This window comes from Microcoleus sp. FACHB-1515 (genome assembly GCF_014696105.1).
Lineage (GTDB): Bacteria > Cyanobacteriota > Cyanobacteriia > Elainellales > Elainellaceae > JAAUTJ01.
In genome coordinates, this window is record NZ_JACJPO010000061.1 from 1 (window position 1) to 93,298 (window position 93,298).

General features: G+C 53.6%; 74 protein-coding genes, 1 tRNA gene, 4 pseudogenes and 1 riboswitch. Of the genes and pseudogenes, 37 read left to right on the forward strand and 42 right to left on the reverse strand.

The window, feature by feature from the left end:
* Nucleotides 1-170: 170 nt before the first annotated feature.
* Nucleotides 171-434, forward strand: a pseudogene (locus H6F67_RS20740) (transposase); the annotation flags it as partial.
* A 79-nt stretch (nt 435-513) separates the two neighbouring features.
* Here H6F67_RS20740 and H6F67_RS20745 read toward each other — a convergent pair.
* Together H6F67_RS20745 and H6F67_RS20750 are read right to left on the reverse strand one after the other, a co-directional pair.
* Nucleotides 514-5,478 carry a DUF4132 domain-containing protein gene (locus tag H6F67_RS20745; protein WP_190768550.1) on the reverse strand — a complete coding sequence of 1,655 codons (4,965 nt, stop codon included), beginning with the start codon at nt 5,476-5,478 and terminating at the stop codon, nt 514-516.
* Nucleotides 5,479-5,579: 101 nt separating this feature from the next.
* Entirely contained in the window at nt 5,580-6,005 is a 426-nt protein-coding gene (locus tag H6F67_RS20750; RefSeq protein ID WP_190768551.1) for a hypothetical protein, read from the reverse strand.
* Nucleotides 6,006-6,046: 41 nt separating this feature from the next.
* Here H6F67_RS20750 and H6F67_RS20755 point away from each other — a divergent pair, with 41 nt between their 5' ends.
* The 8 genes and pseudogenes from H6F67_RS20755 to H6F67_RS20790 all read left to right on the forward strand — a co-directional run bounded on the left by H6F67_RS20755 (nt 6,047) and on the right by H6F67_RS20790 (nt 16,163).
* The gene (locus H6F67_RS20755) at nt 6,047-6,214 is read left to right on the forward strand and encodes a hypothetical protein (RefSeq protein WP_190768552.1); all 168 of its coding nucleotides are present in this window, start codon (nt 6,047-6,049) and stop codon (nt 6,212-6,214) included.
* 113 nt (nt 6,215-6,327) lie between these two features.
* Nucleotides 6,328-8,139: an ABC transporter ATP-binding protein gene (locus H6F67_RS20760; protein WP_190768553.1), complete on the forward strand. Its 1,812-nt coding sequence runs from the start codon at nt 6,328-6,330 to the stop codon at nt 8,137-8,139.
* 157 nt (nt 8,140-8,296) lie between these two features.
* Nucleotides 8,297-8,860, forward strand: coding sequence for a GNAT family N-acetyltransferase (locus H6F67_RS20765; RefSeq protein WP_190768554.1), 564 nt, complete (start codon nt 8,297-8,299; stop codon nt 8,858-8,860).
* Between the two features lie 12 nt (nt 8,861-8,872).
* On the forward strand, nt 8,873-10,657 hold the full coding sequence (locus tag H6F67_RS20770; RefSeq protein WP_190768555.1) for an ABC transporter ATP-binding protein: 1,785 nt from the start codon (nt 8,873-8,875) through the stop codon (nt 10,655-10,657).
* 52 nt (nt 10,658-10,709) lie between these two features.
* Nucleotides 10,710-10,931 (forward strand): RNA-binding S4 domain-containing protein, encoded by a 222-nt coding sequence (locus H6F67_RS20775; RefSeq protein WP_190768556.1) that lies wholly within the window; start codon nt 10,710-10,712, stop codon nt 10,929-10,931.
* Between the two features lie 137 nt (nt 10,932-11,068).
* A pseudogene (gene dnaK, locus H6F67_RS20780) lies at nt 11,069-13,021 on the forward strand (molecular chaperone DnaK); the annotation flags it as partial.
* 752 nt (nt 13,022-13,773) lie between these two features.
* On the forward strand, nt 13,774-14,724 hold the full coding sequence (locus H6F67_RS20785; RefSeq protein WP_190768558.1) for a DnaJ C-terminal domain-containing protein: 951 nt from the start codon (nt 13,774-13,776) through the stop codon (nt 14,722-14,724).
* A gap of 350 nt (nt 14,725-15,074) precedes the next feature.
* Nucleotides 15,075-16,163 (forward strand): ABC transporter ATP-binding protein, encoded by a 1,089-nt coding sequence (locus H6F67_RS20790; RefSeq protein WP_190768559.1) that lies wholly within the window; start codon nt 15,075-15,077, stop codon nt 16,161-16,163.
* A 16-nt stretch (nt 16,164-16,179) separates the two neighbouring features.
* Here H6F67_RS20790 and H6F67_RS20795 read toward each other — a convergent pair whose 3' ends face one another.
* From H6F67_RS20795 to prfB, 7 genes are all read right to left on the reverse strand, one after another.
* Nucleotides 16,180-17,064 carry a 3'(2'),5'-bisphosphate nucleotidase CysQ gene (locus H6F67_RS20795; RefSeq protein ID WP_190768560.1) on the reverse strand — a complete coding sequence of 295 codons (885 nt, stop codon included), beginning with the start codon at nt 17,062-17,064 and terminating at the stop codon, nt 16,180-16,182.
* Nucleotides 17,065-17,119: 55 nt separating this feature from the next.
* A complete protein-coding gene (locus H6F67_RS20800) occupies nt 17,120-17,980 on the reverse strand; it encodes a PfkB family carbohydrate kinase (protein WP_190768561.1) in 861 nt (286 codons plus the stop codon).
* A gap of 3 nt (nt 17,981-17,983) precedes the next feature.
* Nucleotides 17,984-18,595: an aminodeoxychorismate/anthranilate synthase component II gene (locus tag H6F67_RS20805; protein ID WP_190768562.1), complete on the reverse strand. Its 612-nt coding sequence runs from the start codon at nt 18,593-18,595 to the stop codon at nt 17,984-17,986.
* Between the two features lie 11 nt (nt 18,596-18,606).
* Nucleotides 18,607-19,050, reverse strand: coding sequence for a diacylglycerol kinase family protein (locus tag H6F67_RS20810; RefSeq protein ID WP_190768618.1), 444 nt, complete (start codon nt 19,048-19,050; stop codon nt 18,607-18,609).
* Between the two features lie 145 nt (nt 19,051-19,195).
* A complete protein-coding gene (gene ybeY / locus H6F67_RS20815; RefSeq protein WP_190768563.1) occupies nt 19,196-19,687 on the reverse strand; it encodes an rRNA maturation RNase YbeY in 492 nt (163 codons plus the stop codon).
* A 133-nt stretch (nt 19,688-19,820) separates the two neighbouring features.
* A complete protein-coding gene (locus tag H6F67_RS20820) occupies nt 19,821-20,027 on the reverse strand; it encodes a DUF3285 domain-containing protein (RefSeq protein WP_190768564.1) in 207 nt (68 codons plus the stop codon).
* A 12-nt stretch (nt 20,028-20,039) separates the two neighbouring features.
* Nucleotides 20,040-21,165 (reverse strand): peptide chain release factor 2 gene (prfB, locus tag H6F67_RS20825; RefSeq protein WP_190768565.1). Its coding sequence is split into 2 segments (ribosomal slippage): nt 20,040-21,089 and nt 21,091-21,165, totalling 1,125 coding nucleotides; the frame shifts between segments, so codons are not numbered across the junction.
* Nucleotides 21,166-21,465: 300 nt separating this feature from the next.
* Nucleotides 21,466-21,637: riboswitch (cyclic di-AMP (ydaO/yuaA leader) on the forward strand.
* A 168-nt stretch (nt 21,638-21,805) separates the two neighbouring features.
* On the opposite strand from prfB, the gene H6F67_RS20830 reads away from it, so the two are divergent.
* Both H6F67_RS20830 and H6F67_RS20835 read left to right on the forward strand, forming a co-directional pair.
* Nucleotides 21,806-23,059 carry a glycosyltransferase family 1 protein gene (locus H6F67_RS20830; RefSeq protein ID WP_190768619.1) on the forward strand — a complete coding sequence of 418 codons (1,254 nt, stop codon included), beginning with the start codon at nt 21,806-21,808 and terminating at the stop codon, nt 23,057-23,059.
* A 45-nt stretch (nt 23,060-23,104) separates the two neighbouring features.
* Nucleotides 23,105-23,290 (forward strand): hypothetical protein, encoded by a 186-nt coding sequence (locus tag H6F67_RS20835; protein WP_190768566.1) that lies wholly within the window; start codon nt 23,105-23,107, stop codon nt 23,288-23,290.
* 106 nt (nt 23,291-23,396) lie between these two features.
* Here the strand turns inward: H6F67_RS20835 and H6F67_RS27860 are convergent, their stop codons facing one another.
* Nucleotides 23,397-24,128, reverse strand: a complete 732-nt coding sequence (locus tag H6F67_RS27860; protein ID WP_190768567.1) for a peptidoglycan-binding protein — start codon at nt 24,126-24,128, stop codon at nt 23,397-23,399.
* A gap of 165 nt (nt 24,129-24,293) precedes the next feature.
* Between H6F67_RS27860 and H6F67_RS20845 the strand changes: the two genes are divergently transcribed.
* Entirely contained in the window at nt 24,294-25,184 is an 891-nt protein-coding gene (locus H6F67_RS20845; RefSeq protein WP_190768568.1) for a hypothetical protein, read from the forward strand.
* Between the two features lie 101 nt (nt 25,185-25,285).
* A complete protein-coding gene (locus tag H6F67_RS20850) occupies nt 25,286-27,673 on the forward strand; it encodes an HD family phosphohydrolase (RefSeq protein ID WP_190768569.1) in 2,388 nt (795 codons plus the stop codon).
* Between the two features lie 56 nt (nt 27,674-27,729).
* Here the strand turns inward: H6F67_RS20850 and H6F67_RS20855 are convergent, their stop codons facing one another.
* The 6 genes from H6F67_RS20855 to ruvB form a co-directional block, all read right to left on the reverse strand.
* Nucleotides 27,730-28,335, reverse strand: a complete 606-nt coding sequence (locus H6F67_RS20855; RefSeq protein WP_190768570.1) for a peroxiredoxin — start codon at nt 28,333-28,335, stop codon at nt 27,730-27,732.
* A gap of 272 nt (nt 28,336-28,607) precedes the next feature.
* Nucleotides 28,608-29,678 (reverse strand): hypothetical protein, encoded by a 1,071-nt coding sequence (locus H6F67_RS20860; RefSeq protein ID WP_190768571.1) that lies wholly within the window; start codon nt 29,676-29,678, stop codon nt 28,608-28,610.
* A gap of 110 nt (nt 29,679-29,788) precedes the next feature.
* Nucleotides 29,789-30,301 (reverse strand): isoprenylcysteine carboxylmethyltransferase family protein, encoded by a 513-nt coding sequence (locus H6F67_RS20865; protein WP_190768572.1) that lies wholly within the window; start codon nt 30,299-30,301, stop codon nt 29,789-29,791.
* A gap of 27 nt (nt 30,302-30,328) precedes the next feature.
* Nucleotides 30,329-30,535, reverse strand: a complete 207-nt coding sequence (locus tag H6F67_RS20870; RefSeq protein WP_190768573.1) for a hypothetical protein — start codon at nt 30,533-30,535, stop codon at nt 30,329-30,331.
* Nucleotides 30,536-31,149: 614 nt separating this feature from the next.
* The gene (locus H6F67_RS20875; protein WP_190768574.1) at nt 31,150-31,932 is read right to left on the reverse strand and encodes a tetratricopeptide repeat protein; all 783 of its coding nucleotides are present in this window, start codon (nt 31,930-31,932) and stop codon (nt 31,150-31,152) included.
* A gap of 23 nt (nt 31,933-31,955) precedes the next feature.
* Nucleotides 31,956-33,071 (reverse strand): Holliday junction branch migration DNA helicase RuvB, encoded by a 1,116-nt coding sequence (gene ruvB, locus H6F67_RS20880; RefSeq protein ID WP_190768575.1) that lies wholly within the window; start codon nt 33,069-33,071, stop codon nt 31,956-31,958.
* A 144-nt stretch (nt 33,072-33,215) separates the two neighbouring features.
* On the opposite strand from ruvB, the gene H6F67_RS20885 reads away from it, so the two are divergent.
* Both H6F67_RS20885 and H6F67_RS20890 read left to right on the forward strand, forming a co-directional pair.
* Entirely contained in the window at nt 33,216-33,743 is a 528-nt protein-coding gene (locus H6F67_RS20885) for a hypothetical protein (RefSeq protein ID WP_190768576.1), read from the forward strand.
* A gap of 3 nt (nt 33,744-33,746) precedes the next feature.
* Complete coding sequence (locus H6F67_RS20890; RefSeq protein WP_190768577.1) at nt 33,747-34,442, forward strand: 2,3-bisphosphoglycerate-dependent phosphoglycerate mutase; 696 nt, start codon at nt 33,747-33,749, stop codon at nt 34,440-34,442.
* 6 nt (nt 34,443-34,448) lie between these two features.
* Here the strand turns inward: H6F67_RS20890 and H6F67_RS20895 are convergent, their stop codons facing one another.
* Entirely contained in the window at nt 34,449-34,718 is a 270-nt protein-coding gene (locus H6F67_RS20895) for a YciI family protein (RefSeq protein ID WP_190768578.1), read from the reverse strand.
* A 281-nt stretch (nt 34,719-34,999) separates the two neighbouring features.
* A complete protein-coding gene (locus tag H6F67_RS20900) occupies nt 35,000-35,203 on the reverse strand; it encodes a chlorophyll a/b-binding protein (RefSeq protein ID WP_190768579.1) in 204 nt (67 codons plus the stop codon).
* Nucleotides 35,204-35,578: 375 nt separating this feature from the next.
* Between H6F67_RS20900 and H6F67_RS20905 the strand changes: the two genes are divergently transcribed.
* Nucleotides 35,579-36,094, forward strand: coding sequence for a cyclic nucleotide-binding domain-containing protein (locus H6F67_RS20905; protein WP_190768580.1), 516 nt, complete (start codon nt 35,579-35,581; stop codon nt 36,092-36,094).
* Here the strand turns inward: H6F67_RS20905 and H6F67_RS20910 are convergent.
* From H6F67_RS20910 to H6F67_RS20920, 3 genes are all read right to left on the reverse strand, one after another.
* A complete protein-coding gene (locus H6F67_RS20910; protein ID WP_190768581.1) occupies nt 36,091-37,155 on the reverse strand; it encodes an anthranilate phosphoribosyltransferase family protein in 1,065 nt (354 codons plus the stop codon). The genes H6F67_RS20905 and H6F67_RS20910 overlap by 4 nt on opposite strands.
* Before the next feature lie 64 nt (nt 37,156-37,219).
* The gene (locus H6F67_RS20915; RefSeq protein ID WP_190768582.1) at nt 37,220-38,134 is read right to left on the reverse strand and encodes a LysR family transcriptional regulator; all 915 of its coding nucleotides are present in this window, start codon (nt 38,132-38,134) and stop codon (nt 37,220-37,222) included.
* Between the two features lie 136 nt (nt 38,135-38,270).
* A complete protein-coding gene (locus H6F67_RS20920; protein ID WP_190768583.1) occupies nt 38,271-39,536 on the reverse strand; it encodes a HEAT repeat domain-containing protein in 1,266 nt (421 codons plus the stop codon).
* Between the two features lie 798 nt (nt 39,537-40,334).
* Here H6F67_RS20920 and H6F67_RS20925 point away from each other — a divergent pair.
* The 7 genes from H6F67_RS20925 (at nt 40,335) to H6F67_RS20955 (ending at nt 49,924) form a co-directional block, all read left to right on the forward strand.
* Entirely contained in the window at nt 40,335-41,885 is a 1,551-nt protein-coding gene (locus H6F67_RS20925) for a ferredoxin--nitrite reductase (protein WP_190768584.1), read from the forward strand.
* 44 nt (nt 41,886-41,929) lie between these two features.
* A complete protein-coding gene (locus H6F67_RS20930; protein WP_190768585.1) occupies nt 41,930-43,252 on the forward strand; it encodes a CmpA/NrtA family ABC transporter substrate-binding protein in 1,323 nt (440 codons plus the stop codon).
* Nucleotides 43,253-43,336: 84 nt separating this feature from the next.
* Entirely contained in the window at nt 43,337-44,164 is an 828-nt protein-coding gene (gene ntrB, locus H6F67_RS20935; protein ID WP_190768586.1) for a nitrate ABC transporter permease, read from the forward strand.
* A gap of 47 nt (nt 44,165-44,211) precedes the next feature.
* Nucleotides 44,212-46,206, forward strand: a complete 1,995-nt coding sequence (locus tag H6F67_RS20940; RefSeq protein WP_190768587.1) for a nitrate ABC transporter ATP-binding protein — start codon at nt 44,212-44,214, stop codon at nt 46,204-46,206.
* 155 nt (nt 46,207-46,361) lie between these two features.
* Nucleotides 46,362-47,204, forward strand: a complete 843-nt coding sequence (locus tag H6F67_RS20945) for an ABC transporter ATP-binding protein (RefSeq protein WP_190768588.1) — start codon at nt 46,362-46,364, stop codon at nt 47,202-47,204.
* A gap of 66 nt (nt 47,205-47,270) precedes the next feature.
* Nucleotides 47,271-49,460 carry a molybdopterin oxidoreductase family protein gene (locus tag H6F67_RS20950; RefSeq protein WP_190768589.1) on the forward strand — a complete coding sequence of 730 codons (2,190 nt, stop codon included), beginning with the start codon at nt 47,271-47,273 and terminating at the stop codon, nt 49,458-49,460.
* Between the two features lie 5 nt (nt 49,461-49,465).
* The gene (locus tag H6F67_RS20955; protein ID WP_190768620.1) at nt 49,466-49,924 is read left to right on the forward strand and encodes a nitrate reductase associated protein; all 459 of its coding nucleotides are present in this window, start codon (nt 49,466-49,468) and stop codon (nt 49,922-49,924) included.
* A gap of 3 nt (nt 49,925-49,927) precedes the next feature.
* Here H6F67_RS20955 and dnaA read toward each other — a convergent pair whose 3' ends face one another.
* From dnaA to H6F67_RS20970, 3 genes are all read right to left on the reverse strand, one after another.
* Nucleotides 49,928-51,283 (reverse strand): chromosomal replication initiator protein DnaA, encoded by a 1,356-nt coding sequence (gene dnaA, locus H6F67_RS20960; RefSeq protein WP_190768590.1) that lies wholly within the window; start codon nt 51,281-51,283, stop codon nt 49,928-49,930.
* A gap of 172 nt (nt 51,284-51,455) precedes the next feature.
* A complete protein-coding gene (locus H6F67_RS20965) occupies nt 51,456-52,352 on the reverse strand; it encodes a class II fructose-bisphosphate aldolase (RefSeq protein ID WP_190768591.1) in 897 nt (298 codons plus the stop codon).
* Nucleotides 52,353-52,757: 405 nt separating this feature from the next.
* Nucleotides 52,758-57,395 carry a glutamate synthase-related protein gene (locus H6F67_RS20970; protein ID WP_190768592.1) on the reverse strand — a complete coding sequence of 1,546 codons (4,638 nt, stop codon included), beginning with the start codon at nt 57,393-57,395 and terminating at the stop codon, nt 52,758-52,760.
* 709 nt (nt 57,396-58,104) lie between these two features.
* On the opposite strand from H6F67_RS20970, the gene H6F67_RS20975 reads away from it, so the two are divergent.
* Both H6F67_RS20975 and H6F67_RS20980 read left to right on the forward strand, forming a co-directional pair.
* Nucleotides 58,105-59,994: a phosphodiester glycosidase family protein gene (locus H6F67_RS20975; protein ID WP_313926880.1), complete on the forward strand. Its 1,890-nt coding sequence runs from the start codon at nt 58,105-58,107 to the stop codon at nt 59,992-59,994.
* 434 nt (nt 59,995-60,428) lie between these two features.
* Nucleotides 60,429-61,457 carry a pentapeptide repeat-containing protein gene (locus H6F67_RS20980; RefSeq protein WP_206753924.1) on the forward strand — a complete coding sequence of 343 codons (1,029 nt, stop codon included), beginning with the start codon at nt 60,429-60,431 and terminating at the stop codon, nt 61,455-61,457.
* Nucleotides 61,458-61,473: 16 nt separating this feature from the next.
* Here the strand turns inward: H6F67_RS20980 and H6F67_RS20985 are convergent, their stop codons facing one another.
* A complete protein-coding gene (locus H6F67_RS20985; RefSeq protein WP_190768594.1) occupies nt 61,474-61,833 on the reverse strand; it encodes a hypothetical protein in 360 nt (119 codons plus the stop codon).
* Between the two features lie 16 nt (nt 61,834-61,849).
* Here H6F67_RS20985 and H6F67_RS20990 point away from each other — a divergent pair, with 16 nt between their 5' ends.
* Together H6F67_RS20990 and cphA are read left to right on the forward strand one after the other, a co-directional pair.
* A complete protein-coding gene (locus tag H6F67_RS20990) occupies nt 61,850-62,704 on the forward strand; it encodes a cyanophycinase (RefSeq protein WP_190768622.1) in 855 nt (284 codons plus the stop codon).
* A 145-nt stretch (nt 62,705-62,849) separates the two neighbouring features.
* The gene (cphA, locus tag H6F67_RS20995) at nt 62,850-65,606 is read left to right on the forward strand and encodes a cyanophycin synthetase (protein ID WP_190768595.1); all 2,757 of its coding nucleotides are present in this window, start codon (nt 62,850-62,852) and stop codon (nt 65,604-65,606) included.
* A 6-nt stretch (nt 65,607-65,612) separates the two neighbouring features.
* Here the strand turns inward: cphA and tatA are convergent, their stop codons facing one another.
* From tatA to H6F67_RS21010, 4 genes and pseudogenes are all read right to left on the reverse strand, one after another.
* On the reverse strand, nt 65,613-65,777 hold the full coding sequence (gene tatA, locus H6F67_RS21000) for a twin-arginine translocase TatA/TatE family subunit (protein WP_190768596.1): 165 nt from the start codon (nt 65,775-65,777) through the stop codon (nt 65,613-65,615).
* Nucleotides 65,778-65,876: 99 nt separating this feature from the next.
* Nucleotides 65,877-66,236, reverse strand: a pseudogene (locus H6F67_RS27865) (DUF6745 domain-containing protein); the annotation flags it as partial.
* Between the two features lie 33 nt (nt 66,237-66,269).
* Nucleotides 66,270-66,794 (reverse strand): annotated as a pseudogene (locus tag H6F67_RS27870) (leucine-rich repeat domain-containing protein); the annotation flags it as partial.
* Between the two features lie 68 nt (nt 66,795-66,862).
* The gene (locus H6F67_RS21010; RefSeq protein WP_190768598.1) at nt 66,863-67,159 is read right to left on the reverse strand and encodes a hypothetical protein; all 297 of its coding nucleotides are present in this window, start codon (nt 67,157-67,159) and stop codon (nt 66,863-66,865) included.
* Between the two features lie 198 nt (nt 67,160-67,357).
* Here H6F67_RS21010 and H6F67_RS21015 point away from each other — a divergent pair, with 198 nt between their 5' ends.
* Entirely contained in the window at nt 67,358-69,265 is a 1,908-nt protein-coding gene (locus H6F67_RS21015; protein ID WP_190768599.1) for an ABC-F family ATP-binding cassette domain-containing protein, read from the forward strand.
* Here the strand turns inward: H6F67_RS21015 and thiL are convergent.
* The 3 genes from thiL to H6F67_RS21030 form a co-directional block, all read right to left on the reverse strand.
* Nucleotides 69,257-70,207 carry a thiamine-phosphate kinase gene (gene thiL / locus H6F67_RS21020; RefSeq protein ID WP_190768600.1) on the reverse strand — a complete coding sequence of 317 codons (951 nt, stop codon included), beginning with the start codon at nt 70,205-70,207 and terminating at the stop codon, nt 69,257-69,259. The two genes, H6F67_RS21015 and thiL, sit on opposite strands and share 9 nt — an antisense overlap.
* A gap of 249 nt (nt 70,208-70,456) precedes the next feature.
* Entirely contained in the window at nt 70,457-71,593 is a 1,137-nt protein-coding gene (locus H6F67_RS21025) for a peptidylprolyl isomerase (protein WP_190768601.1), read from the reverse strand.
* A gap of 65 nt (nt 71,594-71,658) precedes the next feature.
* Nucleotides 71,659-72,264: an HD domain-containing protein gene (locus H6F67_RS21030; RefSeq protein ID WP_190768602.1), complete on the reverse strand. Its 606-nt coding sequence runs from the start codon at nt 72,262-72,264 to the stop codon at nt 71,659-71,661.
* Nucleotides 72,265-72,343: 79 nt separating this feature from the next.
* Between H6F67_RS21030 and H6F67_RS21035 the strand changes: the two genes are divergently transcribed.
* A complete protein-coding gene (locus H6F67_RS21035; RefSeq protein ID WP_190768603.1) occupies nt 72,344-73,213 on the forward strand; it encodes an MBL fold metallo-hydrolase in 870 nt (289 codons plus the stop codon).
* Nucleotides 73,214-73,353: 140 nt separating this feature from the next.
* On the forward strand, nt 73,354-73,968 hold the full coding sequence (locus H6F67_RS21040; protein ID WP_190768604.1) for a TetR/AcrR family transcriptional regulator: 615 nt from the start codon (nt 73,354-73,356) through the stop codon (nt 73,966-73,968).
* 95 nt (nt 73,969-74,063) lie between these two features.
* On the opposite strand, the gene H6F67_RS21045 is transcribed toward H6F67_RS21040, so the two are convergent.
* The 5 genes from H6F67_RS21045 to H6F67_RS21065 all read right to left on the reverse strand — a co-directional run bounded on the left by H6F67_RS21045 (nt 74,064) and on the right by H6F67_RS21065 (nt 80,359).
* Nucleotides 74,064-74,876, reverse strand: coding sequence for an SPFH domain-containing protein (locus H6F67_RS21045; protein WP_190768605.1), 813 nt, complete (start codon nt 74,874-74,876; stop codon nt 74,064-74,066).
* A 119-nt stretch (nt 74,877-74,995) separates the two neighbouring features.
* Nucleotides 74,996-75,463 carry an NfeD family protein gene (locus H6F67_RS21050; RefSeq protein ID WP_190768606.1) on the reverse strand — a complete coding sequence of 156 codons (468 nt, stop codon included), beginning with the start codon at nt 75,461-75,463 and terminating at the stop codon, nt 74,996-74,998.
* Between the two features lie 71 nt (nt 75,464-75,534).
* The gene (locus tag H6F67_RS21055; RefSeq protein WP_190768607.1) at nt 75,535-77,163 is read right to left on the reverse strand and encodes an AMP-binding protein; all 1,629 of its coding nucleotides are present in this window, start codon (nt 77,161-77,163) and stop codon (nt 75,535-75,537) included.
* A 10-nt stretch (nt 77,164-77,173) separates the two neighbouring features.
* Nucleotides 77,174-79,063, reverse strand: a complete 1,890-nt coding sequence (locus H6F67_RS21060; RefSeq protein ID WP_190768608.1) for a glycosyltransferase 61 family protein — start codon at nt 79,061-79,063, stop codon at nt 77,174-77,176.
* Nucleotides 79,064-80,359, reverse strand: a complete 1,296-nt coding sequence (locus H6F67_RS21065; protein ID WP_190768609.1) for a pitrilysin family protein — start codon at nt 80,357-80,359, stop codon at nt 79,064-79,066.
* Between the two features lie 166 nt (nt 80,360-80,525).
* Between H6F67_RS21065 and H6F67_RS21070 the strand changes: the two genes are divergently transcribed.
* Nucleotides 80,526-81,158, forward strand: coding sequence for an HPF/RaiA family ribosome-associated protein (locus tag H6F67_RS21070; protein WP_190768610.1), 633 nt, complete (start codon nt 80,526-80,528; stop codon nt 81,156-81,158).
* Nucleotides 81,159-81,307: 149 nt separating this feature from the next.
* Complete coding sequence (gene glyQ / locus H6F67_RS21075) at nt 81,308-82,192, forward strand: glycine--tRNA ligase subunit alpha (protein WP_190768611.1); 885 nt, start codon at nt 81,308-81,310, stop codon at nt 82,190-82,192.
* Here glyQ and H6F67_RS21080 read toward each other — a convergent pair whose 3' ends face one another.
* Nucleotides 82,193-83,881 (reverse strand): hypothetical protein, encoded by a 1,689-nt coding sequence (locus H6F67_RS21080; protein WP_190768612.1) that lies wholly within the window; start codon nt 83,879-83,881, stop codon nt 82,193-82,195.
* A gap of 376 nt (nt 83,882-84,257) precedes the next feature.
* Here H6F67_RS21080 and H6F67_RS21085 point away from each other — a divergent pair, with 376 nt between their 5' ends.
* The gene (locus H6F67_RS21085) at nt 84,258-85,055 is read left to right on the forward strand and encodes a PhzF family phenazine biosynthesis protein (RefSeq protein WP_190768613.1); all 798 of its coding nucleotides are present in this window, start codon (nt 84,258-84,260) and stop codon (nt 85,053-85,055) included.
* A 31-nt stretch (nt 85,056-85,086) separates the two neighbouring features.
* Here the strand turns inward: H6F67_RS21085 and H6F67_RS21090 are convergent, their stop codons facing one another.
* The 3 genes from H6F67_RS21090 to H6F67_RS21100 form a co-directional block, all read right to left on the reverse strand.
* Nucleotides 85,087-85,422: a YbaY family lipoprotein gene (locus H6F67_RS21090; protein WP_190768614.1), complete on the reverse strand. Its 336-nt coding sequence runs from the start codon at nt 85,420-85,422 to the stop codon at nt 85,087-85,089.
* Between the two features lie 292 nt (nt 85,423-85,714).
* Nucleotides 85,715-85,786 (reverse strand) — tRNA-Gln (locus H6F67_RS21095).
* A gap of 66 nt (nt 85,787-85,852) precedes the next feature.
* Nucleotides 85,853-87,334 (reverse strand): glycosyl hydrolase family 57, encoded by a 1,482-nt coding sequence (locus tag H6F67_RS21100; protein WP_190768615.1) that lies wholly within the window; start codon nt 87,332-87,334, stop codon nt 85,853-85,855.
* 442 nt (nt 87,335-87,776) lie between these two features.
* Between H6F67_RS21100 and H6F67_RS21105 the strand changes: the two genes are divergently transcribed.
* On the forward strand, nt 87,777-89,384 hold the full coding sequence (locus H6F67_RS21105) for an NAD(P)H-quinone oxidoreductase subunit 4 (protein WP_199304554.1): 1,608 nt from the start codon (nt 87,777-87,779) through the stop codon (nt 89,382-89,384).
* A gap of 147 nt (nt 89,385-89,531) precedes the next feature.
* Here the strand turns inward: H6F67_RS21105 and H6F67_RS21110 are convergent, their stop codons facing one another.
* Nucleotides 89,532-90,059, reverse strand: coding sequence for a GAF domain-containing protein (locus H6F67_RS21110; RefSeq protein WP_190768616.1), 528 nt, complete (start codon nt 90,057-90,059; stop codon nt 89,532-89,534).
* A gap of 228 nt (nt 90,060-90,287) precedes the next feature.
* Between H6F67_RS21110 and H6F67_RS21115 the strand changes: the two genes are divergently transcribed.
* From H6F67_RS21115 to H6F67_RS21125, 3 genes are read left to right on the forward strand one after another with little or no spacing between them, the layout of a single operon-like run.
* Nucleotides 90,288-91,778 carry a branched-chain amino acid ABC transporter permease gene (locus H6F67_RS21115; protein WP_242020739.1) on the forward strand — a complete coding sequence of 497 codons (1,491 nt, stop codon included), beginning with the start codon at nt 90,288-90,290 and terminating at the stop codon, nt 91,776-91,778.
* Nucleotides 91,768-92,532, forward strand: coding sequence for an ABC transporter ATP-binding protein (locus tag H6F67_RS21120; RefSeq protein ID WP_242020740.1), 765 nt, complete (start codon nt 91,768-91,770; stop codon nt 92,530-92,532). The genes H6F67_RS21115 and H6F67_RS21120 overlap by 11 nt, the downstream gene beginning before the upstream one ends.
* Nucleotides 92,533-92,574: 42 nt before the next feature.
* Entirely contained in the window at nt 92,575-93,147 is a 573-nt protein-coding gene (locus H6F67_RS21125) for a hypothetical protein (protein WP_190768617.1), read from the forward strand.
* The last annotated feature ends 151 nt before the right edge of the window (nt 93,148-93,298 follow it).

A 93,298-nucleotide genomic window follows, 5' to 3' on the forward strand; every position in this document is an offset into this window, starting at 1 on the left:
GTATGTGGGTTACTTTGAATAAACTGTTCGAGCGTTTCCATTGTCTGAGAGGGTAGAGTTTGAGGCACACCCTCAGCCTACCATTTGTTCACATCCTATTTAGGCTGCCTGTAAAAGACTAGCATTACTTTAAGTGCCTCACAAGTGCGGAGGATATTGAAGCGAAAAAAAGTTATCACGAGCGCCTAGATATTCGCTCAAAAATTTGTGAGGAGTTTCCAAATATTGTGCTGGAGTTTCTACCTGCTTACAGTCCTGATTACAACTTGATTGAATTAGTTTGGCATAGTTGCAAAGAATACATCGCCCATCGCTTATTCACATCGGTTGAAGAATTAAGAAGCTTACTTGATAGGCTCCTCAATCAGAATGAGCTTTGCATTCAATGGCAGCGCAAGATCAAAAACAAAGGCAACAGTAGTACTGCAACTTAAATGCCGATTAGCTTATGACTTGAACGATTAGCCCGAAATTGATTTCAGGGTGGGTGAGGCAACAGTGGCAAGATCTGAGCTAAAGCAACTGCTGCAAAATCGTCGGGTCTTGAATCTCTTTGTCTCGCGCCAGCAGCAGCACTTTTGAGACGACTTCCGCCGTTTTCGGGTCAGGATCAACAAACGGCAGGAAAATTCTGCCGCGCTGCTGCGAATGCACGGGCACAATGCACAGTGCGCCTCCGGGCTGACGGTGGACGATCGCGCTACCCAAATGCACCGAATAGCTGCCCAACTGTCCTTCGATCAGGGCGTGAGCGCTCTGCAAATGGACGTTGTGCAGCTTCAAGAGGCGGCAGGTTTCGCGCACCAAGGTCGATCGCATTTCGACAGTCGAGGCGGTTGCTTCGGGATCAACGCCGCCCATGTGCGCGACGCTGACCACCAAATCGAGATCGCGCATCACTTCGCTAAACAGGCGCGGCGGCACGTCGGTCAGCGAAATCGGTTTCCATTCGTCACGACGGTAGAAGCGAACCCCTTCGATCGTCAGTCCTTCAATTTCCAAAGGCGTGAAGAAGCCGCCGACAAAATCAACTTCCGCGATCAGCTTCTCCACGTGGAACGTGCGCCGAACGCCAACTTCCGGTGAGGCAATCCAGCCGCGCTGCCCGAACAGTGCCAACGCCTGCTTGGGATTCACCTGATGGCCTTCATAGCGATGCGAAACAGGTTCCTTTTGCTCGGCCACTGTGGGAACGTAGAGTTCGCGGAAAATTTGCTTGAAGGGCTGGACGAGATCGCGCTCAAAGCAATCGTGCTGCCACAAATGCCACTCCTGCGTGACAAGCAGATCGTGCGGATGAGCGATTCTCAACTGGCTCGATCGAATCGGCGTCACGGTCTGAGCGTGATTTTGCAGCGCGGTTCCCTGATTGACGAGATAGCCGATTTCGCCGTCATCCCCGATCAAAATAAGCTGGCTGAGCATCGGGAAGAGGACGGGATGCTTGGCGAGTTGGACGAGTTCAGCAGCGGTGAAGCGATCGCCCCGACACATCGCCTGCTCCAGCGAAATGCGGATGCGCGAAGCTTGCTGCGTAATTTCCTGCTTGCGACTCGTCAGAGCTTGAATTTCCGGCTGTTTTTTCAGCTTGGCGGGAATGCTTTTAAGCGGTTTGCCCTGTTTCGTCACCGTAATTTCCGGTTCGCCCTGCGGCGTGATCGACAGACTGACGCTGACCTGATCGATCGAAACCGTCTGCGATCGATCGACCAGATCCGCGATCGCCTGTGCTTCCATTGCCCACTGAAGCCGAATTGGATCGACAAAGCCCGCCGTTCGCGCCAAGTTTTCCATGCCGATCGAGACGGCGAGCTTTTCGCTGGCCTGCCGCTGCGACCCGAATTTTTTGCTGGTGCGGAGAAATTCTTGCAAAATTTGGTAGCGATCGAGAATATCGCGATCGCGCTGTTTGCCTTTGGCGAGCGGCAGCAGTCCCAAGGCGCGGACGGAATCTTGATGGCGCTTGGTGGTGATGCGATCGCGCAAAGTCTCAGCTTCTAAATTGCCCAGCATTGCGTCTGCGAACAGTTTGGCGCGTTGGTGTCCGCCGCTGGTTGAGGCGTATTGCGCGGCGTCGTAGAGTTGATTCCAGCGATCGGCTTTCAGAATTTTGTAGAGCCGCTGAAACCATTCGACATCGACCGCACCCTCGACCAAACTTTGTGCCGAAAGCGGAGTGCGTTCGCTGATTTGGGCAACCCAGGCTTCGCGGATATCCTGCTGAATGCTCCAGCCGTTGTCTTTGGTGTGGGCGTGAAACCACCAGACGGCTTCGGCAAATCCTGACCACTCGATCGCCGCTTCCACGTAGTTGACCCACTGCGGCGCGTAAAAGGCAAACTGAATTAGATGTTCCGTCTTGATTTGAGCCGATCGCACCCGCTGAGCAAATTCGGCAGGCGAATCGTCAGTGGCCGGAAAGCTGACGCGCATCAAATGACTCAAGACGGCGGCTTTGCTTAGACTGTTGTAGCTGTAGTAGCGCACCAGCTTGGCGCGATCGAGTGCCTGGATCAGTTGAATCACCGTTGACATTCCGGAAACCGATCGCAAAGCCAGCGCCGCATTCGAGGCGGCTGTCGGCAAGTCGCCGCGCTGAAGTTCGATCGCCAAAATTCGCTGACGGGCGCGATCGGCCAGTTCCAGCAAGAAGGGGTGCTTGGCGTAAGCTTCCGGCGGATTGCGGCGCGTCAGTTCCGACAAATCGTGAAAAGACGTTCTCAGATTCGCTTTCGCTTCGGCGGCATTGCTCGATCGTCGCTGCACCTGATCTGAGTGTTCTTCTGCGCCAATCAGGTGAAACATCACGTCTGCCTCGGTTGCGCCGCCACCCTGATAGGCGTTGAACACGTCCCAAAGATTTGCTCTGGCATGGTAGCCGTAGTAGCTGGGCAGATGTCGATCGCTCCAGCGCATCAGATGCCACCAGCGAATTTGCTGTTCTGCCGTTGCACCGCTGCCAAAACGTCGCGCCACATGAATCCAACTGTCGATGAAATCACCAATCTGCTTTTTAACGCCGTAGTAGCTAGAGTCCTGCCACTGCGATTCCTGACTGAGTTCAGCGATCGGCAGGGTGCAAAGCAGCGTCGAAATTGCATCGAGCCAATAATCAAAGACGGCATCGATCGGATGCAGGTAGATCAGCCAGTCGATGATGCCGCGAACCTGTTGCGGATAGCGCAGTTCAGCATTCGTTTGTCCAGTGCGAGATTGCAAATCGGCCACGATGCGATCGACCAAACTGAACGAAGTGGATTCACTAGATGTTGCAGGCTGTCCGCCGTAGGGATCAACGCGATAGCTGAATCGGGGCACGATCGCTCGAATCAGTTCCAGCCCGTCGGGATCGCGAAGATCATCCGTGCGATCGCGCCACCAGTTGAGCCACACATCACTCAGCGGCAACCGCTCCAAATTTTCTTCCCGCGACAGCTTCGGATTGATGCGCGGAAATTTCCAGGTGAGATTGCCGAGCAATTCTTCCTCTTCGCCGTTCGAGTCAATCTTGACGGGCGTTTGATGATGCTCGTGGATCAGTTCATCGATCGCCAGCAGGCAGCTTTCGGCGGACGGCGTGACGATCGCCACTTCTGCTAAAACCTGCGGATCAGCGATCGCAGTCAACTCGTCCGGCTTCACCAAACCGAGCGCATCCGTCAGCGTCGGCTCAGTTTCCGATCGCAAAATTCCCGTCAGCAGTTGATTTTCGGTTGTCGTCAGCTTCGATCGAGCGGTCTGATACTGAGTTGCCAAAGCCTGAGCGCGATCGATCGATCGATTTTTCTGCACCAGTTCGCGCAGCAGTTCGAGTCCGGCCTGACGCTGCGGTGCTTGTTTCGCGGTTGTCAGTCGTTCCGCAGATGCGATCGCCACCTCGTCCGGCTGATTGAGCAAAACACCGAGAATTCCACGCCGCAGATCGCTGGCTTTGCGGGTCAGCAGTTGTTCAAGCTGCGCGGTTTCCGGGGGATCGATCGTGCAGCCTTGCAGTAGTCGGATCACCGTTTCGCGAACGGTCGTGCTGGCATCGCCCAGCAAATCAAACAGCGTGGCACGAACTTCGCCATCCCAAGGCCGAAGCTCAGCCAGCTTTTGAGCGACATTGCGGCGATCGTAAGCATCAAGCAGCGGCAAATACGGAATTAAACGCTTGGGGGAGCGGTCGCCCAACGTCGCCAGCAGCGCGGACGCGATCAACACCTGACTCGCTTCCAGCTTGATCCACTCCCACACGATCGACTCGGTTTTCGGCTTGGTGGGAAAGTGCGGCAACGCCTGCTCCAGTCGCTCAAACGCATCCGATTCTGTGGCGATCGCGGGATCACGCGCCATCGACAAAGCCTGCACAGCGGCAGTTGCGACGCGCAAATCGCCATCGCCTACAGCCGACAGCAGCACGAATCGGGCGGGCGTGATCTCTAGCTGCCTGAGAAAATGCACGGCGACAAATCGATGCGTAGCTTCAGGGTGATCGAGTAGAGGAGCAGCGAGATCGATCGCGGCGATCGCATCTTTAAATCCGCTTGTCCACAGCGCGAGATACACCGTTTGCGGATCGTCGCTTTGCAGCGCGGCAGCGTGAGCTTCTGGGCTTTCAAAACATTCCAAAATCTGAGCGATCATTTGTTTCGCAATCTTTTCGCTCAGCACTTCCAGCCCAAAACCCAGCCACACATCAAAAGCGCGGAGCGTGGCACTAAAGCGGATCAAATTGTGATCCAAAATCAGCCACAGCATTCGCTGAAATGCGAGCGGATTGGCTTCATCGATCGTTTCCAAAATTGATTGCCGCAGTCCTTCTTGTCGCTGTGCCGCTAACAGCAATCGCTCAATCAATTCCCAGCCGTCCGATCGATTTGCCACCAGCAAAGCGCGAATTACGTGCCGCCCCATTGCGCCAACTTCATGATTGTTGCTGGCGGAAGCAATCAAAATATCAAAAATTGTTTGACCTAGAGCGTCGTTCTGCTCGATCGCCGTTGCAAATAACAGCCCCAACGTATCTTCAGCATAATAGCGAAGGTAAGGTGTCCAAGCGGCAAACCAGGCAAGATCTTGGTCATAACCTTCCACAATGCGAATTAGATGGTCGAGCCAATTGCGGCGTTTTTCTGCACTATATTCAGGATGATTGGGAGCGCGAAACGCCCGCCGCGCATAGCCAGATGGATATGGCAACTGCACCAATCGCTGCCAGGTTGCTTCCACCAGATCAGCAAATTTGGGAAAGAAAATGTTGAGAATTTGCAGGCGATCGCTGGCGGGTAATTCATCAATTTGCTGAAACGCTCGCGTCTCAATCTCGTAATACTCTTGACCTCGCAATGCCTGACCGTTCGCATCGTGATTGATGATGCCCAAGCCGATCGATCGCAGCGGTTCTGGAAGCGCAATCAGTTGTTGAACTTGCTGCGATCGCCAGTCGGCCTGATAGATCGTTTCCAGTTGAGCCTTTGCAACTTCGCGATTCAGCATTGTTCAATCCTGTGACGAGTGAGCTTTTGATTCAGTTCAATTAAAACCAAGACAGCCGTAGATCGTCACGCTATCTTGCCATTGATTTCTTGTAATAAAATTTACCCGCCAACCAGGGCAACGAGTCGTAGGAACAGCAGTTGCGAATTGGGCTGCAAGGTGACAAACTCATCGAGGTTTTCTTGCTGCTCATCATCGATGAAAACGAAGTACAAGCCGTCTTCAAACGCTTGCAGAGCCGTGTCGATCGCCTGCTCAATGTCTACTTCTTGTGCAAGATCGCTGCCGCCCAAATCGATTTTTCCCTGCTCAACGCCCAAACGAATCTCGGCAGGCGTAAGCATTTGAAGCAGCCGACGCTGGCGTTGTCGCGCTTCAAATTCGGCAACTTCAGCGCAAACAATTTGAGTGAGCAAATTTCGCAGGGTCAAGCTATTTTCGGCTTGGGGAAGGGCAAGCTCCCAATCGGTAAAAATGGGCTGAGATTTGCCCATCACTTTTCCAGAAACGGTGAGTGTAGAAGCCATGGTGCTACTTTTTCACTTTGTACAATTGTACTACAATAAAGATGGAGTGGGATCACCCCAATTTGGCAAGTTTGCCCGTTGCTGTCCAGTCTTTTGAAAGCAAAATCAACAGTGCAACTTCCGCCTTTCCCACCAGTTCAGGCTTTGCAAAATTTGGCGTGGAAAATGAGCGATCGCTCATTCACGATTGGTCAATCTTCAAGCCTTGAATTTGATGCGATCGTTGTTAGCCATCTGACAACGAAACCTTAAAGAAAATCAATTTGGTGAGCGAATCGAGCAGAGCGCACTAGAATGATGGTTTCGTGCTTCATTTTTTGCCATGCAGCTACAGTCTCTCAACCGCGTCCTTGCCAACCTGCGCCGATATTGGCTGATTGTGCTGGGGGCAAGTGTGAGCCTGCTGTTGCTGACGGCAGCAAATGCGATTACACCGCAGTTGTTTCGTTGGGGAATCGATCGCGGCATTGCCGAACGAAATCTTGATGTGGTGATGGAAGTGGCGATCGCAATGGTGCTGGTGGCGATTGGACGGGGACTGTTCAATTTTGGACAGAGCTTTTGGGCAGAACAGCTTGGACAAAACATTGCTTACGATCTGCGAAATCGCATTTTCAAGAAGCTAGAAAATCTTAGCTTTAGCTATCACGATCGCACTCAAACATCGCAACTTCTCACGCGAATTACCAGCGACGTAGAGCAAATTCGCACTTTCATTGGCACTGGTCTACTGCAAGTTGTGAGTTCGCTTGTCACGCTTATAACAACTACTGTTATTTTGCTGATTATGAACTGGCAATTAGCGCTAGTAAGCTTAGCGCTTGTGCCGATCGCTGCCTATATCTTGTTTCGCTTTTTCACGCGCAATCAGCATTTATTTGGACAAGCCCAAGAGAAATTAGGCGATCTCAATGCTGTTCTCCAGGAAAATTTGCTGGGCATTCGCGTCGTAAAAGCGTTTGTGCGCGAAGAAGCCGAAATCGATCGCTACACCCGTTCAAATGATGAACTGGTGCAGGTGAGTATGAAAACGATCGCCGCCATTCGCAACGCTTTTCCCTACATCTTTTTGATCAGTAATTTAATTACATTAGCTGTCGTTGGCTATGGTGGGGCGCAAGTGATTAGGGGCGATTTTTCGATCGGTGAACTGGTCGCCTTCAACTCTTACTTGCTGTTTATCTTACAGCCAATTCTGTTAGTTGGATTTGCTGCGCCCGTCATTGCTCAAGCTGCCGCTTCTGCCGATCGCGTCTATGAAGTAGTGGATGCCGAAATTGAAATTCGCGATCGCCCGAATGCCCTCGTGCTGAGCGACTGCATTGGACGAATTACGTTTGAAAACGTGCATTTTCGCTATCCCGGTTCGTCCACAGAAGCGCTTAAAGGCATTTCGTTTGAAACGCGCCCAAACGAATTAATTGCTGTTTTGGGAATGACTGGATCGGGCAAAAGTACGATCATGAATTTGCTGCCGCGATTCTATGATGTCACGTCTGGTTCTGTCCAAATTGATGGCGTAGATGTACGTAATTTTAAGCTATCGAGTTTGCGATCGAAAATCGGCATTGTCTTTCAAGAAACCACCTTATTCTCTGGCACAATTCGCGACAATATTGCCTACGCCAAACCGAATGCTTCGATCGAAGAAATTATCGAAGTCGCGAAAACGGCACAAATTCACGATTTTATTGCAGGTTTACCCGAAGACTACAACACGATCGTTGGTGAGCGTGGATTAGGCTTGTCGGGTGGACAGAAACAGCGAATTGCGATCGCTCGAACGCTGCTCACCGATTATCGAATTTTGATTTTAGATGACAGCACGAGCGCGATCGATGCTAAGACTGCAAGTCAAATTCAAGCGGCGCTGGATGACTTAATGCGACAAAAAACCTGCACCAGTTTTGTGATTGCTCAGCGAATTAGTACTGTTAAGAATGCCGATCGAATTTTCTTAATGGATCAAGGTTTACTCGTCGCCCAAGGAACACATGAAGAACTGATGCAAACGAGTTCGCTCTACAGCTTGATTCTCGAATCGCAACTGCAAAAAAGCGATTTAACGCCGCAGTCTTCCTTGCTCAAACATCCTTCCTACACCGATCGTGAAAACAACCATCCGCCGAATTGAAGAACGATCGCTTAATGCTTGGGCAGCACCTCGATCGATGCTGCTCGACGGCTGGATTTTGCGATTTGCATCCGGTTACACAAAGCGAGCAAATTCCGTCAGCGTACTGTATTCAGGCGATCGTTCGATTGTCGAAAAAATTGGGATTTGCCGTCGCATGTATGCGCTGCAAAATCTACCGCTGATTTTCAGAATGTCGCCGCTTGCCTCAAGCGAACTCGATCGCAAACTCGCTGAACTTGGATTAACTCAGTTTGATTTTACGAGCGTACAAATCAAAGATTTATCTCACTATGAGCTTGCTACAGCCGATTGTTTGCAAATCTATTTCGATCATTCGAAATGGCTGGATTGTTTTGCTCAGGTTTTTGAAACATCGATCGTAGAGCAGCAGCTGTTAACAAAAATTCTGACGAGTGTTGTTCCAGTAAAAGCATTTGCGGTTTTGTGGAAAGAAGACAAACCGATCGCGGTTGGTTTGGCAGTATTAGAAGGCAAGGATGTCGGCTTATTTGAAATTGGAACGAGCAAAACTTATCGTCGTCAAGGATATGCGCGATCGTTGATGCTTGGCTTACTCAACTGGGCGAAACAGCAAGGCGCAGCAACCGCCTATCTTCAAGTAGTTGCAGACAATCAACCTGCTTTAAAACTTTATGAAACCTTAGGCTTTACTGAGCTTTACCAGTATTTTTATCGAGTTCAAGATTTGAGTTTCTAGCAAGGAATCATTATGAGAGGTTTCAGTCCGATCGTCGCTTCTGAACAAAAAGCCAGCCAGCAAATTCCGACGCTGCAACGGCTTTTTGGCTATCTGCGGCCTTATCGTCAAGAAGTGCCGATCGCCATTCTCATGGTGGCAATTGGAGCCGCGACTCAATCAATCGGACCTGCCTTAATTGGCTGGTCGATCGACAACCTCATTCGCCCTGGCAATCTGCGCGGACTGCTGATTATGTTGGCAATTCTAGCGCTCAACTATATTGGCGGCATCATAGCAATTCGTCAGCAAATATATCGCGTTGGCTGGATTATGCAGCGCTTGCTGGCGCAGTTGCGGCAAGATATTTTTCTCAAAATTCAAAGTTTACCTGTGAGCTTTTTTGATCGCTCTGAAGCTGGAGATTTGATGAGCCGCTTGCTCAACGATGTGAGTACCGTCAATCAGGCGTTTGGACAGACGATCGCGCAAATGTTGGGCAACTTATTCAGCTTAATCGGCATCATTATTGCAATGCTGGTAATCGATATACGACTAGGATTGTTGAGCAATTTAATTGTGCCGCTGATGATTTTAACAACCCAGTTTTTTGCTCGCTGGGCGCGATCGCGCTTTCGTTTGACCAGAGAAACGATCGGCGATCTTTCCACCAAAATTGAAGAAGATATCGGCAGTATTCGCGAAGCGCAAGCCTTCAATCGCGTTCAAACAAACATTCGCGAGTTTGTGGAGTTAAATGCCGCAAATCGCGATGCAAATATTAGTGCGGTTGCAATTACGGCAGCGTTCTTGCCCTCGATCGATTTTCTCAATTCGATCGCCACTGCACTCGTTCTTGCCTATGGTGGTTATTTGGCCGTAACGGGTCAGGCAACAGTCGGCGTTGTCACGGCATTTCTACTTTACGTGCAGCAGTTTTTTCGCCCGATTCAGATATTGAGTCAGTTCTATACGCAGGCGCAGTCGGCTTTGGCGGGAGCCGAGCGAATTTTTCGCTTGATTGATGAGCCTGCCAAGCTGGAAGATGCACCGAATGCAACTACAATGCCACCCGTGCAAGGCGAAGTTGAATTTGAAAGTGTTTCCTTTGGATACACCGCCAAACAACTTGTTTTAAACAATGTTAGTTTGCACGCGAAGCCCGGACAAATGATTGCTTTAGTGGGGTCAACAGGAGCAGGTAAAAGCACAATCATTAACTTAATTTTGCGCTTTTATGATGTGAGCGCGGGCAGCGTCAGAATTGATGGAATTGATGTGCGATCGATCACGCAATCTAGCCTGCGTCGCCAGATTGGTCTCGTCTTGCAGGACAACATTTTGTTTAGCGGTACGGTCGCTGAAAATATCGCCTTCGGTCGTCCCAACGCGACCCAAGCGGAAATTGAAGCAGCCGCTGAAACAGCGAACGTTCATGAATTTATTACGCAACTTCCGCAAGGCTATGCGACTTTATTGGGTGAGCGCGGATCGAACCTCAGTCAGGGACAGCGGCAACTGATCAGCATCGCCCGCGCTGTGCTGGTGAATCCTCGCATTTTGATTTTGGACGAGGCAACAAGCAGCATTGATACGCGAACCGAAAAACTTGTTCAGGCCGCGATCGATCGACTGTTGAGCGATCGAACCAGCTTCGTAATCGCGCATCGGCTCAGTACGGTGACACAAGCTGATCAGGTGTTGGTGATTCAGCAAGGGCAAATTGTTGAACGTGGAACGCATCAGGAATTAATTGACAAGCAAGGCGTTTATGCGAATTTGTATGCGCTACAGCTTGGAGCCGCTAGCCCAGTTTGAGGTTGGCTTGATGAACTTCGATCGCGAAATTGAAACTCAAGAAAATTGAAAGATGGTGACTGATTCAAACTTCATTAAGCTCGACCAGTTTTTGAAATTTGTGGGAGCAGTGCAGACCGGAGGCGAAGCGAAACTATTAATTCAAGATGGACAGGTGCAGGTCAACGGCAGCATTGAAACTCGACGGGGACGCAAACTCGTTCAAGGCGATCGCGTCTTCACAATGGGCGAAAGCTATCACGTTGATTTGGCGGAAGGGCGATCGAATTCTTAGCCGCGCCCTGAGAGGTGTGGAAAACCGACCGGACGATGCCAGCTTTTCCCTAGCCACAAAGCCTTTTCGCGTTCAAGATAGAATGAAGCAATATTATTGTTCTTAACCTTCGGTAGACGCGAGGAGCTTCGCAGCGCATGGGCAGAGTAGTCGGCATTGACCTGGGGACAACCAACTCAGTCGTCGCCGTGATGGAAGGCGGCAAACCCGTTGTGATCGCCAATGCTGAAGGTTTGCGAACTACGCCTTCTGTCGTCGGCTTCAGCAAAGAAGGCGAACAGCTTGTCGGGCAAATGGCACGACGGCAAGCCGTTTTGAATCCGCAAAACACCTTTGCGGGCGTGAAGCGCTTCATCGGCCAAAAATACGCAGAACTGCGGCCAGAAACCAAGCGCGTTCCGTACACGATTCGCAAAGATGAATACGGCAACGTCAAAATCAAGTGTCCGCGCTTGCAAAAAGAATTTGCGCCCGAAGAAATCAGCGCGATCGTGCTTCGCAAGCTGGCTGAAGAAGCGTCGCGATATCTAGGGCAAGACGTCACCGGAGCCGTGATTACCGTTCCGGCCTACTTCAACGATTCACAGCGGCAGGCGACTCGCGACGCAGGGCGGATTGCCGGACTGGAAGTCTTGCGAATTTTGAATGAGCCGACGGCGGCTTCGCTGGCGTATGGACTCGATCGCGAAGACAGCCAAACGATCTTGGTGTTCGACTTGGGCGGCGGCACGTTCGATGTATCCGTCCTCGATGTGGGTGATGGCGTGTTTGAAGTTCGCGCCACGTCCGGAGACACGCAGCTTGGCGGCAACGATTTCGACAAAAAAATTGTGGATTGGCTTGCCGAACAGTTTTTAGAGCAGGAAGGCATCGACCTGAGAAAAGATCGTCAATCGCTGCAACGCCTGATGGAAGCGGCAGAAAAAGCCAAAATCGAACTTTCCGGCGTCTCCGTGACGGAGATCAATTTGCCGTTCATCACCGCAACCGAAGACGGGCCGAAGCATCTGGAGACGCGATTGACGCGATCGCAATTTGAAGATTTGTGCGGCGATCTGGTCAGCCGTCTGCGCGGCCCCGTCAAGCAGGCGCTCAACGATGCCGGGATCAGTCCATATGAAATCGATGAGGTCGTCTTGGTGGGCGGCTCGACGCGCATTCCGATGGTGAAGCAGTTGGTGCGGGCGCTGATCGATCGCGAACCCAACGAAAACGTCAACCCGGATGAAGTCGTCGCGGTTGGTGCAGCCATTCAAGCGGGCGTTCTGACTTCGGAAGTAAAAGACATTCTGCTGCTGGATGTGACGCCGCTCTCGGTCGGGCTGGAAACGATCGGCGGCGTAATGAAAAAGCTGATTCCGCGCAACACCACGATCCCGACGCGCAAATCCGACATCTTTTCAACGGCGGAAAACAATCAAACGCTGGTGGAAGTTCATGTTTTGCAGGGCGAGCGCGAAATGGCGAACGACAACAAATCGCTCGGTCGCTTCAAGCTGATGGGGATTCCGCCTGCGCCCAGAGGCGTCCCGCAAATTGTCGTTTCGTTTGACATCGACGCGAACGGCATTTTGCAGGTCACAGCCGTCGATCGCACGACCGGACGCGAACAGGGCATCACAATTCAAGGCGCATCGACGCTGCTGGAATCCGAAGTGCAGCGGATGATTTCGGAAGCGGAGAAGTTCGCCAACGAAGACCGGGAACGGCGCGATCGCGTTGAAAAGAAAACCAAAGCCGAAGCCTTGACCTTTGAGGCGGAACGTAAACTGCGCGAAGTCGCCCTCGACTTTGGAATGCAGTTCGCCAGTTCTCGCCGCCGCGAAATCGAAAGCTTGGTGCGCGAACTGCGGCAGGCTTTGGCCGATCAAGACGAACGGGCGATCGACGTGGCGCAAACGGAACTGCGCGACGCAATTTCAGAACTCAACCGCGAAGCGTATCTCGACGCTAGAGACGAAGAAGCGGCAGATGGCTTCTTTGGTTCGGTGAAGCGAACGATCAGCGGCATTGGCGATGCGCTGTTGGGCGACGACGATGAAGACTGGTATCGCGACCCGTACCGCGATCCGTATGCCAGAGACGATCGCGACTATTATTCTGGTCGCGACACCTACCGCGATTCCTATTCACGTGACAGCTTCAGCCGTCCCGATAGCCGTCCGACACGCGATGACTATTACGATCGCGGCTACCGGGACGATTCCTACTCGCGAGGCGGACGCAACGATTATTCCAGCGACAGCTATCGCGACGATCGCTACAGCCGTCCGAGCCGCAACGGTCAAGATGACTACAGTGGCCGCGACTACGAGCAAGACGACTATCAAACCGACCGCTACAGCGATCGCGACAGCTACGGCCAGGCACGCAGCAATCGCAGCGATTACAACAGCTCAAACGACCGCTACAGCGATCGCAGCAGCCGCAATTCCTACGACCGCACCGACCGAAACAGCTACGAAGATGATCGTTCCAGTCGGCGCGATCGCTATGCAGAAGATAGCTACTCGGAAGGTAGCTATCAGGCCGATCGCCGCAGCCGCAGCGACTACGAGCAGGACTACGACCAGTCTCGCAGTCAGCCGCGCCGCCCCAGCAGCGATGTGAATCCGCGATCGCAGCCGCGCAGCGAAGACGAACGCCGCCGCGACGCCTATGTCGATCGATCGGCAGACCGCTATCGCGCCAATGACGATCAAGACGACTGGGACGATCGATCGGAGCGATCGCGTCGTTCAGCCTACGATAGCCGCTATGAGAATCGCGCCAGCGACGACTGGGACGATGACGACGATGCCTGGTAAGCACTAATCGATTCCTGTATTCCTTCTTTTGATCCATGCAGAACTTTCGGAACTATTACGAGATTCTGGGAGTTCCCAGAGACGCCACCGCCGAGGAAATCAAAAAAGTCTATCGAAAGCTAGCGCGGCAATATCATCCTGACCTCAATCCAGGCAACAAAGCCGCTGAGGAAAAATTTAAGGACGTGAACGAAGCCTACGAAGTCCTTTCCGACACGGGCAAACGCGCTCAATACGACCAGTTCAGCCGTTTCTGGAAAAAAGGCGGATTTCAGGGCGGCAACGCACCGAAAGCTCGTGGTTGGGGTGGCGGTGGCAATCGCACCGCGACGCAAGAAGACGTTGACTTCAGCAAATATGCTGATTTCGACAGCTTCGTCGATCAGTTGCTCAACCGTCCCCCTGCCGCCAGCGACGATCGCGACCGGTTCCGCCCTGGAACCAGCAAGACCAGCTACACCGTTTCGCGTCCTGGTCCCCGCAACGCCGAAGCTCGTCTCACCGTACCGCTGGGCAAAGCCTACACCGGAGGCCGCGAGCGAATTCGCTTAGAGGACGGGCGATCGCTCGAAGTGAGTATGCCGCCCGCAATGGTCAACGGCCAGCGCATCCGCCTGAAAGGGCAAGGCGTCTCCGGCGGCGATCTCTACCTCAAAATCGACGTAGCTCCACACCCGTTTTTTAAGGTGGACGGCGCAGACATTACCTGCCAGCTACCGCTAACGCCGAGTGAAGCGGTTTTGGGAGGGGCGATCGAAGTTCCCACCCTCGACGGCCTCGTCAAAATGATGATCCCCGCTGGCGTCCGCGCAGGCCAAAAGCTACGCCTTGGCAACAAAGGCTACCCGATCAACGGCAAGCGCGGTGACCAAATCGTTGAAGTTCAAATCGCCATTCCCAAAGACATCACCCAGCCAGAACGCGACCTCTACGAAAAAATTCGCCAGCTTGAATCCTTCAACCCACGATCGAATTTAGCACTTTAGGCTTGGGTGTCGGGTGATAGGGGTTAGGGGAAGGCAGAGGGCAGGAGGCAGCGGTTCGGAAACCAGAGACGCGGTCGGCACAGCCAATGCGAAGCGCAACATTGACACGCACGAGTAATCCCTTGCGTGGGGGTCAGGGGAAGGCACTCCCCCCTATGGGGTTGGAGGTGTGTGGGGGCAACCCCAACACTCCACTGGCTCGGAAACAGGGAATAAGCTGAAAGGCGATCCGGAACGGATCAGCTTTGCTGGCCGCGAAGCGCTGTCCGCAGGAATCGATCCCTCCACTTCCGAAAATCTTCGATCGCCCAGTTGTACGATCAAAAAACCGTTTGCAGCTTTCTTTTCCAATGGCAACCGTTCGTCTCGAAGAAATCGCCCGCCGCTTCAACAACGTCACCGCGATCGAAAACATCTCGTTTGAAGTGCCAGACGGCCAATTTTGGGTACTCGTCGGGCCGTCCGGCTGCGGCAAATCCACGATTTTACGGACGATCGCCGGACTCGAAGCCGCCACATCGGGACGACTTTACATTGGCGATCGACTGGTCAACCAAGTTCCCGCCCGCCAGCGCGACGTGGCAATGGTTTTCCAAAACTACGCCCTCTACCCGCACATGAGCGTCGCCGAAAATCTCGCCTTCGGCCTCAAAATGCGGAACACCGATCCCAAAACAATTCAATCGCGGATCGAAGCCGTCGCCCGATCACTCGACATCGCCCACCTGCTCGATCGCAAACCGCGCCAGCTATCCGGTGGACAGCAGCAGCGCGTCGCCTTGGGACGAGCGATCGCCCGTCAACCGCAAGTTTTCCTGCTCGACGAACCACTTTCCAACCTCGACGCCAAACTGCGAGACGAAACCCGCGCCGAACTCAAACAGCTTCACCAGCGCGTTTGCAACACAACAATTTATGTAACGCACGATCAGGTCGAAGCGATGACGCTGGCGGATCAAATCGTTGTACTCGATCGCGGCCACGTTCAGCAGATTGGCGATCCGCAAACAATCTACGCTCAGCCTGCCAATCAAATGGTCGCGACCTTCTTAGGCAGTCCACCGATGAATCTGCTGGCTGCGACATATGACGGCGCGGCTTTTCGGATTGAAGCGCAGACGATTCCCTGTCCCGATCGCCTCCGTCCAGCCTTACGATCGGCTCAAGGTCAGCGCGTCAATCTCGGCATCCGTCCAGAACAGATTCACCTGTCGGATGCCGACGCACACTTGAAGGCGGAAGTGACGATCGTAGAACCGTTGGGACGCGAAATTCTGGTGCGGGCAGTTGTTCCCACCGCCGAACTTCCCGCTCCGATTCTCAACATTCAGCTTGCACCTGAACTGCGTCCGCGAGTGGGCGATCGCTTGTCGCTGCGGCTGAATCTCGATCAGTTGTTTGTGTTTGATCCCACAACGGGCGATCGACTGAATCGGTAAGTTCGATCGATTGTCGCTAGCTAGCTGCTGCGTCAATCTGCTGAAGAATTTTTCCCGCTGCGCTGCATAATTCCGCATGGCAGTGACCGTTACTTGCCATCAAGCCGCCCCACTGATTCACATCTCCGGTGTTGTAGCGCAGCGGATTTCCATTGAAGTGCGTGAACTGTCCGCCTGCTTCGGTCAAAATTAATTCGGGTGCAGCCATGTCCCAATCTTTCGGAGCAGATTTGCCGGAAAGCGAAATGTAAACATCAGCTTTTTGCTCGACGATCGCCGCAATCTTGCCGCCGACGCTCCCGACAAATACTTGATTTTGACAGGGCAACTGCTCTAGAAGCTGATTGAAGCGATCGTCTCGGTGCGATCGACTCACGACGACACGCAAATCCGACGATCGCGATCGGCCTGACACGCGCACCTGTCGCACCGTTCCATTCGGCGTTTCCACAAACGCTCCGCCGCCCAAAGTCGCGTAGTACAGCTTTTCGAGTTCCGGGCAAGCAACAACGCTGAGGACAGGCCGACCCTGGTAGGCCAAGGCGAGGTGAAAGGCGAATTCTCCGGTGCGATCGATGAAATCTCGCGTCCCGTCGAGCGGGTCAAGAATCCACACCCACTCTTGCGGCAGTGCGGCAGATTTGGCTTTGTAGGTTTCTTCGCTGAGATAGCCGAATGCCTCAGTGCCAAGCGCATCTTCAAGCTTGCTGAGGACATAGCGATTGACGGCGAGATCGGCGGCGGTGACAGGTCCGTCTTTCTTTTCTTTCACGTCGAGATCGCTGGTGGCAAGTTCGCGATAGTAGGTGCGAAGAATGTCGGATGCGCCCCAGCCCAAGGTTCGAGCGATCGCCAGAATGTCTTCAACGGGCGATCCCGCGATCGAGTGTAAAGTGTTCATCGCATTCCTTTCACAACTGCCTCACCGCATTATAGGCGCGATCTCGTTCAATCCTTTACGCTTTAGCTTGGGTTATCCAGCTTCGCGTTCCAAAAAATTGACAGGATCGACCCGCAACGATCGCTGCTTGCGTCAAAGCTTGCTCAAATTGATGTTCAAACAAGAAGTGGCAGAAAGCACCATGAAAGATATCACCTGCTCCTGATGTATCAATTGCATCAATTGGCGCGACTGCAATCTTGCCACTTTCCGATCGATCGCGCCACAAAATCGGTCGATCGCCCTGCGTTATCGCCATCTGTTCAACGCCTTGTGCAGCAAGGTACTCGAAGATTTCTGCTGCGGTATGGCAGTTGGGCGGCAAAAAGTTTGCAGAGCAAATGGCGTAATCCGCGTTTGATAAAACCTGCTCGAAACCAGCTTTCCAACTTCCCGCATCGACGACAACGGGGATCGATCGCGCCCGCGCTGCCTGAGCGATCGCTGCTCCGATCGCCATCTGATGCCCATCTACCAAAACGACATCAACCTGGTCTAGCCAGTTGATTTGCAAAGCTTCTGCTTCCACCTGACGATGGACGGCGTTGATCGAAACGACGGCTCGATCGCCTCCTGCCGTTACCAAAATGGAAGACACCGCAGGCGAATCAGTGCGATCGGGCGTGAGATCAATCAGTTGGACATGATGCGGTTGCAGTTCAGCGCGGATGAGGTTGGCGATCGCATGAGTTCCTACCGCAGCCAGCAGCGTCGCTGAATTGCCCAAATGGGCAAACGTAACGGCGGCATTGGTGGCAGGGCCGCCCGCAGCGATCGCGCTTTCTTTCGCCACAACTTTTTGATTTTCCTGCGGCAGGGCATCGACACGATAAAGCAGATCCAGCGTGGCTAGCCCGACGAAAAGACCGGAAGCCATTTGCTAAACGGCTGCGAGTTGGCGATCGCTCAGCGGCACAAGAAAGTTTCGCAGCAGCGCTTTTCCGGCTCCAGTCAGAATGCTTTCCGGATGAAACTGGACGCCTTGAATGTGCGGATAGTCGCGATGGCGAACGCCCATAATCGTACCGTCTTCAACCCAAGCGGTAATTTCGAGAACGTCCGGACAGGTGGCGCGATCGATCACCAAGCTGTGATAGCGCGTGGCCGTAAACGGATTGTCAAGCCCAGCAAACACGCCGATATTGGTGTGATGAACAGGTGAAGTTTTGCCGTGCATCAAGACGGGAGCCGATGTCACCTGACCGCCGAAGACCAAGCCGATCGCTTGATGGCCGAGACAAACGCCTAAAATCGGAGTTGTTTTTCCCAGTTCCGTAATCACCTGCGGCGAAATTCCGGCATCTTCAGGCCGACCGGGACCCGGAGAAATCACGATGCCGTCCGGCTGAAGCTGCTGAATTTGGGCGATCGAAATTTGGTCGTTGCGATAAACCTGGATGTCTTGAGCAACGGGCAATTCTGCGCCGAGTTCGCCAATGTACTGCACCAGGTTGTAGGTGAAGCTGTCGTAATTATCAATGACCAAAATCATAAAAAATCGCCCTAGAGTGACTGCAATTTTAGCAATAACGGCGGCAGCAGCAGCGATCCGGCCACCAGCACAGCCGCCAGCGCAGAAATCAGCACCGCACCTGCCGCGCAGTCTTTGGCGATTTTTGCCAGTTCGTGATAGGTCTGCTTGACGGTCAGATCGACAACCGATTCGATCGCCGTGTTCAGCAGTTCCATCGTCAGAACGGCTCCGGTCGTCAAGCCGATGATTGCCAGTTCTGCCCGCGTCAGTTGCAGCCACAGGGCAAGCGCGATCGCTACAATGCCCACCAGCAGATGAATCCGAAAGTTACGCTGCGTCAAAAACGCATAGCGAACGCCTGCCCAAGCGTAGCGAAAGCTGATAAATAGGCTGGGAGCGACCTGCCAAGCCAAATCTCGATTAATCGTTCCCGACGGGGCTGGACTAAACGGCGATCGCGGAGCATCGGTCATAGGATGGTGCATATTCAGCAATGTCGGCAGGTGAACAAGCAGTGTTAGTCAAATCCAGCATTCCCTGCGGATTCGCTCTCTTACCAAAAGTCTACAGGTGCGATCGGCTTGTGAGATCCATCGAGCGAGTAGAATTCATGCTGGCTTAATCATAAGCAGTCGGCATTCCCACGATTTGTAGCAAAATTGCCTGCTGGCGCAACATCTGCTCTAATTGCTCGTCATCAGGATGATCCCAGCCCAGCAGATGCAGCAGCCCATGTGCCGCCAGCCACGCCAATTCCTGCTGAAGCGAATAGCCTTGGGTTTCGGCTTGAGCGATCGCCGTCTCGATCGAAATCACAATATCGCCCAAGTACAGCGGTTCCGCTTCAGACGGTATGGGTGCCTCGACTTCCAAGGCCGCAAACGCGAGCACATCTGTCGGCTGATCTTTCTGACGATATTGCGCGTTCAGTGTTTGAATTTCGCGATCGTCCGTCAAGCGCAAACTGAGTTCGTAGGCATCGATCGGAGATGCGACGGGTTCCAGTTCCGCCAGCCAACGAGTGAACCAGCGTTGCCAGGTTTCTAAATCGACTTCAGGAGCGATCGCGCCTGCTTGCTCAACGTAAACTTCAACTTGCAGATCTTTCATGAAAGATGAACGTGTAGTGAACAGCCGCCCTCACCCTAAATCCCTCTCCCCTAGGGGAGAGGGACTTCCGATCCGGTTCTTGTCCCCCTTCTCCCCCAGGGAGAAGGGGCTAGGGGATGAGGGTAGTTTGGAATTAGCGCGTTAGATATGAAACGCCCACAAAGAACGCCAGCAGCCCGATTGCCGTCAGTGCAAAGTGGTAGAGCGATTTGCCGCGCTTGCGTACCATGTTTCGCATTGCCAGCTTGACGTAGCTCGGCGGCTTTTCAGCTTTCGGCGTTGCTTCAGTTGAAGCGGGTTCAACGGGAATGGATTCAGTTGCGATTGGTTCTTCAGCCATGATGAATTCCTATTAAATCGTTGCAGTTTCAATCATTTGGTTTTCTTGGCGCAGACAGGCCTGGATGAACACATCAAGATCGCCATTCATAACGTCTTCGATCGCTGTCGTTTCAACGTTTGTTCGCAGATCTTTGACAAGCTGATAGGGATGAAAGACGTAATTGCGAATTTGATTTCCCCAAGCTGCTTCAACCATATCGCCGCGAATGTCTGCGATTTCTTTAGCTCGCTGTTCTTGAGCAATCACTAACAGCTTAGCTTTAAGAATTGCCAAAGCTTTTTCTTTGTTTTGCAGTTGCGATCGCTCCTGCGTACAGCGGACAGCGAGTCCGGTTGGCAGGTGCGTAACTCGCACGGCAGTTTCGACTTTGTTGACGTTTTGCCCACCTTTGCCACCAGCGCGAGACGTAGTGATTTCCAAATCTTTTTCGGGAATTTCCAGGTTCACATCGCGATCGAGAACAGGCATGACTTCCACGCCTGCAAAGCTCGTTTGCCGCTTGCCGTTGGCATTAAACGGCGAAATTCTCACCAGTCGATGTGTGCCTTTTTCAGCTTTCAAATAGCCGTAGGCATAGCGTCCAGTTATTTCCAAAGTTGCTGATTTTAGTCCAGCTTCATCTCCTTCTGAAAGCTCAGCAAGCTGTACTTTATAGCCATGATTTTCGCTCCAGCGCGTGTACATTCGCAGCAGCATTTCTGCCCAGTCTTGTGCATCAGTTCCTCCGGCTCCTGCGTTAATTGTTAGCACGGCTCCGCCAGAATCATACGGGCCAGAAAGCAATTGCTGAAGTTCCCACTGGTCAAGTTCGCGGCTCAAATTGTTGAGATTGATTTGGGCTTCTTGCAGCAAAGATTCATCCGATTCGAGTTCTAAAAGTTCGAGAATTGCTTGGGAATCTTCGAGGCGCGATCGCCATTCATCAAGCTGCTGCACGTGCGCTTTCAGGTCGCTGAGTCCTTGCAGCGTGCGCTGAGCCGAATCTTGATCGTTCCAGAATTCGGGTTGTGCCGCAACCTGTTCGAGGTCTTGAATTTTGGCGTTGAGGGCAGGCAGGTCAAAGATAGTCCTGAGTTTTACCCAGGCGCTCAGACAGCAGTTCAATCTCGCGTTTAATCGTCAATGCTTCTAGCACGGAAACGAAGTTCTCCTAGCGTCAATTGGCTTTCTCCATCTTATCTTCATCCCGATCGGACAAACCGATTCCAGCAGTATCGATCGCTCAAACCCGCCATTTTGCGTTCTTTCACCGCTGATATTCAACAGTCAGCAGGGCGAATCGTTCGTTCTGTGAGTCGATCGAAGTTTTTCGATGGTTCGGTGCGACTGACATCAATGTGTTTATTCTTTCAGGAAAGAAAGTTGACAGAGCTATAAACTTACGTTATCTTCAAACTCACTTACGTCTAGTCTGCTTAATTTGGCTTGCGCCTACCTTGATGTATCGCTCAATCCAAAGCGGAGGAACCATTTACCGGGGCTAATCTTGCGCCAGCTAAAGCAACGCTGAAAATCGTCCATGTATCGTTTTTGTGCTTTAGCGCCCAGAAGGACATCTCTCAGTCCTCGCCCGTCAGCTAACTTCGTCAGCGTTTGAGAGGAGCCTGTTTAGACTGGCATTCTTTCGATTATTTCAATTCAAAGAAAGCTTGATCTTGTCAGTATTCCTTTGGCTGGTCAATTGCTTCGCTGTGCCTATCCCAATCAAGGCGCGGCAAATTTTGCCTGAGCTTTTTGCGGGAGCGGCGGTTCAACTGTATGAGGTGAAACCATCTATGCTCTTGACTCCAGAGAACCGTGTTGCATTGATTTCTGTTTCTGGCGATCCCGCGATCGAAATTGGTCGTGAAGAAGCCGGAGGCCAAAATGTGTATGTGCGTCAGGTCGGCTTGGCCTTGGCGCAACAAGGCTGGCAAGTGGATATGTTTTCGCGTCAAACCAGCCCTGACCAAGAGGCGATCGTGCAGCACACGCCCAACTGCCGCACGATTCGCCTCAAAGCTGGAGCCACCGAATTTATTTCGCGAGATCGCGTTTTTCCCCATCTGCCCGAATTTGTGCAAGCCCTGCTCGATTTTCAGAAGCAAGAAGGGCATCAGTATCAGCTTGTCCATAGCAACTATTGGCTGTCGTCTTGGGTGGGAATGCAGCTTAAAAAGCATCAGCCCCTTGCTCAAGTCCACACCTACCACTCGCTCGGCGCAATCAAGTATCAGGCGATCGATCAGATCCCGCCGATCGCTGCCAAACGCCTGACCGTGGAAAAAACCTGCCTGGAAACTGCTGAACGCATTGTGGCAACTAGCCCGCAAGAGCAAGAACACATGCGGACTTACGTTTCAACCAAAGGCAAGATCGACATGATCCCCTGCGGAACCGATACCGATCGCTTCGGCAAAGTCGATCGCGCTGCTGCTCGCGCCGCTTTGGGCTTCAGTCTGGATGACAAAATCGTGCTGTATGTCGGACGGTTTGATCCGCGCAAAGGCATTGAAACGCTGGTGCGAGCGATCGGGCAATCCTGCCAGCGCTCCAACGTCAAGCTTGTCATTGGTGGCGGCAGCACACCCGGACAGGTAGACGGACAAGAGCGCGATCGCATCGAGTCGATCGTTGCGGAACTCGGCTTGCAGGAAAACGCAATCTTCCCCGGACAGCTTGGCGATCCCAAGTTGCCGCTGTACTACGCTGCTGCGGATGTCTGTGTGGTTCCCAGCCACTACGAACCGTTTGGACTGGTGGCGATCGAAGCGATGGCAAGCCGGACTCCGGTTGTTGCCAGCGATGTTGGCGGCTTGCAGTTCACCGTGATCCCAGAGGTGACGGGTTTGCTCGTTCCGCCCAAAGATGATTTTGCGTTTGCCGCTGCGATCGATCGGATTTTGCTCAATCCCGACTGGCGCAACCAGCTTGGGCAAACGGCTCGTCAGCGAGTTGAAATCGCATTTAGCTGGCAAAGCGTCGCGATTCGCCTCAGCCAGCTTTACACCAAGCTGCTTGATCAAACGGTTCAAGAGCAGGCCGCCTAACAGTTCGATCGATTCTGTAACCCCCCAATTTTGAGGAATCCCCCCATGTTTCAGTTAAACGACTACGCTCAACATCAAGCTTCTGGCCGCATTGGTAAAGTCATTGGCTTCGGCCATCAAATGCTCGACAGCGTCTACCTGCCCACGCTCAAAGTTCGGATCACCGAGGGCAACGCTTTGGGCAGCTTTCTCGAAGATGTCTCGTCTGCTTGGGTTCCCGTGAAAGTGTAGGTTGGGTGTTGGCTGTCAACCTGTGAAGCCGATCGATTCGGTCTGATTCCACCCGCACTAGTGGCGTTAATCAAGGGGGCATCGATCGATGTCCCTTTTGTCACGACTAGCGCAGCAGTGCGCCCCAAGTGGCCGACCCAACGACTCCATCGGGAGTCAGGCCGAATCGTCGCTGAGCCGCTTGCACGGCAGCTTGCGTTTGTGGGCCGAATACGCCATCGATCGCTCCGCTGTAGAATCCGGTCGATCGCAGTCGCTCTTGCAGGCGGGTCACGGCTGAACCTCGCATTCCCAAGCGCAAAATTGGAAAATCAACTGAGGCCGCAGTGGAAGCCGTCGGCGTGGGCGTCGGACTAGCCGCAGCCGCTGGAGTGGGACTGGCGGCAGGCGTTGGGGTCGGCGTCGGAGTTGGGCTAGGCGATGCAGGAGGAGAACTCGCGATCGGACTGGCAGGCGTGGGACTGGCGGCGATCGTGGAATTGGGAATGAGCCGATTCCACGTGTTGATCCCCACGATGCCGTCTGGTGTCAGTCCGGCGGCTCGCTGAAAGGCGGCGACAGCAGTAGCGGTGCTCTCCTGAAATCGACCGTCGATCGCGCCTGTGTAGTAGCCCAGCAGCTTCAAGATCGCCTGCACTTCCGCCACCAGATAACCCTCAGCGCCCAATCGCAGTGTGATGAATCGAGGGGGCGTCGTCGTGGCGGGTGTAAGGGCGGGTGCTGAGGGCGTCGATTGACTGCGGGCAATGGTGTAGCTGCCGCTCCAAATCAATGCAGCGATCGCGCCGCTGCTGAGGAACAATCGCCAAATTGAATTTTGCAGGCGAGAAGATGGCACGCGCATCGATCGATTCACAATATCGATTCAAAATGGGACTTCGCAATTATCAGCGATCTGATCGCCTTTGCGCGATCGACCGCGACAAATTATTGCACTGCTCTGGAAGCCTGAGAGCTTGGGTAGACTGATATTTAGCGATTTTCAGTTATTTTGGTCGTTCTGATGCAATTGCTGCTGAGGCGGTTTCAAGGTGCGTTGCGAGGAGCCGCGATCGGCGAGGCAGTGGCAGCAGCCCGCGATCGCTTCACCTGGCAGCAAGTTAAATCCGGCCAATGGCACGTTGAGCCGCAAAACTGGCAGCAGCAATGGCCGCAAAGTCGTTTGCTGATCGCCGCAGTCGATCGAACGATCGCTCACGCCCTGAACCGCCCGCTCGATCGATCCCCGACTGCCGAAGCCCGACAGCCAACATCCATTTCCCGACTGGACTGGCTACCGATCGCCTTGTTTTTTCACGAAAATCCGATGCTGTTGCGCCAGCAGATCGATCGCCTCACAGGACAATCGGATGCGATCGAACAAGCTTGTATTTTGGCTTTGAGTGAAGCGATCGCCCTTGCCCTGCGCGAAGAACTGCTGATCGATCAACTGCTGCCGCGTCTGAGTGAATCTGTCGCACCTGTCAGCCCAATCGTGAGCAATCAGCTTTTGCAGGTGCAGGCTTGGCTGGAAGCTGAAGCGAGTTTGGTAGCGGTGGAGCGATCGCTCGCGAAACGGCCTGTCTCGCTCGCTCGATTCAGTCTTGGACTTTACGGCTGGCTAAGTACACCGCAAGATTTCAACCTTGCCCTGTTGCGAATGCAGCGATTCGATGCTGCCGTTTGGCTTGGTGCTTTGGCAGGTGCGTATCAAGGAATGAGCGGCATCGCGATCGACTGGTGGCAACCGTTCACTTCATCTGCTGTGCATCACACTTGGCAAACCGAAATTCTAGCGCCGATCGATTGGCTAGCCGCTGAACTACTCGCAGCTTGGGCGGGTGCGGATGCGAATGCATATCCAAGAATCGATCGCGTGGGGATCGCTGCCGCTGGCTTGATTCGTCCGCGCTAGCTTCCCTCGTATACTGTTATTCGGAGTTCGCAGTTGCTCGCTGACCCGTTTCACCCAGCTACCGATCGCGCCAGTTGCTGGGATTACCTAGGGGTGCCTTCATGAAACTGTTTCGATCGATTCAGCAGCAACTCACTCACAAGCCAATTTTGCCGAAGATTGCTCGACGCTGGAAGCCGCTGCGACGATTTTACCTGCGACGCTGGCGACGCCTGCTGCAACAAAAAATTCCGCGTCGGAAAGTGGCTCGATCGGGCATATCGCGGCCTGTGCTGCTGCTGCTGGCGATCGTGCTGCTCACCAGTGCGATCGGGCATCGCTTTTATAATGAGCCGCAGTTGGCCGTGAATACGATCGCGCCGCAAACGCTGAGAGCGCCCGCATCCGCCCAGGTTGAAGATACCAAAACCACTGCCGAACATCGGCTGGCTGCCCGCACCGGATCGACCCCGGTGTTGATGGTGGACGAAACGGCCAATCAAGAAATTCAGCAGGCACTCCAGCGCTATTTCAACCAGGGAAACGAACTGCGAGCCAAAGCCGGATCGCTGCCATTTGCGCCGCCGTTTGACCTTTCGATGCAATCGCAGCAGTATCTGAGACAGGCTACGGATGCGGACTGGCAAACGATTCTGCAACTTGCCAGCGGTGCTTCCGATGCGGTTTCTGCCAATCTTACGCCTGTTGAGCAGTTTGTTGTTCTTGAACTGCAAAGCTATCGCCGCAATAGTTCAGCCGAAGAATTCGCAAGTTTGCAAAAGGTGATCGATCGCGTCCGACAACGCTATGCTGCCGCCGTTGCCGCGATCGCCACCCAAACCAAAGACGATCCCCAAGCCCTCTACACGACAAGCCTGCTCGATCTCTCGGACGAGGATTGGGAGGCAACTCAATTTGCTGTGCAGCAAGCGCTCGATCGCATTCTGATTCAGGGCATCGCGCCCGGACTGCCCGATACGCAGTTTTCTCAAATTGCCCAAGCTCATCTAATTGATGTGCCGCCTGCCGGACAACCGATCGCCACTGCAATGCTTACGCAGGTTCTCCAGCCCAATTTGGTGCAAGACCCAGAGCAAACCCGCCTGCGAGCCGAGCAAGCCGCTCAGTCTGTCAAGCCAGAAATCGTCAAAATTCGCCAGGGCGAAATCATCGTCGCAGCGGGCGATCGAATCAGCCAGTCGGATTTTGTCCTGCTCGATTACTTCAACCTCAGCCGTCGATCGCTGAATGGTTGGGCAATTTTGGGTTTCACGGGCTTGGTCAGCGCTGCCGTTGTGATCTTTATATATGTCGAACGCTATTCGCACAGCGGACTGCGAAAGCGCGACTATCTGCTAGTGCTGCTGCTTGCTCTCAGCGCTCCCTTGACGGTGATGCTGAGTTTGCCGACCACGAGTCTGCCTGCGATCGCCCTGCTGCTCGGCAGCTTTTACGGCTCGGCCTTGGGCGCAACAACCGTTCTGCTGCTAAGTCTGCTGCTGCCGATCGGCCTGCCAATCGGCAGCAGTGCCCTCGTTGCCAGCAGCATCGGCAGCATTGTCGGAGCACTGCTGGCGGGCAAGCGGCGATCGCGCGAAGAACTCGCCTTGTTGGGCGGCGCGATCGGCTTGACGCAGGGCGTCCTGTATCTGCTGCTAAACGTGCTGGACAGTCCGGTTTGGTACAGCGTTTTGATGGCGGCGTTGATGCAGGCGTTGCTCGGTGTGGCGTGGAGCGTGGTGGCGATCGGGCTGAGTCCGTATTTAGAGCATGTTTTCGATCTGGTGACGCCGATTCGCCTGGCAGAACTGTCGAACCCGAACTGTCCGCTGCTCAAAAAACTCGCCGCCCAAACGCCCGGAACCTTTCAGCACACCTTATTTGTAGCAACGTTGGCAGAAGCAGCGGCGCGATCGCTACGCTGCAACGTCGAACTGGTGCGAGCCGGAACGCTCTATCACGACATCGGCAAAATGCACGACCCGCAGGGCTTCATCGAAAATCAAATGGGCGGCGTCAACAAGCACGATCTAATCGATGATCCCTGGCAGAGTGCCGCCATTATCAAAAAGCACGTGACCGAGGGGTTGGCGATCGCTCGCCGTTACCGTTTGCCCACCGCAGTTCAGGCATTCATTCCCGAACATCAAGGCACAATGACGATCGCATATTTTCATCATCAGGCGCAGCGGCGAGCGCAAGAACACGCGGAATTTCTCGTGGACGATTCCGATTTTCGCTACGATGGCCCGATTCCGCAGTCACGCGAAACCGGAATTGTCATGCTGGCCGATTCCTGTGAAGCCGCGTTGCGATCGCTCAAAGAGGCCACGCCCGAAGAAGCCTTGGCAATGGTGAATCGCGTCCTTCGCGCTCGCTGGCAAGACGAACAACTGGTTGAATCCGGCCTGACTCGTGCCGAAATGTCGCAAATTGCCGAAATTTTTGTGCGCGTTTGGCAGCAATCCAACCACCAGCGCATTCCCTATCCGAAAGCGCGATCGGCATGAAAAAGCTCCGCGATCGAACTCGAAGCGGAGCTTTTTTCATTCAAGCCAATTGCAAATTAAACCGAAGCGAAGAACACTTTCGACTTCACCGGATCGGGAGACATCGTTTTGTCTCCAGGCTGCCAACCTGCGGGGCAAACTTCATCCGGGTGCGACTGCACATATTGAATCGCTTGCAGGGTGCGGAGCGTTTCTTCGACGCTGCGGCCAAACGACAAGTTGTTGATCGTCGAGTGCTGGATTACGCCATCTTTGTCGATGATGAACAAACCGCGCAACGCAACGCCTGCATCCGGATCAAGCACATTGTAGGCCGAGCTAATTTCTTTTTTGATGTCCGAAACCAGCGGATAGTTCAGATCGCCCACGCCGCCCGATTTGCGATCGGTTTGAATCCAGGCCAGGTGCGAAAATTCGCTATCCACCGAAACGCCCAAAACTTCGGTGTTGATGTTTTTGAAGTCTTCGTAGCGATCGCTAAAGGCGGTGATTTCGGTCGGGCAAACGAACGTAAAATCGAGCGGATAGAAGAACAAAACGACGTATTTGCCGCGATAGTCGGACAGTTTGATTTGCTTAAATTCTTGGTCGAATACAGCCGTTGCCGTAAAGTCGGGAGCCGTTTGACCGACTCGAAGGCAGCCCTCATTGCTGTAACCCATGCGATACTCTCCTTAATATTCGTGCGTCTACGTTCGCAGATGATGGGAAGAAACATCGGCTGACGATCGCCGCTTTACAAGTGGAAGCGCTGCAAGTCGAAGCATTGCAAGCCGATCGCCCAATCCGCAATGTTTGCAATCTGTTAAGACTATATCATAGTCATAACGATTTTGAGTAGAGAATTTTAGGTTGAGTGTTGGGTGTCGGCTCCGCACCGATGAGTAGGCAGCCATTTAAGCCCCATCGAGCGTAGCTGATCTGCTGCTCGCGGTCAATTTTCAGTCGATCGCTGCAAAATAATCATGTCCGTTCCAACGATCGGACTGCGGGCAACCAGCGTTCCTTGCGAATCGGTGATTTCCAGTCGGCGAAAGTCGAGCGATCGAGCGCGATCAAGCATATCTGAGGCAAGCTGATTTTGCCGTGCTTCGCTCAATTCGTACCACGAATCGTTAATTTTCACCGTCAACCGACCGCTGCGAAAATTCGCCTGAATGTTCTCAATCAAGCCATTTCCATACTGATTGGTCAAATTGCCCACCTGATCTTGAATCGCTGCCACCAAGGTTTGCTCTGGCGTTAGCTGGGGTGGTGGCGGAGGTTCGGTGGCTTCGCCGCCTTCGGACGCCTTTTCAGTGGAAACTTCTGGCGGCGGTTCTTCAGCTTCGGGTTCTGGGGGCACTTCGATCGCTTCCGGCTCCGGTTCCAGCTCAATCATTTCCGGTTCCCTAATTTCCGGTTGAGGTTCAATTTCTGGAACTTCCGCCACCGAAGGCTCGATCGGCTCTGGTGCGATTTCGATCGGTTCCGGTTCGATCGCTAGAGATTCGCTCGGCTCTGGTGCGATGGCTTCGCCGCCTTCGATCGCGGGAGTCGGTTCAGCGGGCGCAGGCAGCGTATCGGGAATCGGAACATCTGGAGCAGGCTGTTCGATCGCGGGACGCGAAGCAATGATCGGTTCCGGTGCAGTCGGCTTCAGGGCAGAATTGATCCACAAAGCCAGCAGAACGGTTCCGATAATGATGCCGCTGAGGGCAGTATCCGAGAGTTTTTCGCGCTGCGATCGCGGCAGGATCGATCGAATTGTCTTCAGCAGCCACGCCCAAACTCGACCGATTTGCCGAAACAGCGGCGGTGCTGGCTCGGCTGCGATGCGGGGGGCTTCCGGTGCGTTGGGTTCCACTTTGACGAGTGCCTGTTCGAGCAGCCAAATGATGCTCCGCAGCGATCGCGCCGCTGTTTTGTTCAAGACGGGCTGCGTTTTTTGCCACAGGTTTTCCAGCGCGTTGTTGCGAGGGGCAGGCGGTTTCGCGTTCCCGGAATTTGGTGGCGGTTGCGGCATCGATCGAACCTCTGGCAAGGGCAGCAGCATCAATCTACCATCTTGAGGCGGCAAGCTTTCGCCCCCTCAATTCCCCACTCGTGCCCGACTTTGAGGTCTGCTAGTTTGCCTCAATAAATCCAGGGAAGCAGCTTTTTCACTTGCTGGCGATAGGTGGCGTATTCGGGGTGCTTTGCGCTCAGCCAAATTTCTTCGCGGCTGGCTTTGGCGTTGAAGAATGCGAAGGCGGCGATCGCTCCCATCAAATGCGTCACGCTCAACTGCAACACTGCCCAACTAAACATCGCCAGCACGATCGCACCATACAAAGGATGTCGCACCACGCTGTAAACACCCGTCTGCACCAAAGTTCCGCTGTCTTTCGGATGCGGCAAAGGCGTTAGATTATCTCCCAGTTCCGACAAGCCGCGCACGGCGAGCAAAATGCCGCCTGTGAATAGAATCAGCGCGATCGGTAAGGTCACGTAAATCAGCGCATACGGCACTCGAAACCCCGCAGGCTGATAGACGGGCAGCAGCACGAAACCAACAATTAAAAGCGCTTGCGCGACGACCCAATATTCGCCGCGATCGCCTGTGCGCCATCCGGCTTTGGTGAAGCCCCAGTCAGAGAAAAGTTTCATGGTGATGCGATCGATCGACGATTACTTTTATCCGTTCGACTCTAATAAACTGCTATTTTCCTGCTGACGTTGAGCAATCTGCATTAGTAATCGCAATGCTGCATTGACATCGGCTGCGGTGGGAAAAGCCTGCGCCACATCTGGATCTAAAAGAATCAAATTCGTACCGCTTCGATAGCGCTCAATGTATTTTCCTCGAACGCCGCCTTCTTCAGGCCGCAAATCATCTTCCATCTCAACATCGTCCTTCCAATAAAATACCGTCTAACTTAATGAGCAACTTCGATATACTTACGGCCTCTAAATCAGTCTTTAGGTAGATTCTCCTAATTTTACTAGACATTTGTATTGAACAGAAGCTATATTGAATACATATAAGAAATGTAATTCTACAGACCGTGTTTCTGAAATGTAACAAAAATTACAATTTTGGAAATGCAAATATGAAAAAAATTAAAGAAATAGTAAAGCACAATGAGAAAAATCAACATAAGAAAAAGAGCGTAAATTGGAGAAAAATAGTAAGGGGACTTCCAGCCGTTGTCACATTCTCTGTGACAAATTACATGCCCTTTGGGGGTGTAGAAATTGAAAGGGCCGCTTGCAAGCTCCAACCTATATCCTGTGAGGTAGTGTTTGTAGAACGGGAGGTTGATTAGAGCATAGATAAACGCAATTAAATTAACTTGATTCTATTTATCTGAAACACGGCTGATAGTTATTTCTTAGAAGACCTAGCAAGTGGCTATACCAAGGTATAGCCACTTGCTTTTTGCTTAGCATAGTAGCGATTGACCTGCTGGACAAAGCTTAAAAAACTTTTGCAGGATATCACCCGTATTTCGACATTATTTTAGGTGCAGAAATCGATCGAGTGCGGCCACCATTGCCGGAGGCCAGCGGCGCGTATTTGCCACCCAATCAAGATTTTTGTAGCGCGAATCGAGACCGACCGCAGCCACCCAGTTGCTTTCCGCTTCGCCCTGCTGCCCGTTCACCCACAGCACAGCCGTCAGCGCGGCTCGCATATCGGCAAACTGCGGATATTTGCGGACGAGATTTCGCATCGTGCGGAGGGCTTCATCCGTTTGGCCGGACTGGTAGAGGGCAAGCGCATAGTTGGCGCGGGCAAAGGCATAGTCGGGCGCGAGGTCGGCAGCGTAAAGGTAATCCGCGATCGCCGCATCCCAGTTGCCCGACCCCGCTTCGGCATTGCCGCGATTGTTGTAGGCGGCGGGGTCTTGCGGGTCAAGTTCCAGGACGTGGTTATAGTCCGCGATCGCCTCGTCCCATTTGCCCAAGCCTTCCAAGGCCGTACCGCGATTCAGGTAGGGATCGGGCGCGTCGGGCGCGAGTTCAACGGCTTGGTTGTAGTCTGCGATCGCCGCTTCCAGCTTGTTTTGGCTGACGCGAGCATTACCGCGATTGCTCCACAGGGCAGCACTGTCGGGATACTGCTCGATTAATTGCGTCCAGTAGGTTTCCGCTGTGGCGAAGTCGCCGCGATTCGTGGCAGAAAATGCCTGCTGGCGGAGTTCTTCAAGCTGGGCGGGTTCCAGCGTCACTTCGGCGCGGGCGGGCGCAGTCCACAAAAATAGGCAGAGGCAGAAGGCAAGGAGGAGGCGGAGCATGACAGGTTCGATCGCAACTGCCCTTAGAGTACCAAGGGAAGCTGACTGTCGGGCGGCGAATAGCCCATGTGCTTCCAGGCGGCAGGCGTGGCGATTCGGCCTCTGGGGGTGCGCTGGAGGTAGCCAAGCTGCATCAAATAGGGTTCATAGACTTCTTCGATCGTCTGCGAATCTTCTCCCGTCACGGCGGCGATCGTATCGAGTCCGACGGGACCACCGCCAAAATTTTCGATCATGACGCTGAGCATTTTGCGGTCTGTCCAGTCCAGCCCGCAGGGATCAACGTTGAATAGCTGCAAGGCTTCGGCGGCGATCGCTTCGTCGATCGTGGCGACCTGCTTCACCTGAATGTAGTCACGCACTCGGCGCAAAAGACGATTGGCAATCCGGGGCGTGCCTCGCGATCGACGAGCAATTTCTGCCGCGCCGTCCGGCTGAATAGGCGTATTCAAAATGCTGGCCGTGCGTAAAACGATCTGCGTTAGTTCGTCGTGTTCATAGAAGCGCAGACGTTGGACGAGGCCGAATCGATCGCGCAGCGGAGAACTGAGCGCTCCGACTCTTGTGGTTGCGCCGACGAGGGTAAAGCGCTTGAGCGGAAGAACTTGCGTCCGGGCGCTTTGGCCTTTGCCGATCGTAATGTCGAGCCGAAAATCTTCCATTGCCGGATAGAGAATTTCCTCGGTGACTTTCGGCAAACGGTGAATTTCATCGATAAACAATACGTCTCCGGGCTGCAAGTTGATCAGCAGACCAACGATATCGCGGGGACGCTCCAAGGCGGGTGCACTGGTGATTTTGCAGTTGACACCCATCTCGGTTGCCAAAATTAGCGACATGGTGGTTTTGCCGAGTCCAGGTGGCCCATAGAGCAGCAGGTGATCGAGCGGTTCCTGCCGCGCCTGTGCCGCCTGAATCGCGATGTTCAGCACTTCTCGGAGGTCTTTTTGCCCGACGTAATCCGCGATGCGCTGGGGACGCAGCTTTTCTTCTTGTTTGCCGTATTCGTCGAGCGTGACGACGGGCTGAAGCAAATCTTCGGTGGGCGGTTGGACGGCAGCTTTTTTGGAGCGCGATCGCACTTGTTCCGACGATCGCGGCTCAGACGGCTCCTGCTGTTTGGAAGAGATTATCGCCATGTCTCACCTCCGCTCGCGCTTGGGCAAACTGCCTGCTGGAATCGCTCTTAGCTTAACTGTACTCTGCATTTCGGACAACTGTACTAATTTTTGCCACTGTTAATGGGTGCGATAGTATCAGACTGTGGCTATTTCGCGCTCATTATGCCCGAAAATTCTTTGCAAGTCCCTGAAAATTTGTCGTTTCCCGATGCGATCGCCCTGACGCAAATTCTGCTTGATCGATTCAGCGATCTTGCGGATGCCGACATCGAATCGACGGTGACGGCTCTGGTCGCGACTGAAAACGGCGCACGGGGCTTTTTCGTCACCTATTTAAGCAACGATCGATCGCTAGCAGACCACCCATCCGCAGCGATTGTAACCGCTTTGCGATCGTCTCCCGACATCGTTTCCGAACTCTTAGTCAAAAATTTAGCCATGTCCGCAGCAATGGCCGTTCATCATCGTCGCAATCAAGATGAAAGCGCGGCACAAGGGTCAGATCGAGTGCAACGGCGATCGCTCGATCTGATTCGCCTGCTCGATCTGCCGCAGATGCGCGATCTCGCCCAAAAGCTGCACGAAAGCGCGGCCACAGGGCGCGGAGAATATAAAGCGTTTCTCGATCGCTGGAACTACGATGCCGAACAGCGTCAAACGATCGAGCAGGCAGTGTCAGCAGTGATGTAAGCAATGTCAAGACTGATTCTGATTCGACACGGACAAAGCATATGGAACGCCGCCAACAAATTCACAGGCTGGGTGGATGTGCCGTTGAGCAAGCGTGGACGAGCGGAAGTGATGATCGCCGCTGACAAACTGCGAAGCTACCGAATTGACGTTTGCTTTACCAGCCTGTTAATTCGGGCGATCGAAACTGCGATTCTTTGCCTCACCGAATACGAAGAACTCTCAGGTGGCAAAACGCCGATTCTCAAGCACGAAGCCGACGATCTCGATTGGCACGGCTGGGATCACTATGACGGCGAACCCGATCAAGAACTGCCGATTTTTCCGAGCGTTGCCCTGGATGAGCGCTATTACGGTCAATTGCAGGGACTCGACAAGGCACAGACTGCCGCCAAGTTTGGGGCGGCGCAGGTGCAGGAATGGCGGCGATCGTACTCCACTCGTCCACCCGGAGGCGAAAGTTTAGAAGATACGCAAAAGCGCGTCATCCCTTATTTCACCAGCCGGATTTTGTCGCACATTACCGCAGGCGAAACGGTTCTCGTCGCGGCACACGGAAATTCATTGCGATCGATCATCATGAAGCTGGAAAATCTCGCCGCCGAAGCAGTTCCCGCCCTCGAACTTGCAACCGGAATTCCGCTGGTTTATGACATTGCTGCAAATGGGGAAGTGCGCGAGAAGCGAATTTTAATTTGAAGCGGTTTAGACAGCTTGAATCCATTCGCGCAGATCATATTCTGTCCAGATGCCGTTTTGCCAGTAGGGGTCGGCTTCGACGATTTGCCGTACAGTGGCTTCGTCGGGTGCGTCGTAAATGGCAAAGACGCGAGTTAGGTCTTTGGTGGGACCGATCGTTACCAAAACGCCGGATTCTTTTTGATCAGCAAGTCCGTCGAGGTGAGCTTGACGGTAAGGGGCACGTTTTGCCAGCACGTCGTCGCAGTAGCGCCCCCACATCACATATTTCGGCATCGATTTAAAGATTGAACGGTCAAAATCAGTTTAGAACGCTGGCATGGCAGAAATCCGGGCATTGCTGAAACTGAGTATGAATCGAAAACAGGCCAGTCTCAAAGTCCCCCAAGCGAGAGGATTTAGGGGGCGATCGCAGGCATGACGTCCTCACAATTCATTCCTCAATTCAGCAACGCCGACATCCGATCGCATCCCAAAATCATCGAGGCAAAAAAAAGGCCGAGCATTGCCCGACCTTGACCGTCATCTTGGAGAAGAAATATTAAATTGTTTGTGTCTTACACGAGGCCGAGCCAGTGCAAGAAGCCTTGGCCGGAAACCAGCTCGATCGCAACGGCGGCCAAGAAGCCGATCATTGCCAAGCGACCGTTCCAAACTTCGGCGCTGGGGTTGGAACCAAATTGGAACTTGGTTGCAAATTCGCCGTACTTCCGCTCGGACTGTTGCTTGTAGTAGTCTTTCTCGTTCGGTGTGCTTTGCATGGTGGGGACTCCAATCAATCGTTGTTTGTTCATCCAACCTGCTAACTAATGTAACAAACTATTTCGGAATCGTCACAATCAAAAGGTAGATTTTCAAAGATTTGTTTCGTTTATGCGATCGATTGCCGCAATTATGCCTCAAAGGTTTCAAGGCTGTAATTTAGCAACTTCGATTCCCTGCTAAGATGACCAAACCGCGACGTTCTTTACATTTCATCGCGGTTATCCCTCTCCAAGGGTACTAAACCATCCCGCTCTACGGAGAGTAAACTTGTATAAAAAGTCAAGCATTTGCTTAATGTGGATGCGTGAAATGCAATCAGGGTGCTTCAGGTCCAGCGTACAGATGGGTCACGCCGAATTAGAGAATTCACCATGAAGCAAGTTTTATTTATTTTGGGCGAGTTGAGCGATGCGGATATTGACTGGCTGATTCAAACGGGCGATCGCCAAGATGTTGAGCCGGGAACGATTTTGATTCATGAAGGCAAGTCGGTCGATGCGCTGTATATCCTGCTTGAAGGAACGCTCGTCGTGACGATTTCGGCGCTAGAAGGACGGCAAATTGCGCGATTGGCAAGCGGCGATGTGGTCGGAGAAATGTCGTTTGTTGAATCGCGCCCCCCTTCGGCAACGGTGCAGACCTTAGAAAAATCGGTTGTGCTGGCCGTCCCGCGATCGCTGCTGAGCGAAAAGCTTCAGACCGATGTGGGCTTTGCAGCTCGCTTTTATCGAGCGCTGGCGATTTTGCTGTCGAGTCGCTTGCGCGGCACGGTGCGGCAGTTGAGCAATTCTCCCGATCGCACCCAGACCGAAACGGAAACGGCGGCGATCGCTCAGCAGCGATTTGACAATTTGCTAGAGCGGCTAAAAGGCAACGAATCCGCTTAGCGCAACGCAACAGGCTGAAGCTGAGCGATCGAGCGATGCAGTTCGCTCAGCTTTTGCGCGGCTTGACCATTGGCAATCAGCTCTTGGGCGAGGGCAAGGCCGGATTCTAGATCAGCACAAGCACCCGATCGCCACAGATAAAAGCCGCTGTTCCACACGATCGAGCTTTGCAGGTCGCCGCCTTCGTTTCGCAAAACGGCCTGCATCAAATCGGCGATCGTGGCTTCGTCGAGCGGCACATCAGTTCCCGCAAACCCGTAGTCGCGGGGATGCAGCAACAAGCGTTCGATCGGTTCTCCGGGCTTGTGGCCGAGGCCGATGATGCAGGTGCGATCGCGCGGCAAATCACAACTGCCTTCTAGACCTTTGACGGTGATGTAGTTTCCAGTTCCGCGCAGCGAAAACGCTTCATATGCCATGCCCTCGGTCGGCGGATGGACAAAGCCGGAAACCAGCAGACAGTCTCCGGCATATGGACACCAAAACAGTTCCAGCGTGGCAAACGGCGGACGCTTGCCGATCTGGTCGCGAAATTCCACGAGTCCTTCTGCGAGGGGAAAGTGACGCGGCTGGTAGACAAAGCCGATTTTGGTTTGGGCGAAAATTTGCTGCGCCTGATCGAGATCGAGCTGCGTCCAGTCAATTCCCAACGCCTGCCACACTTCCGTCAGCGGAATGCCGTACTTGGTGGGAATGCGTCCGCCGCCATGCAGCACGATCGGCAGGTCTGCGGCTGCTAGCACCAAGGCCGTCAGTGGACTCAACGGCAGGGTGCGCGATCGCCCGTCATACGGCAGGCTGAACACGATCGGAGGGTGGGGACTGTCGATCGGCTGAAGCTTCGCGCCGAATTGGTCGTAGGCATCCAACATTCCCGCTAGTTCTTCCCCGGTCGGACGCTTGATGCGGTGGGAAATCATGAATGCGCCGATTTGGGCGGGAGTCGCTTCTTGCGTCAAGATCATGCGCGTGGCGGCTGCGGCCTCGCTGCGGGTGAGGTCAACGCTGGTGTGGGTGCCGCTGGCAACTTTGCGGAGTAGGTCGCGGAAGGTGTCACTCATGGCGATCGAGGGTCAGGTGTCGGGTGTTGGGGATCGTGTCGGATGTCGATTTCACTTTCAACCCCTAGGAAACAGGCAGAGCAGAACGCGAGGTGATGTGCTGATGAACGAGATCGCGGAAGCGCTGAATCGGTGGAATTTGCAGGCGGTCTTGCGAGGTGACGAGGACGACCTGCCGAACAAGTGACGGTTCTGCGGTGGGACGAACAGCGAGTGTCGGATCGGTGTGTCCGTCTACGATCGCCGATCGCGGCAAGAGCGCAACGAGTTCACCCTGCCGAACAATGCCGCGAAACGCATCCAAGGTATTCAACTCTAGCGCGGCGTTGAGCGCAACGCCCTGCCGTGCAAACTGCTCTTGAACCAAGCGCTGCATTCCATAGCCGTCCTTGAAGACGACTTGCGGAAAGCGAGCGAGTTCTGCCCAAGGAACGCGATCGAACTCGGTCAAGGGATGGTTCGCCGCCATCAGCACTTCAACGGCTTCATCGTAAAGCGGATCGACGATGAGTTCTGGCGTTGTCGTGAGAAAGCGGTTGTTCATCACGATCGCCACGTCCACCAATCCGTCTTTGAGGACTTTGATAGCGCGATCGCTGCCGAGCGACGTAACGCGCAACTGCACTTCCGGGTATTCCTGGCAAAAGCTTTGTAGAACCGGAGGTAAATACTGAGCGCAGATCGAGTGAATGGCGGCGACGCAAAGTTCCGGCTGCTTTCCGGCCAGCAAATCTGCGAGTTCGGTGGAAGCGGTGCGCCATTCATGACAGATTTTGCGAGCGCGGGGAAGAAAGCGTTCTCCGGCGATCGTCAGCTTGGCCTGTGCGTTGCGGTGAAACAGCGGCAGGTTGAGTTCAGCCTCCAAGCCTTGCACTTGACGACTGATCGTGGATTGCGTCAATCCACATTTTTGTGCAGCCTGCTGAAAACTTCCGGTTTCCGCCACCGCCAGAAATGCTTGCAGTTGTTCCAGTCGCATAAACCCCGCAGCGCAGCGATTCCACGCAGTTCAAGTAACTTGACCTTACCGGATATTGAAAGGGGGTTTAGTGATGTTGGCTACAGACTGAGCGAGCCAGCGCGTATGAGCAAGCAAATACTATTGGTAGCCTATATTACCATTCGGCCAGCGCGGTCGCGATCGCGTCTCGCCACTGATTCGGTAAATTTTCCGTAGCGGCTAAGGTTTGCAGGCGATCGAACGCTGATTCAATTTGCTTTAGGCCAGCGATCGCATGAAGTCGCACACTTTCATCGGGATCAGCGAGCAAATTCAGGAGCGGCTCGATCGAGTCAGGCTGCTCCAACTGGCCTAGGCTCAAGGCTGCGGTTTGCTTCAGGGTGGAACTGGGAAGCGCGGCGATCGACTCGGCCAGAATTTGGGCGGCGATCAACTTGAGATCGTCCGGTTCGATGCGACCGAGCGCCAAGAGAATTTCTTGAATCACACTTTCGTCGGCGGATGGTTTGAGGTGCTGCTGCAACACTTCGATCGTGGCTTTAGTCTGTATCCAATTCAAAGCACGAACGGTTTCCACCTGAAGCGGAATCGGCGTGTGGGGCGATCGGAGCAGCGCAAACAAAGCATCTGCGGCGGCAGGTGACTGGAGCCGACCGAGCGCGATCGCCGCCTGCCGACAAACCTCTAGGTTGAAGTCGTATAGACAAGCTTGTAGTCGAGGGACGATCGCATCGGCGAGCTGTTGATGAAATCCCAGCCCAACGATCGCCTCGCGCCGCACCGGGGCCGCGATGTCACCCAGCGCATTCAGCAGAACCGGGGGAATACGGACATCGTGAAAACTCGATAAAGCTTCGATTGCCGCTGCGCGAATTTGCGGATCGGCATCCTGCACGACTTCCAGGAGAGGGGCGATCGTTTCCGAATGGCGAATCTGCGAAAGTGCCTGAACTGCTAGCAAGCGCCATTCCGCTTCGCCTAAGAGATTGGTGAGGGGGGCGATCGCTTTTGTGCCCTGTGCGGCGATTACTCCTGCCGCCATTGCCCGCAGTTCTTCGCTTTGCGCGGATTTGAGCGTTTCCATCAAAGCTGCCAGCACATCGGGATGCTCGATCTGTCCTAAGATTCGCACGATGAACCAGGCGAGTTCTTCTTCCATGTCTTCGTCAAGCAGATCGAAGAGCGCATCGATCGCCAGTTGAGGCGTGATCAGTTCGGCTGAAACGATTTGGGGCAGCAGCTTTGAGACTTCCCAACGCGCCTGAAAATCGCCGTTCTCCAAAACGGACAAGGTGCGATCGAGCAGTTCATCAACCTCGGTGATGCTGGCGGCGCGTGAATTGTCGATTGTGGCAAGCTGAGAAACAAATTGCGACAGCACTTCAGACGGGGCGGCAGATGACGTGAGCGATTTTGGCATGGCGGATGTGAGCACAGCGAAAGGGCGATCGATATCTTGATTGTTAAGCCGATCGCAAAAATAAAACAGGTTTTTTAGCCTGTGAATGCTAAACATTCATCGAACGAATGCAGTCTTTGCATTGGCGGTTTTGCTCAGTAGTTTTTGTTACAAATCTACGGCTTTACTTTTCTTAACGTGCTAATTTTCAACGATCTCGCGTTTTTGAAAGCTTTAGCAATCTAGTAAAAGCGCGATCGTCATTTCAGACCGTGTTCAGTTTGACTGAAATGACAATCTAGGTTCGGTTCAATTGAGAGATTTAAGACCGCCTTCTCACTGAAACTCGCAGAACTTCGGTTCGGTTTTCGTCGTAAGTTCGCCGCTTTCAATCAGAAGACACCACATTTCGATCGCGCTGATACAATGTCAAATTCTCCTGACTTTCTGCCTGTTGGTAGAGCGAAATTGAGCGATCGAACCGCTAAAACCCGCCTTAAGACAGAGGAATTAGCCGATTATGCAGTTTCCGCATTTGCAAAATGCACAATCTTCATCAAATGTGAAATTTAGTAACAACAGCTACCAATTCACTCGTTTGAAATTTCTAACCTGAGTGCATGAGGTCAAGGAAACGCGATCGAAACAAGTTTGGAAAAAGCGAAATCGATCGAGTGCAATTCGAGTCGCAATGCATCCACAAAGCGATTTGAACTGCTAGCCAAAAGTTTCATTCGTTTGAAGTTCGATTTGTCTGATTGTTTGCCCTGGTTCGCTCAAGCTTTGTTTATTTGCAGGTAGCATCGAGGATATTTCCCCGTGACCGAAGCCACCCTTAACCCAACGGCTAGCCTCAATAAGTTCGAGAAATTCAAGGCCGAAAAAGACGGTCTTGAAGTCAAAAAAGAGTTAGATCAGTTTGCTCAAATCGGCTGGGAAGCGATGGACGAAATCGATCGCGACCATCGCCTCAAGTGGATGGGCGTGTTTTTTCGTCCGGTCACTCCCGGCAAGTTCATGATGCGGATGCGGATTCCCAACGGCATCATCACCAGCGGTCAGTTTCGCGTCCTAGCGGAAATTGTGCAGCGCTACGGTGAAGACGGCGTGGGCGATGTGACGACGCGCCAAAACATTCAGTTGCGCGGCATTCGGGTTGAAGATCTGCCCGACATCTTTCGTCGCTTCGAGGCGGCAGGTTTAACCAGCGTTCAAACTGGGATGGATAACGTCCGCAACATCACCGGATCTCCGGTTGCTGGAATCGATGCCGACGAACTGATTGACACTCGCGGCTTGGTTCGCAAAGTGCAAGACATGATTACGAATAACGGTGAGGGCAACCCCTCATTTACGAATCTGCCGCGCAAATTCAACATTGCGATCGCCGGATGCCGCGACAACTCCGTTCACGCCGAAATCAACGACATTGCCTTTGTTCCCGCCTTCAAGGATGGCACGCTGGGATTCAACGTCTTAGTCGGCGGTTTCTTCTCGGCCAAGCGCTGTGAAGCTGCCGTGCCGCTCAATGCCTGGGTCGATCCGCGTGATGTCGTGGCGATGTGCGAAGCGATTTTGCTGGTCTATCGCAATCACGGACTCCGCGCCAATCGTCAAAAAGCCCGCCTCATGTGGCTGATCGATGAGTGGGGCATGGAGAAGTTTCGGGCTGAGGTCGAGCAGCAGTTAGGCTACCCGCTGCAAACGGCTGCTGAGAAAGATGAAATTTTGTGGGACAAGCGCGACCACATCGGCATTCACGCCCAAAGCCAACCGGGATTGAACTATGTCGGCCTGCATGTTCCGGTGGGTCGCCTGTTTGCCGGAGATATGTTCGACCTGGCAAGGCTGGCGGAAGTCTACGGCAGCGGCGAACTGCGCTTGACAGTGGAACAGAACATCATCATTCCTAACATTCCCGATTCGCGCTTGGGGCCGTTCCTGAAAGAGCCATTGCTAGAGCGTTTTTCGGTCGCTCCTGAGCCGCTGGTGCGATCGCTCGTCTCCTGTACGGGAGCACAATTCTGCAACTTTGCCCTGATCGAAACCAAGAATCGCGCTCTGGCGATGATCAGCGAACTGGAGCAAGAAGTCAGCGTTCCCCGTCCCGTCCGGATTCACTGGACAGGATGCCCCAACTCGTGCGGTCAGCCGCAAGTTGCCGACATCGGTTTGATGGGAACCAAAGCTCGCAAAGACGGCAAAACCGTCGAAGCGGCAGACATCTACATGGGCGGCAAAGTCGGCAAAGAAGCCCATTTGGGAACCTGCGTCCGCAAAGCCGTCCCCTGTGACGACCTCAAAGATGTCTTGCGCGATCTGCTGGTCACTCAGTTTCAGGGTCAACTCAAGGACGCTGTCACCGTTTAGTTTTCCTTCAACCTCATACACCCTTCCTCTTAGAGAGTTCACCCATGTCTATTTCTCGTCGCCATTTTCTTTCGATCGCCACCACAGCGGCAGCCGGAACTTTGATTCTCAACGGCTGTAGCACTCCCAGCAGTCGAGGAGGCGGCGAAAGCACCACGACTTCCGCCAACGCTGAAGCGATCGAACTCACACCAGAAACTACGCCCGAAGTCACTACCGCCAAATTGGGCTTCATCGCGCTGACCGATGCCGCTCCCTTGATCGTGGCGCAAGAAAAAGGCTTCTTCGCCAAGTACGGCATGACCGATGTGGAAGTTGCCAAGCAAGCCTCTTGGGGAACGACTCGCGACAACCTCGTTCTCGGTTCGGGCGGCGGCGGCATCGATGGCGCACACATCCTTTCCCCGATGCCCTACCTGATCAGCGAAGGCATTGTCACGGATGGAAAGAAAGTGCCGATGTACATCTTGGCGCGGCTGAACGTGAACGGACAAGGCATCTCAGTTGCCAACGCTCACAAAGACTTGGGCGTTCAGCTTGATAGCTCAAAGCTGATGTCGAAAGTGCAAGAAACCAAGTCGGCAGGCAATCAGATGAAGTTTGCCGTCACCTTCCCCGGTGGCACACACGATCTTTGGATGCGCTACTGGCTAGCAGCGGGCGGCATCGACCCGAATACTGATGTGTCTACGATCGTCGTGCCGCCGCCGCAAATGGTCGCCAACATGAAGACCGGAACGATGGATGCGTTCTGCGTCGGAGAACCCTGGAATGCTCAGTTGGTTAACCAGAAAATCGGCTACACCGCCCTCACGACTGGACAACTGTGGAAAGACCACCCGGAAAAAGCCTTTGCCATGCGAGCCGATTGGGTGGACGCGAACCCGAAAGCCGCGCTTGCCATGATTAAAGCCGTGCAGGAAGCGCAAATCTGGTGCGAAGCCAACAAAGCCGAAATGATCGATATCGTCTCGAAGCGATCGTGGTTTGGCGTTCCCGCCGCTGACATTCAAGACCGACTCAAAGGCACATTTGACTTTGGCGATGGTCGTCCGGTCGAAGAAAACAGCCCGCACGTGATGAAATTCTGGGCAGACAACGCCTCCTATCCCTACAAGAGTCACGATATCTGGTTCATGACCGAGGAGCAGCGCTGGGGCTATCTGCCTGCGAATACCGACGTGAAGGCTTTGGTCGATCGCGTCAACCGTGAAGATCTGTGGAAAGAAGCGGCCAAGGCGATCGGTCAAGAAGCCGCCATTCCCGCCAGCACGTCGCGCGGTGTCGAAACCTTCTTCGATGGCGTCACGTTTGACCCGGAGAACCCCGCCGCTTATTTGAGCAGCTTGAAGATTAAGAAGGCTTAATTCCGATGCGGGAGCAGCGATCGAACTCTGCTCCCGTGCTGATCAACTCAATTCCCCTCACCCTCAAGGATTTTTGCAAGCAACATGACTGCACTCACCAGCCGATCGCGCCGCCGCTTTGATGCTCCTGGAATTGCTGCCCTGATTCTTCGCCGCTTGGTTCCGCCTGTCTCGGCGCTTGCCGTTTTCCTCCTGATCTGGCAAGGACTTTCGATCAGCGGCATTCTCGCCTTGCCTAGCCCGACTCAAACTTTTGCGGATACTTGGGAACTGATCGCCAATCCGTTCTATGACAATGGCGGCACAGATAAAGGTTTGCTGTTGCAAATTTTCGCCAGCATTCAGCGCGTCGCTTTGGGCTTCACCCTGGCGGCGATCGTGGGCATCGCACTCGGCATCGTCACGGGCATGAGCCAGTTCATGTACGAAGCGGTTGACCCGATCTTTCAAGTGCTGCGAACGATTCCGCCGCTGGCATGGCTGCCGATTTCGCTGGCCGCTTTCCAGCAAGCGCAGCCCTCCGCCATCTTCGTGATTTTCATTACGGCAATCTGGCCGATCATCATCAACACCTGCGAAGGCGTTCGCCAAATTCCGCAAGACTACAACAACGTCGCTCGCGTTTTGAAGCTGTCGCGCCCCGAATATTTCACCAACATCCTCTTTCCCGCCACCGTTCCCTACATCTTCACCGGACTGCGAATTGGTGTCGGTCTGTCTTGGCTGGCGATCGTCGCCGCAGAAATGCTGATCGGCGGCGTGGGCATCGGCTTCTTCATCTGGGATGCCTGGAACAACTCGCGCATCAGCGACATTATTATCGCTCTGGTTTACATCGGCGTGGTTGGTCTGCTGCTCGATCGATTGGTTGGATACATCGCCACTTTGGTTGTCCCCACTGAGCAGAAATAAGTAATCGGTTCCACGCTCGACTCCCGAATCCCCTTACTTCAAACGCCATGACATTTGTCGAAGTTGACCATATCGATCGCGTCTTTCCCCTCCCGGATGGCGGCGAATACATTGCGCTCAAAAATATCGACCTCAAGATCCGCAAAGGTGAATTCATCACGCTCGTCGGTCACTCTGGCTGCGGCAAATCCACCCTGCTCAACATCATTTCCGGTCTCGATAAGCCGACTGTGGGCGGTGTCGTCCTGGAAGGGCGGCAGGTGACAGAACCGGGACCCGATCGCATGGTCGTCTTCCAAAACTATTCGCTCCTGCCCTGGCTGACGGTTCGCCAAAACATTGCTTTGGGCGTGAATCGCGTCCTGCGAGAGTTGCCGGAAAGTGAGCGCAACGGCATCATCCAAAAGCATATCGATATGGTCGGGCTGGCTCATGCCGCTGACAAGATGCCCGGACAAATTTCAGGTGGGATGAAGCAGCGGGTTGCGATCGCCCGTGCCCTCGCCATTCGTCCCAAACTCTTGCTGCTCGATGAACCGTTTGGCGCACTCGACGCTTTGACGCGGGGCGGCTTGCAAGAGCAACTGATGCGAATCTGCGAAGAAAGCCAAGTCACCTGCGTCATGGTGACGCACGACGTAGACGAAGCTTTGCTGTTGTCCGATCGCGTCGTCATGCTCACAAACGGCCCCGAATCGAATGTCGGTCAGGTGCTTGAAATTCCGTTTGAGCGTCCGCGATCGCGCATGGAAGTCGTCAACCATCCGAACTACTACGGACTGCGAAACGAGATTGTCTACTTCCTCAACCAGCAAAAGCGCGTCAAGCAAAAGAAAGTCAAGCCCCTCGTTGCCGTCGCGAAAAACGGACTGGAGAAAGTCAACCTCGATATCGGCTTCATTCCGCTCACCGACTGCGCTCCCCTCGTCGTCGCAAAGGAAATGGGCTTCTTCGAGAAGCACGGCTTGACCGAAGTAACGCTATCGCGTGAGCCAAGCTGGAAGGCGATCGCCCAAGGAATCACAGGTCGCCGCCTTGATGCCGCCGCGATGGTAACGGGAATGCCGCTTGCCCTCACCTTGGGATTGGGAGATAGTGCGCCACAGCCGATCGTCAGCGCGCTCACCTTGTCGCGCAACGGCAATGCGATCGTGTTCAGCAAGCAGCTTTATAACGAAGGCGTTCGCACTCTGGAGGATTTCAAGGCGCTGATCGATCGCACTCCCGACAAAGTTCACACCTTGGGAATGGTTCACGCTTCGTCGATGCACAATCTGATGCTGCGCTACTGGCTGGCATCTGGCGGCATTGATCCCGACAAAGATGTGAGTCTGACCGTAATTCCGCCCGCGCAAATGGTGGCGAACCTGAAAGCTGGAAACATCGACGGCTACTGCGTCGGAGAACCCTGGAACGCCCGCGCCGTTCACGAAGGTTTGGGATTTGTGATCGCCAACGACCTCGACATCTGGCAGGGTCACGCCGAGAAAGTTCTGGGAGTCCGCGAAGATTGGGCGAACCAGTATCCCAAAACGCATCTCGCCCTCGTGAAAGCTTTGCTGGAAGCTTGCGAATACTGCGACGATCGCCGCAACCGCGAAGGCATTCTCGAAGTGCTGTGCCGTCCGCACTATCTGGGAACCGATCCGGCCTACACGCGCCCCGGTTTTCTGGATGCTTACGATCGCGGCGACGGTTCACCGCTGCGCTCCTACCTCAACTACAACCAGTTCTTTACGAGCAAAACGAACTATCCCGATCGCGTCGAGGCGCTGTGGGCAATGGTGCAAATGGCACGGTGGGGCATTGTGGATTTTCCGCGCAACTGGCTGGAAGTTACTGAACGCACTTGGCGGACGGACATTTTCGGCCAAGCCGCCCGCGAACTGGAAATGCTCGACTTTGGCCGCGATCGCCGCCCGATCGTGCTGGGTGATGGCACGGTGTTTAACCCCGACGACCCAATTGCGTATCTGAACGCACTGGAAATTAAGCGCGACATCAATATTGTTGAAGTTGCCCTTGACCCGATCGCCGTTTAGCGACTGTCCGAACCGCCCCCTAGCCCCCAAGCTTGGGGGAACCGAACCAACCGCCTTTGCCGCACCGCAAACATCCCGGTTCAAAATCCCCCAAGCTTGGGGGATTTGGGGGGCAAACCCAAGTCTCGATCGCCTGACCCTTCTAGCAACTGACCATGCAAACCATTCCAACCACCACGACAACCCCCAGCACAGCGGCCACGCTCAAGCCCGATCCCTTCTTGGTGATCGAAAACGTCTCGAAGGTGTATCCCACGCCCAAAGGCAACTACACCGTTTTGCAAGACGTGAATCTGACCGTGCGCGAAGGCGAATTTATCACGCTGATCGGTCACTCTGGCTGCGGCAAATCCACCCTGCTCAACATGGTGTCGGGCTTCAACAAACCGTCATCGGGTGAAGTGCGCGTCCAATCGAAGCGAATCACCGAACCGGGACCCGATCGCATGGTCGTGTTCCAAAACTACTCGCTGCTGCCTTGGAAAACCGCTTTCGAGAATGTTTACATCGGGATTCACTCGGTTTATCCCGACAAATCCAAGGCGGAAAAAACCGAGATTGCCAATGAACACCTTGCCCTTGTCGGCCTGACCGAAGCCGCCAACAAAAAGCCCACTCAGCTATCGGGCGGCATGAAGCAGCGCGTTTCGATCGCCCGCGCCCTCGCCCTGCGTCCTCAAGTGCTGTTGCTAGACGAACCGTTTGGCGCACTTGACCCGATCACTCGCGAAGAACTGCAAGAAGAACTTCTGGCGATCTGGCGCAGTTCTCGCGTCACCGTCTTGATGATCACGCACGACATCGACGAAGCGCTGTTTCTGAGCGATCGCGTCGTAATGATGACCAATGGCCCCTCTGCGACGATCGGTGAAATTCTCGAAATTCCTTTTCCCCGCCCGCGCAACCGCACTCAGCTTCTCGAAGACCCCGACTACTACGATCTTCGCAACCAAGCGCTTGACTTCCTCTACCGTCGCTTTGCCCACGACGACGCTTGATTGGGGATTAGGGAAACAACCCCACCTATCTCCAACCCCGAACCCCGTTGCATTCTACAAACCGCCGTGTCTGACCCAATCAAAACCGTTTGCCCCTATTGTGGTGTGGGCTGTGGCCTTGAGGTCGTTCCGACTGTCAAAGGCGACAAGATTACTGGCATTAGCAAAGTGAGGGGCGATCGCTCTCATCCATCCAGTCAAGGCATGGTCTGCGTGAAGGGCGCAACGGTGGCTGAGTCGATCGGCAAAGACCGCTTGCTGCACCCGATGCTGCGCGAATCGCTGGATGAACCGTTTCGGCGGGTGACTTGGGAGGAAGCGATCGATCGACTTGTCACTGAAATTCAAAAGGTGCGTTTCACCTGGGGAGCCGACGCGATCTGCATGTACGGGTCGGGTCAGTTTGTCACCGAAGATTACTACGTCGCCCAAAAGCTGATGAAAGGGGCGCTGGGCACGAATAACTTTGATGCGAATTCGCGCCTGTGCATGTCGTCTGCCGTGATGGGCTATCTGCAAAGTCTCGGCTCGGATGGCCCACCCTGCTGCTATGACGATCTTGAACTCACCGATTGTGCGTTTTTGATTGGCACAAACACGGCGGAATGCCATCCGATCGTTTTCAATCGCCTCCGCAAGCATCACAAGCAAAATCCCCACGTCAAGCTGATCGTTGTTGATCCGCGCTGCACTCCGACTGCGGAAGTTGCGGATTTGCACCTCGCGATCAAACCGGGAACGGATATCGATTTGCTCAACGGCATTGCCTATTTGCTGCTGGAGTGGAATTATTTCGACGCTGACTTTATTGAAGAATGCACGAACGGCTTTGCTGAATTTGTCGAAGTCGTGCGCCACTATCCGCCGGAGCGGGTGGTCGATCGCTGCGGCATTTCCGTAGAAGACCTGAAAAAAGCCGCGCAATATTGGGGCGAATCGTATCGCGTCCTTTCCTTATGGTCGATGGGGATCAATCAGTCAAGCGAGGGAACGGCCAAGGCGCGATCGCTGATTAACCTGCACCTGATGACCGGACAGATCGGACGGGCGGGAGCAGGACCCTTCTCGCTGACCGGACAGCCAAACGCGATGGGCGGACGCGAGGCAGGCGGCTTGTCGCATCTTTTGCCGGGATATCGATCGGTGAGAAATCCGCAGCACCGTGAGGAAATTGAGCATTTTTGGAATTTTCCTGCCGGACGCATTCAGGCCGAGCGTGGACGTACCGCTTGGGAAATGATCGAAGGACTCGAATCGGGCGACGTGAAGCTGTTGTGGATTGCGGCGACGAATCCTGCTGTGAGTTTGCCGGATTTGGAGCGGGCAAAAAAAGCGCTGAAGCGATCGCCCTTCACCGTTTACCAGGAAGCTTACTATCCGACCGAAACCGCTGTCTTCGCGCATCTGCTGCTGCCTGCAACCCAGTGGAGCGAAAAAACCGGAGTGATGACGAATTCCGAACGGCGCGTTTCTCTCTGTCCCGCTTTTCAATCGGCGGATGGCGAAGCGAAAGAAGACTGGGCGATCTTTGCCGAAGTGGGTCGCCGCTTGGGATTTGTCGAGCAGTTTTCTTTCAACTCGTCGGCTGAAGTGTTTGCGGAATTCGTCAAGCTGACGCACAATCGGCCTTGCGACATGAGCGGACTAAGTCACGATCGCCTGCGCGAACAGGGGCCGACGCAGTGGCCGTATCCGGTTGGGGAAACGAAGCGATCGCCTGCCTCATCGCAGCGGCTCTACACGAATTTGCAGTTTGCCACGCCCGACCATCGCGCCCGCTTTGGCGCAGTCCACTCGAAAGGCTTGGCCGAACCGCACGATCCTGCTTATCCGTTTGTGTTGACGACGGGGCGCGTTTACGGCCACTGGCACACCTTGACGCGAACGGGACGAACGGAAAAAATTCAGCAGCTACATCCCGAACCGTTCCTCGAAATTCATCCGCGCGATGCAAAGGAATTGGGCATCATCGAAGGAAATTTGGTGGAGGTACGATCGCGACGCGGTTCCGCTAAACTGGCAGCTAAAGTGACGCGATCGATTTCACCCGGAACCGTGTTCATGCCGATGCACTGGGGAGCGCTTTGGGCAGACGATGCCGAAGTCAACGCCTTGATGCATTCTGCCGCCTGTCCCGATTCGCTTCAGCCAGAACTGAAGGCTTGCGCCGTTCAGGTGATTCCGCTGACGGCAGTGGCGACGGCGCGATCGGAGCAGTTCGATCGCGCGATCGCCGCGCCCGCTGCCATTTCTTGAACCGGATGACCGCTGTGACGTTTTTTCAGTTTGAGCAAGATTTTGTCGATTCGCTCCGCTGTATTCCGATGCAGGTGCGCTACAAGCTCGACACCTGCGGCGTGAAGCTGAAGCTGTCACACTGGTCGCATTTCACCGAGGCGGAACGGCAGGCGATCGTCAACGCTCCCTGCGAAACTGACTCAGAAATTGAGGATTACCGAAATCTGGTGCAGCAGTTTGTCACACAGCACATGGGGACGCCTGCGGGGACGCTAGCGATCGATCCGCATCCGGCTTGGCTAAACGGCAATTCGGTTCCGGCTGAAGTGCAGGAAAAGGCGATCGAATTTGGGGTGGCGATCGATTTGCCGCGCTGGAATGCTTTAACGCCGCTTCAGCGATTTGTGCTGATCAAGCTGAGTCGTCCTGGACATGAAAACAAAAACTTTCAGCCTGCGCTGACGGAATTTCACTTGGTTTGATATTTATTTGCGCGGTTGCTGACTGGTGAAGTTGATGCGATCGCTCAACTGCCGCAGGTTACGAGCTAAATCCAAATCCGTTTCTTTTAGCTGTGAAATTTTGTCACAGCTATACATCACCGTTGTGTGATCTTTGCCGCCGAAGACTTCACCAATTTTGGGCAGGCTCAAATCGGTATGCTGGCGCATCAGATACATGCCAATTTGCCGCGCCATGCTGATTTCGCGACGGCGCGAGTTGCCTTTGAGGTCTTCGATCGCCACCTTATAAGTTTCGGCTACTGCTGCGATCACGGCTTCTGGCGAAGCTTCTGCCTGTTCGCTGGGTGGATTTAGAACGGGAGCAATGTTTTCGACCGTCATCGGCAAACCGGAAATTGAAATGTAGGCAACGGCACGAATGAGTGCGCCTTCCAGTTCTCGAATATTGGTTGTGTAGCTTGATGCAATGTACTCAATTACATCGCGAGGCAATCGCATATTTTCGTATTCTGCTTTCTTTTGCAAAATTGCCATTCGCGTTTCAAAATCAGGCGATTGAATATCAGCAATTAAGCCCATCGAAAAGCGCGAACAGAGGCGTTCTTGCAATCGCGGAATTTGGCTGGGGGGGCGATCGCTCGCCAACACAACTTGCTTTCCGGCTTCGTGCAGCGTATTAAAGGTGTGAAAAAATTCTTCCTGCGTGTATTCTTTTCCTTCGATGAACTGAATATCATCCACTAGCAGTACGTCCACAGCGCGATAGTGTTCGCGAAAGCTTTGCATACTGTCTTTGCGAATGGCTGCGATCAAATCGTTGGTAAACTGTTCGGTGGAAACATAAAAAATTCGCGAATCGGGATGATTGTCCAATCGGTAGTTGCCGATCGCCTGCATCAGATGCGTCTTTCCCAGTCCAACGCCGCCGCACAAAAACAGCGGGTTAAATTCGCGTCCGGGTGATTCGGCAACGGCTAGTGATGCGGCGTGCGCCATGCGGTTGTTGGAGCCGACGACGAAGCGCGAAAAGGCGTATTTTGAGTTGAGTTCGGTCGATCGAGGTCGATGACTTGATTCGGCAGGTGTTTCGGCGGGCAGCGGCCACATTAAATCGCCGTTGTCGTCGCCTTGGCGGACGGTGAAGTGAATTTCGATCGGGCGACCGAGAATGTCGTGAACGGTATCGGCGATCGTTTTGACGTAGTACTTTTGCAGCCAATTTCGCGCAAACGGATTGGGCGTGCAGACCGTCAGGCGATCGCCTTCGAGCTGTTCTGCGGTTGCGGTTTTGATCCAGGTGTCAAACGTGGGGCGGCTAAGCTGCACTTGAAGCCGCTCTAGAACTTGATCCCACAGACTTTCTAACAGAACTTCCACGCCCAACCTCTACCTTTGATTTGCTGTCGATCGAAAATTCTGCCTGCCGAACTGCAAGAGGACTAGACGACGATAGCTTGCTCTTGCTGGAGCAATTAAACCAGAAGTCTAGCTCGATCGGGCGATTTGTTGAGGCAAATTTTAGATTCGATCGCGTCTTTCACCGTCGGAATTAGCGGAACTGTCGAGCGGTGAGCCAAGCGGCGTAGGGCGTTTCGTGCAGGTAGGCTTTGCCAACAGAGCCGAAGAGTTCGAGTTTTTCGGTGATCACTTCCTGCATGGCTTCGATCGCTTCTCCCGCGATGTCAAGCAAATCTTTGGGACTTTGGCCGCAAATTTCGGCTTTGAGGGCTTGCATGTAGGCTTGGCGAACTTCGGTGTTGACGTTGAATTTGCACACGCCCCGCTGAATTGATTCGCTGATCATGTGGGGCGGCAGGCCGGATGCGCCGTGCAGGACAAGCGGAATGTCGATTAGGCGGCGGATGCGATCGAGTCGGTCAAAATCGAAGCGGGGCGGATTTTTGTATTCACCGTGAACGTTGCCGATCGTGACGGCCAGGGAATCGACTTGCGATCGCCGCACGAAGTCGAAGGCTTCAGATGGATCGGTCATTTTGGCTTCTTTTTCGGCGATCGTCAGTCCGTCTTCTGTACCGCTGATTCTGCCGATTTCGGCTTCGACGACTGCGCCGTAGCTGTGGGCGAGGCGGGTCATGTTGGCGGTGAATTTGAGGTTTTCCTCGTAGCTGAGGTGGGAGCCGTCGGCCATGATCGATCGCACTCCGGCTTGCAGGGCGAGTTGGATGTCGGGGGCGGAGGTGCTGTGGTCGAGGTGGACGGCGATCGGGACGTGGGTGGCTTTTGCGGCTTCGAGGCAGAGGGCGACGAGGGGAAGTTTGCCGTATTTGAGGGCGCTGGGGTGGAGTTGCAGCATGGCCGGACTGCGGGTGAGTTCGGCGGCGTTGATCACGGCTTTGACGCCTTCGAGGTTGTAGATGTTGAAGGCTCCGATCGCGTAGGCGTTGCGGCGGGCGGTTTCGAGCAGGTCTTGGGTGGAGGTGAGCATGATGGTTTGCCTATTTTGAGAATGGATCGAGTGCGGATGGACTTCTTGCGGTTAGGATTGCCTTCTGCTTCCGAGCCAGTGGAGTGTTGGGGTTGCCCCTCCTCCACACCTCCAACCCCAGCAAAGGGCGGCTGCCCTCTGCACTCCCGCAAGGGGTGATCTGTGAGTGTCAATGTAGCGCTTCGCATTGGCTTTCCCGCCGCGTCTCTCGTGTTGCTCGTTTGCTGCCAAATCCATTCGCCTGACTGCTGCTAGCATACCGGGACAGCCTAAGCCAACTGCAATTTCAACATCAAACCATACAAAAACAGGAGGCTCGATCGAACCTCCCGTCAATCATTGAACTCTCAGCCAACCACCCTCAAAGTCCCCCATTCATGGGGGATTTAGGGGGCTTTCCCAAAACTACTGCACAGGCGTCAAAACCTTCTCTTCGATCGCTTTCGCCTCTGGACTGTCCGCCTCGGAAGCGGGCACAAGCTGCCAGAAGCGGGGCAAGTAGTTCGACCAGTCGTCGAGGATTTGCTTGGCTTTGGGGCTGCTTGTTCGATCGAGGTGCAGTTCGATCAGTTCTTTGAGTTGCTGTTCGCCAGCCTGTGTGCAGATGCGCTGCATTTTGACTTCGGGGTTGACGCGATCTGGGAAGCTGCCGTCTTCGTCGAGGAAGTAGGCCAATCCTCCGGTCATGCCTGCGCCGACGTTGCGCCCGGATTTACCCAGGACGACAACCACGCCTCCGGTCATGTATTCGCAGCAGTGGTCGCCTGCGCCTTCGATCACGGCTTGTGCTTTCGAGTTGCGGACGGCGAAGCGTTCTCCGGCTTGACCGTTGGCGAGCAGGAAGCCGCCCGTTGCACCGTACAGGCAGGTGTTGCCGATGATTACGTTGGTTGCGGCTGCGTAGGTCGCTTCGGCAAAGGGTTTGATCACGATTTCGCCGCCGTGCATTCCTTTTCCAACATAGTCGTTGGCTTCGCCTTCCAGGTTGAGCGTCATGCCGGGAAGGATGAACGCGCCGAAGCTCTGGCCGACGCTGCCTTTGAAGTTCAGTGTGATTTGGCCTTCAAAGCCGCTGTCGCCGTACTGCTTGGCGATCGCGCCCGAAATCCGCGTTCCGACTGTGCGATCGGTGTTCACCACATCGGCAGAATAGGTGACGCTCGATTGATTCTGAATTGCCGCTTGAATGTCGGCATTCGCCAGAATTTGATCGTCAATCACGATGCCGTTGCTGTGAACGGTTTCGTGATCGAGCCAGGATCGATCGCTCTTGGTGTCCGGCAACTGAGTCAAGCAGTTGAGGTTGAGCGTTTGCGTTTTGGCAAGCTTCACGTCGTCGCGCTGGGTCAGCAGATCGGCGCGGCCAATAATCTCCTTGAGCGAGGTGTAGCCGAGTCGGGCGAGGAGCGATCGCACTTCTTGCGCCACGAAGTAGAAGAAGTTGACGACGTGATCGGGCGTTCCGGTAAAGCGCTGCCGCAGTTTTTCTTGCTGCGTGGCAACGCCGACCGGACAGTTGTTGGTGTGGCAGATGCGAGCCATGATGCAGCCTTCGGCAATCATCGCAACCGAGCCGAAGCCGTATTCTTCCGCGCCCATCAGCGCGGCCATGACGACATCCCATCCGGTCTTGAAGCCGCCATCGGCGCGAAGCAGGACGCGATCGCGCAACTCATTTTCGATCAGAACGCGATGCACTTCAGTTACGCCTAGTTCCCAGGGAACGCCTGCGTGTTTGATCGAGCTTAAAGGTGAAGCGCCCGTACCGCCATCGTGACCGGAAATCTGGATGATGTCGGCGTTGGCTTTGGCAACTCCAGCGGCGATCGTGCCAATCCCCACTTCCGCGACCAGCTTCACCGACACTTGCGCGGCGGGGTTGATCTGGTGCAAATCGAAAATTAGCTGCGCCAGATCTTCGATCGAGTAAATGTCGTGGTGGGGCGGCGGCGAGATTAGCGGCACTCCCGCTTTCGATCGACGCAGCATCGCAATATAAGGACTGACCTTCTTACCGGGAAGTTGTCCGCCTTCTCCGGGTTTTGCGCCCTGCGCGATCTTGATTTCGATCTGGCGGGCACTCATTAAATATTCAGGCGTGACACCAAATCGACCGGATGCGACCTGCTTGATCGCAGAACTGGCGATGTCGCCGTTCCGCAAGCCTTTCAGGTGTGGGAACGTGGCCGAGATGCCGTTTTCATCGACATCCGCGATCGCCTTGTACCGCGCCGGATCTTCGCCACCTTCGCCGGAGTTCGATTTGCCGCCCAAACGGTTCATCGCGATTCCCAGCGTTTCGTGCGCTTCTCGCGACAGCGATCCCAAGGACATCGCTCCTGTGCAGAAGCGCTCAACGATCGATTCGATGGGTTCCACCGATTCGATGTCGATGGCGGGGCGATCGCTGCGGAAGGTGAGCAAGTCGCGTAGAGCCGTAATCGGTCGTCCGGCGAGGTGCTGCTGATAAACTTCGTAGTGGTCGTAGTCTTTGCCCTGTACGGCTTTGTGCAGCGCTTTCGACATTTCTGGGCTGTTCATGTGGTACTCGCCACCGGGCTTGTACTGCACGAAGCCGTAGTTTTCCAGCTTTTTGCTCGTGGTCGGGAAGGCGCGACGGTGGAAGGACATCACTTCTTGCGCCAAGTCTGCGACGCTGATGCCGCCCAGACGTGAGGCGGTTCCCGTGAAGCCGAGGTGGAGAAGATCGCCGCCAATGCCGATCGCCTCGAAGATTTGCGCCCCATGATAGCTCGACAGCAAGGAAATCCCCATCTTCGACAGAATTTTCAAGAGTCCGGCTTCGGTGGCTTTGCGGAAGTTGGCTTGGGCTTGGGCGATCGACACAGACGGAATTTTGCCGCGCTCCATCAAGCTTTGCGTCTTGGAATCGTGCCACCAGTGCCGCACGGTTTCCCAAGCGAGATACGGACAAACGGCACTCGCGCCATAGCCGATCAGACAGCCGAAATGATGTGTACTCCAGCACTGAGCGGTATCGACAATCAGCGAGGCTTTCATCCGCAAGCCCTGCCGGATCAGGTGGTGGTGAACGGCTCCGATCGCCAAAAGCGGCGGAATATAGCTTTGGGCTTCGGTTAGGCTGACGGGTTCGCCGGATGGGGAGACGCGATCGCTCAGCACCAAGATTTTTTTGCCGTCGCGCACTGCCGCTACTGCCGCCTGACACAATCCGGTCACGGCTCTTTGCAAGCCTTCTGGCCCCGACTCAACCTCAAACAAAGTCGAGAGCGTGGCGGTTTCAAATCCGGATTCGCGAATCTGCGCGAGGTCGTTGTCGTTGAGGACGGGCGAATCGAGTTTCAGCAAGCGGGCATATTCCGGCTTGGCTTTCAGCAGATTGCCGCGATCGCCCAAATGCACGGTCAGCGACATGACAAGGCTTTCGCGCAGGGGATCGATCGGCGGGTTTGTCACCTGCGCGAATCGCTGCTTGAAGTAGTCGTACAAGAGGCGCGGCTTGTCGGACAGCACGGCCAGCGGAATATCGTCGCCCATGCAGAAGGTCGGCTCTTTGCCCTGCGATGCCATCTCTTCGATGATCATCTCCACGTCTTCGCTGGTGTAGCCGAAGGCGATTTGGTTGCGGAGGAGCGTTTCGCGATCGATCTGCTTCTCATCCAAAAACGGCTGCGGGCTGTGCGTTTTGCCGTGCTGGGCAATCCATTCGCCGTAAGGCTGAGCACTGGCGATCCGCTGCTTCAGCGTCCAGTTGTTGAGAATTTCGTGCGTTTCGAGATCGACGGCGATCGCTTCTCCGGGTCCCAACCGTCCCTTCTCGATTACCTCAGCATTGGGCAGATCCACGACTCCGGCTTCCGACGCGACAATCACCATGCCGTCCTTCGTGATGCTGTAGCGGGCGGGACGAAGGCCATTGCGATCGAGTGCTGCCCCGACTTTGCGCCCGTCGCTAAACACAATCAGCGCGGGACCGTCCCACGATTCTTGCAACGGACTGTAGTATTCGTAGAAGTCGATAATTTCGGGATGATTCGCCAGTTCCGGCTGCTGCTTGTAGGCTTCGGGAACCATGATCATCAGCGCTTCTAGGGGAGTGCGACCGGACTGCACCAGCAGTTCCATCACGTTGTCCAGGTTGGCCGAGTCGCTGTTTTCCGCATTGACGGTCGGCTTCAGGACGGAAAGGCGATCGCCCCAGCACTCGTGTTCCAAATCGGCTTCCCGCGCCATCATCCAGTTGATGTTGCCCAGCAGCGTATTGATTTCGCCGTTGTGACCCAGCAGGCGCATCGGGTGAGCCAGCGGCCATTTGGGAAGCGTATTGGTACTGAAGCGGCGATGATAGATGGCAAAGGCGCTTTGATAAAGCGGATTTTTCAGGTCGCTGTAGTAGTCACCCAAGACCGCCGATCGCACCATGCCCTTGTAGACGATCGTGCGGGCAGAGAGCGAGCAGATGTAGCACTCGGCCAGGGTGGGCGTTGCTTTGGCTGCGGCGGAAATGGCTCTGGCGACTTGCTTGCGGGCGAGGTAAAGCTGCCGCTCGAATTCGTCTCCGGTAGAGGGCGATCGCACCAAGATCTGTTCGCTGCGCGGCTCGTTTTCACGCGCTTGTCTGCCTAAAACTTCCGGGTGAACGGGAACGACACGCCAGCCCAGAATCTGAAGATCGTTATCCGTCAGGGTTTGCTCGATGATTTGGCGGGCAAACTGAGCACTCGCTGCATCTTTCGGCAAAAACACCATGCCAACGGCAAATGGGATTGCAGCGTCAATGTCGTTGGCGGTGAGCCAATCTTGCAGCAGTTCAACCGGAATTGCCGTCATTAAGCCTGCACCGTCGCCCGAATCTTGATCGGCGCTACAGCCGCCTCGGTGTTCCATACACGAAAGGGCATCGAGCGATCGCGCCACGAGCGAATGGCTGCTGCGACCATGCTGATCGGCAATAAATCCGACACCGCAGGCGTCGCGCTCTTCCACGAGCCAGCGCTGTCCGGCATAGGTCGATGATGGTTCCTGGTTCAACTGGTCTTGATTCACGCTCGTGCTACCCATAAAAGTGGTGGTTTTGGATTCGGAGAAAACGGTACAGGACGCTTGAAATGATGGCTGTTCGTAGCCTTAAGCTGTCAGTGGCCTCTGGCTGTCAGTGGTCTCTACAGGAGTGGAAGCATGGGTGTCAAAGTGGTCACATTTGGAATCAATAAGATTGTTACCGGATGAATGGCGCTGTCCTGCCGCAAAACCGCCGCCCGAACCTGCATATCGGCTCAGACATTCAACGAGCGACGCGCACCAGCCGAAGTAGCTTTCTCCACGCTTGTAAATAGGAGAGACTAAGAATCTTATAGAAAGTAGATTGCCTTTGCAATCCCTCACTCCAAAGCGGTTGGTAGAAGGAAGTTTGAATTGCCCTGCTGCTCGACTTGCCGATGTCTGCCAGAAATCTAGGCCGGATCGAGCAGTCTGCTTGGGCAGATATCTTCATTATGAAACGAAATCTTTAACATGAAGTCATCATATCTTGATGAAATGGTGCTTGCGATCGAGTTCCACAAATGCTATTGGAAGTGTCGATCGACACCCGTAGCCTTTAACAATTTGTGAATGAATCTGGGCAACTTCTAGAAAGACAGGAGATCCTGGTAACAAGGCACTGCCGCATTCGCAATCCACACAGTCACACCTTGGGTTAGGCCAGCTTGAGGATGCGATCGCGTCTGCCAAATCTACCCTTCCTTTTGTCCACGCTCCTCACACCCTTGTGGCTAGAATTCATCGTGAACGCCGCCAGCGCCAGCTTCGCAGGATGGGCGTTCGTTCTGCAAACTCTTCCAAGCTTTTGGTTGCCCTGCCGCTGTTGGCGCTCGTGTATGCCTTCGCCCCAAAAGGCGGAACGGCGGAAGCGCTGCGGATGCAAGCCGCGCCATCGATCGCCCAATCTTGGCTTCCCGAAGTTGCTCAAGCTCAACCCGTCCCGATCGTGCAAGGCAGCCAAATCAACCTAAACGGGCGATCGATCCCCGCCTTTTGGAGTTCGCGTCAGCAGCGCATCGGCCTATCCGATGCCGCGTTGCTGCAAGCGATCGGCGTGGATTTGCTCAATTCTCAGCAGCCGATCGCCCAACCTGTCCAGTGGTTTTCGCAGCCTTCCACCGAACCGCTCAATCTGACAACCTGGCTGACTTCGCAATATCGCTACCTCGACATCACCGATTTTGCCCAGCGCTATGGCTGGCAAATCCAGGCAAGCGGAGCAACCTTGGCAATTCGCACTCCTGCCGCAAGAGTGACCACTGTGCGGCAGGGACGGCAAACTTGGGGCGATCGCATCGTCCTCGATCTCGATCGTCCTGCGCCGTTTCAGGTGAGCGAGCAGGGCAGCGAAATTGTCGTGGCGATCGATGGTGCGATCGATCCAGCAATTGCCCAGAGTTTTGTGCCGACACCGGGAAATCGGCTGACGAGCCTGCGCGTGGAATCGAGTGGGGCGCAAACGCTCGTTCGTATTGGCGTTCCTAACAATTTGCGGCCTCGCGTTTGGACATTGCCAAATCCGAACCGACTGGTGATCGACATTCGCCCGGACAACGTAATCGATCGCGATATTGCCTGGGCACCCGGAATCCGCTGGCGGCAGCAAACCGTCCGCACGGCAAGAGGTCAATTTCCCACGATCGCTTTGATTATTGATCCCCGTCAGCCCGGAGTGTCACTTCAGCCCATTTGGTCAAATCCGGCGAGTGCAGTAGGAACGGCTCCCTTGATCTCGATGGCGCAGCGGTGGCAGGCGATCGGCGCCATCAACGCCGGATACTTCAACCGCAACAATCAGCTACCGCTCGGTGCGCTGAGGCAGAATAATCGCTGGGTGTCGGGTCCGATTCTCGGACGAGGCGCGATCGGCTGGGGAAACGGCGGCGCGGTGGCGATCGATCGCTTTGCCCTGCAAGAAGCCATTCAGACAGTGGCCGGAACGCAAATTCCCATTCTGACGCTCAACAGCGGCTATGTCCAGGCAGGCGTTGCCCGCTTTACGGCGGATTGGGGCGCAACCTACAGCCCAATCATCGACAACGAAGTTTTGATTACCGTCCAAGCCGATCCTCAAAATTCCGGAGCGTTTCGAGTCGTGCGGCAGCAGCAGGGCGGGGCAGCAGGCTCAACCTCTGTTCCCCTGCCCAGAGACGGCTTTTTGCTGGTTGTGCGATCGAACAGTGCTGTTGTCAACGCCCTACCGCAAGGAACAACGCTCACCCTTGCCTCAGCCACCCAGCCGCCTGAATTTGCTCAGATGCCGCAGATTGTCGCTGCTGGTCCCTTGCTCGTGCGAAATCGTCAAATTGTTTTGAACGCCCAGGGCGAACAGTTTACGTCTGCATTCATTGGACAGTCAGCGGTGCGAAGTGCGATCGCCACCACAGCCGAAGGAAACCTGATGCTCGTCACCGTCCAAAACCGCATCGGCGGCCTTGGTCCCACGCTGGCCGAACACGCCCAAGTCATGCAGCAGCTTGGCATCATCAACGCCCTCAACCTGGACGGCGGCAGTTCTACCAGCCTCTATCTCGGCGGCCAACTGCTCAACCGCGCTCCTCGGACGGCGGCTCGTGTGCACAACGGGATCGGGGTGTTTATTCAGCCGACGCAGTAAAGGATGGAGGCTTAGGGCTTAGGAGGCGCAGCGCAGGCTCCTCCTGTGCGGGAGTTGGAGGGATGTGTGGAGGTGGCACTGGGGCGCGTTCTCAAAGCTCCAGAGGGAGTGGAAAGTCTAGGGTCGATCCCCCTAAATCCCCCTTAACAAGGAGGACTTTGAGGGGTGGTTCGGCTCCCTCCTTTTTTATGGGGTTGGGGAGGATCAAGCGGTTTGGACATCGCGCCCTAGCCTCCACAGGCTCGGCGGAGCGAAAACTGCAAGAAATTAAACAGTGGAAGATCCATCTGCGATCGCTCCTCCATCCAACCGTCATTTTCTTGATTTTCAAGCGAAAAAATCACCCTTCAATCGCAAAAGTTTCCTGATTACCCCGAATTTTTCAGCAATAAGTGGTCATAGCCTCGCGATCGCCTTCACGATTGGAACGACCGATGATCTGCCAACAGGATGCAATGAATGCTGAAGAACTCTTAAAGCAATACACCACCGGAACCCGCGACTTTAGCGGAGCGCAGCTTCAGCACGTCGATTTGTCCCAAGCCTCGATCGCCGACATCGACCTGTGGCAGGCAGATCTCAGTCACGCCAACCTTACGCAAACCAACCTCACCGCCGCCAGTCTCCGAGAAACCCAACTCACCGCCGCCAACCTCAGCAGCGCAAATTTGCAAAACGCCGACCTGCGCGAGGCCAACTTCGAGCAGGCAATTTTGGAAAACACCCAATTCCAAAACGCAATTTACGACAGTACAACTCACTTTCCAGATTCGTTTGAGCCTGCCGCCGCTTGGAAAATCGAGCCAGAAAGCAACCTGCAAAGCGCAGTGCTTGCCAAAGCCGACCTGAGCGGCGTTGATCTGAGTCATGCCAATTTACAAGATGCCAATCTGCGCTCGGCTAACCTGTACGGCTGCGATCTCGATCGCGCCAACCTCACCAACGCCTGTTTAGTCGAAGCCGATTTGTCCGAGGCGAACCTGAGTCGATCGAACCTTTCCGGCTGCAATCTAGAATCTGCCAACCTAGAACGCGCCGATTTGCGGCAGGCGAATTTATTTGGCGTGGATTTGCGATCGACCCGACTGACCGGAGCCAACCTGCAAGCAGCCTTGTGCAACGAAGCCACGCAGTTTCCCGCCGAGATTTCTCCTGCTGCTGTCGGCGCGATCGTCATTGCTCCCGGCATTTCCCTTCAAGGTGCAGATCTGGCTCAAGTTTCGCTGGTCGGAGCCGATTTGCGCGGAGCGAATTTGACTGAAACGAATTTGCGCGGCAGCGATTTGTGGGGCGCGGATTTAAGCGATGCTGCTTTGGTGCGAGCCGATCTGACGGGCGCGAATTTGTGGGGCGCACAGCTTACGGATGCGGATTTGACAGGCGCGATCGTGCGAGATGCCGATTTAACAGGCGCAGAATTGAGCGGCACAAACTTGGCGGACGAGTCGATCGATCGCCTGTAAGCACAGGAATGTCACCTTAACGCATCAGTTCAGTGAATACACGCATATCACAGAATTTCTTGATGAAGTTTAATCGGAATAAATTATGGTAAAAGTTTAAGAAGTCAATGACTTTTTGTAACGCTCCAGCCCTTCGAGCAGCTTGATTGGGTCTTGTTGTCTTCCGTTCCATCGCTTCGAGAATCGGGATTTGAGTAGCCACCTGGTGAAACTCAGCCCCACCATTCAATTTTGGGTGAACGCCTGTCTCAACAGTCCCGATTTTGCGATCGCCCGCGTTCCCCTTGGAACATCGTTCCGCGATCGCCAATGCCTCAAAAACAACGTCCCGTTCGTGTTTTTTCCAAAAAGCGACTGGAGCGGTTGAATTACTCATGTCCAAGCGCGATATCATGCTGCAACTAGACCTCCAACAGCCTCCGCACCCGATGCCCCAGGTGACCAAAGCCGCCGTCATGATTATTGGCGGAGCCGAAGACAAAATTCACGGTCGTCAAATCCTCAGCACCTTCTTTCAACGGGCGGGCGGTGTTGACGCTCGAATTGCAATCATTCCCTGTGCCTCTCGCGAACCTGCGGCGATCGGTTTGCGCTATCAAACGATTTTCGAGGAAATGGGCGCAAAAGAAATCGAAGTGATTGACATCCGCGATCGCGATCAAGGCGAAAATCTGGCGTGGCAGCAGTTTCTCGATTCCTGTACGGGCGTGTTCATGACCGGAGGCGATCAGCTTCGGCTGTGCGGTCTGCTGATGGACACGCCCATCATGGAAAAAATGCGAATTCGAGCGCAGCTTGGTGAAATTACGCTTGCCGGAACGAGCGCAGGTGCAGCGGTGATGGGGCATCACATGATCGCAGGCGGCGGATCGGGCGAATCTCCAAATCGATCGCTGGTTGATATGGCAACCGGAATGGGAATCATTCCCGAACTGATTGTCGATCAGCACTTTCACAACCGCAATCGCATGGCAAGATTGATGAGTGCGATCGCTGCTCACCCGGACTGTACGGGCATCGGCATTGATGAAGACACCTGCGCGATGTTTGAAGGCGATAGCTGCTTTCAGGTGATTGGCAAAGGCACGGTGACGGTGATCGACCCGACCGACCTTTCCTACACGAATCAGCCGGACGTAGCCGCTGGTGAACCGTTGAGCCTGCACAATTTGCGGGTTCACATTCTCAGTCATGGCGATCGCTACGACCTCAACCATCGATCGACCCTGACAGGCAGCAACTGCTAGTCTCTGTCTTTCGCCCGAATCAAAAAGTTTCACGAAACGGCAAACTGTTCTTTATGGACAGTTCAAGATTCTTCTTAATTAGAGACTAGACAACTGCTGCTGATAGCTGCCTTTCTTGTCGCTCGACCCCTGAATCGCGAATTTTATGAAAATCCTTAAGACTCAAACGCTGCGCGGCCCGAACTACTGGAGCATCCGCCACCACAACTTGATTTTGATGCGCTTAGATCTTGAGGATTTGCGCGATCGTCCCTCCAACGAAATTCCCGATTTCTATCAGGGCTTAGTCGAAGCGCTGCCCAGCCTTGTCGAACACTACTGCTCGCCCGGATGCCGAGGCGGTTTCCTCAGTCGCGTTCAGGAAGGCACGATGATGGGGCACATCGTTGAGCATGTCGCCCTGGAACTGCAAAGCTTAGCCGGAATGCAAGTCGGCTTTGGACGCACCAGAGAAACTTCGACGCCCGGCGTGTATCAGGTCGTGATTGAGTACACAGACGAGCAGGCCGGACGCTATGCCGCTCGCGCCGCCGTTCGCTTGTGCCAAAGCATCGTGGAAACCGGACAGTATCCCCAGATCGAGCTAGAGCAAGATCTAGCCGATTTGCGCGATTTTGCCGCTCAAGCTGCGCTGGGTCCCAGTACCGAAAACATCGTCAAAGAAGCAGAAGCCAGGGGCATTCCCTGGACGGCGCTCAGCACAAGAGCGATGATTCAATTTGGGCACGGCGTTTATCAAAAGCGGATTCAAGCGACGCTGTCGAGTCAAACGAGCGTTTTGGGCGTGGAACTTGCGGGCGACAAGGAAAGTACCAAGAGAATTTTGGGCGATGCGGGCGTTCCAGTGCCGCGCGGCACGGTGATTTACTATCTCGATGAACTCGAAGGCGCGATCGAAGCGGTCGGCGGCTACCCGATCGTAATCAAACCCTTGGACGGCAATCACGGACGCGGCATCACCATCAACATCACCTCCTGGGAGCTGGCTGAAGAAGCATACGACGCTGCCAAAGCCGAATCGCGCAACAAAGGCGTGATCGTCGAGCGCTACTACACCGGACGCGATCATCGCGTTTTGGTGGTGAATGGCAAAGTCGTGGCGGTTGCCGAGCGCGTTCCTGCTCACGTGGTGGGAGATGGACAATCCACGATCGCCCAACTGGTCGAACTCACCAATCAAGACCCCCGACGTGGCGAAGGGCACGACAACGTTTTGACGCAAATTGAAGTCGATCGCGCCAGCTTTCAGCTTCTCGAACGGCAAGGCTACACGCTTGACACGATTCTGCGTGCGGGCGAAGTTTGCTATCTAAAGGCAACAGCGAATCTAAGTACGGGCGGGATTGCGATCGATCGCACCGACGACATTCACCCCGAAAATATCTGGATTGCCCAGCGCGTCGCCAAAATCATCGGCTTGGACATCGCCGGAATGGATGTCGTCACGTCCGACATCAGCCGTCCCTTGCGCGAAGTGGATGGCGTGATTGTCGAAGTAAATGCGGCTCCAGGACTGCGGATGCACTTTTGCCCCAGTGAGGGGATTCCCAGAAACGTCGGGGAAGCGATCATCGATATGCTGTATCCTCCCGGCAGTCCCTCGCGCGTTCCGATCGTCGCGATCACGGGAACGAACGGCAAAACGACGACAACGCGCTTAATTGCTCACATCTTTCGACAAACAGGCCAGGTTGTCGGCTACACCACAACCGACGGCATTTACATTGGCGATTATCTCGCAGAACCCGGAGACACAACCGGGCCACAAAGCGCTCAGGTGATTTTGCAAGACCCAACCGTTGAAGTCGCAATTCTGGAAACGGCCAGAGGCGGCATTTTGCGATCGGGTTTGGGCTTTAGCCAGTGCGATGTTGGCGTGGTTCTCAATGTCGCTGCTGATCACTTGGGGATCGGTGATATCGACACGGTCGAAGAACTCGCTCACCTCAAGAGCGTCGTTGCAGAAACGGCTCGCCCCAACGGTTACGCCGTGCTCAATGCCGACGATCCGCTGGTTTCCGCAATGGCAAAGCGTGTTAAAGCTCAGATCGCCTACTTCTCCATGAATCCTGAGAATCCACTAATTAAAACACACACCCAGCAGGGCGGACTGGCTGCCGTCTACGAAAACGGCTATCTGTCGATTCTCAAAGGCGACTGGACGCTGCGGATCGATCAGGCCGCCAACGTACCGCTGACAATGGGCGGACGTGCGCCGTTCATGATCGCGAATGCCCTGGCTGCCAGCCTTGCCGCCTTTGCCCAAGGAATCAGCATTGAAACGATTCGATCGGCTCTTTTAAGCTTCCGCGCCTCGGTGAGTCAAACCCCCGGACGCATGAACCTAATCGACCTGGGACGACATCACGCGCTGATCGATTATGCCCACAATCCACACAGCTACGAAGCGTTGGGCGGCTTTGTGAAGAACTGGCCGGGAGAAAGAATTGGTGTGATTGGCGGCCCTGGCGATCGCCGCGACGAAGATTTCGTGACGCTCGGTCGTTTGTCGGCGGCCATTTTCGATCGCGTCATTGTCAAAGAAGACGACGACACACGCGGCAGACCACGCGGCAACGCCTCTGAACTGATTCTGCGCGGCATCGAGCAGATTCAGCCAAATTTGCCTGTGGAAGTGATTCTAGACGAAACGACAGCGGTGAATACGGCACTCGATCGCGCTCCGCTCAACAGCTTGGTCGTGATCTTGCCGGAAAGCGTGACGAGAGCAGTTTCCCTGGTGAACGATCGCCGCCCGCACTCGGAAGCAACCGCCCCCACCGCTGAAACTGCTTCCAGCGAGTCGTCGCAGAACGGTAATGCGGCAGAACCGGAAGCGGCAGCGATGGCTTTGCCTCCCTTGGGCGATTCTCCCGCAGAACTGGCACAGTCAAACGGCTAAGCGGCTTTATTCTTCGGAATCGCCTTCCTCAGACGAACTATTCAACTCTTCCTTGAATCCGCGCAGCGTTTTTCCCAGTGCGCCGCCGAGTTCAGGGATTTTTTTCGGCCCAAAGATCAAAATGGCAACGATCGCAATAATACTAATTTCCGGCCAGCCCAAACCAAACATCGCGTTTCCCTCGTGCAGCACTGAGGCAATTTTAGGCCAAACGCAAGCTTTTCTGTAGTGGGATGACACTGAAGGGCGATCGCCACCAAAAATCGACTTTTAGGTTTCTGTAGCGAACGCTTCCGGGTCAATGCCCCAGTTTGTCCAGCGAATCGCTACACGGGCAGAGGTGACATAAGGAGGAACGCGAAGCACATGAATGTGAGTGGTGCTGGGGCAAGTCATTTTTAGCAGGTGAATTGGTTCGATATCGACATCGGCAGCGATTTTCAGCAGGGTATATTCGCGCCAGCGATCGAACTCGATCGCTTCAAGTTCCTGAAAGATGCGCTCATAACCAAAGTGTTGAATCAATACTCTACGGACTTCAGAGTTCTTCTCAGTCAGCAGCCAGACAGGTTGCCATTTCCTCAAATGCGTCCAGTACCGTCGAGGAAGCTTTACTCCAAAAGCGTAAACGCACAGGTGCTGATTGGGATGGTTCGCGAGTGCTGACAAATCTTGAATCGGATTATTGTTGAGATCAAGGTATTGCAAGTTGTTAAGCTGCTGAATTTCCAGGGGCAACTTGACCAGTCGATTTCCACTTAGAACAAGATTTTCTAGGGCTTTTAGCGGTTCAATTTCTGGGGGTAGTTCTGTCAGTTGGGCGTTGCATAGCTGAATTGTTCGTAAATTGGCAAGCTGTCCAATTTCTGGGGGCAGTTCTGTCAGTTGAGACTTGAATATATTGAGTATTTGCAAATTCACCAGTTGTCTAATTTCTGATGGTAGCTTTGTTAATTGTGTTCTGTATAAATAAATTGCTCTTAAATTGATAAGCCGCCCAATTTCTGTTGGCAGTTCTGTCAGTTTGTCGGCTTCGTGTAGCTCAAGTTCCCGCAAATTAACGAGTTGTGCGATCGCATCGGATAATTTTGAGGATTCTTGCGGTCTAATTTTCGGTGGTAGCCCTCGCCACCGTTGCAACCAATCGTCAAGTTCAAGTAGCCGCAAGCAATCTTCGGATTCCGTCATCAAATCCTCCAAACGGTTGTTCTGTTATCGAATGTTTGATGTAGAACTAAAATCTTGCTGCCGCTGCATCAATCAGTGACAGGTCGCCAACTTTGTGGTTCATATTCACGCTGAATTCGCACTTGCCAGTTGCCTTGCGGAATCGCGATCGCCCGGTGTTCTTCATGACTCAGCAGAGCAGTCGGCGATCGCACTTTCAGATACAACGTTCCATTTTGCTCATAAAGCTCCGCCTCGCCCTCGGTGATGCGATGACGATGCCCCGTTACCTCTCCTTCAGCCAGCGTTAAATGCGGCAGTTTTCCGCCCGTCACCCTCCCGCTAGCAGGAACCAAAATCACATCGCCTTGCCGTAGAGGTTGCATGGCTTTCTCCTTTTATTGATGCTGTGTGATGACAAATCCGCTTCAAGTGTAATTTTTTCAAAACGGCGCGGGTCGAACCGTAAGATATCGCTAAGGCGAAACAGAATGGAACATTTGCGATCGCCCTAACTTCGACGCGATCGAACTTCAGTTTGCGATCGCATCCTTTAAGATCGAAGAGAAGCTAGCGCGAATTTGATGAGTATTTTTACCCTGCAATCTGTTAAAAAAGACTTCGGCATCAAGGAAATTCTCCGTAATGCCGATTTCAGCCTGAATGAAAACGATAAAGTCGGGCTGATTGGCACCAACGGATCAGGCAAATCGACCTTGCTGAAAATGATTGCGGGGCTGGAGTCGATCGACAGCGGCCAAATTCTTGTTAATCCCAACACCAAAATTGTTTACTTGCCACAGCAACCTGAAGTTGATGAAAATCGCACGGTTTTAGAACAGGTGTTTGCCGACAGCGGTGAACAAATGGCCTTAATTCGCGAGTATGAAGAACTCTCAGAAAAGTTAGCGCATGGCGAAAGTGACGATCGATCGCTTGCCCGACTTTCGCAACTTTCCCAGCGAATTGAAGCGATCGGCGCATGGGATCTCGAAACCAATGCCAAGATTGTTTTAACTAAACTGGGAATCGAAGATTTTAACGTCCGCGTCGGTGATTTATCCGGCGGATATCGCAAGCGAATTGCCCTCGCCACTGCGCTACTTTCCGATCCTGATGTGCTGCTGATGGACGAACCGACGAACCATTTGGATGCGCTTTCAGTCGAATGGCTGCAAAGCTATCTAAATCGATTTCGCGGCGCGTTGCTGTTAATTACGCACGATCGCTACTTCCTCGATCGCGTCACGAATCGAATTTTGGAAATCGATCGCGGTGACCTCTACACCTACAGCGGCAACTATTCGTATTACCTAGAAAAGAAGGCCGAATCAGAAGAATCAGCAGCGAGTTCACAGCGCAAACATGCAGGCGTTTTACGACGCGAATTGGAATGGCTAAAGCGGGGGCCAAAAGCGCGGAGTACCAAACAGAAAGCCCGGATCGATCGCATCCACGAAATGCGAAATCAAGCGTTCAAGCAGTCACAAGGGAAAGTTGAAATTAGCACGGCAGGGCGACGCATCGGCAAGAAAGTGATTGAACTGAGTCATGTTACTAAAGGCTTTGGCGATCGCATTTTAATCAAAGATTTCACCTACGAATTCAACCCGGAAGATCGGGTCGGCATCATTGGCGGCAATGGGGCAGGCAAATCAACTTTGATGAATTTGATTACGGGGAGACTTCAGCCGGATGCGGGATCGATCGAACTCGGCAGCACGATTCACATCGGTTATTTTGATCAACATTCCGAAGATTTGAATCTGAACCCCAATCAGCGCGTGATCGATTATCTCAAAGACGTTGCCGAACTGGTGAAAACAGCAGACGGATCGATTATTACCGCTTCGCAAATGCTGGAGCGATTTTTGTTTCCCGGCAGCCAGCAGTACGCGCCGATTCACAAACTTTCGGGTGGCGAAAAGCGGCGTTTATTCTTGCTGCGCGTTTTGATGAGTGCGCCGAACGTTTTGATTTTGGACGAGCCGACAAACGATCTGGACGTTCAAACACTGTCTGTTTTAGAAGAATATCTAGAAGACTTTAACGGCTGCGTGATTGTGGTTTCGCACGATCGATACTTTCTCGATCGCACAGTGGAAACCATTTTTGCCTTTGAAGAGAACGGCCAAATTCGTCAATATCCCGGAAATTATTCGGTGTATTTGGACTATCAAAATAAAGAAGTTAAGAGCGAAGAAAAATCTGAGAAGAAACCTGTTGCCGAAAATAAAGTAGCGGTTGAATCGGTTGCGACTGCACCTGCAAAACCGCGCAAAGTTTCCTACAAGGAAAAGCGCGAATTTGAGCAGCTTGAAACTCAAATTCCCGAAATGGAAGCGGAAAAAGAAGAAATTGAAAAAACGCTCTACAACAATCCACCCAGCGGATTTTCTCAAGTTCAAAAGCTTTCTGAACGACTGGCAGAACTGAATGAAGCGATCGACAAAGCGACCGATCGCTGGCTCGAACTTTCAGAATTAATGTGAGGTGAAATGCTGAAAGCCGGAATTGAAACTCAACAATTCCCGTCCACCTTCACCGATTAAAACCACTTGACGATCGCTCGTAATTCTTCCTACGATCGCCGCTTCTGGCAATTGACGGCATAGTGCTTCCGCCTGATCGATCGCCATGCACAAAACCAATTCAAAATCTTCACCACCGTACAGCGCCCACTCGATCGCCTGGTCGTGATTCGGCCAAGCGGAAAGCGGAATTCGATCGCGCCAAACTTCTGCCCCGACACGGCTCGATCGACAAATTTGCAGCACAGCATCCGCTAATCCGTCACTGCTGTCCATTCCGGCAATTCGATCGATCGGCAGCAGCGGCAGCACATCCAGTCGCGGCATCGGACGTTGATGCGCTTGGACGAGCCGCGATCGCACTTCTGGCTCAAGCTCGACGCAATCGGGATGCAGCAGCAATTCGAGTCCTGCCCGCGATGCGCCGTGAACGCTCGTCACGAGAATCGCGTCTCCCGGTTTCGCCGTGCTGCGCCGAATCGCACGATCGCGATCGACCTGCCCGATCGCCGTAATTGCGACTGTTTTGACGGTCGATCGCGTCAAATCGCCACCCAAAATCGGCGTATCGTAAGGCTGCAAGCACGCCGCCATCCCTTGATAAAGCTGCTCCACCCAATCGATCGCCACCTCTCCCGGCAAACTCAGCCCGACCGTCACGCCCAACGGCATCGCGCCCATCGCCGCCAGATCCGAGAGATTTGCAGCGATCGATCGCCACCCCACATCAAACGCCGAAGTTGTCGCCTCGCTGAAGTGAACCCCATCGACCAAAACATCAGTTGTGATGGCGATCGATCCCGCCTCCACATCCACCAACGCCGCATCATCGCCCGTGATGTCGATCGGGCTGAACCTTTGCACCAAGGCCAAAAGTCCCTGCTCACCAAGCTCTTGAAGCATAGAATTGGGTGTCGGGTGTCGGGTGTCGGCAAGCGTGAGAGGTTAGGAATTAGGGTTAGCGGAAAGTAAGCAGCACGAGGGACGCGGCGGGTAAGCCAATGCGTAGCGCCACATTGACGCTCACGAGTAAGACCTTTGGGAGTCCAGAGGGTGAAACCCTTTGGTGGGGTGGGAGGTTTGGAGGCAGGGGTGAAACCCCTGGCCGCCAAGGTTCGGAAAATCGAAAGCGATCCAAGCCGCAAAAAATCCTTACGCCGCCTGCGGTTCTACCAGCTTATCCAACCCATCCACCACCCGCGCCGAAGTAATCTTATCCCCTTCCTTCAGCTTCTCCAGCACTTCCTTCCCTTCCGTCACATAGCCAAAAATCGCATACCGCCCATCCAGCAAATTCGCCCCCGCAGGCGTCAACTCCGGCTCAAACAGAAAGAAGAAAAACTGCGAAGACCCGCCATTCACATCATCCCCCGGACGCGCCATCGCCAACGCCCCATACGCCGAAAATGGCAACACAGGCTGATCCAGATAACGTCCCGCATCCTCCAAAGTAATCCCGTAAGTTGGTTCCTTGTCACCCTTCACCAGCACTTCGAGCGGAATCGCCCGGTATTTTCCGCTATCCGGGTCAATAAAACCGACTTCCTTTCCAGGTGGATCGCCAATTTGCAGCACATACGATTCCTCAGCGCGAGTGAATTCCAGCCCGTCATAAAAGCCACGCTGAACCAGATCGACAAAATTCCCTGCCGTCACCGGAGCGCTATAGCCATCCACAACTGCGGTGATCGCACCCTTATCGGTTTGAAACTCGATCGTCGCCCGACCCTTGAGCTGCGGCAAATTGCTGTATTCAGCGGGAACCTCAAACGGAAATCCATCCACCATCAGTTCTTCCAACAGCCCGATCGCGCTCAAGACATGACTGCGCTCTTGCCAAACCGCCTCGCGATCGTTCGCTTCCACGCCCGCCCGCATCTCGGCCAGTTCGCTCTTAATCTGCTCAATTAGCTGCTCACCTTCCGCCTTGCGATCGTCCGGCACACTCTTGAGCAAATCATTTGCCCGCGCCGAAACAATCCGATCGGCCTGCGTCAAATTGCTCTTAATCGCGCTCAACTTCTTGCGGCTGACCCGCAGCGTGTCCGAGGTTTCTTCGATCGCCGCTTGCAGCTTACGGACATCAGCATTATCGATCGGCAAGGCATAGCGCAGCAGAGCGCGACCATCCGTAATCGGGTTGCCCGTCGGCAAATTGGCAATGAGTGGCGCGGCAACAGCCAGTGGCGCGGCAGCGGCATGACCTCCGCCCAGCGCGATCGCAACGGCAGCAAAAACAGCGATCGCGACGACAAGTTTAGCTTTGAAGCGATTCAACAGGCTTTTCATAAAAATGGATGGCTCGATCGAGGGCGGAAATCCATGTTTAATCTTGCCACAGTCGGGCGCATCCTTTATTTTGGTAGCGCCTGATCCACTTTCAGATAGCCTGCTGCAATGCTTTGGGCAATCACGGCCTCGACCAGCGGCCACAGTTCCGGCGTGGCAGTAGCGATCGGTTCCACCCGCTTGATCACCTGCGCCTTGGTAATGCCATGTTCGCGCCAAGTGCCGCCTTGATTTTGCTGATTGAGCAGAAGCGGCTGGAGTCGATCGAGTGCCGCCGCATATTTCGCTTCCGCTGTGTTTTGCGCTTCAAATTCTTCCCAGAGCGATCGCAATTCCGCCGCTTGAGCTGAAGGCAATAAATTGAAAATTCGATCGGCCGCCGCCAATTCCAGCGCTGCTTTATCCAGGTTTCCTTTTACATCAAACGCGAACGTATCGCCCGCATCGATTTCAACCAAATCGTGAATTAGCAGCATGGTGACGACGCGCAGGGGATCGATCGCTTCTGCCGCATATTCGCTGAGCAAAATTGCCATCAAAGCCAAATGCCACGAATGTTCTGCGCTGTTTTCCCGTCGCGATCCGTCTGCGAGTCGCGTTTGTCGCAAAATCGTTTTGAGCTTGTCAATTTCGAGGATGAATTGAATTTGTTGAGCCAGTCGATCGATCATTTCATTCGGTTTATTTACACCTCCAACAGGTTATCGTTTTGATTCGCTACGATCGAGCTATCCGCAATTTTTTCCTCCAATGGCACATCTTACGAAGCGGCGATCGCAAAATCTCGAAGGCGACTTTTACGTGGATTCAAGCTGCATTGACTGCGACACCTGCCGCTGGATGACACCCGAAGTTTACGGACGCATCGGCGAACAATCGGCAGTGATTCATCAGCCCGAAAATGAAGCGGAAAGATTACGAGCGATGCAGGCGTTGCTGGCTTGTCCAACCGCTTCGATCGGCACAGTTGAAAAGCCAACCGATATCAAAATCGCTCAGCAAAGCTTTCCCATTTTAGTCGCAGAAAATGTGTATCACTGCGGCTATCATGCCGAGAATTCTTATGGCGCAGCCAGCTATCTAATTGTGCGTCCGGAAGGCAATATTTTGGTGGATTCACCTCGATTTGCGCCGCCGCTCGTTGAAAAGATTGAACAAATGGGCGGCATTCGCTATTTGTATTTGACGCATCGTGATGATGTAGCCGATCATCAAAAGTTTCACGATCGATTCGGCTGCGATCGCATTCTCCATCAAGACGACATCACCCGCAGTACACAATCCGTCGAAATTCAACTCACTGGAACCGAGGCGATCGAACTGGCTCCCGACTTGCTGATCATTCCGGTTCCTGGACATACGAAAGGCCACACGGTTTTGCTCTATAGCCAGAAGTTTCTATTCACGGGCGATCATCTCGCTTGGTCAAAACAAATGCAGCAGCTAATCGCCTTTGAAGATGTGTGCTGGTATTCTTGGCCGGAACTGGTGCGATCGATGCACCGACTCGCTGAACATGATTTCGAGTGGGTATTGCCCGGACATGGACGGCGATTTTCGAGCGATCGAGTCACGATGCGCGACCAGATGCAGCGCTGTTTAAAAAACATGACAAATTAGCGACGAATTCTAAAGCGATGGTTAGAGAATGATTGCGATTTCGTACAGCAATCATAGAATTTCATGAGGAACTGTGAACAAATTGCGGATTTGGCACTTCGATCCTCGACAATAACGCTACACAAATTTGATCAGCTACCATGCAAATTTTCAATCGCGCCCCGCAAACCGAAGTGGAAACGCAAACTCGCATTCTGCAAGCGGCTCAGCGATTGTTTGCTCGTCGCGGCTTCGATGGCACAACGACCCGCGATCTCGCTCAGGCGGCAGGCGTTGCTGAAGGAACGCTGTTTCGCCACTTTGAAAATAAAAAAGCAATTTTGGTGGCAGTGGCGACGCAGGGCTGGGTGGAAATTCTCACCGATTTGCTGACGGAACTGAGCGAAATGGGCAGCTACAAGGCGATCGCTCAAGTGATGCGGCGGCGAATGCTCAACCTCCACCAAAACGCCGACATGCTGCGCGTTTGCTTCATGGAAGCGCAGTTTCACCCGGATTTGCGCGAACAAATTCAGTCCGACGTGATCGCCAAAATGACCGACGTGGCCGAAGCTTTCTTCCAAACCGCAATGGACAAAGGCATCTACCGCAAAACTAATCCGCGCATCGTGGCACAAGTTTTCTTAGGTATGTTCACAGTCGCCGGATTCAGCCGCGACACCGTCATGGCCGAAGGTTCATCGCCGCAGGAAATGCAGGAAATGGCGGAAGGCTTGGCTGATATTTTCCTAAATGGCGTGTTGGCGCGGGAATAGCGCAACGTTGCGATCGAATTGCGGTCACAGCTTCCAATACACGAAAAACGTTGGGGGCGAAACGACTCAACCCCCAGCGCAAATCTAGACTTCATTCAGGTGGGCTTGGGACCTTCGCCGTCGCCGCCGCCATTGGGTTCATCGCCGCCAATGAAATCGGCAATTCCCTCAGTCAGGTCTTTGGGATTCATAAAGATGACTTTGGAGTTGGCGCTTTGACCGAGGCTCAAGTTGGCTTCCACGTAGCGCTGAGCCAGCAAATATTGCAGCACGGTTTGGCTGTTGGGCTGTTCCTTCAAGGCTTTGGCGATGCGCTGAATCGATTCGACCGTGCCTTCTGCTTCGGACACATCGGCTTTGCGCTTGTTTTCGGCTGCCCGCTGTGCCTCCAGCGATTCCAGCATTGCTCTAGACGGTGTGATTTGCTGCACTTCCACGCGCGTCACTTTTACGCCCCAAGTTGCGGTTGCGCCATCAAGCTGCTGCAAGAGCGCCTGATTAATTTGGCCGCGAGAAGCGTAGGTTTCTTCCAGCTTCATCATGCCGATTTGCGATCGCAACGCCGTCAGCACCAAATTCTTGAGCGCTGTTTCAATATCTTCCACCGCATAAAACGTCCGCTCAAGCTCTAGAATTCGCCAATAAATCACGGCATCGACCAAAACCGCCAAGCTATCTTGCGTGATTGCTTCTTGCGGTTCCGTGTCAAGGACGCGCTCTTTGAGCGATTCTTCCAAAACCACATTCTCCATGAGCGGCACAATTAAATTGAGTCCCGGACGCAACTTGCGGTTGTAGCGTCCGAGCCGTTCGACCAGTGCTTCGTTGCCCTGGTTGACAATTTTTACCGAACCGACCGTAACGCCAAAAACTAGAAATGCAAGAGCAGCAAGAATCGTAGGCTGCATAGTCGATCGACCTCCAACAATGGGGAATTTTTACCCCTGATTTATCTAGCAGTTATCGCATCAATAGACCGATTCAGCATAACAAGTTTGAATCGGTCTCAAAGCTGCTTAATTTTAGTTTAGATTGTGCGATCGACAACCGCTTGATCTTGAAATGTTGCAGGCAAAACCGTTAGCGTATTGCCTTGCCGACTGACGACATGCACAGGCTGACCTGCTCGCAGTTCAACATCGGAAATTTGACAGCGTGCCCGCCACAGCGAACCATCATAAGCCACTTCACCCACACCGCCAGGAGGAATCGTTTCAGACACTTCGGCAACCGGAGATGGATCAAGCTGCGGCGAACGATTCGGAACCAAACCGCGAAAAATCAACGCGCTCGCAACGGCCAAAATTCCCCAAACGATGATCTGAATCAAAACCGAGGGAAAGTAAAGCGAAACGAGCGCAGTCATTAAAGCAGCGAGTCCTAATGCCGCAATGCTCGGCTCTGCGATCGGAATGCACAGCACCAGAAAAACCAAACCTGTCAGCAGCCACAAAACATGAGGTGGCTGACTCAAAAGCTGTTGGAGAAATAACACGGTAGGAACTCCGGCAGACGCCTGAAATTGAAGAAAGATGAACCAGGAAAGTCTCCTATTTTAACTACAGCTTAGAGTTTGGAAATTGCGGTCTGTGAGTAGACAGATTTTGCAGGTGGATTTGGAGAGAGCTTCGCCCATTGCTGAGCGCATTGATACAAAGTTGGGTAGTCAATTTTGGCGTTGTGACGGCGATCGACCGGAATCGATTTCACCTGCAAAATGCGGTCAATTTTTGCCCAAGCTAAATTCTCTTGAAGTCGATCGATCCCAGCAGCTTGCGCTTCAACAATCAGCCACCGCTGCCCCTGAATTTGAATCAGTGCCGATCGCGCGATCGCCGGATTCTGCGCCACCGCTGCCTCCACCGCAAACGGATACAGCACGCCAAGTTCATCTTGAATGCGAGCGCTACAGCGACCGAGCAGCCACAGCCGCCCCTGCCAATCAAAATATCCGGCATCCCCAGTCCGATGCCACGCTTGCCCATCCACACGAAACTTGGTTTCCGCATCGCCTTGACCGTGCAGATAGCCGGACAAAACGTGATCGCCAGCCACGACGATTTCGCCAATTTCACCTTGCGGCAGGCAGCGATCGCCAAATTCCTCACGGCTCAGCGGCAAAATCGCATCCTTTGTCTGCGGCAAAATCCGCACATCCGCTTCCGCAACAGGTTTACCCACCAGCAAACCTCCGCCTTGCTGCATCGCCATCAAATCTTCAAACTGAAGTTGACGGTAGGCGATGTGGGCGATCGGTTCCGCTTCGGTTGAGCCATAAACCGCGTAAACTTCCGCCTCTGGTGCAAGATTTTGGAGGCGATCGAGCAGTCGCGGAAAGACAGGTGCGCCACCGTTGTAGATGCGGTCGAAGCTCGTTAATTTCAGGTTGTGGCGATCGCAGTAGTCCGCCAGTCGAGACAGGAAAGCAGGCGAGGCGGCGATCGTCTGTGGCTGGAATTTCTGAATTTGCCGCACCACCTTGTCAGCCTTGATGCGCCCCGGAAAGCGTAGATCGACATCGGGGATCACACTCGTCACGCCGGATGCGAGATTGGCAAGAAGAAAAATCGGCAGCGTGGTTAGGTCGATTTGGTTAGGTTTGAGTTGCAGAGAAGAAGCGATCGCTTGATGCTGAGCCAGCAAAAAACCATGTGTCCGTAGTGCCGCTTTCGGCTGTCCTGTGCTGCCGCTGGTGAAGGTGATTAGGGCAGGCGTCTCGGCCACGACAGGCTCAACTGAGGAATTTTGAGCAGCAGCGATCGCCCAGCGCTTCGCACCCCAAACCGGAAAACCAATCGCGAACTTGTGAGGAATTCGACGGAGAGCGGGCGCTCGAAACCGCAGCAAATGCGCTTTAGAACTAGCAATTAAACCTTGGGGTGGATACAGCTTGCAGCAGCGATCGAGGTGATCTTTTCCAGCAGCCGGATCAACAAACATAGCCACCATTCCCAAACGCCAAATCGCCAACAGCGCAACATAAAGATCGATCGACATTGGCTGAAAAATCAACACGGCATCACCGGATTTTAAGCCGACTGACTGGAGAAAATTGGCGGCTTGATTGGCAGCTTGGGCAAGTTGAGTAAAGGTGATGGATTGACGATGAGCAACGATACCGTTCCGGGACGCCACGATCGCAATCGCATCAGGACGATCGATCGCCTGCTGCTGCAAAATTTCAACGAGGTTCACGGCAGTTTAGTTAAATCACGCCTGCAATCTGCATAAGCTTAATCAGTTTGCGCGGATCGATCGAAATATCTTCTATTCGCGCATCCGGAAAAAGCCAACGCTGTACGCTTGCACCCAGCGGCATTTCTCCCAGCAAATAGTAATAGTCAAGTTCGACTAAATTACTTAAAAACCAGTAGCAAGGATACACAAAGTTCGGTGAAAATAGCTCGATTACGATTGTCTTCGATCGACAAAACACCAAATTTGTGAGTCCGCTGCCGTGCGGTGCTACAACCACCGTAGCGCTGGCAAACAAAGCCGCTTGCTCGGAAACTGACAGTGCTTCGAGTGTCACAGATTCAAAGCCATATGGCGTTAGTAATTCAAGAATCTCTGCTTCATTCGTGACACGCCGATTTGTGGTTTGGCTGCGGCTGATGTACAAGCGCTTCTCAGGCGTTGGATTGGCAGGCAGGAAAGTCGATCGCAAAAAATCGCAGGTCGATCGATTCATCCAGGCAATGCAGCCTGGAAAAGGTACGATTAGGCGATCGGCTTGGATGTGGAATTTTAGGTCGAGGATTTTAGATTGAGGAATTTCTAGCTTTTCGATTGATTCTTGCTGGAACGATCGATTATTTGGAATAACAAAGTAGTCGATTGAATCCAAATTGATTCCGCTGCGTTGTAACAAATTCCAGCGCGGCAAAACCTCAAACATCCAGTGAAAATAGAGATGATTTTGCAGGCTAGAAAGGATAGCGATCGATCCACCAATCTTTTCAACAGGTGGTAAGCCAGCGGATTTTAGAATCGAATGACGGCTTGGATGGTTGTCAGGATGACCGGGACTAAAAATCGGAAATTCTGGCGAAAGTTCGGGTAGAAATCGATTGTCAGCGGCAATGCAAACGCAGCTAGTTTCATCTTCGCTGATCCAGAATCGCCCGTTCGGTATGGCGGCGACAAACATTCCGGGAAGTTCGATCGATTCTCCAAAGCGAAAGCTGAAATGAATGCTGAAGTCGATCGATTTTGGCGGCTTTAATTTCACCACAGAAGCAGGCTCGATCGCTTCTGAAAATGCGGCAGAAGATTCATGGAATCCGAGCGGCGGCGCGACTGACAGATCGATCGCTTTGCTCGAATTTGCAGCGGGCGGAGATTGCAAATTAGCAAAGCTGCGATCGAGCCGTTCGATTAGCTCAGTTGGTGGCAGCAGATCGATCGCGTTTTGAAACTGTAATCTTGCTTCAGTCAAACAATTTTTCTGCAACAAGGCATAACCCCATTCCGCATAAGGAACTGCCCAATTTGGTTGCAGTTGTGCGGCTTGTTGGAAGTGGGCGATCGCCTCTTCAATTTCTCCGATCTGAAGCTGGCAGCGTCCGAGTTGCACAGCTAGCTCGGCACTGGGCGCAAGCGCAAGGGCAGCAGTATAAGCCTCGATCGCCCCCTGCCAATCCTCAAACTTCTGAAGAATGTCGGCCAGTTCGATATAAGCATCGACAAGATCGGGCTGAAGCGCGGTTCCTTGGGAGAGCTTCGCTAGCGCCTGCTGCCACATTTCGATCGCCGCATCGTATTCACCTTGTTGTGCCAAAGCTTGCGCCAAGCGGTGATAAATCTCGGCACGATCGCCATCTAGGTGCAAAATCTGCTCGCTAATCAAGGCGGCTTCGGCAAACTTTTGGGCAGCAAAAGCGCGATCGGCAGCGGCTTCCAGCAGCGCGATTAAGTCAGCGAAATCCGCCGGTTGCGCTTCAGCCAATCCGCTCATCCAAACCATTTGCGCCAGTTCTGCTTCCCCGGAGCGTAGCAAAACCAGTCCCAATTGCCAGTAGTTCCTTAGGTTGGTGGGGTCTTGAGCGATCGCCGCTTCATATTCGGCAGCGGTCAGCCACTGTTCGGCGTCCATTTATGCGGCTAGTGCAAGCTGTTCGATCGCCATTTCGGGGCCAACCAGCGAAATATACGGTTCGCCAAAATAGCGCTGGGCAGCGGCTTGGGCGGTTTCAACAGTGACCGCAGCGATCGCCTCTTGGAACGCTAAATCAAATTCAATTCCCAGCCCCAAAGTTTCGTACCAGCCGAAGATCTGCGCGATCTGGGCGTTGGTCTGCTTGCCGAGCGCATACTGACCGAGCAGTTTATTTTTGGCGGCTTGCAGTTCGTCCGGCTCCAGCGCGGTTGTCGTCAGCCGATCGACCTCCTGCCACAGTCCGTCACGAGCGATCGCGGCATTTTCCGGCGAAGTGCCCATGTAGACCACAAACTGCGATTGATCGAGGCGCGTCGGGTAAAAGGCAGAAACCTCGTAAGCTAAGCCGCGCTTTTCGCGCAGTTCGACAAACAAACGGCTCGACAGGCCGTTGCCCAGATAGGTATTGAGCAGCTTCAAAGCCATGTAGTCTTGGTCACGGACGGAAGCGGCAAGATGGCCGAGCATGACGATCGCCTGCTGCGTGTCCTGAACGGTGCTGATCGCCTGCGGCTGCGGATCGATCGCGCTCAGATGCAGAGGGGGCACTTCCAAGCTGGGATTTGTCCAATCGCCAAACATCGCATCAACCAGCGCGATCGCCTGATCCGGCACAATTCGCCCGACGATGCTGATCACCAGATTGTCAGGCCGAAAGTAAGTGTGGTGATAGCGCTGCAAGTCGTCGCGGGTGAGATTGGCAATCGTTTCCTCCGTCCCCAAGCTCGCCAAAGCGTAGGGATGATCTTGATACATTGCCTGCCGGAGCTGCTGATGCGCCACCGAGAAAGGCTGCTCCTGCATCGATCGCAAGCCTTGCAGAGTCAACCGCTGCTCTAGCTCAACTTCGTGGACGGGAAACGACGGCGATCGCAGCAGGTGCGCGGCCAAATCAAGCAGTTCGGCAAAATCGCTCGACACCGATTTCAAGCTGAGCAAACAGTAGTCCGCAGCGGCATCCGCGCCCAAACTCGCACCGACCGACTCGACCTGTTCCGCGATCGCTTGGGCTGAAAGGCGATCGGTTCCCTTGGGCAAAACTGCTGCAAGCAGATGCGACACGCCCGCCTGCTGAGGCAATTCATAGCGGCCTCCGGCTTTGATGAAGATGCGAGCGGCAACAATATCCGCAGCCGGATTTTCAACGGCCAAAATCGTCAGGCCATTGTCAAGAACAGCGCGGTGAATCGTGCGATTGGCGAGCAGATGTGCCGCAGAAGAACGAAGAGGCATTGAGTTTTAACAAGTAGGCTTTTTTCCAGTTTAGGCGTTTCAGTTGGCGCTGAGTGGAAAGGATGCTTCTCAATTCGATCGCGTCTCTTCCAACCGGAAGAAGTTTCGTACAGTGGCGATCGATACCCTGAAGACAAATGCACTGACAAAACGTTTTAGCATCATTATGAAAATTCCACCTGAAATTACCTATCGAGGCATTGAAAAAACCGATGCGCTCGATGCACTGGTGAATGAAAAAATTGCCAAGCTAGAGCAGGTTTGCGATCACATCAGCAGTTGTCATGTGGCGATCGAAAAAGAAAGCGATCGTCCCAAGCACGGCTCGCCCTATCGTGTCCGTCTCGACATCACCGTGCCGCCCGGACATGAACTCGCATTTGAAAGCACTAATCTCGGTGATAACAAGCAATTTCCCAAATTGGAAGCCGTGATTCGTGATGCATTTTCTAAAGCTTGGCGGCAACTGAGGGACTTATCAAGACAGCAAAAGGAACACGATCGCGGTCAACTCAATGACGGTGCATACGACACCACTGCGCTAATCACTCAACTGTTTCCTGAAGAAGGACATGGTTTCTTAAAAACGCTCGATGGTGAAGATGTTCACTTCAATGCCAATAGCGTTGCAAACAATGATTTCGATCGCCTTGCAGTCGGAACGGGCGTTCGCTTTGAAGCGATCGAAGATGAAGAAGGTCGCCTTCATGCAACAACCGTTCAAATTGTTGATAAACCCGGAGCGCGAGCCGGAAAAGCAGATGAAACGCTGATCGAAGTGCCGCTCGACTGGAAATAATTTGAACAGGTAACCATCAAGCGCAGAAGCAAGATTTCTCTTCTGCGCTTGATTCAACTGAAACAGGAACTCGATCGATCGCTTCTTCTGACTGCACCAGATGTCGCCAACTTACGCGACAATCAACAAGGAGAAATGGAGATCGATCGATGCTTTTTCAAACGGTAATTTCAACGCTCAATCAGTTTTGGAGCGATCGCGGCTGCGTCATCGTCCAGCCCTACGACACGGAAAAAGGCGCGGGAACGATGAGTCCGCATACGTTTTTACGGGCGATCGGTTCCGAACCTTGGTCGGTCGCGTATCCGGAACCCTGTCGCCGCCCGACTGATGGACGGTATGGCGAAAATCCGAATCGCGTCCAGTATTACTATCAGTATCAGGTGTTAATTAAGCCCTCACCAGGTAATATTCAAGAGGTCTATCTGGATTCACTTCGAGCATTAGGAATTGCACCGGAAGATCACGACATTCGTTTTGTGGAAGACAACTGGGAATCGCCAACGTTGGGCGCGTGGGGTGTGGGTTGGGAAGTGTGGCTCGACGGCATGGAAGTGACGCAGTTTACTTACTTTCAGCAGTGTGGTGGCATCGATTGCCGTCCGGTTTCGATCGAAATTACCTACGGTTTAGAACGCCTCACAATGTATCTGCAAAATGTTGATTCGATCTTCAATATCCAGTGGAACGATCGCCTCACCTATGGCGATGTGCAGCTTCAAGCCGAAATTGAACAGTCCACCTACAATTTTGAAGCATCCGATGCCGATCGCCTCTTCACTCTCTTCGGTTTGTATGAGCAAGAAGCTGAACAACTAATTCAGAAAAAACTCGTGATGCCCAGCTTGGACTATGTGCTGAAATGCTCCCACACCTTCAACCTGCTAGATGCTAGAGGCGTCATTTCTGTAACCGAACGAGTGCGATACATCGGCAGAATTCGCAATCTTGCAAGGCAGGTGGCTCATCTGTATTTGAAGCAGCGTGAAGAACTTGGATTTCCGCTGCTGGCAGTTCCCAGTGAAGTAGCTTAATCAAGGCGAAATCAACAGATCAAACAATAGATTGGGGCGAAACGGCGGCTCTTTGAGTTGCGATCGATTTTGCTTCAAAGGAAACGGTTGACCGTTCAGCACGAGCGGCTCAAATTGACGCGAAAGTCGGCCTTGCTCAGATTTCAGCAGGATGACGCGATCGCTTCTCACTCGTCCGGGCAAATCTCTTTGATCGATTGCCAGATCGTCGGTAATTTGCAGGACACCATCGCCTACCGCAATTTGCTTTCGCCAGCCATTGTCTAATCGATAAGTTTTGGGTTGGACTGCTTTGGCGAAATCTTCGTCATTCATCCATCCAGGCGGAAATTGGTAGATGTCGCCTAATAAACGCGGAAAGTGACGATTAAAACTCAGTACTTGCGCGAGTCCTGCGGGGTCTTGATCAAAGTCAATCAAGATGATGCTTCTTCGCGTCATATCGGGACAGAGCCGAGAAACATCTGTCCAAAAGGTGCGCTGATATTGGGCGATCGAAATGAAGTCTCGCTGAACTCGAAATCCAGTCGCAATCAGCAGCGTAAAAAACAAAGCTAGCCCAACTGTGGCGATCGATCGTGAACTGCGACTCACGGCCAATTGAATCGCGCAGCAGGTGCAACCACACAAAATTGCTGCTCCAAATACCGCAGCTACGTGTACAAGTGAGTCTCGTCCATTCACCTGATAAATGTCATCCGGAGAGCCAGTTAGTGTGAGGATATACGCCAAAATCAGCGAGGCAAATCCAGCGATCGACAATCGCCAGCAAATTTGAGAAAACTGATGCTGAGAATAATCTGCTTCAACAGGCAACGATTCAGCTTGATATTTTGGTTGCAAATAAGCTAGCCCGTAAGCGATCGCCACTAACAGTAAGCCCATCGGAACAAGCCATTTCACTTCCAGCATCGTCAGCGTTTGAAGCGGTTTTAAGACAAAAGTGACGATGGTAATGAGCGGTCCAATTGCCACTGCCAGCAACACCTGTAAGAGACCATCATCATCTAAGAATCGATTCACTCGACCTTCACCTGCCAGTTTGCGAATGATCAAAGCAGCGAGCAGTAATGCGATCAAAATTGCCGTGTGTCTTAGCAGTTCTCGCCGCGATCGCGCTTGCCATTTCCAGGTCGGCTTGAGGAGCGGAGCGACCCAAAACAGCGGTAAGACTTTTTCATAGCAAAATACCGAAATGAAAATAAGTAAATAGGAAAAGATGCGATTTCTTTTGCTGTTGGACAAGTATAAATGGGAGGCAATTAGAAATAAGAAAAATGCAGGTAGAATTCCAAAAGCGCTGGTGAGCCAAGCGTGATTGGTGTTGACCGGAAACAGCGCGAAACCAAGAGTGCTGGTGAATGCAAAAAAAGCGTTTTTTGTCGATCGCTGCATCAACCGATAAAACACCAAAACATTCAGCAAATAAAGCAAATAGGCGATCGCATACATGGCGGATAAACCACCCACTTGAAATCCTAAATGAGAAAAAAGATAAATCAGTCCGGGATGGAGTGGCCGCCCTTCTGTATCCGCCATGACGGTGAAAATTTGCTGCCAATATTGCCAAATCTGCGACCAATTCCACTGCATCGCCATTGGCACACGGCTGAAATCTTCTCGATAGAGCGAAAACTGCTGGCTGTTAGAAAAGTAGGCCAGCCAAACAATGACTGCCAAAAGCAACATGATGAAGCTATTCAAGACTTTTTGGCGATTGGACAACTTAGAATCGATCGACGGTTTAGCCATTTGACATAATAAATTTCCAGTGTTATTGCGATGTAGATGATCCTAAACCAGACGTTGAACTCGTTCGATCGCGTGATCTGCTACTTCCAAACAATTTATATCAAGCGCTGCATTTGTGCTGAAGCTACACATGAATGTATCCGCGACGCTTCAATCTAGTTTCAGTGCAATGCTCGATCGGTGAAATGGAATTTCAATTATGGGAAATGTGAAACTTGGTATCTACTGTTCTAGCTCGATCGCTGCGTTTTTGTACCTTCTGTGGCCGGAGCGATCGCGCTAACCTAAATCTTGCTGTTTGTGAATCGAAAATATGCGACAAGCGATCGTTCAAGTCGATGCATTTACCGACAAACCGTTTGGTGGAAATCCGGCTGCGGTTTGCGTTCTGGCTGCGCCTCAGCCCGACGAGTGGATGCAAAATGTCGCGCTGGAAATGAATTTGTCCGAGACGGCGTTTCTCGTGCCGCGATCGGATGGCTATGATTTGCGCTGGTTTACACCTGTTGCGGAGGTGGCGCTGTGTGGTCATGCGACGTTGGCAAGCGCTCATGTGCTGTGGAGTGAAGGCCATTTGACGATCGATCGGCAAGCCAGGTTTCACACCAAAAGCGGTTTGCTGACTGCCGATCGCCGCGCTGACTGGATCGAACTGAATTTCCCGGTTCAGCCGATGCAGCCTGTTGAACCACCAGATGATCTACTGGCGGCGTTGGGCATTCCCCACGCCGAAGCAGTACGCCACCGGACGCGCCAAAATCAAGACGATTATCTGGTTGAACTGGCAACCGAGGCAGAAGTGCGCCAGCTTCAGCCGGATTTTGCGCGGATGCTGAAGCTGTCCACTCGCGGAGCGATCGTCACCAGTCGCGGCAGCGAATACGATTTTGTCTCGCGCTATTTCGCTCCGGGCGTCGGCATCAACGAAGATCCGGTGACGGGTTATGCTCACTGCTGCTTGGCTCCCTACTGGCAAGAGCGTTTAGGAAAATCGGAATTTCTCGCCTATCAAGCTTCGGCCAGAGGTGGCGTTGTCAAAGTTCGGCAGGAAGGCGATCGCGTCTTGCTAGGCGGTCAAGCCGTCACCGTGATGCGCGGCGAACTGGTGTAGGGTCGATCGATCCGGCTAAAATTGCTTTCCCTTAGCTGACCGGATCGACGACTATTTCTACCGTTGTCGGGTGGCCGCGCGTGATGACGGGATAGGCCATCATGTTCAAAAAGCGCAACTGTCCGTCCACCGTGATTCGCACCTGAAGCGCGTAGGTGTGCTGTGGATTGATCTTGGTCGAATCGTAGTCCAGCACGAACGGAATCGGGACTTGCTGGCCTGCGGTGATAAAGCTTTCAGTGGCAAGATCGATCGCCTCCGTGTCAACGAGGCTGACATCTTGCAGGTGGATGGCGATCGCCGCGTTGAACGGCAGCAAAATGGGTTGGCGGCAGGTGATCACACCTGTAACGGTTCCTTGAAACATGGAAACAAAGCAATCCAAGCAGATGCAAAGAGGACAAACGGCTGCGTGAAACAGAACCTCGCATTTCGACAAGGCGCTGTATCTTGGCAGAATCGAAACCTGCTGTAAGCAACGAAGGTTAACAGCGAGAGGACAGGCGATCGAGGATGCAGGCAGCTTTGCTTGCGGCTTTCAGTGAAGACAAACAGTCAGTGAAAACAAACAGTGGAAACAAAACGCGCCGTCAAAATTTTGACACAAGTTTGCCGATGTGACGGGAAAGAGCCACACCGCAAACGATGCTTCTTACAAACTGGGGTGCTAGGATTCGAACCTAGGAATGGCGGGACCAAAACCCGCTGCCTTACCACTTGGCGACACCCCATCAGGAACCTTGTTTATCTTAACAGTTCCTTAGCCGATTGTGTCAAGCCGTTTTCTGAGGCGGGTGCTAAAAATCATGCTGCAAAATTGCCTGACCGCGCCGATAAAATTCCTGGGCGTATTCTGTCCATGCACCTTGACCCCAGTAACGAAAGCAGCTTGTCTGTAGCAAAAGATTGTGCAAAAGGGCGTTGCGGTAGCGGTGCTGCTGCGTCAGTGTGGGATCGGCAGCGAGGAGCGGATCGATCGCTCGATGAAAATCTGCACTCAACTGATTCATCGGCGTCAGCACGTTCTCGTAGCCGCGCACCCAACTCAAATTGTTTGTCCAAGAACTGCCGTCCATGTGGAAGTTGGGATTTTCCTGTTTGAGTTGCGCGATCGCCTCCTCAACCGCCTCCGGCGAACTCGCATCCGGATCAACCCGCTGCCAAATTTGGTGCTGCCCGATCGCCTCACAGGTCGGAAAATCTGCTTCCCCCACGCCCGCAGCCGTAATCAGTTCTAGATACTCGGTTCCCGTCACGCCGACTGTTCCGCGATTGTCCTGACTGGCAATTTCGTACCAGGCATTTTTGAAGCCGCCCGGAAATTCGTTCATCATCACACCACCATTTTCGCCATCGCCAATCTGCGTGACGATCGCGGGAATGCGGATGCCGTTAATCGTGCGCCTGTCGAGCGTTTTCGCCTCATAGTACGGCTGCATCTGGGCGACCAGTTTGGTATCCGAGCCTTGCGTTTTGATCAGGGCAGTGATAGCGATCGATTCTCCGTGAGAATTCCGCGCAATCAGCCGATGCGGAAGATGTCGATTCTGTAGCGGTTGACCGTCCAGCGTTTCGATCGAGTGTTCCTGCACCAAAAGCCAATCGTAGCCGCACTCTTTCAGCGCTTTGATGAATTCATATAAAGTGTCGGGATGGTTGGGCAAATGCATTTCGGGCGGGGAGAAGCCTCGGACGCGATCGATCGCCTCCCAGCCAAAGATCGCCGCGAAGTGATGCCGCCACGCCTGAATGTGCAGCTTGAGATCAGGAATCGGCGTTGAAGGCGCGACCGCATGGCTCCACATCGTTCCCAGCCACTCGACATACGGCTGATAGTCCCGCTCACAAGTGACGCGCTTCAGGTTTTCCAGAATGTCGCCGCGCCCCATCTGCCTGAGTCCCCACAGCAGATTGCCGGAATAGTCGAGCATCACACGCGGGTTACAGCCCTGACTCACCAGTTCCGGGATGAAATCCGCGATGCGCGAATAGCACCAGGCAAACGGCGCGGCATTGTGGTTATCGCCTTCATGGGGATGCTCAAACATATATTGCAGGTGGCCGATCGATTCGCCGTCTGTGCCAGCGGGGATCGTCGGCTGGTGCATGTGCAGCGCGATCGCAAACGTCGCCTTCACGTCCTCCAGTCGCAAATTCGATCGCGACAAAAATACCGAGTCGAGCTTTGATCGCTGCAAGTCCGTTTCGTGGCCGCAGATATTGGGTAGACCGTCGATCGATTCCGGGAGCGATCGGGTGTCGGGAGGCGAGGAAACCATAGACCTGTGAAAGCGCAACTTCTTAGGTATGGCACGATCGCGCCGATCACAGCCGACTTCTTGACGCTTCGCAACATCGATTAGGGCGTTTAATCTTACCGATCGAAAAATCTATGGTGACACTTCGCAAAAACTTGTAATAGATTGGGATGGAACTTTACCTAACTTCACAGAACTGGGGTACGATAAGTTTAGTAGGTAATTATTCTCACTTAAAGGAATTTTACTGCTCAAGTGCTTGATCAATTTGCCAAGAAGCTAGTTTACGTTGCGGAGTCTATTTCCGTTTCTGGTCTGATTCCCTTCCCATCTGCTTTCGCCTCTTTGCAGGAGAACCGTTCGTTCCGCAGCTTCACTCGTGGCTTGGCAAAGACAAGCGAGTTGCCGACTGACAAAAGTGCAACTTCTGCCGCATATCCACATCGTTTTGGGGTTGACTCCCATGATTACTGAATTTCCTTGGCTCAGTGCGATCGTTCTTTTCCCGCTACTTGCGGCCTTGCCAATTCCGCTTCTACCCGATAACGAAGGCAAGACTGTCCGCTGGTACACCCTTGGAGTTGCCCTTTCCGAACTGGCTTTCATCCTGTACAGCTTTTGGCGAAACTACAGCATCGGCATTCCCGGCTACCAAATGATGGAATCCTACGCTTGGGTTCCACAAATCGGCCTCACCTGGTCGCTGGCCGTTGACGGAATCTCGATGCCGCTCGTCGTTCTCTCCGGTCTGGTGACGACCTTGGCGATCGTGGCTGCTTGGGAAGTCAAGCACAAGCCGCGCCTGTTCTTCTTCATGATCTTGGTGATGTACGCCGCGCAAATCGGCGTGTTCGTCGCCCAAGATCTGCTGATGTTCTTCATCATGTGGGAACTGGAGCTGGTTCCCGTTTACCTACTGATTGCCATCTGGGGCGGTGCCAAGCGTCAATACGCCGCCACCAAGTTCATTCTCTACACGGCTGCGGGTTCGCTGTTCATTCTGCTGGCTGCTTTTGGTATGGCCGCCTACGGTGACACCTTCACCTTCAACATGCAGGAACTCAGCATCAAAGATTATTCGCTCACCTTTGAACTGGTCATTTACGGTGCTCTGCTGCTGGCCTTTGGCGTGAAGCTTCCGGTTTTCCCCTTCCACACCTGGCTTCCCGATGCTCACGGTGAAGCGCCTGCTCCGGTTTCGATGATTCTGGCAGGCGTGTTGCTGAAGATGGCGGGCTACGGCTTGATTCGCTTCAACATGGAAATGCTGCCGGATGCTCATGTCTACTTCGCTCCCGTCCTCGCGGTTCTGGGTGTCGTCAACATCATCTACGCTTCGCTGACTGCCTTTGCTCAAACGAACCTGAAGCGCCGCATGGCCTACTCTTCGATCGCCCACATGGGTTTTGTCCTCTTGGGTATCGCCTCCTACACCACCTTGGGCATCAGCGGAGCGGTTCTGCAGATGGTGTCGCACGGCTTGATCGCCGCGATGCTGTTCTTCCTCTCTGGTGTCACCTACGAACGGACGCACACGCTGGCGATGGACAAGATGGGCGGCATCGCCAAGCAAATGCCGACGACCTTTGCACTGTTCACGATCGGTTCCTTGGCCTCCCTTGGTCTGCCTGGAATGAGCGGCTTTGTCGGTGAACTGACGGTCTTCTTAGGCTTCAGCACCAGTGACGCTTACAGCGTTCCGTTCAAAGCGGCGGTCGTCTTCTTGGCCGCAGTCGGTGTCATCCTCTCGCCCATCTACCTGCTGTCGATGCTGCGCGAAGTCTTCTACGGCAAGGAAAATGTCGAATTGCTTAAGCAGTTCAAGATTACTGACATTCGTCCTCGCGAAGGCTTCATCGTCGCCTGTCTCGTGCTGCCAATCATCGCGATCGGCGTTTATCCGAAACTGGCAACGGGCTTGTTTGATGCGAAAACGGTTGCGGTGGCGAGCGAGGTGCGTAACGTCCTGCCGATCGTGGCTGAGCAGCCGATCCGCCTGTTCAACCCGACGATTATCGCACCTTCGATTCTCGGCGCAGAAACCAAAGAGCTTGCTAGCGCTGGCAAGTAGTCATCAACGAAACGCTTCTTGAAACTGAGCAGGTGTGGCTGAGGCTGCACCTGCTTTTTTGTCGTTCTTCAGTCCAGCTTTAACGCTTAGTGTGATCGGCTGAGTCGAGCGATTTGGGTTGAGCGTCTGCCGATGGGTGTTGAGAGTTTAGGGAGCGCACTGCTGAACGTAGGGAATCACGAGCGGCCTAAGTTTATCGATGGTTTGAAGGATGACGGCGCGATCGAATTCGCTCCAGATTCTCGATCGTCCAAACACGGCGGGCTGAAGAATCCCCCAAAGCTGGTTGGCTTGGGCAATGTGTGCGTGAACGAGGGCGCGATGTCCCATGTTGCGCTCAAATTCGACGTTGAGAATGTCGGCGCTGGTGGTTTCAATGTCTTCCACAAAAATTGAGGGATCTGTTCGTAATGCGGCGGCGAACATCGGGTCTTCGCGTTCCCATTCTTCTTCGGGTTCCCAACCGTTTGTGCTAGTGTCGGGCAGGTCAGAGCGGCGTCGCCAGCACAAGTTCTGGTGCATTCGGGTAGCGGGGTCGCGCACCAAGAGGAAGCAGCGATCGGTTTGCAGGACTTCGCAGAGGGCGGGAAGCAAAGCAGTGAAGGTGGTTTGAGGATCGCGGTTGGCGGCGAAGATCTGCTCTAGGCTGTCTGGGTAGGAGGTTTCGGTAGACATGTTGGAAGCGCGATCGACTGGAAAATTGCGTCTTTAGATTACACGATCGCCTGATCTGAGCAAATTTCTCTGCGGACGAATTTGCCGTCTTTTGATTACGTCTGGTTTCCGAACCCGAAAGGCTGAGGTGTGGATGAAAAGGCAGTAATCCTCCCCAGTCCCATACAAAAGGAGGGAGCTGAACCACCCCTCAAAGTCTCCCTTGTTAAGGGGGATTTAGGGGGATCGATGCCTGCAAAGAGCGCTGCGCGGCCAGCAAAGCTGATTCGTACCGGAGCGCAGGTTATCCGCCATCTCAGGACTTTTCAAACGCACCCCCCAACTCCACCAACACCCGATCGCTCCTCCTCGCGCTACAGTACAATTCATGTCCATATCGGCGCACGGTTGCACAGCATGGAAGGCTACCTGGTTTCGATCGTGATTTTCACGGCGATTTTTGCGATTTTTGGGTTGGGATTGAATTTGCAGTGGGGCTTTACCGGGCTGCTGAATTTCGGTCATGTGGCGTTTATGGCGATCGGCGCTTATGCAACCGTGCTGCTGGCTGAAGTCGGTGTGCCGCTGTGGATTGCGGCGATCGTGGGCATGATTTTGGCCGCCCTGCTTGGTCTGCTGATTGGCGCTTCGACGCTGCGATTGCGCGAAGATTATTTGGCGATCGTCACGATCGGCGTATCGGAAATGATTCGCTTGATCGCCTTGAATGAAGAGTGGCTAACTGAGGGATCGTTTGGCCTGCAAGGGTTCGCGCTGCCCTTGGAAGATTTTGATCCGCCCGCGATCGTCCGGTTTGGCATGATCGCAATTTTGACGGCAATTTTGGGATTGGGCGGCTGGCAGCTTTGGCGAAATTTGCGGCAGCGGCTCAAGTCAATTCCGTCATCGAGCTTGATTCGCAGTTCGCTTTTGGTACTGGGCTATCTCGTTTCGCTCGGATTAATTTTGTCGGTCTTCATGACCGTGATGCGATCGCTCAATCAAGCCAACCTTTTACCACCTTGGGCGGCGAGCCTCGTTCTCGTCGTTGGGCTGGGTGCGATCGCCTGGTTCTACAATTGGTTAGCTCGGCAGATGACGAAGCGGTTTTCGGCAGAAGCGGGCGCGTGGTCAGGTGCGATCGCGCTGCTCACGACAACGGCAATCACGCTGACGGGACTGTGGGTATTTGGCTATCTGGTCAGTGCGCTCTACACCTACCGGAGTCCGACCAAAACGGGATTGATGTTTATTTCGATCGTGCTGACGGCGATCGTGTATTGGAGCTTAGAACGATTGGTGCGATCGCCTTGGGGTCGTGTCCTCAAAGCGATTCGTGAAGATGAACAGGTGGCGAAGGCGCTGGGTAAAAACGTCTTCTGGTACAAGCTGCAATCTTTGATGCTGGGGGGAATGCTGGCGGGACTGGCCGGAGCGCTGTATGCGTGGCAGCTAACGACCGTTTACCCGGATAACTTTATGCCGCTGGTGACGTTCAACGCTTGGACGATCGTTGTTTTGGGTGGGGCAGGCAGCAATGCCGGAACGCTGCTGGGTGCGGCGATCTATTGGGCATATCAAAACGGCTCACGCTTCATTCTTGAAGACATCGTGCCGCTGACGGATGCTCAGCAGGGCGCTTTTCGGATTATGTTAATCGGCCTGCTGCTGATGGTGCTGATGATGTGGCGACCGCAAGGCATTTTGGGCAAAAAGGAGGAATTGACGCTTGGGCGATAACGCTTTACTGATGGCGAACGGACTGTCGAAAAGCTTTGGCGGCATTCGTGCCGTTGACGATGCCACGATCGCCGTTCCCCAAGGCAGCATCACCGGACTAATTGGCCCCAACGGAGCCGGAAAAACCACGCTGTTTAATTTGCTGTCGAATTTCATCAAGCCCGATCGCGGCGAAGTCATTTTCGATGGCGCACCGATTCAGCAACTCCAGTCGCACCAAATCGCGCAGCAGGGCTTGGTTCGCACCTTTCAAGTGGCTCGTGTGCTGTCGCGCTTATCGGTTCTGGAAAATATGCTCTTGGCGGCTCAGCATCAGTCCGGTGAGCGCTTTTGGAATGTGTGGTTGAAGCCGCGAAAAGTGCGAGAAGAGGAATTGCGGCAGCGGGAACGGGCGATCGAAATTCTCGAAACGGTCGGCCTCGCCCATATGACGCACCAATACGCCGGATCGCTTTCGGGCGGACAGCGCAAACTGCTGGAATTGGCTCGCACGCTGATGGTGCGTCCCAAGCTAATTTTGCTCGATGAACCCGCAGCAGGAGTCAACCCAACGCTGATCAATCAAATCAGCGACCACATTCGCCGCCTCAACCAGGAAGGACTAACGTTCCTCGTGATCGAACATAATATGGACGTGATTATGTCTTTGTGCGATCGCGTTTGGGTTCTGGCGGAAGGCCGCAATCTGGCCGACGGCACACCCGAAGAAATTCAAACCGATCAGCGCGTCCTCGAAGCGTATTTGGGACAGTAGATCGGCGGCGAGTCATTCGCTTTCACCTATTGAGTTTGTCAGATGATTACTGTCTATAAAACTTCTTATGAACTTCATGGAAAAACATACGTTCGATGTTTTTCTTTTTCAGCAGAAGTTTCTGATCAAATCGATCGGTGGCAAGCTGTTTGGGACAAGATTGTTTTTGATGAGCAAGTCAAGACGGGCAGCTTTCGGGGTCGCTTTCAGCTTGATGATTTTATGCTTCAACTTCTAAGGGCAAAAAAAGAGCAAGGAATAATCAGACCTTACTACGGTGCTTCTGGCGGCAATCCGTGCCTGTACAAATTGCAGATTAAACCATCAACCTGCCTAATTCGTGTTACCCATTCAGTCGAAGAAAATACTGAAGTTGAAGCTGCCGTCACGATTCTTCAGGCAGCGGCGTCAGTCGTGGCGCAAAATCATCAAAGAGGATTGATGATAGGCGAGCAAGAATATTGCAAGTTGCAGCAATGGAGGTTTTGGCGTCCGCGTGATGAGTTTACAGGTCGGTATGTGTATCAATTTGCGCCAGCTTCGATCGGTTTAGAAATTCAGGTTACAGATACTCGTTCTCAAGAAACGATCGACATCACCGATTGGAATTGGTAGTATCCGCAGCGAATCGCTCGACTTCACTTCCCAAAGTTATACCAAATTCGAATCGGTGCAAGGCAGATGGTTCAGACTAACAGCAGTCGTTGCGTGTGTCTTTGTAAGGGTGGGTGTCCCCTCAGTTCGGCTTGACGAAAGCTTGGATGAA

Bases quoted from the DNA above. Each gene is read 5' to 3' on its own strand.
- H6F67_RS20835 (WP_190768566.1), top strand. From the start codon at position 23,105: ATGTTTCAGTTAAACGACTACGCTCAACATCAAGCTTCTGGCCGCATT.
- H6F67_RS20755 (WP_190768552.1), top strand. From the start codon at position 6,047: ATGGAGTGGGATCACCCCAATTTGGCAAGTTTGCCCGTTGCTGTCCAG.
- H6F67_RS21110 (WP_190768616.1), bottom strand. From the start codon at position 90,059: ATGTCTACCGAAACCTCCTACCCAGACAGCCTAGAGCAGATCTTCGCC.
- H6F67_RS20945 (WP_190768588.1), top strand. From the start codon at position 46,362: ATGCAAACCATTCCAACCACCACGACAACCCCCAGCACAGCGGCCACG.
- H6F67_RS20830 (WP_190768619.1), top strand. From the start codon at position 21,806: ATGCTCTTGACTCCAGAGAACCGTGTTGCATTGATTTCTGTTTCTGGC.
- H6F67_RS21030 (WP_190768602.1), bottom strand. From the start codon at position 72,264: ATGATCGATCGACTGGCTCAACAAATTCAATTCATCCTCGAAATTGAC.
- H6F67_RS20985 (WP_190768594.1), bottom strand. From the start codon at position 61,833: ATGAGTAATTCAACCGCTCCAGTCGCTTTTTGGAAAAAACACGAACGG.
- H6F67_RS20910 (WP_190768581.1), bottom strand. From the start codon at position 37,155: ATGAGTGACACCTTCCGCGACCTACTCCGCAAAGTTGCCAGCGGCACC.
- H6F67_RS20805 (WP_190768562.1), bottom strand. From the start codon at position 18,595: ATGATTTTGGTCATTGATAATTACGACAGCTTCACCTACAACCTGGTG.
- H6F67_RS20895 (WP_190768578.1), bottom strand. From the start codon at position 34,718: ATGCCGAAATATGTGATGTGGGGGCGCTACTGCGACGACGTGCTGGCA.
- H6F67_RS20750 (WP_190768551.1), bottom strand. From the start codon at position 6,005: ATGGCTTCTACACTCACCGTTTCTGGAAAAGTGATGGGCAAATCTCAG.
- H6F67_RS20855 (WP_190768570.1), bottom strand. From the start codon at position 28,335: ATGGGTTACAGCAATGAGGGCTGCCTTCGAGTCGGTCAAACGGCTCCC.
- H6F67_RS20980 (WP_206753924.1), top strand. From the start codon at position 60,429: ATGATCTGCCAACAGGATGCAATGAATGCTGAAGAACTCTTAAAGCAA.
- thiL (WP_190768600.1), bottom strand. From the start codon at position 70,207: ATGCTTCAAGAGCTTGGTGAGCAGGGACTTTTGGCCTTGGTGCAAAGG.
- H6F67_RS20765 (WP_190768554.1), top strand. From the start codon at position 8,297: ATGTATGCGCTGCAAAATCTACCGCTGATTTTCAGAATGTCGCCGCTT.
- H6F67_RS20905 (WP_190768580.1), top strand. From the start codon at position 35,579: ATGAAGCAAGTTTTATTTATTTTGGGCGAGTTGAGCGATGCGGATATT.
- H6F67_RS20915 (WP_190768582.1), bottom strand. From the start codon at position 38,134: ATGCGACTGGAACAACTGCAAGCATTTCTGGCGGTGGCGGAAACCGGA.
- H6F67_RS20860 (WP_190768571.1), bottom strand. From the start codon at position 29,678: ATGCCGCAACCGCCACCAAATTCCGGGAACGCGAAACCGCCTGCCCCT.
- H6F67_RS20885 (WP_190768576.1), top strand. From the start codon at position 33,216: ATGCCCGAAAATTCTTTGCAAGTCCCTGAAAATTTGTCGTTTCCCGAT.
- H6F67_RS20940 (WP_190768587.1), top strand. From the start codon at position 44,212: ATGACATTTGTCGAAGTTGACCATATCGATCGCGTCTTTCCCCTCCCG.
- H6F67_RS20955 (WP_190768620.1), top strand. From the start codon at position 49,466: ATGACCGCTGTGACGTTTTTTCAGTTTGAGCAAGATTTTGTCGATTCG.
- H6F67_RS20810 (WP_190768618.1), bottom strand. From the start codon at position 19,050: ATGACCGATGCTCCGCGATCGCCGTTTAGTCCAGCCCCGTCGGGAACG.
- H6F67_RS20820 (WP_190768564.1), bottom strand. From the start codon at position 20,027: ATGGCTGAAGAACCAATCGCAACTGAATCCATTCCCGTTGAACCCGCT.
- ntrB (WP_190768586.1), top strand. From the start codon at position 43,337: ATGACTGCACTCACCAGCCGATCGCGCCGCCGCTTTGATGCTCCTGGA.
- H6F67_RS21065 (WP_190768609.1), bottom strand. From the start codon at position 80,359: ATGCCTCTTCGTTCTTCTGCGGCACATCTGCTCGCCAATCGCACGATT.
- ybeY (WP_190768563.1), bottom strand. From the start codon at position 19,687: ATGAAAGATCTGCAAGTTGAAGTTTACGTTGAGCAAGCAGGCGCGATC.
- H6F67_RS21035 (WP_190768603.1), top strand. From the start codon at position 72,344: ATGGCACATCTTACGAAGCGGCGATCGCAAAATCTCGAAGGCGACTTT.
- H6F67_RS20785 (WP_190768558.1), top strand. From the start codon at position 13,774: ATGCAGAACTTTCGGAACTATTACGAGATTCTGGGAGTTCCCAGAGAC.
- H6F67_RS20965 (WP_190768591.1), bottom strand. From the start codon at position 52,352: ATGCTCACCTCCACCCAAGACCTGCTCGAAACCGCCCGCCGCAACGCC.
- H6F67_RS20795 (WP_190768560.1), bottom strand. From the start codon at position 17,064: ATGAACACTTTACACTCGATCGCGGGATCGCCCGTTGAAGACATTCTG.
- H6F67_RS21025 (WP_190768601.1), bottom strand. From the start codon at position 71,593: ATGAAAAGCCTGTTGAATCGCTTCAAAGCTAAACTTGTCGTCGCGATC.
- H6F67_RS21045 (WP_190768605.1), bottom strand. From the start codon at position 74,876: ATGCAGCCTACGATTCTTGCTGCTCTTGCATTTCTAGTTTTTGGCGTT.
- H6F67_RS21085 (WP_190768613.1), top strand. From the start codon at position 84,258: ATGCGACAAGCGATCGTTCAAGTCGATGCATTTACCGACAAACCGTTT.
- glyQ (WP_190768611.1), top strand. From the start codon at position 81,308: ATGCTTTTTCAAACGGTAATTTCAACGCTCAATCAGTTTTGGAGCGAT.
- H6F67_RS20745 (WP_190768550.1), bottom strand. From the start codon at position 5,478: ATGCTGAATCGCGAAGTTGCAAAGGCTCAACTGGAAACGATCTATCAG.
- H6F67_RS20845 (WP_190768568.1), top strand. From the start codon at position 24,294: ATGCAATTGCTGCTGAGGCGGTTTCAAGGTGCGTTGCGAGGAGCCGCG.
- H6F67_RS21080 (WP_190768612.1), bottom strand. From the start codon at position 83,881: ATGTTGCTTTTGGCAGTCATTGTTTGGCTGGCCTACTTTTCTAACAGC.
- H6F67_RS20990 (WP_190768622.1), top strand. From the start codon at position 61,850: ATGCTGCAACTAGACCTCCAACAGCCTCCGCACCCGATGCCCCAGGTG.
- H6F67_RS20920 (WP_190768583.1), bottom strand. From the start codon at position 39,536: ATGCCAAAATCGCTCACGTCATCTGCCGCCCCGTCTGAAGTGCTGTCG.
- H6F67_RS21105 (WP_199304554.1), top strand. From the start codon at position 87,777: ATGATTACTGAATTTCCTTGGCTCAGTGCGATCGTTCTTTTCCCGCTA.
- H6F67_RS20800 (WP_190768561.1), bottom strand. From the start codon at position 17,980: ATGGCTTCCGGTCTTTTCGTCGGGCTAGCCACGCTGGATCTGCTTTAT.
- H6F67_RS21100 (WP_190768615.1), bottom strand. From the start codon at position 87,334: ATGGTTTCCTCGCCTCCCGACACCCGATCGCTCCCGGAATCGATCGAC.
- H6F67_RS21040 (WP_190768604.1), top strand. From the start codon at position 73,354: ATGCAAATTTTCAATCGCGCCCCGCAAACCGAAGTGGAAACGCAAACT.
- H6F67_RS21090 (WP_190768614.1), bottom strand. From the start codon at position 85,422: ATGTTTCAAGGAACCGTTACAGGTGTGATCACCTGCCGCCAACCCATT.
- H6F67_RS20890 (WP_190768577.1), top strand. From the start codon at position 33,747: ATGTCAAGACTGATTCTGATTCGACACGGACAAAGCATATGGAACGCC.
- cphA (WP_190768595.1), top strand. From the start codon at position 62,850: ATGAAAATCCTTAAGACTCAAACGCTGCGCGGCCCGAACTACTGGAGC.
- H6F67_RS21060 (WP_190768608.1), bottom strand. From the start codon at position 79,063: ATGGACGCCGAACAGTGGCTGACCGCTGCCGAATATGAAGCGGCGATC.
- H6F67_RS20970 (WP_190768592.1), bottom strand. From the start codon at position 57,395: ATGGGTAGCACGAGCGTGAATCAAGACCAGTTGAACCAGGAACCATCA.
- ruvB (WP_190768575.1), bottom strand. From the start codon at position 33,071: ATGGCGATAATCTCTTCCAAACAGCAGGAGCCGTCTGAGCCGCGATCG.
- H6F67_RS20930 (WP_190768585.1), top strand. From the start codon at position 41,930: ATGTCTATTTCTCGTCGCCATTTTCTTTCGATCGCCACCACAGCGGCA.
- H6F67_RS20760 (WP_190768553.1), top strand. From the start codon at position 6,328: ATGCAGCTACAGTCTCTCAACCGCGTCCTTGCCAACCTGCGCCGATAT.
- H6F67_RS21070 (WP_190768610.1), top strand. From the start codon at position 80,526: ATGAAAATTCCACCTGAAATTACCTATCGAGGCATTGAAAAAACCGAT.
- H6F67_RS20870 (WP_190768573.1), bottom strand. From the start codon at position 30,535: ATGGAAGATGATTTGCGGCCTGAAGAAGGCGGCGTTCGAGGAAAATAC.
- H6F67_RS20900 (WP_190768579.1), bottom strand. From the start codon at position 35,203: ATGCAAAGCACACCGAACGAGAAAGACTACTACAAGCAACAGTCCGAG.
- H6F67_RS20775 (WP_190768556.1), top strand. From the start codon at position 10,710: ATGGTGACTGATTCAAACTTCATTAAGCTCGACCAGTTTTTGAAATTT.
- H6F67_RS20770 (WP_190768555.1), top strand. From the start codon at position 8,873: ATGAGAGGTTTCAGTCCGATCGTCGCTTCTGAACAAAAAGCCAGCCAG.
- H6F67_RS20790 (WP_190768559.1), top strand. From the start codon at position 15,075: ATGGCAACCGTTCGTCTCGAAGAAATCGCCCGCCGCTTCAACAACGTC.
- H6F67_RS21125 (WP_190768617.1), top strand. From the start codon at position 92,575: ATGATTACTGTCTATAAAACTTCTTATGAACTTCATGGAAAAACATAC.
- tatA (WP_190768596.1), bottom strand. From the start codon at position 65,777: ATGTTTGGTTTGGGCTGGCCGGAAATTAGTATTATTGCGATCGTTGCC.
- H6F67_RS21115 (WP_242020739.1), top strand. From the start codon at position 90,288: ATGCCTGCAAAGAGCGCTGCGCGGCCAGCAAAGCTGATTCGTACCGGA.
- H6F67_RS21010 (WP_190768598.1), bottom strand. From the start codon at position 67,159: ATGCAACCTCTACGGCAAGGCGATGTGATTTTGGTTCCTGCTAGCGGG.
- H6F67_RS20875 (WP_190768574.1), bottom strand. From the start codon at position 31,932: ATGCTCCGCCTCCTCCTTGCCTTCTGCCTCTGCCTATTTTTGTGGACT.
- H6F67_RS21015 (WP_190768599.1), top strand. From the start codon at position 67,358: ATGAGTATTTTTACCCTGCAATCTGTTAAAAAAGACTTCGGCATCAAG.
- H6F67_RS20850 (WP_190768569.1), top strand. From the start codon at position 25,286: ATGAAACTGTTTCGATCGATTCAGCAGCAACTCACTCACAAGCCAATT.
- H6F67_RS20865 (WP_190768572.1), bottom strand. From the start codon at position 30,301: ATGAAACTTTTCTCTGACTGGGGCTTCACCAAAGCCGGATGGCGCACA.